This is a genomic window from Kosakonia sp. MH5 (assembly GCF_009935945.1).
GTDB classification, from domain to species: Bacteria; Pseudomonadota; Gammaproteobacteria; order Enterobacterales; family Enterobacteriaceae; genus Kosakonia; species Kosakonia radicincitans.
The window spans coordinates 286,851-369,250 of sequence record NZ_QODH01000003.1; the positions used below are offsets into that span (position 1 = coordinate 286,851).

Below are 82,400 nucleotides of genomic sequence, written 5' to 3' on the forward strand. Positions count from 1 at the left end.
CGTTGCGCTCGGTCGCGTATTGCCGATGGTTATGCTCGGCGGCCTGACTGCCATCATCATCTCTGGCTGTCTGAATCAATTGGGGAAACGCTTCCCGCACCTGACCGGCGAAGGGCAGTTAATGCCGAATCGCAGCAACGGTGATGAACAGGCTCCGGCTGCACCGGCTTTCTCTGGTAAAACCGATGTCACCACTATCGCGGCTGGCGCGCTGCTGGCTGTGCTGCTGTACATGATCGGCATGCTCGGCCACAAGTTGATTGGCCTGCCTGCGCCGGTCGGTATGTTGTTTGTTGCCGTTCTGATCAAGCTGGCGCACGGTGTTTCTCCGCGTCTGCTGGAAGGCTCTCAGGTGGTATACAAATTCTTCCAGACCTCCGTTACCTATCCCATCCTCTTCGCCGTCGGTGTAGCTATCACGCCATGGGAAGAGCTGGTTCACGCGTTCACCATCGACAACCTGCTGGTGATCGTGAGTACCGTTTCCGCACTGGTTGCCACCGGCTTTTTCGTGGGCAAAAAGATCGGCATGCATCCGATTGATGTGGCCATCGTTTCCTGCTGCCAGAGCGGCCAGGGCGGTACAGGGGATGTTGCCATCCTGACGGCGGGTAACCGCATGAGCCTGATGCCGTTCGCGCAGATCGCTACCCGTATCGGCGGCGCGATCAACGTCTCGGTATCGCTGTTGGTGCTCGGCAATTTCCTCGTTTGATTCAAGTGTTACAGGAACTGATATGAAACTCGCAAGCTTTGTCCATCAGGGGGTCCGGAGTTACGGCATCGTCAAGGCTGATGGCGTGATCAATCTGGGGCAGCGTCTGGGCGACCGTTACGGTGATTTGAAATCACTGCTCGCTGCCAACGCGCTGAATGAAGCGCAACAACTGAACGGTGAAACGCCGGATATCCGCTTCGACGACCTGCAATTTCTGCCGGTCATCGATAACCCGGCCAAAATTCTCTGCGTTGGCATGAACTACGCCGAAAAGCGCAAAGAGTTTGATCAGCACAACCCGGCGCCGACGCTGTTTGTTCGCTTTGCGGATTCGCAAACCGGCCATAACGCGCCGGTACTGAAGCCGCGCCACTCCAGTGAATTCGACTACGAAGGCGAGCTGGCCGTGATCATCGGCAAAGGTGGGGAGGATATCTCCCGTGAGGCGGCGTTAAGCCACGTTGCCGGTTACAGCTGCTACATGGATGGTTCGGCGCGCGACTGGCAGCACACCTGGTTTACCGCCGGGAAAAACTGGCGGCAGACCGGCGCGTTTGGCCCGTGGATGACGACGGCGGATGAGATCCCTGATCCGCATCAGTTAGCGATCCGTACCTGGCTGAATGGCCGCATGGTGCAGGACGATAACACCGCCAGCATGATCCATAAGGTTGCCGAGCTTATCGAGTACATCAGTACCTTCACCAGCCTGACGCCGGGCGATGTCATCATCACCGGCTCGCCGGGTGGCGTCGGCAAAAAACGCAACCCGCCGCTGTTTATGAAAGCGGGCGATCGCATCGAAGTGGAGATCGAGAATATCGGTCACCTCAGTAATGTGATTATTGATGCGCCAGCGCCAGCCCATTCGCTGACGGCGGCACACTAAGGACGAAGGCAACACCATGCAGGCACGACCCTCCATCGACTTCCGCGTGGCGGAAGTCAACGGCAATACTCAACGGCTGGCCTCAGTCCGCACGTTGCTCGCAGACAGCGGATTAGGCATGGACAGTGACATCACCACCTTCGTTGAAGCCTGGTCGGGAAACCGGCTGGTGGGTTGTGCGGGCCTGGCCGCCAACGTCATCAAGTGTGTTGCAGTGGATGAACAGCTACGCGGCGAGAATCTCAGTGCGCACCTGCTGGCGGAGGTATCCCATCTGGCGCTGGCGCGGGGACATTTTCATCTGTTCCTCTGCACGCGCCCCTGCAACCTGGAACGTTTTCGCCACAGCGGCTTCTGGCCGGTGGCGCAAAGCGGCAACAACGCGGTGCTGATGGAGAATACCCCGTCGGGGATTCAGCGTTACTGCCGCACGTTGCAGGTCGATCGCATGCCGGGCAAACGCACCGGCGCGATTGTGATGAATGCCAATCCCTTTACGCTGGGGCACCGCCACCTGGTGGAGCAGGCCGCACAGGCCTGCGACTGGCTGCACCTGTTCGTGGTACGCGAAGACGCCTCGTTCTTCCCCTTTGCCGCGCGGCTGAAGATGGTGAAAGCGGGCGTGGCGCATCTGCCGAACGTCATCGTTCACGAAGGCTCCCAGTACATTATTTCCCGCGCCACTTTCCCGGCTTATTTCCTGAAAGAGTCCGGCAAAGTGCAGCAGGCGTGGAGCGAAATAGACCTGTTGATTTTCCGTAACCACATCGCGCCGGCGCTGGGCATCACTCACCGCTTTATCGGCAGCGAACCTTTTTGCGACATCACCCGCCAGTACAACCAGACCATGCATCAGCTGCTGGCCGGGGCGGTGGAGGTGGTGGAGATCCCGCGCATTAAAGCGACCGGTAATGCCATCTCCGCGTCTGAAGTGCGCCGTTTACTGCAAACACACCAGTTTTCCCGTATTCGGGAAATTGTACCGGATACCACTTTCGCGCATCTCGAATCCCACTACAGCGCGGAAGCCGTTTAAAAATCAGGAATCAAAATATGAAAATTGTGAGGGAGGCGCTGGCCGGAACCATGGAGTCCAGCGACCTGATGGTGAAAATAGCCCCCGCCGAAGGCGAGCTGGAAGTCGTTGTTCACAGCGAGGTTATCAAGCAGTTTGGCGATCAGATCCGCAAGGTGGTGAACGACACGCTGCGGGCAATGGCGGTTCACCAGGGCTTGATCATCATTGAAGATAAAGGCGCGCTGGACTGCGTTATCCGCGCACGCTTACAGAGTGCGGTACTGCGCGCATCGGAAGGAACCGGGATCGACTGGGGGAAACTGCTGTGAAAAAACTCCGTCGTAGCATGCTGTTTCTGCCGGGCGCTAACGCCGCCATGCTCTCCACCGCGTTTATCTATCGTCCGGATTCGATCATGTTCGATCTGGAAGACGCCGTCGCCCTGCGTGAAAAAGACACCGCGCGCCTGCTGGTGTTTCATGCCCTGCAACACCCGATGTACCAGGATATCGAAACCGTGGTGCGTATCAACCCGCTGAACACGCCGTTTGGCCTGCCGGATCTGGAAGCGGTCGTGCGTGCCGGTGTGGATGTGGTGCGCTTACCGAAAACGGATACCCCGGAAGATATCTACGAACTGGAGCGCCACCTCGAACGTATCGAGCTGGCCTGCGGACGTGAAGTGGGATCGACCCGCGTGATGGCGGCCATCGAATCTGCGATCGGCGTTATTAATGCCGTGGCGATTGCCCGCAGCTCTCAGCGCCTGATCGGTATTGCGCTGGCCGCTTTCGACTATGTGATGGATATGCAGACTGAACGCGGCGACGGCACCGAGCTGTTTTATGCCCGCTGCGCCGTGCTGCATGCCGCGCGCGCTGCCGGTATCGATGCTTTCGATGTGGTGTGGTCAGACGTTAACGACGAAGCCGGATTCCTTCGCGAAGTCGAGTTGATCCGCAAAATGGGCTTCAACGGCAAGTCGCTGATAAACCCGCGGCAAATCGATCTGTTGCATAACGCCTATGCGCCAACGCAGCAGGAAGTGGACCACGCGCAGCGGGTTATTGAAGCGGCGGAAGAGGGTGAACGCAACGGGCTTGGCGTCGTCTCGCTGAACGGCAAAATGATCGACGCCCCGATTATTAATCACGCGCAGATGGTGCTGGAACGTGCGGCCGCGTCCGGCGTGCGTCGGTAAGGACAGAACAATGAATCAGACAGAGCTTCTTCACGTTAATTTTCCCCATCTGCGTGAATTAAAACCCTTCGACAGCGCTCATGCCGCCACGCCGTGGCTGGCGGACGTTAACAGCAAACACACGCGCAAACTCTGCGCCACGCTGGAAGACGCCATCGCCCGCAGCGGCCTGAAAGACGGGATGACCATTTCGTTCCACCACGCCTTTCGCGAAGGCGACCGGGTGATTAACAACGTTGTCGCCACGCTGGCGCGTCTGGGGTTTAAAAATCTGACGCTGGCTTCCAGTTCGCTGATGACCTGCAACGATGCGCTCATCGAACACATTGAGAGTGGCGTGATTACCCGCATTTACACCTCCGGCATGCGCGGCAAGCTGGCGGATGCCATCTCTCATGGCCTGATGGCGGAACCGGTACAAATTCACTCCCATGGCGGGCGCGTCAGACTGTTACAGGATGGCGAACTGAAGATTGACGTCGCCTTTCTTGGCGTACCCTGCAGCGATGAGTTTGGCAACGCCAACGGCACACAGGGGAAATCCTGCTGCGGTTCGCTGGGCTACGCGATGGTGGATGCGAAGTTCGCCCGTAAAGTGGTGCTGCTGACCGAAGCGCTGGTGCCGTTCCCGAATATGCCCGCCAGCCTCGGTCAGGATCAGGTGGATCTGATTGTGCAGGTGGAGAGCGTGGGCGATCCGGCAAAAATCAGCGTCGGCGCGGCGCGCGTCACCAGCAACCCGCGAGAACTGATGATCGCGCGCTATGCGGCGGATGTGATCGAGCACTCCGGCTATTTCAAAGATGGCTTTTCCATGCAGACCGGCTCCGGAGCCGCGGCGACGGCGGCGACCCGCTTTATGGAAGAGAAAATGGAGCGCCACGGAGTGAAGGCCAGTTTCGCACTCGGCGGTATCACTGGCGGACTGGTGGAGCTGCATGAGAAAGGGCTGATCGGCAAACTGCTGGATACGCAGTGTTTTGACGGCGAAGCGGCGGCATCGCTGCGCCGTAATCCGAATCACGTTGAGATCTCGACTGATGTCTATGCCAATCCTGGCGGCAAAGCGGCCAGCTGCGACCAGCTGGACGTGGTGATCCTCAGCGCGCTGGAGATCGACACGGAGTTTAACGTCAATGTGATTACCGGTTCAGACGGTGTGATGCGCGGCGCATCCGGTGGTCACTGTGATGTGGCGGCCGCGGCAAACCTGACCATTGTCGTGGCGCCGTTACTGCGCAGCCGTATTCCGACGGTAGTGAAACGCGTGACCACACTGTTGACGCCAGGGGAAAGCATCGACGTGCTGGTGACGGACCACGGGATTGCGGTGAACCCGGCGCGTCCGGAAATCCGCGAACGCCTGCTGGCGGCGGGGCTGAAAATTGTTGATATCGAAGCACTGTATCAACGCGCCATCTCGCTGACCGGTGAACCTAAACCGATCGCCTTTACTGACCGTATTGTCGGGGTGATCCGCTACCGTGATGGCACCGTCATTGACGTTGTCCGTCAGGTTAAAGAGGAAAATGCATGACGACACTGACGCCCGTCCGGGCGGGCGTCAGCCTTGAAGCGCTGCTGGCGGCGAAAGACAGCCGTGCAGCGCGTCAGGCTGACTGGCTCGCTCACTATCAACAACCGGTCATTTCACTGACGCTGGTGACGCCCGGCGCGGTAAAAGACAGTATTCGCTATCGCAATACTATGGGAGTGGCGTTACAGGCCTGCGATCAACTGCTGTGGCAGAACCGCTGGCAGGTGCTGGACCGGCAGGTACTGTGGCTGCCGACCGGCGCAGAAGCCCTGTGGTGTGTTGCGCATCCGGCGGTGGAAATCAAGGCGCAGTGCGTTGAGATGGAACAGACGCATCCGCTGGGACGTCTGTGGGACTTTGATGTGCTGTGCCCGCAGGCGGGACAGGTTGGACGACATTCACTGGATCTGACTACCCGCCGTTGCCTGGTGTGCGATGAGCCGGCGCACGGCTGCGCGCGTTCGCGCCGCCACCCGGTGGATGAAGTGGTTGCCCGCGTGGAGAAACTGATTGATGGCTGGTTTGCCCGCGACTGAATCCGTGGTTATCAGCGTACCGGAGCTTGCTGCCCGGGCGCTGCGCCTCGAACTGGATCTCACGCCGAAACCGGGGCTGGTGGACCGGGCGAACAACGGCTCGCACCAGGATATGGATCATGCGCTGTTTTTACGCAGCATTGCGGCCATCACGCCATGGTTTTCCGTCTTTGAACAGGCCGGGCGTGAACATGCCCACAAGGCGGCAGGAGTCCAGTTGCGCCTGCTGCGCCCGGCGGGCATTGCGTGCGAACAGGCGATGTTTGCTGCCACCGGCGGGGTGAATACCCACAAAGGCGGGATTTTTTCGCTGGGTCTGCTCTGTTTTGCCGCCGGACGACTGCAGGGACAACGCCGGCCGCTGCAGGCAGAAACGTTGTGCCGGCAGGTCAGTGAAATCTGTCGCGGGCTGGTGGCGCGTGAACTGGCGGCCCGGCCACAGGCTGTGACGGCAGGTGAGAAACAGTTTCTGGAGTATGGTCTTACTGGGGCGCGCGGCGAGGCCGAACAGGGTTTTGCCACCGTGCGCCGCGCAGTATTGCCGTTCTGGCATCAGGAGCAGGGCGAAAGGCGGCTGCAGCATGCGTTATTGCGTCTGATGGCGGCAAACCCGGACAGCAATCTGGTGTCGCGCGGCGGCATTGCCGGGCTGCGCTATGTGCAGGATTATGCGGCGACTTTACTGGCGGTCGGCTGGGATAACGATGCGTTGTCTGAAATGGACAGGGCGCTGATGTCCCGACGCTTAAGCCCCGGCGGCAGCGCCGATTTGCTGGCGGTCGCGTACGTGTTGGCGCAACTTCCATAGCGCTGCATCGGGCGGCGTTATTCATCCGGGCTTTTCCAGCACAGATAAGTCGATTGAGATAGCGGCTGCCCCCATTGCCGGATGGCGCTGGATTCTCCGGTCTGTGGATTTACCCGGCCGGAACAGGCCGAGAGGTATTAAAAAGGCATAAAAAAACCCGGCGCTCAGGCCGGGTTTTTTGTCTTACGCTTTCTGGGCGACTGCCGCAGGTTCGCGCACATGTTTGTATTTAAACAGTGTCACGAAGGCAAAAGCCAGTACCAGCGAATAACCGGCAAAAATCAGCCATACGGTTTTCCAGTCGGTAACGCCTGCGGTGGTGTAGATCTCTACCACTTTACCGCTGGCCATACCGCCGAGGATACAGCCGAAGCCGTTGGTCATCATCAGCAGCATACCCTGTGCACTGGCGCGGATCGCCGGGTTTACCTCTTTCTCAACGAACACCGAACCGGAGATGTTGAAGAAGTCGAATGCGCAGCCGTAGACAATCATCGACAGCACCAGCAGCACGGTACCGAACGGTGTCGGGTCGCCATAGGCGAACAGACCAAAACGCAGAACCCAGGCGAAGATACTGATCATCATTACGTTCTTGATGCCGTAGCGGCTCATAAAGAACGGAATCGCGAGGATGAAGACAGTTTCGGAAATCTGCGAAATAGACATCATCACTGACGCATGGGTCACGATGAAGCTATTCGCAAACAGCGGGTTGGCATCGAAGCTGTGCAGGAAGGTGTTGCCGAACATGTTGGTGATCTGCAACTCTGCGCCCAGCATCATCGAGAAGATGAAGAAGATCGCCATGCGCTTGTTTTTAAACAGCGCGAAAGCGTTCAGGCCCAGCATTTCCACCCAGGTCTGTTTCTCGGTGCTTTTCGCAACCGGCATGTGCGGCAACGTCAGGGAGAACAGGCTCAGCACCAGCGACAGCACAGCACCGATATAGAGCTGCATATGGCTCAGTTCGAAGCCGGAGAAGCTCACCACCCACATCGCCAGGATAAAGCCAATGGTGCCCCAGATACGGATTGGCGGGAAATCGGTAACGATATCGTGCCCGGCGGATTTCAGGCGGAAGTAAGAGATGGTGTTTACCAGGCTCAGCGTTGGCATATAGGCCAGCGAGTTGAGCAGAATAATGGCAAACATCGCGCCCGGCGTGGTAACACCTGCGGCAATAAACAGGGTGATCGCACCGACCAGGTGGCACAGAGCATAAACCCATTTCGCGCTCAGCCATTTGTCGGCAATGATACCGAGCAGCGGCGGCATCAGCAGCGAGGCAATGCCCAGCGAACTATATACCGCACCAATGGATGCACCATCAAATTTCAGCGTGACGAACATATACGAGCCAAGCGTCGTCAGCCAGCTTCCCCACAGGCAGAACTGCAGAAAGATAATGACTTTCAGCTGCAGCTTAAGATTCATGCTAATTTCCTCACAAAGGAGACGGACAGATGTTGGAATGGGCACAATTAATATTGTTATGTGTCAGGATTCTATCATCACCTGGGTGGCGAATTTGTTATGCCCGACATAAAAATGCAAACTTCCTCTGATTGCATTTACATATGGTGACGGATATCACACTTTAGCGCAACCGTTTGCATCACGCAGATGAATACCTTATGCCTCTTTCGCACAAATGCACGAAAGAGGCACAAGATCAGTTGCGACGCCAGGTCTTCTGAGCCGAATTGACTTTATAGAGGTAGCGGCGGGATTCCGCCGACGGATGGCGGGTGGTCAGTGTCTGGTAAACATCACCTGGAGTCATGGTGTTGATGATATTGGCGGCCTGCATCTTATCGCTGGAAAAGACGCGAAGTACGCTGCCCGCACCACCGTTATAGGCGGTGATCACTGCATAACGCCGGGATGTCGGGTTACTGATGCCGGAGAGATAAACATTATTCAGCATCGCCAGATATGCGGTGCCGATATCAATATTGCTCTGCGGATCGAACAGATAGCTGCGATCCGGCGTACCGGATCTGCCCTGGGCGCGGAAGACATCTTTCCCGGCGCTGTGCTGTACCACCTGCATCAGGCCCTGCGCGTCAGAGCGGCTAACCGCGTACGGGTTAAACGACGACTCCGTCTGCATAATCGCCAGAATCAGCGACTCATCGACGCCATATTTCCGCGAGGCCTGGCGTACCATACCGATATATTTATGCGCACGTTTGTCCAGATGATTCGGCACCAGATTGATCGTCACACTATAGATAACGCGTAAGCCGTTACTGCGTTTTTTCAGCCGGGTTTGCAGCAGGTAATCCGCAAAGCGCGCCGCGCGCCACTCCCAGCGGATCGCTTCACCGTTGTTATCCAGCACCTGGCCGTAAAGGAACGGTTCTTTGGAGATCGGGATATCATCGGTATCAGAATAGAGGTCGATAGATCCGGGATCGTCGCCCATCAGCAGGGTTTTGATAATCGCCTGGCGCAGATGTGCAGCCGGATCGGTGCCGGAGATCGTTTCGATGGTGATGGTACCTGCATCAAAGTTGATGTGGCTGCGAGTCTGGTACTGGTCGGTGTATTTAACGTAGTCCTTCGGCCCGGCGATCAGGACTTCGTTAAATCCCCAAAGATTCTCAATGTTGTGGGCGAACTGCCCCATCAAAATATCAAAACCGTTAGTGTCTTTAATCCAGGCTTCGTTATAGGCTTCGCCCGATTTGTTAGAGCTGGAACAAGAAATCAGTAACGGCGCGATCATCACTAGCGCTAAAAATTTTTTCATCATTCCGGATGCAATTGTGTTTGGGGAAAACGCGCCTGTGACGCCCGGGCGCTGGCAATATCTCCCTGTTTCGCGACATTGCCAGCCGTGCAGGTATTTAGCCGCTTATTTTTTCTCTTGCGGCGTATAGCCTTCGATATGCACGTCTTTACCTTCAAACAGGAAATTCACCATCTCCTGTTCCAGCAGTTTGCGGTGCTCGGTATTCATCATGTTGAGCTTTTTCTCGTTAATCAGCATGGTTTGCTTCTGCTGCCACTGCTTCCAGGCCTCTTTCGAGATCTCGTTATAAATGCGTTTACCCAGATCGCCCGGATAGAGCTGGAAGTCTTGTCCCTCTGCTTCGCGTTGCAGGAAGGTACAAAAAATGGTTCTGCTCATAAAAAATCCTCTCTACTTGCGCGCCGTGCTACTTCGCTTCGGCGCGTAATTGCTGTATCAGGCGTTCCACTGGAGCCGCCAGACCGACGGATGGCGGCTGCGCCAAGTTATACCAGAGACCCGCGCCATCATCCATGCAGGATGAGAACGAGGACACGCCAAGCCACATAGGCACAATATCCAGATGGAAATGGCTGAAGGTATGGCGGAACGCCACAAGCTGGCTGAGATTATCGGCGCTAATGTTCCTCTGCGCCAGCCAGTCGCGCAGACCCGCTTCATCGCTGAACTGCGGGAAACAGAACAGACCGCCCCACAGCCCGCTGGGCGGGCGCTGTTCGAGATAAACCTCGCCTTCATGCTGCATCAGCAGGAAATAGCCGCTGCGTTCAGGCAGCGTCTGTTTGGGTTTTTTACCGGGATATTGTGCCCACGACTGCGCCGCTTTTGCTTCGCAGCCTGTTTGCAACGGGCACAATTCGCACTTCGGTCTGGAACGTGTACAGACGATAGCACCGAGATCCATCATCGCCTGGTTAAAGCGCTCCACCCCTTTTGCCGGTGTGACTTCAGTGCTGATATCCCACAGCCGCTTTTCCACCTCTTTTTTACCCGGCCAGCCCGTAACGGCGTAGCAGCGTGCCAGCACACGTTTAACGTTACCGTCGAGGATGGGAAAATGTTTACCCAGCGACAGTGAGAGGATCGCGCCTGCAGTGGAACGGCCAACGCCAGGAAGCGCGGCCACTTCATCAAAGGTTTCCGGGAAACGACCGCCATGCAGGTTCGCCACCTGCTGTGCGGCTTTATGCAGATTGCGGGCGCGGGCGTAGTAGCCGAGCCCGGTCCACAGATGCAGCACTTCATCCAGCGGAGCGTTTGCCAGATCGGTCACCGTCGGGAAACGGGCCATAAAACGCTGGAAATAAGGAATAACGGTTGCAACCTGCGTCTGTTGCAACATCACTTCCGACAGCCATACTTTGTAAGGCGTTTTTTCAATTTGCCAGGGCAGGGTTTTTCGCCCGTATTTATCGTACCAGTCCAGAACCTGGGCTGAAAATTGAGACGCTTGCATGGTCACCAGAATCGCGTTGTCAGGGGCGAAGATTGCAGCACAGAGGCGTTGGCCTGTAAACCGGAACTTTCCGGTGCTTGCATCATGCGATTAACTTTGGATAATGCCCGTTTCCTGAACACTCTCACGAGCAGATCATTTTATGAATAACGACGTCATTTCACCGGAATTTGATGAAAACGGCCGCCCATTGCGCCGGATTCGTAGCTTTGTCCGTCGCCAGGGCCGCCTGACCAAAGGGCAGCAGCACGCGCTGGAAAATTACTGGCCGGTGATGGGCGTTGAGTTCAGCGAACAGCCGCTGGATCTCGTCGCGCTGTTTGGTCGCACGGCGCCGGTGACGCTGGAAATTGGTTTCGGCATGGGCGCTTCGCTGGTGGAGATGGCGAAAATGCGTCCGGAGCAGAACTTCCTTGGTATTGAAGTGCACTCGCCGGGCGTCGGCGCTTGCCTCTCTTCTGCGCATGAAGAGGGCGTTGAGAACCTACGCGTGATGTGCCATGACGCGGTCGAAGTGCTGCATAAAATGATTCCTGACAATTCTTTAAATATGGTGCAGCTGTTTTTCCCTGACCCGTGGCATAAAGCGCGTCATAATAAACGCCGCATCGTTCAGGTACCGTTTGCTGAACTGGTGAAAAGCAAGCTCAAGCTGGGCGGCGTGTTCCATATGGCGACTGACTGGGAAGCCTATGCGCAACATATGCTTGAAGTGATGTCCTCTATCGACGGTTATAAAAACTTGTCGGCGACGAATGACTTTGTGCCGCGTCCGGATTCGCGTCCAGTGACTAAATTTGAACAGCGTGGCCACCGTCTTGGTCACGGCGTATGGGACTTAATGTTCGAGAGGGTGAAATAATGGCAACAAACCGCAGTCGTCGCTTGCGTAAAAAAATGCATATCGACGAGTTCCAGGAACTGGGTTTTTCCGTTGCATGGCGTTTTCCGGAAGGTACCAGCGAAGAGCAGATCGATAAAACCGTTGATGACTTTATTCAGGAAGTGATCGAGCCGAATAAGCTGGCGTTTGACGGCAGTGGTTATCTGGCCTGGGACGGTCTGATTTGTTTGCAGGAAATCGGTAAATGTACCGAAGAACATCAGGCCATTGTGCGTAAGTGGCTGGAAGACCGCAAACTGAGCGAGGTACGCATCAGCGAACTTTTCGACGTTTGGTGGGACTAATAAAGCATAAGGGGCCAGCATTAGCTGGCCCGTTTTGTCTCTACAGGAGTTTTTTATGATGCGCAAAACGCTGTTGGCGGCGGCTCTTACGGTTACCGCATTTGCGGCTCAGGCTGATTATCAATGTGGCGTGACGCCGCGTGACGATGTGATCATCAGCCCGCAAACCGTGCAGGTGAAAGGTGAGAACGGTAACCTGGTGATCACCCCGGACGGCAATGTCATGTTTAACGGCAAGCAACCTTCGCTAACCACTGCGCAGCGCGAACAGGCGAAGGATTACCAGGCCGAATTGCGCAGTGCTCTGCCATGGATTGACGATGGCGCGCGCAGTCGCGTGGAGAAAAGCCGTGCAGCGCTGGATACGATCATTGTCAAACAGGTGGGAGAGAATAGCAGCATGCGCAACCGTCTGACCAGGCTGGATGCGCAACTGAAAGAGCAGATGAACCGCATTATTGAACATCGCAACGATGGCCTGACATTCCACTACAAAGCGATTGATGAAGTGCGCGCCAATGGTCAGCAACTGGTGAACCAGACAATGGGCGGCATTCTGCAGGACAGCATCAACGAAATGGGTGCTAAAGCCGTGCTGAAGAGCGGCGGTAATCCGCTACAGAGCGTGCTGGGGAGCCTCGGCGGTTTACAGACGGCTATTCAGGATGAGTGGAAAAACCAGGAAGCGGATTTCCAGCAGTTTGGCAAAGACGTGTGTAAGCGCGTCGTCTCGCTGGAAGAAAACCGCAAAGCGTTGACCGCCGGATTGAAGTGATCCGCTCTTATAGTTTTTTATTTTCGGAATAGTCAAATAAAGCCCGGCTATATTAGTCGGGCTTATTATTTTACCCGCTATATTATATCTCTGGAATCCTTTCAAGCCGCCTTATGATATTAATTAAGGTAGGTTGACAGGAGCTTGTATTAATGTGACTGAAATATAGAGAATTAATTTACTTTAAGAACTCTCTTATTGATGATAGTATCGAATTTCAAATCATGGACTCGATACTTACTTGTATGACATCACTACATATTCAATCGAAAAATGACGCCTCAATCTATGAAGATTTTCCTGAGCGGTACAAAAATACCGAGCTTGATCTGCTCGGTTTAATTAGTACCTTGTGGGAAAGTAAGCGAATCATTATCTCGACTATTCTGATGTTTTCTCTGGTCGGATTCTTCATTAGTGCGTTATTAACGCCAAAATGGACCAGCCAGGCAGAAATCACGCCAGCAGAAAAACCGCAATGGAGCCAACTGCAAAAGACCCTTTCTACTTTGCAGGTTCTCGACGTTAAACCTTCTCTTGATAAGGTTGAAGTATTTAACCTGTTCCTGAAAAAGTTTAATTCTGAGTCGCTGCGTGAAGAGTTCCTGGCATCGTCTCCGCTGGTGGCCGGCAAGCTGATGGCTTCTAATCCCGATGTTGAAGAGTTGCGCCGCGGCATTGTACTGCTGTCCGGGAAGATCAAGGCGGTCAATAACACGCCGGTGAAAAGCGCCGATAACGTGCCTTACCAGTCCTGGACATTAAGCTTCACCGCCCCGACGGCTGGCGAGGCTAAGGAAATTCTTAACAGCTATATCAATTATATTTCTGCGTTGGTTGTTAAAGAAACATTAGATTATCTGCGCGAAGAAGTGGATTTAAAAAAGGATACGGAGAGGGAGTCGCTGGCGATGGAGCGTGAGCGGATGAATACGCTGCATGACACCAAGTTGAAGCGCCTAAATTACTCGCTGGAAGTGGCAAATGCTGCCGGTATTAAGCGTCCTGTTTACAGTAATGGGCAATCCGTACAGGATGACCCGGATTATTCCATCGCTCTGGGGGCTGATGGCATTGCTGAAAAGCTTAAAATCGAACAGTCAATTGTCGATGTTACCCGGCTTAATGCGGATTTCCGTTATCGTGAACATCGCCTGGCGGAACTGGAAAAACTGGATATTAAAGATATCACCTTTACGCCGTTTAAATATCAGCTTTCCCCGTCTTTACCTACCAAAAAAGAGGGGGCGGGTCGGGTTTTATTTATTATTTTAGCGGCGCTGTGTGGTGGGGTTATTGCCAGTGCTGTGGTATTAGTTCGACACGCTTTGCAGCAACGGAATCATTAATCTTTCTGTAGTACTTTGGCCCTCTGCGTTCCGCGCAGAGGGCCAAAGTCTTTATTCAGTCAGAAACAACTCAAGCAGAGAATTGAGAAACAGCTTACCGTGTTCGGTTATTTGCCAGTACGTGTCACATTCATTCAAATAATTTAATGCCAGCGCCTGCTCGATCTGCGGGCGTATCGTACTTTCATCCAGCCCGGTGTAGCGGGTGAATTCAGCGCGTGGCGCAGGCTCCAGCAGGCGAAAGCGATTCATAAAGAATTCGAACGGTTTATCCTGCGCTTCAACATCATGCTGCTTATCAAGGTATTTTCCCTGCATATACCCACGCGGATGGCGGGTTTTCGCCGTGCGCAGGATGCGCCCATCCGGAAAAGTGACTTTACCGTGCGCGCCGCAACCAATACCCAGGTAATCACCAAAGCGCCAGTAGTTGAGGTTATGCTGACACTGATAACCCGGTTTCGCATAGGCTGAGGTTTCATACTGCTGATAGCCGGCCGCGGTAAGGATCTGGTGTCCCTGCTCGAAAATATCCCACAGCGCATCGTCATCCGGCAGCACCGGCGGGCGCGAGCCAAACAGCGTATTGGGTTCGATAGTCAGTTGATACCACGACAGGTGCGGTGGGTTAAGTTCGATGGCCTGGCGCAGATCGTCCAGCGCCTCTTCCAGCGACTGATCCGGCAGGCCGTGCATCAAATCGAGGTTAAAGCTGCGCAACCCCAGCCCGCTTGCCAGCTTTGCCGCGCGTTTCGCTTCCTCCGGGCCGTGAATTCGCCCGAGCCGCTGAAGCTTGGTTTCACTGAAGCTTTGTACGCCGATGGAGATACGGTTCACGCCCGCACGCTGGTAATCGACAAAACGGTCGGCTTCCACGGTGCCTGGGTTGGCTTCCATGGTAATTTCCGCATCGGCCGCCATCGGCAGCCGGGCGCGCACGCCATCCAGCAGCGTTTGCATCGCCGGGCCGGACAGCAGGCTCGGTGTGCCGCCACCAATAAAGATGGTCTTTATTTCACGTCCCTGCGCCCAGGGCGCGTCAGCATCGAGGTCGTTCAGCAGATGCTGAACGTAATCGTCGTGCGGCACTTCGCCCTTCAGCGCGTGCGAGTTGAAGTCGCAGTACGGGCATTTCTGCACGCACCAGGGAATATGGATATAAAGGCTCAAAGGTGGCAAATCAGCCATTACGCAGTGCTTCCAGTAACAATTTTAACGCCTGACCGCGATGGGAAATGGCGCTTTTCTCTTCGCGAGTAAGTTCCGCAGCGGTTTTACCCCTGGAAGGAACAAAGAAAATCGGATCGTAGCCAAAACCGCCGCTGCCAGCCGGTTGCTGCGCGATCACGCCTGACCAGCTACCGTGACATACCAGCGGCGTCGGATCGTTCGCATGACGCATATAGACCAGCACACAGTGGAACTGTGCGGTACGTTGTTCATCCGGGACCGATTTCAGCGCATCGAGCAGCTTTTCCAGATTCTGCTGATCGGTTGCATCCACGCCGGAATAGCGCGCCGAATAGATCCCCGGGGCGCCCTGCAATGCATCAACCGCCAGGCCGGAATCGTCAGCGATGGCGGGCAAACCGGTAACCTGCGCCGCGTGGCGAGCTTTGAGGATGGCGTTCTCAATAAACGTCAGCCCGGTCTCTTCTGCGGACTCAACGCCCAGTTCAGTTTGTGCGACCACGTCGAGGCCGAAATCATTCAATAGCGAGGCAAGCTCGCGCACTTTACCGGCATTACCGGTCGCGAGGACAACTTTTTGCATAGTGGATCCTAATCGATTAGCGCCGCGACTTCCGTCGGGATCTGTTGCGGGTGGGTAATTTTAATCTGCTTATGGCGGCCCAGCTCGCCTTTTTCAATCACCACCTGGTTTTTTGCCACGCGAAACTGCTTTGCGAGGTATTTGACCAGGTGCGCATTTGCCTGGCCGTCTACAGGCGGAGCGGTGATGGCGACTTTCAGTTCGTCGCCATGCAACCCGATAATGTTGTCGCGGCTGGCTTTCGGCTGAATGTACAGCCGCAAAACCAGCCCCTCTTCACAGGTAGAAACGGCACTCATAGTGCCATCCACAACCCCGGCAGAAGAATATCGCCGGTGGATTGCAGTAGCTCCGCAACGCCCATATTGATGACGTACAGCAGCAGCACCAGGATCATCGGCGAGAAGTCGATGCCGCCCATCGCTGGCAGCAGATTACGGATTGGGCGCAGCAGCGGTTCCGTCAACTGTATTAAAACGTACTCGACCGGGCTACGGCCCTGGCTGACCCAACTCATGATCGCCATGACCAGCAGTACCCAGAAAATCATCAGACCGATGGTTTTCAGTAAAATCAGCAGCGCGGAAATCCAGATGATCGGCTGGAACGTGATCACCATAAACAGCACGATCGCCTTGATAAAACTGAGTACAAAAGCGATCAGCAGCGAGGCGCTATCCAGCGGCCCCAGCGGCGGAATGACACGGCGCAGCGGCCCGACAATCGGCTGTGTAGCTTTCACTACAAACTGCGAAAACGGGTTGTAAAAATCGCAGCGTGCCCACTGCATCCAGACGCGCAACAGCAGAACCATCGTATAGAGTTCAAGCACTGTCGAGAGCAGGAAAGTCAACGTCTTCATGGCGTTCCTCAGTATTCCTTAATTTTTCGTGTAATCGCGCGCACCAAAAATGGCTGTCCCGATGCGCACCATCGTGCTGCCAGCCGCAATGGCGGCGGTCATGTCGTCCGTCATGCCCAGCGACAGGGTATCCACCGTTGGATAACGTGTTTTGAGCGCTTCAAATGCTACAGCCATTTGCCGTGCTACGGCAAACTGCCGCGCGTACTCCGTTTCCGGCGCGGGGATCGCCATCAAACCTCGCAGACAAATGCCAGGTAATTCAACAACCTGTGCCGCCAGCGCATCCAGCTCGCCGAGGGCAATGCCCGATTTGCTCTGTTCGTCGCTGATGTTGACCTGAATCAGCACATTCAGCGGCGGCAGGTCGGCGGGGCGCTGTTCGCTTAAGCGGCTGGCGATCCGCAAACGATCGATAGTGTGGCACCAGTCGAAATGTTCGGCTACCAGACGGCTTTTGTTGGACTGCAACGGTCCGATAAAGTGCCATTGCAGGTCATCCACGCCCGCCTCGCGGAAGTGAAGGATCTTATCGACCCCTTCCTGAACATAGTTTTCTCCAAACGCGCGCTGTCCGGCGTCGATGGCTTCTGCGACAGCGCTCGCAGGCTTGGTTTTGCTCACTGCAAGTAAAGTAACTTCTGCTGGAGCACGGCCGCATTGTGTTGCGGCAGCGGAGATTTTGTCCCGGACCTGTGCCAGGTTGTGCGCAATATCGTTCATGTTTCCAGGATAGCGTTATGGATATAGATGAAATAGTGGAGCTTAGTGTAAAGCATAATGTCTCGGATCTACACCTGTGCAGTCATTGTCCACCGCGCTGGCGACAGCAGGGACGACTGGTGCCTGCGCCTTTTCCCGAGCCTGACATCAGCGGGTTTCTCAATGCTTATCTGAGCAGCGCGCTGCAGCAGCAATGGCGAGAACAGGGGCAGGTTGATTTCGCCCTGACCACCGCGCGCGGGCAGCGCTTGCGTGCTGGTGCGTTCAGCCATCATCAGGGCGTCTCGCTGGCGCTGCGACTGCTGGCGCAAAGCAGCCCATTGCTTGCTGAACTGGATGTGCCCGTCGCGCTGAGCACTCTGCTGGAGCGGGATAACGGGCTGATTCTGGTTACCGGGGCCACAGGCAGCGGTAAATCCACGACCCTGGCGGCGATGGTTGAGCATCTCAACCAACATCATGACGGGCATATTTTGACGCTGGAAGATCCGATTGAATTTGTCCATACCAGCAAGCGGTGCCTGATCCAGCAGCGGGAGATCGGCCAGCACTGTAGCTCATTCGCTGCCGGTTTGCGTGCGGCGCTACGTGAAGATCCGGATGTGATCCTGCTGGGCGAGCTGCGCGACAGTGAAACCATCCGCCTGGCTTTGACTGCTGCAGAGACCGGGCATCTGGTGCTGGCCACGCTGCATACACGTGGGGCAGCGCAGGCGGTGGAACGTCTGGTGGATACGTTTCCGGCGCAGGAGAAAGATCCGGTACGCAGCCAGTTGGCCGGAAGCCTGCAAGCGGTGCTGGCGCAGAGGCTGGAAGCAGACACGCGGGGTGGGCGGATCGCGCTGTTTGAGCTGCTGATTAACTCTCCGGCGGTCGCGAATCTGATCCGCGAAGGCAAAACGCACCAGTTGCCCGGTGTGATGCAGACCGGGCAGCAGGCGGGCATGCAGACCTTTGCGCAAAGTCACCAACAGCGCGTTCAGCAGGGGTGGCTTTAACATACGTTTAGCGAATACACCGCAGGCAGGGCGCCTGCTGTCGCGAGGATCTCCAGCCGAACGCTCAATGCTGTCAGCGGTTCGGGGAACTGGTGCTGGCAGACGGAGTGGTGATTCTCCCGCACTTCAGCCAGAAGTTTATCGTCCGCCCACAGGCGGTAGTGCGTAATACAGTGTGGCGTCACCGCGTAGTGATGGCCCATTTGCACCGACTCCATGGCGTTATCAAAGTCGTTGTCCTGTACCAGCGTCAGATGGTGGATCTGGCGCGGCGTCGCCCAACGCCAGACGATTTCCGGCGTTGGATCGTTAGCATCCGGCGTCCAGCCGTTGATCTGCTGCTCCGGGCGCAGGCGTCCGTTGAGCACATTTTGTACGCTCCAGGCCATTAATGGCTGGCTGAAACGCAGGGCAGGCATAATTTGTTGCGGATGACGGCGCGGCAGCCAGAAGTCGAACTCGTCGACGCCATAATCGCCATCGACAACCTGACGAGTGTGTTTCGCCACGCGTGCATTCAGGCTGTTAAATACCGTCATCATGCCGGGCAGATGCGTATCCGTCAGGGCGATCTCGACCACATCCTGCACGTCGAAGGCGATAAACAGATACTGGTCGCGGTCACTCTGCCAGCGGAATGACAAGGTGTGCCAGGCTTCGCCGGAAACCTGTAATACAGACTCGGCGTATTGATAATCGGGGGTAAAATTTCCGGCACGCGCGCTGCCGAGCAGGGATACTGCCAGCGTTTGCGGCGTTTTGGCCCGCAGAAACAGCGCGATATCCGGCAACTGCGCACCAGCCTGTACCGGCAGCAGCAGTGCCATCCGCCCCGTTAATGCGTGCCAGCGACCACTGGCAGGAAGTTCAGTCAGTTGATATTCACTACTGGCGCTGACCTCCGCTCCGGCCGCCGGATCGTTCAGCCAGCGTCGTGGAATATAGCAGCCGTTAGCCTGTAACTGCTGTTGCAGTAAGCCGATGTGTGCAGGCTCCGCCAGTTCACGCGGGGTAAGGCGCTCTGTTTTACAAAGAGCGGCGGCGCGGCCCACCACTTCACCCAGCAGACCGCAGGTGCACATCACGCGGGCGCTGCCAAACGCGACATGGGAGGCGGAAATCAGCCTGCCGGTGAGGAACAGATTGTCCAGCGAGCGGCTATAAAGGCAGCGAAATGGAATGGTATAGGTACCTTTGCTGTGAAACTGGCGGCAGCCGTCGTGCGTGCTGTAAACGCCATCTGCCGGATGCAGGTCGATCGACCAGCCTCCGTAAGCCACGGCATCGTAGTGATCGCGTTGTTCGATAATATCCTGCTGGCACAGTAAATGATCGCCGAGGAAGCGGCGGCTTTCGCGCTTGCCAGGAATTGCGCCCACCCATTCGATGGTCATATTCGCAGCTTCCGGGAAGTTGCCGGAGTTTTTAATATGATCCCAGACGCCCCAGACGATTTTCCACAGTTCCCATTTGATCTCTTCGCTTTCATGCACGGTATCCAGACGGCCTCCCCACTCCAGCCACCACAGATCGCAACCGTTCAGCGTCGATGTCAGCCGCTTGTAGCGCGGGATTTCGGTTATATCTTGCAGCGCAAAAGAGGGCGGTACAAAGTTGACCGGTCCATCGGTTTGTTTGGTGTAGAAGTAGATCGAATGACCCAGCTTATGGCCGAAATGATCCCCCGGCGCCATCTTCTCGCCCAGCTCTTGTGCCTCTTCCGCACCCTCGCGATATTCAGCGCCCGCCAGAAAACCCAGCACGCCATCGCCGGTGGCGTCGCAAAACTGCGCTGCATTTACGCTGTAAAAGGTTTCGTTGATTGGATTGAAGGCTTTGATCCGGATAATGCGCTGCTGCTCTTTTTCCACTTCATAAACGGCAGTATTCAGCAAAAGCGTTAACCCCGGCTGGCTTTTTGCCAGATCCAGCAGGACCAGATCGAACATCACTGGGTTGCCCTCTTTGTTGCGCCAGAGGTTCTCTTCCATGATTTCGCCCATGATGCCGCCTTCGCGCGCCCAGCGGTTATTGTTCCCCATATGCGACGTGGCGCCATTCGCCCACAGTCTTACTTCGCTGGAGGCATTCCCGCCAAGTACAGGCCTGTCCTGAATCAGCACCACTTGTAAGCCGTCGCGGGCAGCCGCAAGAGCGGCGCAAAGACCGGCAAGGCCGCCGCCTGCAACCAACAGATCGCAGCGAAGATGCTGCGTCGGAAAGGTTCTTGCCTCGCTATGGGGAAAGATCTTCATAACCTTGTATCCTTCTTTACTGACGGTAAAATCGAATTTTGAGCAATCTGATGAGCGAATCCTGAATGTCCTCACAACCTAACCAAAGCCTGATTGATGGTATCCGCTGCCTGCAGTATCTGGTTTCCAGTGGTCGCGCCATTGGTTGCCGCGAGCTGGCTCGCCTGATGGGCATTAACACTACGCGCGTCAACCGGTTGCTGATGACCATGGCGTCGATCGGCCTGACCATGCAGGATGCTCAGCGACGCTATCTGCCGGGGCCTGGTATCCATGCGCTGGCGGCGCAGGCGATTCGCGGCTCGGCGCTTTTCTCCCAGGCGCTCCCCCTGCTTGAACGCCACGCCCCGAAAGACATCGTGGTGGCGATGGGCGTGCTGTGGGAGGATCAGGTCATCTATATCTATCACTCCGAACCCGGTAGTCAGGTCAGCCAGGCGCTGGCTGGTTTTCATATGCTGCCCGCCTGGCAATCTGTCATCGGCATGTCGCTGCTGGCGGCGGAAAGCGATGATGAACTGCAAAAACGCTTTACCGACGAGCAGTGGCAGCAGCTTGGCCCGCATGTCGCTCTTCAGCGTCAGCAGGGCCATGTGGTCTGGCATCATGACGACGGCGAAGTGTCGATGGCCAAACCCCTCGGCGCGCACTCTGCGGCGCTGGCCTTTGCCGGAATGTGGAACATCGAAGACGCTGAGGTCGAAACCCGCTTGCAGGCGCTTCATACACTGGCCAGCCATCTGACGGAAAAGGCCTGACAGATTTATCGCTCTGTTATGTTTCTTTTATAGAAACAATCAGAGGAATGCAAAAAGGGCGGTCAGAAACTGTGAAAACGATCGGCAAAAAGCCGCGGTCGAGGCGCGGCTTTATTCAGGTGAGGTTGTTACAAAATTGAATTGAAGCGAGGATCAGGCGTGCTGCTCGAAATAGCTTTCGAGGATGATCACGGCGGAGGCGGAATCAACGCTGCCTTTGTCGAGTGCGCGAAAACCGCCGCGTTCGAACAAACCGGCGCGCGCTTCTACGGTACTTAACCGCTCATCATGCAGCGTAACTTTCACGCCAAAACGACCGTGCACTTTATTGGCGAAATTGCGCGCGCGCGCCGTCAGCGGCTGTTCGGTGCCATCCATATTGAGCGGCAAACCGACGATGACCGTTTCCGGCTGCCACTCTTTCAGTAGTTTTTCGATAAGCTTCCAGTCTGGCGTGCCGTCCTGCGCTTTAAGCGCGGTGAGCGGACGCGCCGTGCCGGTGATGCGTTGCCCAATGGCGACGCCAATACTTTTGGTGCCAAAATCAAAGGCCAGCAAGGTTCCGCTCATCAGGCATGCCCCGCTACGCCAGGCATGGTGGAGATATCAATACCGATAAGTTTTGCCGCTTCGCGCCAGCGGTCGGCGATCGGCGTTTTGAACAGAATGTTGAGATCGGCCGGGGCGGTGAGCCAGGCGTTATCCATGATCTCTTGCTCCAGTTGCCCTTTTTCCCATGAGGCGTATCCCAGCGCGACCAGCACTTCGCTCGGCTGTTCTGCCGTTCCAAGGGTTTCCAGCACATCGCGTGAGGTGGTGACCACGGTGTTATCCGAAACGCGAATGCTGGAAGCGAATGTGGCGGGCGGCGTATGCAGGATAAAACCACGATCTTCCGCCAGCGGGCCGCCCAGCAGCACCGGTTTGTCCAGACGGATGGCTGGATCCCGCGCTTCTGGCTGGATTTTGAGTTTTTCCAGGACACCGTCAACTTTCAGGTTTTCCAGCGGCTTATTAATAATCAGCCCCATTGCACCTTCGTCGTTGTACTCGCAGATATAGACTACCGAGCGCCGAAAGAGAGGATCCTGAAGAGCAGGCATGGCAATAAGAAAGTGATGCTGTAAATTCATTGTCAGAGGTTCTGTTTCCTGGTTCAAAAAAGCGACAGCCTAGTATGGGGGGAAAGCGCAGATCTGTCACCTGGCAATGCTGTCATGGGCGGGATCCTTCCCGCCCTGTGCGCTGAGATTATTTACCCAGACGTTTTTCGATGGCATCCATCAGCATGCCGGTGATGGAGATCGGGAATTCAGCCTCAATTTCACGTACGCAGGTTGGGCTGGTTACGTTAATTTCGGTCAGGCGGTCGCCGATAATATCCAGGCCAACAAAAATCAGCCCTTTGGCTTTCAACACCGGCGCAACTTTGCGCGCAATCGCCCAGTCGCTTTCGCTTAACGGACGTGGTTCGCCGCGGCCGCCCGCCGCCAGATTGCCGCGGGTTTCGCCGCCCTGCGGGATGCGCGCCAGGCAGTAAGGCACCGGTTCACCGTCAACCACCAGCACGCGTTTGTCGCCGTCTTTGATCGCTGGCAGATAGTTTTGCGCCATGCAATAGCGGCTACCCAGTTCGGTCAGCGTTTCCGTAATCACCGACAGGTTCGGATCGCCCTCTTTGACGCGGAAAATCGACGTGCCGCCCATACCGTCCAGCGGTTTAAGGATGATGTCGGTGTGCTTTTGCCAGAACGCTTTCAACTGCGCTTTGTTGCGCGTAACCAGCGTTTCCGGTGTCAGATCCGGGAACCAGGCGGTGAACAATTTTTCATTACAGTCACGCAGGCTCTGCGGCTTGTTAACGATCAGCGTGCCTTTCTCTTCCGCACGCTCAAGAATGTAGGTCGCATAGATATACTCGGTGTCGAACGGCGGATCTTTACGCATCAGGATGGTGTCCAGATCGGCCAGCGCAATATCCTGCTCGCTGCCGAATTCGTACCATTTGTCGTAGTTCTGTTCGACGGAAAGCGTGCGGGTGCGGGCGCGGGCTTCACCATTGATCAGGTAAAGATCCGCCATCTCCATATAGTGCAGCTCATAGCCGCGGCGCTGTGCTTCCAGCAGCATGGCGAAGCTGGTGTCTTTTTTGATGTTAATGTCCGCGATGGGATCCATCACGATGCCAAGCTTGATCATTCTGCTTCTCCTTTCAACCCAGGTCGCCAAAGCGGACCTGAAGCGCGGTGATGGCGGTAAGCGCCGTAGTTTCTGTACGCAGTACGCGTGGCCCTAACAAAATATCCGTAAACTGGTAGCGAGCGGTCATGGCGATCTCATCGGCAGAGAGGCCGCCTTCCGGGCCTATCAGCAATCGAATGCGCTCAACCGGCAGCGGAAGCGTGTTGATGCTCTGGCTGGCACGCGGATGCAGGTTCAGTTTCAGACCAGCATCTTCTTCGGCGCACCACGCTTCCAGATCCATCGCCGGGCGAATTTCCGGAATACGGTTACGACCGCACTGTTCGCAAGCGGCAATGGCGATTTTCTGCCACTGTTGGAGCTTTTTGTTCAGGCGTTCGGCATCCAGTTTAACCCCGCAGCGCTCAGAAAAAAGTGGCGTAATGAGGCTTACACCCAGCTCTATCGACTTCTGAATGGTGAATTCCATCTTTTCGCCGCGCGACATCACCTGGCCCAGATGGATATGCAGCGGGGATTCACGGTCGTCCACTTCGCTACGCAAAATGTTGACCATCACGCTTTTCTTATCCGCGCGAACAATCTCGGCGTCGAACACCTGATTGGATCCGTCGAACAGTTGAATAGCCTGGCCCGGCCCCATACGCAGCACGCGGCCAACGTGGTTTGCAGCATCTTCGCTCAGCGCGATTTCATGGCCCGGCTGGAGAGGTTCAGGGTGATGGATGCGGGGAATACGCATGTTTTGAAATTCCGTCTGTCAGGAGATGCAGCGGCTCATGGGTGGAAAGTGCGCCACTGCACCTGTCGATAATCAATTGTCGCTAGTGTAGGTTAGCTCTTTCGCGCCATGCAAGCGCGCTGCACGTAAGGGTTGTGGTTGCCCTGCACCTCGGCAATGCGCGCATCGCGCGTGCATTCCCAGTAGGTCACCGGATACTGCTTATCCCACGCAGTAAACAGTTGCGTTTGCTGTCGTGAAAGGCTGAGCTGATATTGATCGCGCATATAGAAGTAGGTACGGGCAATCGCACCGCGGGCGCGGGCTGGCGGCTCAGCAAGCTTCTCTTTGAAATCAATCTTCATGCCGCACTGGCCATACTGACCGTCGCCGCCATTCCACTGGCTATACATAAAGTTGCCGCGATCGCCATTCACTTCACCGACGGCAGGTTGCAGGTTGTGCATATCGCTTTCAATTTTGCGGTAGACCGGATCTTTGGCGCAGTTTTTCCGGCCGCCATCCTGCCAGCACTGGCGCAGATGGCCGAACTGCCATGCAGGCATCACGTGCTCCCATTCAATGCGGCTGGCGCGGTTTTCATTTTTTCGCACCTTGTAGCCGCAGGAAGCAAGGTCAACCACGCCTTTTTTACCCTGCCAGTTAATTTTGCAGCCGCAATAGAAGTCGCCCGGTGCGTCGGCGTTAACTTTGGCTCCCGCCGCTTTTGCTTGGGCAAAGCTGTTTATGCCATCTGCTGCGAAAGCGGGAATGGCGATCAGTGCGATGAAAAGTGAGAAAAGACGAAACATAGCGAACTCCCTGTGAAACGAGTTCGCAACGTAGCGGAAGGCGTTGTCTGATGCAATCAGTAAGAGCAGAAAATTTCTTAATGGATTCAGCTAGTCGCGTCGGCAATGAGCGGTTCGCCACAGCGTACACAGCGGTAAACGGCCTCGCCGCGCAGCACGCGGTTGTGTCGGCGTACCGTAAGCTGGTGCTGCTGGCATCGACAATGGTATGGGAAAGTATTGCGTCGTACCGATTCCAGTTCGAACTGGTGCGTGCGGCGGGCAGGAACGCCAAGCACGCTCTCCATCATCCATTTCCACTCTTTACCGTGCGGCGCAACGCGACCGAAGTGTTTCCACACCAGCAGATGCGCCAGCTCATGCGGAACCACTTCTTCAACAAATGCCTGCTGGTTTTCCAGCAGCAGCACAGGGTTGAGACGGATTTCGTAATCCGCCAGCCAGGCCGTGCCCGCAGCTGTGCCACGCTGTTGATACACCACTTTAGGTTCGGGATAGCTGCGCTCCAGTTTCTGGTTCGCAAGGGCAAGTTTATCCCGCAGGCTCTGCATGACGGCTTGCTGGATGGCGATGGGGAGACGGGGAGTTTTCATAAGTGCTGAGAATAGGATCGGCGAAGCGCGAGTGCAACAGGCAAAACAGAGGCTTCCTCCGCAGAGGAAGCCTGAAGGGTTAATTGTGGGAACCGATCTCGCGCAGCGGACGGCCGCGCATCAGGTTACGCTCGATGTGCTCCAGCGAAACGTGTTTGGTTTCCGGCACCAGCCACAGGGTCAGTACAATGAACAACAGGTTCAGCGCGCCGTAAACCCAGAAGGTATTGGCATTGCCCAGTGAGTTCAGCATCGTCAGGAAAGTTGCGCCGACGATCATATTGGCAATCCAGTTAGTGGCGGTGGAGCAGGTGATACCGAAGTCGCGGCCTTTCAGCGGCTGGATTTCGGAGCACAGCACCCAGATCAGCGGGCCGGCGCTCATGGCAAAACCCACAATGAACATCAGCAACATGGCGACCGCAAAGTACTGCGCTGATGGTGAGTGGATGCCGAGGTGCAGCATCGTACCGAGAATACCCATCCCGGCGGCCATTACCAGGAAGCCCAGCACCAGCGTCGGTTTACGTCCCCAGCGGTCTACCAGACCGATAGCGATAAAGGTTGCCAGCACGTTGGTCAGACCAACGATAACGGTGCCCCACATCTGCTCGTTGGTGTTGCTGTAACCCGCCAGTTCGAAGATTTTCGGCGCGTAGTACATGATGACGTTCATACCGGTAAACTGTTGCATGATTTGCAACAGCACGCCGAGGAACACCGCGCGGCGGAAATTGCTGTTCTCTTTAAACAGCGCCCAGCCGGTCTGTTTCACTTTCAGGCTTTCGCGAATCTCTTCCAGTTCATTTTTCGCTTCCGCGCTGGTGTCGCGCAGGCGTAGCAGCACGCGTTCGGCATCGTGGAAGCGGCGTTTAGCGGCAAACCAGCGCGGACTGTCCGGCAGGAAGAAGACCCCAATCAGCAGCAGAATCGCCGGAATGATGATCACGCCCAGCATCCAGCGCCATGCACCGCTGTAGCTAAAGGCCGTGTCCGAGAGATACGCGCCGAGAATCCCGATGGTGATCATTAACTGATACATGGAGATCATGCTGCCGCGAATTTTTTCCGGTGCGATCTCGGAAAGGTAGAGCGGCGCGGTGTAGGAGGCGATCCCAACGGCCAGACCAAGCAGCACGCGGGAAATAATCAACACTTCCACATTTGGCGCAGCGGCAGAGCACAGCGATCCCGCCACAAACAACACGGCGCCAATCATCAAACTTTTTTTACGCCCCAGGCGCCAGGAGAGCCAGCCGCTACCAACAGCACCGACGGCGGCGCCGAACATCATTGAACTGACCACCCACTCCTGGGTATGTGAGCTAATTTGAAAGTCTTTGGTGATAAAGGGCAGCGCACCAGCAATAACCCCAATATCCAGACCAAAAAGTAATCCTGCCAGTGCAGCGAGGAAACAAACAAAAAAGGTCATCGCCTTATTTGAATGCCCCTGTTTTTTATTGTCAGGCATGATGCCCTCCATTGATGTATTGGTTTTTCCGGTGACAAAAGTAGGCCAGTTACCGGCAAAATTACGTGATTCACATCACATGAGTGTAATCGGTTACATTACGCTAAGACCGGTAATGTAAATAAAAGTGTTAAATATTATAGGATTGTTTACGTTGAAAGGTGAGTGCCAAGGAGAAGTTTCAGACTAAGCCGAAACTTAATGTAACAACTCTGCTTCATTCCTTTTTCAAAAGGAAAAATCTGAAAAAATCAGCGAAGCGGTGAGGTGTAATCGCTTTCAGAAAAATACCAGGCAGGCGTTAACAATATAGACGGCGAAAATAACCGGACGAGGAATGCAAAAGGCCAGCACGAGGCTGGCCTTTAGAAGAAAACTGTCAGCGGATTATTACAGGCCGGCAGCTTCACGCAGCAGAGCGGCTTTGTCGGTTTTTTCCCATGGGAAAGTTTCGCGACCAAAGTGACCGTATGCAGCGGTTTGTTTGTAGATCGGGTGCAGCAGATCCAGCATCTGGATCAGGCCATACGGACGCAGGTCGAAGAATTCGCGGACCAGCAGCGTCAGTTGCTCGGTTGGCACTTTCTCAGTACCGAATGTTTCCACCATGATGGACGTCGGTTCTGCGATACCGATAGCGTAGGAAACCTGAATTTCACAACGATCGGCCAGACCTGCAGCAACGATGTTTTTCGCCACGTAACGAGCGGCATATGCTGCGGAACGGTCCACTTTCGACGGATCTTTACCGGAGAACGCGCCGCCACCGTGACGAGCCATACCGCCGTAGGTATCAACGATGATTTTACGGCCGGTCAGACCACAATCGCCCATTGGGCCGCCGATAACGAAACGGCCGGTCGGGTTGATAAAGAATTTGGTGGACGCGTTCAGCCACTCGGCTGGCAGGATCGGCTTGATAATCTCTTCCATGACCGCTTCTTGCAGCGATTTCTGGTCAATCTCTTCAGCGTGCTGTGTAGACAGAACGACAGCATCGATGCCGGCGATTTTGCCGTCATCATACTGGAAAGTGACCTGGCTTTTTGCGTCCGGGCGCAGCCACGGCAGGGTGCCGTTTTTACGCACTTCAGCCTGACGCTCTACCAGACGGTGGGCGTAGGTGATCGGTGCTGGCATCAACACGTCAGTTTCATTGGTCGCGTAACCAAACATCAGGCCCTGGTCGCCTGCGCCCTGTTCCAGCGGATCGGCACGGTCAACACCCTGGTTGATGTCCGGAGATTGCTTACCAATGGCGCTCAGTACGGCGCAAGAATTGGCATCAAAGCCCATGTCGGAGTGCACATAGCCGATTTCGCGTACGGTGTTACGGGTGATCTCTTCGATATCGACCCATGCGCTGGTAGTGATTTCACCGCCAACCAGTACCATACCGGTTTTAACATAGGTTTCGCATGCAACGCGCGCTTTCGGATCCTGTTCGAGGATGGCATCCAGCACGGCGTCTGAAATTTGGTCAGCAATTTTGTCAGGATGCCCTTCAGAAACGGACTCGGACGTAAAAAGGTGTTTTGCCATAGTAAGTTTTCACCCTGGAGTAATACGGTTAGCTCGAATTCTGTGCCCGGATGTTTTCACGCCTGGCGGCGCAGATTGCAGATGATGGCACAAGAAGTCTGAGAGTTAATCAATCTGGATGGATTAACATCTGGACGGCTATTTTAGGTCACTTGTTGAACCCATTTCCAGCCTTTTTTTGATCCTGACCTCATCCTGACACAAATAGTGACGGAAATTTTTCCTGACAATGCGGCAAACACAGCTTTTTTATTTTGCATTTTCACCCCGTTGTCGGTATAAAACGCCGCGCGCGGCTCTTAAAAAAAAGCGCACGGCCAAAACGCCGTGTCGCCACTTCCAGCCGGGTTAAGCAGTTGATTCAGGGCTTTGGCTTGTCGCGGGTCGCTATGGCTTGCGTTGGAGGTGATAAGAGATAATGAACCGTCGTTTTCCGCAGAATCTGTCGCGCCGTTCTGGCGTGCGTTTATTCCCCGCAACCTGCATTTCTAATCTGCAAACCTGCCGATGTTATACCCATTTCGGCGCTTCCCAGGACTCCAGGGCCGGTAAGGCGTTGTGATACCTGAACAAGGGCTCTCCTGCTAATACAGGAGTTTTCTCGTGGTTTCGCCGGGCTGTCATACAGACGTTCGGATGCGTGTTTTACAATGATATGAAAAAGAAACCGGTCGCACAGGCGTGGCGTTGGCCTGAAATCAGGCTATGCCAGGCTGTTTATGGGTTGTTATCGCTATGTGTCACTGCGATAGTAGTCAACTATTTTATTCCTGTGTCTCTTCGCGCTTCGGCAATCGCTCAGCGTGATGTGCGCAGGGTATACACTTTTATAGATTGAGGTTCGCTATGTCTGACGACATGTCTTCGTTTTCGCCTTCGTCAGCAGGCGAACAGGGTGTACTACGTTCCATGCAGGAGGTTGCGATGAGCTCCCAGGAAGCCAGCAAGATGCTTCGTACTTATAACATTGCCTGGTGGGGCAATAACTACTACGACGTCAACGAGCTGGGCCATATCAGCGTTTGCCCGGATCCGGACGTCCCGGAAGCCCGTGTCGACCTGGCACAGCTGGTAAAAGCACGTGAAGCACAGGGGCAACGTCTGCCCGCATTGTTCTGCTTCCCGCAGATCCTGCAACACCGTCTGCGCTCGATTAATGCCGCGTTCAAACGAGCGCGTGAGTCCTACGGCTACAACGGCGATTATTTCCTGGTTTACCCGATCAAGGTGAACCAGCATCGCCGTGTGATTGAATCCCTGATCCATTCCGGCGAACCGCTGGGGCTGGAAGCCGGTTCCAAAGCGGAATTGATGGCCGTTCTGGCACATGCCGGCATGACCCGTTCGGTGATTGTCTGTAACGGTTATAAAGATCGTGAATACATTCGTCTTGCGCTGATTGGCGAAAAGATGGGCCACAAGGTCTATCTGGTGATTGAGAAAATGACCGAAATCGCCATCGTACTGGAAGAAGCTGAACGCCTGAACGTGGTGCCACGCCTCGGCGTACGCGCGCGTCTGGCATCGCAAGGTTCCGGCAAATGGCAATCCTCCGGCGGCGAGAAATCGAAATTTGGCCTTGCGGCAACGCAGGTGCTGCAACTGGTGGAGATCCTACGTGAGCGCGGGCGTCTCGACAGCATTCAGTTGCTGCACTTCCACCTCGGTTCGCAGATGGCCAACATCCGTGATATCGCGACGGGCGTGCGTGAATCCGCGCGTTTCTACGTCGAGCTGCATAAGCTGGGCGTCAATATCCAGTGCTTCGATGTCGGCGGCGGTTTGGGCGTGGATTATGAAGGTACACGCTCGCAGTCCGACTGCTCGGTCAACTATGGCCTGAACGAGTATGCCAACAACATCATTTGGGCGATTGGCGATGCCTGCGAAGAGCATGGCTTGCCGCATCCGACGGTGATCACCGAATCCGGCCGCGCGGTGACGGCGCATCACACTGTGCTGGTTTCTAACATTATTGGCGTTGAACGTAACGAGTACACGCAAGCGACTCCACCGGCGGAAGATGCGCCGCGTGCGCTGCAAAGCATGTGGGAAACCTGGCAGGAGATGCACGAGCCTGGCACCCGCCGTTCGCTGCGTGAATGGCTGCATGACAGCCAGATGGATCTGCATGATATTCATGTCGGCTATTCCTCTGGCGCTTTCAGCCTGCAAGAACGAGCCTGGGCCGAGCAGCTCTATCTGAATATGTGCCATGAAGTGCAGAAGCAGCTCGATCCGAGCAACCGCGCGCATCGCCCGATTATCGACGAATTGCAGGAACGTATGGCGGACAAAATGTACGTCAACTTCTCGCTGTTCCAGTCGATGCCGGATGCCTGGGGTATCGATCAACTGTTCCCGGTGCTGCCGCTGGAAGGGCTGAACCATGCGCCGGAACGCCGCGCGGTGCTGCTCGATATCACCTGTGATTCAGACGGCGCCATTGATCATTACGTGGATGGCGACGGCATCGCGACCACCATGCCGATCCCGGAGTACGATCCGGAGAACCCACCAATCCTGGGCTTCTTTATGGTGGGCGCGTATCAGGAGATCCTCGGCAACATGCATAACCTGTTTGGTGATACCGAAGCGGTTGACGTGTTTGTCTTCCCGGATGGCAGTGTGGAAGTTGAACTGTCTGACGAAGGGGATACGGTGGCGGATATGTTGCAGTATGTGCAACTCGATCCGAATACGTTACTGACGCAGTTCCGCGATCAGGTGAAGCAGACCGGTCTGGACGAAGCGCTGCAACAGCAGTTCCTTGAAGAGTTCGAATCGGGCCTGTACGGTTACACCTATCTGGAAGATGAATAACACAGTAATGACGCTGTGATGAAATAAATCCCTTCCCGCCAGCAGGCGCGGAAGGGATTTTTTTATCAGAATACGTTGAACGGATATTCTGCGTAGAGGCGAACTTCGTTGCCGCCAATATTGTAATCGCTGGCATTGTCGGAAACGCGCAGTACGGAGTAGCGCACTTTCAGTTTCAGATCTTTCGCCGGGCCACTCTGCACCTGGTACTGAAGCTGGTTGAACCATTCATGCTCTTTACCGTTACTGGTTTCGGTGGTTTTGATGTTGTCGCCGCGTACATAAGCGGTGGTCCAACTCAGACCCGGTAAGCCCAGACCGGCAAAATCCAGCCCGTAAGAAGCCTGCCACGAACGCTCATCTTCACCGTTAAAATCCGACCAGTAGGAGTTCGCCAGCCAGATGGTGTTGCCACCATCGCCGACGCCGCCCACGTTTTTGTAGCTGCCGTAGTGATAGCCGGTGCTGCCGCTACTCTGCTGGTACGCCAGTTTAAAGGTGTGAATATCCCAAATATAGCTGGCGGCCAGGCTCCAGATACTGTTGCTGCGGCCGGTATTCTGGCTGTCTGCATAACCCTGATCCAGACGCGAGTTATAACCGTTGAAATCCAGAACCACCTGCTGGCCGGTGCTGAACGGTTGTTTGAAATTCAGACCGAGGTATTGTTTATTCAGTACGTCTTCCACGCGGGATGCATAGAGCGCACCGCTGAATTGATCGTTAAATTGATAGCTGGCTCCGCCGAAGCTCAGGCTTTTCAGCCCAGTGTTGTGGCTGTCATCACTTTTACGCTGCTCATCAGTGAAGTAACCGGCGTTTACTTCCAGACCGTCAACCTCTTTCGAGGTCAGCATCGTACCGGTATAGGTTTCGTACAGTAAACGGGAGCTGTCGGCATTCAGGATGGGCAGTTCCGGGCGCTGGGTACCATAGCTCAGTACGGTATTGGAGATACGCATTTTGGCGGTCGCACCAAATTTAGCCAGATCGGATTTTGCTTTGCCGTCATTATCCTGAGCAAAGAAGTCGATACCGCCTGCGCCGCTGCGGCCACGGCCGCCATCGAGGCGTACTCCGTATTGCGCAATACCGTCAACACCAAAACCTACCAGCCCCTGAGTGAAGCCAGATTGAAAGGTGGTAATAAATCCCTGACCCCATTCCGCTTTATTATCTGCGCCGCTGCGATAATCACGATTAATATAAGCATTGCGTAAAAAGAGATCTAAATGACTGTCGTCAATAAAACCCTGGCTTGAGGATTGCTGACTGGCGAATGCCGGAACTGCCAGAATAATACTTAAAGCGAGTAAGGATAATTGTTTTTTCACTGAGGGAACTTCTCTGTCTGTAGAATGCCAAAAGAAATAACTTGCTGATTTATAGTTACCTGAAACGATCCCGAAAGCAATCGTTGTCTGCTGCACTGCTGGCTTGCCATCGGCTTGTCCCAGAAAGTAGCAGAGCAGGGGTAGATTATTTATTATCTGGACATACCCCAATATTTAAGTGGGGAAATATGTTTGTGATTCTGCTCTGCGAAATAAATTACTGCATCAGATTTTTTTAAAAAATAATACGCTTGTGGTAACGGGATTTCTATTTGGCGTTCCGTGCTATTGTTTTGGCAATTAATGCGTTTTTTCTGAGATGAATATTTTTCAGGCCTGGCAAAAAGGGAGGCTATATTGCCTCCCAATGCGATTATTTAATTCCGTCTGCGGCCATGCGATCGCGAATATGCTGGGCGCGCTCCGCCGATGCCGGATGATCGTCAAACATCGAACTCTGCCGACCCTCTTCCATTTTTGCCAGTTTCTCAAAGCTGGTCGCCAGCCCTGCCGGGTTGATGCCGCGTTTGCGCAACAGATCGTAGGAGTAGTCATCCGCTTCGGATTCCTGGCGCTGAGAGAACTGTGAATTTACCAGTTGTTCGCCCAGTGCGCCGAGCTGCGACTGCGACAGGCTGCCGACAATACCGCCTGCCGACGCTGCGGCTGCGCGTATCGCATTGGTGCCCAGCGCCACCTGCATCCCTTTTTTCACATGGCCCAGCGCAACGTGGCCCATTTCGTGGCCGATCACCGCTTCAACTTCGTTGTCGGTCATCATATCCATCAGCGCGCTGTAGACGCGGATGCAGCCGTTTGCCATGGCAAAAGCATTCACGTCTTTTGCCACATAAATCTTGTAGTTGACCGGCTGGCCGTTGATGTTATCGCCGAGCGCAGCAGCAATTTTAGCCAGGCGTTGGCTGTAGGTGCTGCTGGCGGGCGCGATGGTTGCTTTACTGTCCATCTGTTTACAGGCGTCATCACTTAATGCTTTTACTTGCGCATCGCTCAGCGTGTAGGCCTGAAAAGCTTCTGCGCCGGAGCTGAGAAAAGCATTTGAGTCCATATTCTGGCAGCCAGCAAGGACGGTTGTTATTCCCAGAGCAAAGAGAAGCGGGCGAATTTTCATTTGTTATTTTCCGTAATGGTTGAGTCAATATGCTGCTAACTACGCCGGCTCAAGACGAACCTGCAGATTGTCAGTATAAGGAAGAGTCAGAGTGCCAGGCGAGTAGATTGCGCAACATGCGAGCGGCTTCCAGAGATTTCTGAATCGGCAAAAGGATGCTCCATGTACATGGCATGCCGCTTGGGTTACATTGTTGGCACTTTTTTCCGGCGTAGCCCAAAACGCGCTGTCGTCAAGTCGTTACGGGAACAGCCCTTAACAGTCCGATCTGGAGTCAAAATGTCCTCACGTAAAGAGCTTGCCAATGCTATTCGTGCGCTGAGCATGGACGCGGTACAGAAAGCCAAATCCGGTCACCCGGGAGCCCCGATGGGTATGGCGGACATCGCCGAGGTCCTGTGGCGTGATTTTCTGAACCACAACCCGACGAATCCGGCCTGGGCCGATCGCGACCGCTTTGTGCTGTCCAACGGCCACGGTTCGATGCTGATTTACAGCCTGCTGCACCTCACCGGCTATGATCTGCCGATGTCCGAGCTGCAGAACTTCCGTCAGCTGCACTCGAAAACTCCGGGCCACCCGGAAGTGGGTTACACCGCGGGTGTGGAAACTACCACTGGTCCGCTGGGGCAGGGCATTGCCAACGCCGTGGGCATGGCGATTGCAGAGAAAACTCTCGCAGCGCAGTTCAACCGTCCTGGGCACGAGATTGTTGACCACTTCACCTACGCCTTTATGGGCGACGGCTGCATGATGGAAGGCATTTCCCATGAAGCCTGCTCCCTGGCCGGTACGCTGAAACTGGGCAAACTGGTTGCGTTCTACGATGACAACGGCATCTCCATCGACGGCCATGTTAAAGGCTGGTTCACCGATGACACGGCGAAACGCTTTGAAGCCTACGGCTGGCACGTAGTGCGCGGCATTGACGGCCACGACGCGGACGCCATCAAACGTGCAGTGGAAGAAGCCCGTGCTGTTACCGATAAACCGTCGCTGCTGATGTGCAAAACCATCATCGGTTTCGGTTCGCCGAACAAAGCCGGTACCCACGATTCCCACGGTGCGCCGCTGGGCGATGCTGAAATCGCTCTGACCCGTGAAGCGCTCGGCTGGAAATACGCGCCGTTTGAAATCCCGTCTGAAATCTATGCACAGTGGGATGCGAAAGAAGCCGGCCAGGCCAAAGAAGCGGCGTGGAACGACAAATTCGCCGCTTACGCCAAAGCCTTCCCGCAGGAAGCCGCTGAGTTCACCCGCCGTATGAAGGGCGAACTGCCGTCTGATTTCGATGCCAAAGCGCAGGCGTTTGTCGAGAAGCTTCAGGCTAACCCGGCGAAAATCGCCAGCCGCAAAGCGTCGCAAAATGCCATTGAAGCTTTCGGTCCGCTGTTGCCGGAATTCCTCGGCGGCTCCGCTGACCTGGCGCCATCCAACCTGACTATCTGGTCCGGTTCGAAAGCGATTAACGAAGACACTGCCGGTAACTACATTCACTACGGCGTGCGCGAGTTCGGTATGACGGCAATTGCCAATGGTATCTCGCTGCATGGCGGTTTCCTGCCGTATACCTCGACCTTCCTGATGTTCGTTGAATATGCCCGTAATGCGGTGCGTATGGCGGCGCTGATGAAACAGCGTCAGGTGCTGGTTTACACCCACGACTCCATCGGTCTGGGCGAAGACGGCCCGACGCACCAGCCGGTCGAGCAGGTAGCTTCCCTGCGCCTGACCCCGAACGTCAGCACCTGGCGTCCGTGTGACCAGGTGGAATCCGCAGTGGCGTGGAAATATGGCGTTGAACGTGCTGACGGTCCGACTGCGCTGATCCTTTCCCGTCAGAACCTGGCGCAGCAGGAGCGTACGGCACAGCAACTGGCAGATGTCGCCCGTGGCGCCTACGTGCTGAAAGAGAGTGCTGGTCAGCCGGAACTGATCCTGATTGCTACCGGTTCCGAAGTGGAACTGGCGGTTGCTGCTTATGAAAAACTGACTGCCGAAGGCGTGAAGGCGCGCGTGGTTTCCATGCCGTCGACCGACACCTTCGACAAACAGGATGCGGCATACCGTGAATCCGTGCTGCCGAAAGCGGTTTCTGCCCGTGTGGCTATCGAAGCCGGCATTGCGGACTTCTGGTACAAATACGTCGGCCTGAACGGCGCGGTAGTGGGTATGACCACCTTCGGCGAATCTGCTCCGGCAGAACTGTTGTTTGAAGAGTTTGGTTTTACCGTTGACAATGTGGTGGCAAAAGCGAAAGCGCTGCTGTAACCACTCTTGCCCGGCGGCGCTCCGCCTGCCGGGCCTGCATGAAAAGTCATTTCGGATGGCGCTTGAGCATTATCAAGTCTACGGGGTTGCAGAATATGTAGACCGGATAAGCGAAGCGCCATCCGTCATTCAGCTATACCCCTAATCTTCTGCCTCCTGACCCAACACTCTCTTCTTAGTGACTCGACTAAAACGACATTGATCCGTGCATGAAAAATATACTGGATATACATCCAGTAAGTTGTATAATAATTCTGCAAATTATCCAGGGTGAATGTGAGTAAGGAGTGAACCTATGATAATTCCTGGTGACAATCTCAATTCTCAGCCTGTGCTGGCGACAATCAGCAGCCGTGAAATCGCAAAATTGACAGGCGTGACGCATGGCGAAGTGAAGCGGATGGTGAAAAGCCTGGAAACCGCGCAGCGGCTCTCCCAGCCGGTGAAAGAGCACCCGTACGAGCGAGAAGGCGAGATGCGACAAGAATTTTTGCTTAATAAACGGGACTCATTGCTGACGGTTTCGCGCCTCTCGCCGACCTTTACGGCAGAAATGCTCGATCGCTGGCAGGAGAAAGAGAAGCTTATCAGTCTGCCCGATTTTACGAATCCTGCCGCCGCCGCACGCGCCTGGGCTGAGCAGTACGAAAAACGTCAGCGAGCGGAAGAGTTACTTGCTCTCTCAGCCCCAAAGGCGGAGTTCTTTGACCGCTATGTCAGGGTTGAAGAGTCGCTTGGTTTTCGTCAGCTTTGCAAGATGCTGCGCGTGAAAGAGTCTCTGTTCCGACGCTTTTTGCTTGAGCGCAATATTATGCAGCGTGTAAACGGTGCATTGATGCCGCAGCAGTACCATATTGATGAAGGTTACTTCACTGTCCATGGTGGCGTCGGGGAAAACAAACGTAGCTGGTCTCAGGCGCGTTTCACCGCGAAGGGGGTGAAGTGGGTGGCCGATCTGTGGGCTAAGCAACTCTCGTCGCAGCCGGTTGAGATGCCGCGCGCAGAACGCACCGAGCCGAAGGCGCTGGAGCATAGCTGGTTTTAATCAGCGCCAGAAAAGGATTTTGCTTTTCTTCATCAACCGGGTCATGCAGGGACGCTTTGTTGCGCTCATCCTCTTTCTGTCGGTTATTTTCCTCACGAAAGAACCTTCTGGCCGCGCTGATTATTCCTGCAAAAATGTGATGCAAGTCAGATTACTGGCGAAACCGTCTGGACAATCATTCCTTTTATTCCTTGTTTCGCTTATTCTAGCTGAAGCGTTTCAGTCGATTAAATGTTCGACAATTAACCAAACAAACGCAGTTTAAGGCAGGCGAGGATTCCCCTTCTGTGGTGGCTGGATTACTCTGTCATCCACTTCAGGCCAGCTAGCCTTGCAGGAGAATTATGACCGTACGCATAGCGATTAATGGTTTCGGTCGCATTGGGCGCAACGTGGTTCGTGCTTTATATGAATCCGGGCGTCGGGCGGAAATCACCGTGGTGGCAATCAATGAACTGGCCGATGCTGTGGGCATGGCGCATTTATTGAAATATGACACCAGCCACGGGCGTTTTGCCTGGGATGTTCGCCAGGAGCGCGAACAATTGTTTGTGGGTGACGACGTAATTCGCATCCTGCATGAGCGCTCAATTGCGGCACTGCCGTGGCGCGAGCTGGGTGTAGATGTGGTGCTCGACTGTACCGGCGTATACGGCAACCGTGAGGATGGCGAGGCGCATCTGGCGGCAGGCGCGAAAAAAGTGCTCTTTTCCCATCCTGGCAGCCACGATCTCGACGCAACGATTGTTTTCGGTGTTAACCAGGAAACCCTTCGCTCTGAAGACCTTCTGGTCTCTAATGCCTCCTGTACGACAAACTGTATTATTCCGGTCATAAAACTGCTCGACGATGCTTATGGCATTGAGTCGGGAACGGTGACAACTATTCACTCCGCGATGCATGACCAGCAAGTGATTGACGCTTACCATTCCGATCTGCGGCGTACGCGTGCGGCCAGCCAGTCGATCATTCCGGTGGATACCAAACTGGCGGCGGGCATCACGCGAATTTTCCCGCAGTTTAATGACAGATTTGAAGCGATAGCGGTGCGCGTACCGACAATTAACGTGACCGCGATCGATCTGAGCGTAACGGTGAAAAAACCTGTAAAAGCTATGGAAGTCAACATGTTGCTGCAAAAAGCAGCGCGTGGGACATTTCATGGTATAGTTGATTATACGGAATTACCGTTGGTTTCAACCGATTTTAATCACGATCCGCACAGCGCCATTGTTGATGGCACACAGACGCGGGTAAGTGGTGCGCACCTTATTAAAACCCTTGTGTGGTGCGACAACGAATGGGGCTTTGCTAACCGGATGCTCGACACGACGTTAGCAATGTCGGCTATTGGTTTCAGGTAGGGCGCGACAGCGCTCGCAAAACTTTAAGAATCATTGAGAGGATTCACCATGTCTGTAATTAAGATGACCGATCTGGATCTGGCTGGTAAACGCGTTTTCATCCGTGCTGATCTGAACGTGCCGGTTAAAGATGGCAAAGTCACCAGCGACGCGCGTATCCGTGCTTCCCTGCCAACTATTGAACTGGCGCTGAAGCAGGGTGCGAAAGTGATGGTAACTTCCCATCTGGGTCGTCCGACCGAAGGCGAGTACAACGAAGAATTCTCTCTGCTGCCGGTTGTTAACTATCTGAAAGACAAACTCTCCAACCCGGTTCGTCTGGTTAAAGATTACCTGGACGGCGTTGAAGTGGCTGCCGGTGAACTGGTTGTTCTGGAAAACGTTCGCTTCAACAAAGGCGAGAAGAAAGACGACGAAGCGCTGGCGAAAAAATACGCTGCGCTGTGCGACGTATTCGTTATGGACGCATTCGGTACTGCTCACCGTGCGCAGGCTTCTACTCACGGTATCGGCAAATTCGCTGACGTAGCGTGCGCAGGCCCGCTGCTGGCTGACGAACTGGACGCGCTGGGTAAAGCGCTGAAAGAACCGGCTCGTCCGATGGTTGCTATTGTTGGCGGTTCTAAAGTTTCCACTAAGCTGACCGTTCTGGACTCTCTGTCCAAAATTGCTGACCAGCTGATCGTTGGTGGCGGTATCGCTAACACCTTCGTCGCTGCTCAGGGCCACAACGTAGGTAAATCCCTGTACGAAGCTGACCTGGTTGACGAAGCAAAACGTCTGCTGGGCACTTGCGATATTCCGGTCCCGACTGATGTTCGCGTAGCCACCGAGTTCTCTGAAACCGCAACGGCAACCCTGAAATCCGTCAATGACATCAAAGATGATGAGCAAATTCTGGATCTGGGCGATGCATCTGCTGAAAAACTGGCTGAAATTCTGAAAAATGCCAAAACTATTCTGTGGAATGGTCCGGTTGGCGTGTTTGAATTCCCGAACTTCCGTAAAGGTACTGAAATCGTGGCTAACGCTATCGCCGACAGCGACGCGTTCTCCATCGCAGGCGGTGGTGACACTCTGGCTGCTATCGACCTGTTCGGTATTGCTGACAAGATTTCCTACATCTCTACTGGCGGCGGCGCATTCCTCGAATTCGTGGAAGGCAAAGTTCTGCCTGCAGTAGCCATGCTCGAAGAGCGTGCTAAGAAGTAAAATTGTTCAGGCGGGATAACCCCGCCTGTTTTTCAAAACGATTCAATTGTTGCTCTAACTAATTCGCGCTGCCAGAAGACGGTGACGCAGCGAAACTCCAAAAACTCGCCATAGTGAGTCACTGGAGGCGCGAGAGAAGCCAGCCCACTGGCAGCACGAATTATGACGAGCTGAAACGGCCGAAGATACAGGACTACGTACATGTCTAAAATTTTTGATTTCGTAAAACCTGGCGTGATCACTGGTGATGACGTTCAGAAAGTGTTCCAGGTAGCTAAAGAAAACAACTTTGCTCTGCCAGCGGTTAACTGCGTGGGTACTGATTCCATCAACGCCGTTCTGGAAGCTGCTGCCAAAGTTAAAGCACCGGTTATCGTTCAGTTCTCTAACGGCGGCGCTGCGTTTATTGCCGGTAAAGGCGTGAAAACTGACGTTCCTCAGGGCGCAGCAATCCTCGGCGCAATCTCTGGCGCCCACCATGTTCATCAGATGGCAGAACATTACGGCGTTCCGGTCATTCTGCACACTGACCACTGCGCGAAAAAACTGCTGCCGTGGATTGACGGTCTGCTGGACGCGGGTGAAAAACACTTCGCTGCAACCGGTAAACCGCTGTTCTCTTCTCACATGATCGACCTTTCCGAAGAGTCTCTGGAAGAGAACATTGCCATTAGCTCCAAATATCTGGCGCGCATGTCCAAAATGGGCATGACTCTGGAAATCGAACTGGGTTGCACTGGTGGTGAAGAAGATGGCGTGGACAACAGCCATATGGACGCTTCTGCACTGTACACCCAGCCGGAAGACGTTGATTACGCTTACACTGAGCTGAGCAAAATCAGCCCGCGTTTCACCATCGCAGCTTCCTTCGGTAACGTACACGGTGTCTACAAACCGGGTAACGTGAAACTGACCCCGACTATCCTGCGCGATTCTCAGGAATATGTTTCCAAAAAACATAACCTGCCGCACAACAGCCTGAACTTCGTATTCCATGGCGGTTCCGGTTCTACTGCTCAGGAAATCAAAGACTCTGTAAGCTACGGCGTTATCAAAATGAACATCGATACCGACACCCAATGGGCAACCTGGGAAGGTATCCTGAAGTACTACAAAGAAAACGAAGGCTACCTGCAGGGCCAACTGGGCAACCCGAAAGGCGCAGACCAGCCGAACAAAAAATACTACGATCCGCGTGTATGGCTGCGTGCAGCGCAGACCAGCATGGTGACTCGTCTGGAGCAGGCTTTCAAAGAACTGAATGCAGTAGACGTTCTGTAATTTCCGCTGCTTTATCTGAAAAGGCCCGCAAAATGCGGGCCTTTTTTATTGCCATTTCAATAAGCTGGCGTAGAGCACAAAGTGTGATCTACTTGGCGTAAATGCGGCTTTTTGTTTACCCTTTAGGGATCTCTCCTTGCTTGAAGGGGTGGTTTTCCCATTTTGGAACAACATAAGGAAGCACGAATGGAAGATCTTAACGTTGTTGACAGCATTAACGACGCAGGCTCGTGGCTGGTGAACAATCAGGCGCTGCTGCTGAGCTATGCCGTTAACATTGTGGCGGCTATCGCCATCATTATTGTCGGTATGATTGTGGCGCGTATTGTCTCGAATACGGTTAATCGCGTGATGGTTGCGCGACACATCGACGCTACCGTGGCTGATTTTCTCTCCGCGCTGGTACGCTATGGCATTATCGCCTTTACCCTGATTGCCGCGTTGGGTCGCGTCGGCGTGCAGACGGCCTCGGTGATTGCCGTACTGGGTGCCGCCGGTTTAGCCATCGGTCTGGCGTTGCAGGGTTCGCTTTCGAACCTCGCCGCTGGCGTGCTGCTGGTGACTTTCCGCCCGTTCCGTTCGGGGGAATATGTCGATTTGGGTGGCGTTGCCGGAACCGTGTTGCAGGTGCAGATTTTCTCCACCACTATGCGTACGGTGGACGGGCGTATCGTGGTGATCCCAAATGGTAAAATCATTGCCGGAAATATCGTGAACTTCTCTCGTGAGCCGGTGCGTCGCAACGAATTTATTATCGGTGTGGCTTACGATTCTGATATCGACCAGGTGAAACGCATTCTGACTGAAATTATCCAGGCTGATGAACGCATTATCAAAGATCGCGAAATGACGGTGCGTCTGAATGAACTGGGGCCGTCCTCCATTAACTTTGTGGTGCGTGTCTGGAGTAAGAGTAGCGATCTGCAAGCCGTTTACTGGGATGTGCTGGAGCTGATCAAACGTCGCTTTGACGAGAATGGCATCAGCTTCCCGTTCCCGCAGATGGACGTAAACCTCAAACGTTCTCATGAGCAGACAGAGCAGTAAGATATGGGGCCGGCGGCGCCGGCCTTCTTTTTGCTCATCAACATTAGCATTGCTACTTAACGATTAAAATTATCAATTTCCGCTAATGATGTTCCCGCGCTATAGTCTGCTTCCGAAACAATCTGACGGAATTACGACGTGTTATCTTATTACTTTCAAGGCTTTATGCTTGGGGCCGCGTTGATCCTGCCGCTTGGGCCGCAAAACGCTTTTGTGATGAACCAGGGGATCCGCAGGCAGTATCACATCATGACTGCCTTTTTATGCACGATGAGCGATGTGGTGCTGATCTGCGCTGGCGTGTTTGGCGGCAGCGCGCTGTTGATGCAATCCCCGTGGCTGCTGGCGCTGGTGACCTGGGGCGGTGTGGCGTTTCTGCTATGGTACGGTTTTGGCGCACTGAAAACGGCACTGAGTAGTCATCTCGAACTGGCAAGCGCCGAAGCATTACGCCAGGGGCGCTGGCGTATCATTGCGACCATGCTGGCGGTTACCTGGCTCAACCCGCATGTCTATCTCGACACTTTCGTGGTGCTGGGTAGTCTCGGCGGACAGCTGGATGCGGAGCCAAAGCGCTGGTTCGCGCTGGGAACGGTGAGCGCTTCTTTCCTGTGGTTCTTCAGCCTTGCGTTACTCGCTGCCTGGCTTGCTCCGCGTTTGCGCACGGCGAAAGCGCAGCGGCTAATCAATGCTGTGGTTGGGTTGGTGATGTGGTTTATTGCCTTCCAGCTTGCGCATGAAGGTATTCATCATGTACAGGGATTATTCAGTTAGGGTAAGTCCGATGGACAATTCACGCTGAGCCGCTAAGCTTGCTGCCAAGGCGTCTGCGTATTCGGACGTATTAACGCAACATGGAGGAGCAACTGTGAAATTTAAAGTGATGGCCCTGGCGGCGGCAGTCGGTTTCAGCGCAATGGCGGTACAGGCAAACGAATTGCCTGACGGTCCGCATATCGTCACCTCAGGCACGGCTAGCGTGGATGCGACTCCGGATATCGCCACGCTGGCGATTGAAGTGAACGTCGCTGCAAAAGACGCCGCATCAGCGAAAAAACAGGCCGATGACCGCGTTGCGCAATACCTGAGTTTTCTTGAGCAAAATGGTATCGCCAGGAAAGACATTAATTCCGCAAACTTACGCACCCAGCCAGATTACGATTACCAGAACGGCAAAAGCATCCTGAAAGGTTATCGCGCTGTGCGTACGGTTGAAGTGACATTGCGCGAGCTGGATAAGCTTAACTCACTGCTGGATGGCGCGCTGAAAGCGGGTCTGAACGAGATTCGCTCCGTGTCGCTGGGCGTTGCGCAAGCGGACTCTTTCAAAGATAAAGCGCGCAAAGCAGCGATCGATGATGCGACCCATCAGGCGCAGCAGCTGGCAGCCGGTTTCAATGCCAAACTCGGCCCGGTTTACAGCATTCGCTACCATGTTTCTAATTATCAGCCAAGCCCAATGGTCCGGATGATGAAAGCGGATGCCGCGCCGGTTTCCACCCAGGAAACCTACGAGCAGCCGACGATTCAGTTTGACGATCAGGTTGATGTGGTGTTCCAGCTTGAGCCTGCTCAAGCTGAGCAGCCGGCAGCCACCGCGGCGAAGTAAAGTTGTTCATCCTCTCCCCGGTCGGGGAGAGGTTAGCTGTTCAATCCTGCCTTAATACCCGATGTCCATACTCCAGCAGCGCATCCGTCACGTTGCGCATCATCCGGCTTTCCGGCGCAAAACGGTGCCAGTAGAGCATACGGCGCTGTAACAGGCCTGGCGTCAGATCGATCAAATCACCGCTCTTTAACTCTTTCTCGATTTGCAGGTGCGGGATCATACAGCAGGTCGTGCCCTGGCGCGCCAGTTGCACAAACGCTTCCGATGAATTCACGATATGACAGGGCACGCTACCCGGCGGTAAATCGAAATATTGCTGCAAAAATGCCTGATGCATATCATCCAGATGGTCGAACGCCACCGCCGGGGCTTTCAGCAGCGCTGAGCGGGTTACGCCATTAGGAAAATAGCGTTCGGCGAATTCTCTGGAACCGACAAACAGGTAATCCAGCGCGCCAAGTTGATCGACAAGGCAGCTCGGCAGCGCCTGCGGCTGAATACTGACCGCACCAACCACTTCGCCGCGACGCAGTCGCTCCTGGGTGCGGGTTTCATCCTCAACCTGCAAGTTCAGCCGTATAGGCGAATCCACCAGTACCGGCGCCAGCGCAGGCAGCAGCCAGGTTGCCAGGCTGTCGGCATTGACCGCCAGCGACAACAGCAACGGCGTCGAGCCTGTTTGCTCATCGCCCAGCCACTCTTCTTCCAGCAGCTCGACCTGACGCAACAGCGCCAGCAGTTTCTGCCCTTGTTCGGTGGGACGCGGCGGAACAGTACGTACCAGCAATGGCTGGCCGAACATGTTTTCGAGCTGTTTTATGCGCTGCGACACGGCGGACTGAGTAATACACAGTTTTTGCGCGGCGCGCTCAAACCCACGCTCACGAATGACCGCATCAAGCGCCTGTAAGGTTCTGTAGTCCGGACGTTTCATTGCTCGGCCAATCTCCTGAAAAATGATTACTCAGCACTATGACATAAATTTTTATTAGAATCAGACGAAATTGGACGTCGCGTAATGTGACACTGGTCACAGGGACATTTAGGCGAAGGGTGGTCTATAATGCGCCTGAAATTTCACACCACAGGCGAACGACCATGACGCAGGATGAACTCAAAAAGGCAGTGGGCTGGGCGGCACTCAAGTATGTTGAGCCCGGAACTATTGTCGGCGTAGGCACTGGCTCCACTGCGGCGCACTTTATTGATGCGCTCGGCACGATGAAAGGCCAGATCGAAGGCGCGGTTTCCAGTTCGGATGCCTCCACCGCGAAACTGAAAAGTCTTGGCATTACCGTGTTCGATCTCAACGAAGTGGATAAACTGGATATCTACGTTGATGGCGCGGACGAAATCAACGGCCAGATGCAGATGATCAAAGGCGGCGGCGCAGCGTTGACGCGTGAGAAAATTATCGCCTCGGTAGCGGATAAATTTATCTGTATCGCTGATGCATCCAAGCAGGTTGATATCCTGGGGAAATTCCCGCTGCCGGTGGAGGTTATCCCGATGGCTCGCAGCGCCGTTGCGCGTCAACTGGTGAAGCTGGGCGGTCGCCCGGAATATCGTCAGAACGTTGTCACCGATAATGACAACGTGATCCTCGACGTTTATGGGCTGGAGATCATCGATCCGATTGCACTGGAAAACAGCATCAATAGCATCCCGGGCGTAGTCACTGTAGGGTTATTCGCCAATCGTGGCGCGGATGTGGCGCTGATCGGCACCGCCGATGGTGTGAAAACCATCATAAAATGATCTGACGGGGAGGCGTTCGCCTCCCTGTAAAAAAACACGATCGGCAAATTTGGTGATATCTGTCACATTTATCCGCTGATTATGCACTACCTGCCACTACTCCACGCTTTAACAGCATTTTTATCTGCCATTCCTCGCTGTATGACATTTCTTCAGAGTGCGCACGCAAACGTTCATATTGCTGCAATAGTTTTTTTTGATATGTTGACTGAAGACAATTGCATTTCGCACAACATCACAGTCAAGACAAAAAACAGGGTCGGGTAAATGGCAAAGGTATCACTGGAGAAAGACAAGATTAAATTTCTGCTCGTCGAAGGGGTGCATCAGAAAGCACTGGATAGCCTCCGTGCGGCGGGTTATACCAACATTGAATTCCACAAAGGTGCGCTGGACACCGAGCAGCTTAAAGAGTCCATCCGTGATGCCCACTTTATCGGCCTGCGATCCCGTACTCAACTGACTGAAGATGTTATCGCGGCGGCGGAAAAATTAGTCGCTGTGGGCTGTTTCTGTATTGGTACTAACCAGGTGAATCTGGACGCGGCTGCAAAACGTGGTATCCCGGTGTTCAATGCACCGTTCTCCAACACCCGTTCCGTGGCGGAACTGGTTATTGGCGAACTGTTGCTGCTGATGCGTGGTATTCCTGAAGCGAACGCGAAAGCGCACCGTGGTGTCTGGAACAAACTGGCGGTTGGTTCCTACGAAGCGCGCGGTAAAAAGCTCGGTATTATCGGTTATGGTCATATCGGTACGCAGTTGGGCATTCTGGCGGAATCGCTGGGGATGCACGTTTTCTTCTACGATATTGAAAGCAAACTGCCGCTGGGCAACGCCACGCAGGTACAGCATCTTTCTGATCTGCTGAACATGAGCGATGTGGTGAGCCTGCATGTGCCGGAAACCCCGTCAACCAAAGATATGATTGGCGTTGAGGAGCTGAAATTGATGAAGCCTGGCGCGCTGCTGATCAACGCTTCTCGCGGCACGGTGGTCGATATTCCGGCGCTATGTGATGCGCTGAAAAGCAAACATCTGGCCGGTGCGGCAATTGACGTCTTCCCGACGGAACCTGCCACCAACAGCGATCCGTTTGATTCCCCGCTGTGTGAGTTTGACAACGTGCTGTTGACGCCGCACATCGGCGGTTCAACGCAAGAAGCGCAGGAAAATATCGGTCTTGAAGTAGCAGGTAAACTGATTAAATATTCTGACAACGGTTCTACGCTGTCGGCTGTTAACTTCCCGGAAGTTTCTTTGCCGATGCACGGCGGCCGTCGCCTGCTGCACATCCACGAAAACCGTCCTGGCGTGCTGACAGCGCTCAACCAAATCTTTGCCAGCCAAAATATCAACATCGCGGCGCAGTACCTGCAAACAACGCCGTATATGGGTTATGTCGTGGTTGATATCGAAGCGGAAGAAGATGTCGCGCAAAAAGCGTTGCAGAGCATGAAAGCGATTCCCGGCACGATTCGCGCCCGTCTGCTGTTCTGATAAGTATTGTGTTTTCCTCTCCCGCAAGGGAGGGGGAAACCTGTTACCACTCCCACACTTTTGATGGTGTGACTACCGCAGGTAGCGGAATATCCCACTCTTCCACAGGCAGGGCCTGAACGCCCTGACAGTCATGCGCGTAGCCCACGGGCTGTAAGTTGTAGGCGCGCCAGTTTTGCAGGGTGCGATCGTAAAAACCGCCGCCCATACCTAAACGCTGGCCTTGTTCGTCGAACGCCACCAGCGGCGTAACCAACACATCCAACTGATTAAGCGGCAGGACATCGCGCACGTCCAGTTTCGGCTCCTGAATCTTCAGGCGATTAATCACCAGTTCGCTGTGCGGGTGGTAATGCAGAAAGAGCAGATTGCCCGGGCTAAACGGGTGCAGCACCGGCAGGTAAACCCGTTTTCCGCTGCGCCAGAGTTGTTCAATCAACGGCTGGGTATCCAGTTCACCGTCGAAAGAGAGAAACAACGCCACGGTATGCGCCATCACGACGGGCGGATATGCCATCATGCGCGCGGCGGCCTGCTGGGCAAAATGCGCCTGCTGCTCGCTGCTTAGCGCACGTCTACGCTGGCGGATAAGTTTGCGGATTTCTTGTCGCGAAGAGGGAAAATCAGGAAGTTGTGTCATGGTTTTGGGTAGAAAAAGAAGGGAATCTCCGAGATGCCGCCGCAGGCTGTAACCCTTGAACCCTTGGTTCAAGGTGAATGCGTCGTCATGATTTTAAGGCTTCTCGGACGGACCGAGCATGCTCACCAACCATGGATCGCCACATTCTTGTGGTATGAAATATCGGCTCAGGGGACTGGCCCGCTTGCAAACATCTCAGAGAAATTTTGTCTTCACGATCACTCTACCACAGTTGATCCTGAAGTGTTATTCAAACTTAGGCCCCTGCCTGTCTGTTATGCGACCCTGATCAAGCAATGCCTGTTCGATGGTCTGCTGTAACATTCGGATACGCTGTTCCATGTTGGCTGCGTATTCGCGGGTTTTTGCCTTTTCCTGAGTTAGCTCGTAGCTGATGTTCAGCGCGGCGATAAACACCAACTGCTCAGTATTTGTGACTCTAGTGCGAACTTTCAGATCTTGCAACCGCTGATTCAGATCCTCCGCAGCCTGGTTAAGAGCGTCCCTCTGTTCAGGCGGGCAGTTCACTCGCAGTGAACGACCAAAAATTTGGATATCGACGGGTTGTGCAGACATGCCACCTTCCTGCTGTTTGACTGCGCTCTGCCTTCGCATCCGAGTCCTGGGCTGCGAAGGGGCGACACTATAAGCTAGCCTGGTGAGCACTTTCAAGTTTTTTGCGTCTATACCTTAATGACTCATGTCACATGCAATGGCATGTAACGTGAAGTATCACGGGTATATCACCAGGGGCCAAAGTGGTAGCATATCATGAATATTCCCCCCAACGACGACGAATGCGTATGTCTATACAGAACGAAATACCTGGTTACAACGATGTAGGCCAGTTGCTTAACCAACAGGGCGTGGGGCTGCTTCCTGCCGAAATGCATGGGCTTATCGCGGGGATGATCTGCGGTGGCAACAATGACAGCTCCTGGCAGCCGTTGCTGCATGATTTAACTAATGACGGGCTGGCTTTTGGTCATGAGCTGGCACAGGCACTGCGGGCAATGCACGCGGCGACCAGCGATTCACTGGAAGACGACGGCTTTTTGTTCCAGCTCTATTTGCCGGAGGGCGATGATGTTAGCGTTTTCGACAGAGCCGATGCACTGGCTGGCTGGGTAAACCATTTCCTGCTCGGGTTAGGCGTCTCGCAACCGAAGCTCGACAAAGTGACTGGCGAAACCGGCGAAGCGATTGACGATTTGCGTAACATCGCACAACTGGGTTATGACGAAGAAGAAGATCAGGAAGAGCTGGAAATGTCGCTTGAAGAGATCATCGAATACGTCCGCGTTGCTGCGTTGCTGTGCCACGATACGTTCACGCACCCGCAGCCGACCGCGCCGGAAGTGCGTAAGCCGACGTTACATTAATTCGTCTTGTAGGAAGGAGGTGTCATGACACAGCTTGAGTTTCTCCGTCGTCGCCAGACATTGCTGGCGCAGATGGTTCCGGGTAGCGCGGCATTGATCTTTGCCGCGCCGGAAGCGACCCGCAGCGCAGACAGTGAATACCCGTATCGTCAGAACAGCGATTTCTGGTACTTCACCGGTTTTAACGAACCCGAAGCGGTGCTGGTGCTGATAAAGAGCGATGACACCCACAACCATAGCGTGCTGTTCAACCGTGTGCGTGATAAAACCGCCGAGATCTGGTTTGGCCGCCGCCTTGGTCAGGAAGCCGCGCCGGCAAAGCTGGGCGTCGACCGTGCGCTGGCGTTCCCGGAGATCAATACCCACCTTTATCAGTTGCTCAATGGCCTCGACGCGGTTTATCACGCGCAGGGTGAGTATGAGTACGCGGATACCATCCTGTTCACTGCGCTGGAGAAGCTGCGCAAAGGCGCGCGACAGAATCTGACAGCGCCCGCCACGCTGACTGACTGGCGTCCGATCGTCCACGAGATGCGTCTGTTTAAGTCGGCCGAAGAGATCGAGGTGATGCGTCGCGCCGGGGAGATCTCCGCGCTGGCTCATACCCGTGCCATGCAGGTTTGCCGACCTGGCCTGTTCGAATATCAGCTTGAAGGTGAAATTCAGCATGAATTTAACCGCCACGGCGCGCGTTTCCCGTCCTACAACACCATCGTCGGTTCGGGGGAGAACGGCTGCATCCTGCACTACACCGAAAATGAAAGCCAGATGCGTGACGGCGATCTAGTGCTGATTGATGCTGGCTGCGAATATATGGGATACGCCGGGGATATTACCCGCACCTTCCCGGTAAACGGGAAATTCAGCCCGGCGCAGCGTGAAATTTACGACATTGTGCTGGCATCGCTGGAACGTGCGCTGGAACTGTTTCGTCCGGGCACCTCCATCCAGGCCGTCACCGGCGAAGTGGTGCGCATTATGATCACCGGTCTGGCGAAGCTTGGCATTCTGCAGGGCGAAGTCGATGAATTGATCGCAAAAAATGCCCACCGCCCATTCTTTATGCACGGGTTAAGCCACTGGCTGGGGCTGGATGTTCATGACGTCGGCGTTTACGGCCAGGACCGTTCCCGCGAGCTGGCGCCAGGCATGGTGTTGACCGTTGAACCGGGCCTCTATATTGCCCCGGATGCGGATGTTCCCGAGCAGTATCGCGGCATTGGTATTCGCGTGGAAGATGACATCGTTATTACCGAAGAGGGTAACGAGAATCTCACCGCCAGCGTGGTTAAAAAGGCGGATGATATCGAAGCACTGATGGCGGCGAGCCGTTCATGAGTGTGATTATTGTTGGCGGCGGCATGGCCGGTGCGACGCTCGCGCTGGTCATTTCACATCTGACGCAGGGGAAATTACCGGTTCACCTGGTAGAGGCTACAGCACCGGGTGCTCACCATCATCCTGGTTTTGATGCCCGTGCTATTGCGCTGGCGGCAGGCACGTGCCAGCAGCTTGCGCGCGTCGGGATCTGGCAGGCGATAGCCCGTTGTGCAACGCCCATTTCAACCGTTCATGTCAGCGATCGTGGTCACGCCGGTTTTGTCACGCTGGATGCGCAGGATTATCACCTTGATGCGCTGGGCCAGGTGGTTGAGCTGCATGATATCGGCCAGCGGCTCTTTACCTTGCTGCAAAATGCGCCGGGCGTGACGCTGCATTGCCCCGATCGGGTCAGCAGTTTTACCCGTAATGAGCAACAGGTATCGGTAACGCTGGAAAGCGGCGAGCTGATTATTGGCCAGTTGCTGGTCGCGGCGGACGGTTCCCGTTCGGGCATGGGCGAGCAACTGGGGATCCTCTGGCAGAAAACGCCCTATCACCAGGCCGCAGTCATTGCCAACGTCACTACCTCTGTTCCGCATCAGGGACGCGCATTCGAACGTTTCACCGAGCACGGGCCGCTGGCGATGCTGCCGATGTCGCAGGGGCGTTGTTCACTGGTGTGGTGTCATCCGCTGGAAAAACAGCAGCAGGTGACTGGCTGGTCTGACGAACGTTTTTGCCATGAGCTACAAAAAGCTTTCGGCTGGCGTCTGGGACGTATTGAACACGCCGGAAAACGCAGCGTTTATCCCCTGACGTTGACTAACGCGTCGTCGCCGGTCTCTCATCGTGCGGTGCTGGTCGGCAATGCGGCTCAGACGCTGCATCCTATCGCCGGACAAGGATTTAACCTCGGAATGCGCGATGTTATGACGCTGGCGGAAACGCTGGCGGAGGCATGGGCGAAGCAGAAAGATGTCGGCTGTTATCCGGTGCTGACGCGCTACCGTCACCAGCGCCAGGCGGACAAAAGCGCCACCATAGGCGTTACCGACGGGCTGGTGCATCTGTTTGCCAACCGCTGGGCGCCGCTTGTCGTCGGGCGCAATATCGGGCTGATGGCGATGGAACTATTTACCCCGGCGCGCGATGTGCTGGCGCAGCGTACCCTCGGTTGGGTAGCCCGTTAATCAAAGGAGCAAAGAGTGCAGAGTGTTGATGTTGCGATTGTCGGCGGCGGCATGGTTGGTCTGGCGCTGGCTTGCGGGTTGCAGGGGAGTGGTTTACGGGTTGCGGTGCTGGAGCAGAATGTTCCGCAGCCGCTGGCGGAAGATGCACCACCGGCGCTGCGCGTATCGGCGATTAACGCCGCCAGCGAAAAACTTCTGACGCATCTTGGCGTGTGGTCAAACATCATTGCCCATCGCGCGGGACGCTATCACGGCATGGAGGTGTGGGACAAAGACAGCTTTGGCCGCATCTCGTTTGACGACCAAAGCATGGGCTATCCTCACCTTGGCTATATTATTGAAAACGCAGTGATTCATCAGGCGCTGTGGGATAAAGCTCAGCAGTGTCAGGATGTCACTATGATTGCCCCAGCCGAATTACAGCAGGTGGCCTGGGGTGAGAACGACGCGTTCCTCACCTTAAAAGATGGCACGATGCTCACGGCCCGGCTGGTGGTCGGGGCGGATGGCGCGAACTCCTGGTTGCGTAACAAAGCGGATATTCCGCTAACTTTCTGGGATTATCACCATCACGCGCTGGTAGCGACCATTCGCACCGAGGAGCCACATCAGGCCGTCGCGCGGCAGGTGTTCGATAACGATGGCATTCTGGCGTTTCTGCCGCTGAACGATCCACATTTATGCTCGATCGTCTGGTCGTTGCCGCCGGATCAAGCGAAAACGCTGCAACAGGCCAGCGATGAGACGTTCAACCAGGCGCTGTGCGTGGCCTTTGATAATCGTCTTGGTCTGTGCCGCGTGGAAAGCGAGCGCCAGGTTTATCCGCTCACCGGTCGCTATGCGCGCCACTTCGCCGGTCATCGTCTGGCGCTGGTGGGCGATGCTGCGCATACCATCCATCCGCTGGCCGGGCAGGGCGTAAATCTGGGCTTTATGGATGTTGCGGAATTGATTACCGAGCTGCGCCGTCTTCGCCGTGAAGGAAAAGATATCGGCCAGCATCTCTATCTGCGTCGCTACGAGCGCAGCCGTAAACACAGTGCGGCGCTAATGCTGGCGGGAATGCAGGGCTTCCGCGAACTGTTTGCCGGATCGAACCCGGCGAAGAAGCTGCTGCGTGATATTGGTCTGAAACTGGCGGATACCCTTCCGGGGGTAAAAACACAACTGCTGCGCCAGGCGCTCGGCCTGAATGACCTTCCGGAGTGGTTACGTTAACCCCATCACATTTCCCTTCCCGCAAACGGGAAGGGGACTCCCTGCCTCATTTGAAATATTCTAATTTCACCTCGTTTTTCGGATTAGATTTACTCATGTATGATTTTTCGCACTGCAGAAAAAATGATGCTTTTGCGGAGTGAAATATTGAAATAGGGCGCAACTACGTCGCTTTATTGATGTTTTGTGTGGGTGATTTCGTTTTTATCTGGCACAAAACTCTGTCGCTGTTTTTAGCTAAACAGGTCATAAGCTAATGTGATGGCCCATTTTCTCTTATGGTTAAGTGCCGCTTTCGGTGTTAAGTTCAGGCAAAAGATAACGTTTGCGTCGGCGTCCGAAATGGCCGTTGACGCTGGTCATTTTGGCGAAATGAACGCCGCCGAAAAACGTGATAGCGCAGCTTATTCGACGAGGACAAGATGGCTCAGCAGACCCCTTTGTATGAACAACACACGCTATGCGGTGCCCGCATGGTGGATTTCCATGGCTGGATGATGCCGCTGCATTATGGCTCGCAGATTGATGAGCACCACGCAGTGCGTAGCGATGCCGGGATGTTCGATGTTTCGCACATGACCATCGTCGATCTGAAAGGCAGCCGCACCCGGGAGTTTCTGCAATATTTGCTGGCAAACGATGTGGCCAAACTCACGAAGCCCGGCAAAGCCCTCTACACCGGCATGCTGAATGCCTCGGGCGGCGTGATTGACGATTTGATCGTCTACTACTTTACCGAAGACTTCTTCCGCCTCGTTGTAAACTCCGCCACCCGCGAAAAAGACCTCTCCTGGATTACCCAACACGCCGAACCTTTTGCCATTGATATCACCGTCCGTGACGACCTGTCGCTGATCGCGGTTCAGGGGCCAAACGCGCAGGCGAAAGCCGCCAGCCTGTTTACCGATGCGCAGCGCAGCGCGGTCGAGGGAATGAAACCGTTCTTCGGCGTTGAAGAGGGCGAGCTGTTTATCGCGACCACGGGCTACACCGGTGAAGCGGGTTACGAGATTGCCTTGCCGAACGAAAAAGCCGCCAGCTTTTGGCAGGATCTGCTGAAAGCGGGCGTAAAACCTTGCGGACTCGGCGCCCGCGATACGCTGCGCCTGGAAGCGGGCATGAATCTTTATGGCCAGGAGATGGATGAAAGCATCTCTCCGCTGGCTGCCAATATGGGCTGGACCATCGCCTGGGAACCGCAGGATCGCCAGTTCATCGGTCGTGAAGCGCTGGAGCAACAGCGCGAAAAAGGCACCGAACAGCTGGTTGGTCTGGTGATGACGGAAAAAGGTGTGCTGCGTAATGAGTTACCTGTGCACTTTACTGATGCGCACGGCAACGTGCAAAAAGGTGTGATCACCAGCGGGACCTTCTCGCCGACGCTTGGCTACAGTATTGCACTGGCGCGCGTTCCGGCCGGAATTGGCGAAACGGCAATTGTGCAGATCCGTAACCGCGAAATGCCGGTCAAAGTGACCAAACCTGTTTTTGTGCGCAACGGCAAAGCTGTCGCGTAACGTAATTTTTATCTGGAGAGAATAAAATGAGCAACGTACCGGGCGAACTGAAATACAGCAAAGAACACGAATGGCTGCGCAAAGAAGCAGACGGTAGTTATACCGTTGGCATCACTGAGCATGCTCAGGAACTGCTGGGTGATATGGTGTTTGTCGACCTGCCGGAAGTGGGCGCGACCGTTAGTGCTGGCGATGACTGCGCCGTTGCCGAATCGGTAAAAGCCGCTTCTGATATCTACGCGCCGATCGGCGGTGAAATCGTAGCCGTTAACGATGCGCTGAATGACTCTCCGGAGCTGGTTAACAGCGAGCCGTACGGCGAAGGCTGGATCTTCAAAATCAAAGCCAGTGACGAATCGGAAGTTGCTGCGCTGCTGGATGCAACGGCATACGCCGCATTGTTAGAAGACGAATAAATACGCGTCATCCTTCACGTTGCAGGCGCGTTGGCTTGCTCGCTCACCCCAGTTACTTACTGATGTAAGCGCCTGGGGATTTGCAGCATCGCCGCCTTCCTGCAACGCGAAAGCTTTAGCGTATTCAGATAATTTCCGAATACGATTCACCGCACGTTTCAGGAACCATCGCTCATGACTCAGACGTTAAGTCAGCTTGAAAATCGCGCCGCATTTATCGGCAGGCATATTGGCCCGGACGCATCGCAACAGCAGGAGATGCTGAACACCGTAGGGGCAGATTCACTGAATGCCCTGATTGCGCAGATCGTACCGAAAGATATTCAGCTCGCCACGCCGCCGCAGGTGGGTGAAGCTACCACCGAATTCGCCGCGCTTGCCGAACTGAAAGCCATCGCGGGCCGCAACAAGCGCTTTAAGTCTTACATTGGCATGGGCTACACCGCAGTGCAGTTACCGCCGGTGATCCTGCGTAATATGCTGGAAAATCCAGGCTGGTACACCGCGTATACGCCGTATCAGCCGGAAGTATCGCAAGGGCGCCTGGAAGCGCTGCTCAACTTTCAGCAGGTGACGCTGGATTTGACCGGCCTGGATATCGCCTCTGCTTCCCTGCTGGATGAAGCGACCGCCGCTGCTGAAGCGATGGCGATGGCGAAGCGCGTGAGCAAACTGAAAGGCGCTAACCGTTTCTTCGTTGCCGATGATGTGCACCCGCAAACGCTGGATGTCGTGCGCACGCGCGCCGAAACCTTCGGGTTTGAGGTGATTGTTGATGCGGCTGACAAAGTGCTGGATCACCAGGATGTTTTCGGTGTTCTGCTGCAACAGGTTGGCACCACCGGCGAAGTACACAATTACAGCGCGCTGATTGCGGAGCTGAAAGCCCGCAAAATCGTGGTCAGCGTCGCTGCCGATTTTATGGCACTGGTGCAGTTGACGGCGCCAGGCAAGCAGGGTGCCGACATCGTGTTTGGCTCCGCTCAGCGTTTCGGCGTGCCGATGGGCTACGGCGGTCCGCACGCGGCATTCTTTGCTGCTAAAGATGAATTCAAACGCTCCATGCCTGGGCGCATTATCGGGGTTTCCAAAGATGCTGCCGGTAACACCGCGCTGCGCATGGCGATGCAGACCCGCGAACAGCATATCCGCCGCGAGAAAGCCAACTCCAACATCTGTACTTCACAGGTGTTGCTGGCCAATATCGCCAGCCTGTACGCGGTGTTCCACGGCCCGGAAGGGCTGAAACGCATTGCGGGCCGCATTCACCGCCTGGCCGACATTCTCGCTACCGGCTTGCAGCATAAGGGGCTGAAACTGCGTCATGCGCACTACTTCGATACGCTGTGCGTTGAGGTCGCGGATAAAGCCGCCGTGCTGGCGCGCGCTCAGGCGCATGAGATCAACCTGCGCAGCGACATTCTGAACGCGGTGGGTATTACGCTGGACGAAACGACCACTCGCGAAGATGTGCTGGCGCTGTTTAGTGTTCTGCTGGGCGACAATCATGGTCTGGATATTGATGCGCTGGACAAAGATGTTGCGCTCGATAGCCGTTCCATTCCGCAGGGGATGCTGCGCGATGATGCGTTCCTGACGCACCCGGTTTTCAACCGTTATCACAGCGAAACCGAGATGATGCGCTATATGCACTCTCTGGAACGCAAAGATCTGGCGCTGAATCAAGCGATGATCCCGCTGGGTTCCTGCACCATGAAACTGAACGCGGCAGCCGAAATGATCCCTATCACCTGGCCGGAGTTCGCGGAACTGCATCCGTTCTGCCCGCCGGAACAGGCTGAAGGCTATCATCAGATGATTACTCAGCTTTCCGAGTGGCTGGTCAAGCTTACCGGTTACGATGCGCTCTGCATGCAGCCAAACTCCGGCGCACAGGGAGAATACGCAGGCCTGCTGGCCATTCGCCACTACCACGAAAGCCGCAACGAAGGTCATCGCGATATCTGTCTGATCCCAAGTTCCGCGCACGGCACTAACCCTGCGTCGGCGCAGATGGCGGGGATGCAGGTGGTGGTCGTTGCCTGTGATAAAAACGGCAACATCGACCTTGCCGATTTGCGCGCGAAAGCTGAGCAGGCGGGTGATAACCTCTCCTGCATTATGGTGACCTATCCGTCCACTCACGGCGTATATGAAGAGACGATCCGTGACGTGTGCGAAGTGGTGCATCAGTTTGGCGGCCAGGTTTACCTCGATGGCGCAAACATGAACGCCCAGGTGGGCATTACTTCGCCGGGCTTTATCGGCGCGGATGTGTCCCACCTCAACCTGCATAAAACGTTCTGCATTCCGCACGGCGGTGGCGGTCCGGGTATGGGGCCGATCGGCGTGAAAGCGCATCTGGCGCCGTTTGTTCCGGGGCACAGCGTGGTGCAAATCGAAGGCATGTTGACGCGCCAGGGGGCAGTTTCTGCCGCACCGTTTGGCAGCGCGTCGATTCTGCCGATTAGCTGGATGTATATCCGGATGATGGGCGCGGAAGGGCTGAAGCAGGCCAGCCAGGTGGCGATCCTCAATGCTAACTACATCGCCAGTCGTCTGAAAGAGGCGTTCCCGGTGCTGTATACCGGGCGCGATGGCCGTGTGGCGCATGAATGCATTCTCGATATTCGTCCGTTGAAAGAAGAGACCGGGATTAGTGAACTGGATATTGCTAAGCGTTTGATTGACTATGGTTTCCATGCTCCAACCATGTCTTTCCCGGTTGCTGGTACGCTGATGGTGGAGCCGACAGAATCGGAAAGCAAAGTCGAACTGGATCGTTTTATCGATGCGATGCTGGCGATCCGTGGCGAAATCGACCGCGTGAAGCAGGGCGAATGGACGCTGGAAGATAACCCGCTGGTGAACGCGCCGCACACCCAGAATGAGCTGGTGGCGGAGTGGAACCACGGTTATACCCGCGAGCTGGCCGTATTCCCGGCAGGCTTCGCAAACAAATACTGGCCAACCGTCAAACGTCTGGATGATGTCTACGGCGACCGTAACCTGTTCTGCTCCTGTGTACCGATGAGCGAATATCAGTAATTCGCTGATTCAGCTATTTTTTAAGGGCGCTTCGGCGCCCTTTGCTTTTGGGGAACGGTGATGATTGTAGTAGTGATGCGCGCCGCGTCAGGCAAGAAGCAGCTGAACGCTTTACCATGATTCACATACTGCAGTGCTCGTTATGTTTTGATCTGCAGCAGCTCAGGGAAAACCCTTCGTCACCGGCGTTAACCCAACAGGTTGCCGGATAAGTCTGATACTTAACCCTGCTCCCGCAGCGAGGCAGCACGCCATTGTCAGGACTGCGACGACAAACGCATGGGTGATATCCGTCGCGCTATGGCTGTCGCCCACAATACTGTAAAAAATACCGCCCATCACCGCGACGCTGAGCGCGGTGCTGACTTGCAAAGCTGAGCTGGTGATGCCGGCAATCATGCCTGCAAATTCCGGTGCGACGCGGCCTGTTAGCATGCGCATCAGCATTGGCATCGCCAGACCCTGGCCAAAACCGGTGATAAACAGTAGCGCGGCGAGTAGCGTCATTGCGGGAGTCGCGCCCGTCGCCGTTGCGGTTACCAGCCATGCCAGTCCTGCTAACCCGATGGTTTCGCATCCCATCCCGATCGTGCTCAGGTAATTTCCGGCAAAACGCCGCAGGTAGGGGGTGAGCAACGGCCCAATCAGAAAGCCGGCACCAAAAGGCAGAAAAATCAGGCCAGCCGTTAGCGCATCGACATGCAGTGCGCTTTGCAGGTAAACCGAAAACAGTAAAAAGAATGCGGCGATGGAATAGAACAACAGCGCGATCGCCAGCCCGCAACCCAGCCCCGGCGCTCGTAACGCGACAGGATCCAGCAGCGGTGAGCCGCCATGACGGCTGAGGCGTATTTCATAACGCCATAACAGCGAGGCCAGCAGCGGAGCTGCAAGGAATAACAGCCACGTCCACCAGGGCCAGCCCGCCTCACGGCCTTCAATCAACGGAATAATCAGCGCGCTCAACGTTGCTGTTGCCAGCAGCATGCCGCCGGGATCAAGTTTGCGGGCATGTGGCGCCCGTGTCTCTTTCAGCAATGGAATACCAAAAACAATCACCAGCAGCGCCACTGGCAGGTTAACAAGAAAAATGGCCCGCCATCCCAGGTTGAACAGATTCAATGTAATCAGGATGCCGCCCAGCGCCTGTCCGATAACGGAGGCAAGGCCAAACACGGCACCATATAAACCCAGCGCTAACGGCTTCTCTGTTTCAGGAAAAATGGCCTGCACGGATGCAAGTGCCTGCGGTGCCATGACGGCGGCCGAAGCGCCCTGGAGTGCGCGCCCGACAATCAACACCCACGGCGATCCGGCGATCCCGCACAACAGTGATGCAGCCGCAAAACCAATCAGCCCAAGGAAAAACATCCTGCCACGACCATACAGATCACCCAGCCGTCCACCAGTGATTAAGGTGGTCGCATATACCGCGGCATACGATGAGATAACCAGTTGCTCCGCAGAAGACGAAGAGGCTAAATCGCTCTGGATTGACGGGAGCGCCACATTAACGATAAAAAAATCGAGTGGTGGCAGGAAAGCTCCCACCAATAAAATTACGAACATCGCCCAGCGACGAGGTTCAGCGTGCGTCATGTTATGTGCTGACATAACCCCTCCCGGAAACCCTGCGGTTTCCAATCAAGCAAAATGGGTAGAACAAATGAAACATGTGGATTCGTGTGCGGAGGTATCCCGGCTCTCTCCTGCATGCGAACAGCCTGGCAGCCTTTATTGAATTGCGGCGGGTTAGCGCATGCCGCCAGACGCCATAATGACCTCGCCGGTCACCCATCCTGAGTCGTCTGATGCAAGGTAAGAGACTATCGGCGCGATGTCCTGCACCTGACCGATACGACCAAGCGGCGTCTGCGCTTCGTTCCAGGTCTGGAAGTCCGAACCCATCGCCCCGGTAGCGTGCGTACCTTCAGTTTCAACAAGGCCAGGGTTAACGGCGTTAACGCGGATGCCGCGCGGACCAAGCTCGCGCGCGAGTACGCCGGTAATGGCGTCAATGGCACCTTTGGAGCCGCTATAAATAGCGCTCTCTGGCATAAATACGCGTGTGACGAACGAACTGATGTTGATGATGCTCCCGCCTTTCTCCAGATGTGGCACGGCGGCGGCGCAGACCAGCAACGGGCCAAGCACATTGATGTCGAACTGCTTGCGGTACAGCGCTTTGGTGGTTTCTTCGATCCTGGCGAACTGATAAATCCCCGAGTTATTCACCACAATGTCCAGCCGCCCAAAATGTTCAATCGCTGAGCTAACCAGCGCCTCAACCTCGCGCTGGTTGGTAACGTCTGCGGCGACCGCCACGGCCTCTCCGCCTGCGGCTTTGATATCCGCAACCACGCTGTCTGCACCGGTTTTGCTGGTGGCGTAGTTGACGATAACCTTCGCTCCCTTAGCCGCCAGTTGGCGGGCAATCCCGGCACCGATACCTTTGGATGCGCCTGTGACGATGGCAACTTTGTTTTTTAATTTGTTCATACTTTCAGATCCTGGATGAGGCCATAGCAGCCTGTTCAGTGAAGAGACATTATGGTGATGCCTGCATAATTGTTAGGGAACTGCCATTTATGTATATTTGATGTTCATTTTTGAACGGGGGGCGGGTATGGAGTGGAGCGACGTACGGATATTTCTGGCGGTGATTCGCAAGGGATCGTTCGGCGAGGCCGCCCGAAGCCTGGGCGTGAGCCATCCGACGGTGGGCCGACGGATCAAAGCGCTCGAAGATGAGGCACAACAGCCGCTGTTTCGCCGCACGCGTGAGGGGCTGGTGCTGACCGATGCCGGAGACGCGGTGCTGAACCTGGCGGAATCGATGGAAAATTCTGCGCTGGCACTGGAAAGACGCCTGGCGGGTAATCACCAACGGCTCGAAGGTATTTTGCGGATTTCATGTGCCGAGTGGTTTGCGGGTTATGTGCTGGCACCGGTGCTGGTCGAATTGACGCGCCGTCATCCGGCCGTGGTACCGGAGATCATCGCCAGCTACCGCTTACTTAATTTATCCCGGCGCGATGCCGATGTGGCCTTTCGTCTCGTGCCTTTTACCGAGCCGGACATTGTCCAGCGTCGCCTGATGACCATTTCCTATGGTCTTTACGGTACGCCTGAAACCGCACAGACACTGCACCACGATCCGGCGTCAGTGGGGCTTATTCTGATGAACACCGCCCAGTCACATTTTCCTGACGTCACATGGTTGCTCGACAGATTTCCCCGCTCTAGGCGTGTTTTCACCAGCACAAGCCGGGCTGTTCAGGCGCAAATGTGCCTGCGGGGGATGGGAGTGGCCGTGTTACCACGGCCACTGGGAGACGCCGTTTCCGGGCTGCAACGTATTCAGACTGAAGATCAACTGCCATCCAGAGAGATATGGGTCGGCTACCACCAGGATCTCCGGCATATGGACCGCTTGCGCGCCATGCTGGATATCGCCGATACGCTGCTTGCCGACCCGGCGACGAGAGCACCGTGAACCCGCGTGTCATTTTACTGAGCACCGCACAAAGAAAACATGTCCCGCTCTGGTTAGCCCACGATGCTTTGTGCCGCTGGCATCCGGCAACGTCTCAAAGCATCACAGCTTTTCGCCATTGCTGGCGATCACCTCTTTGTACCAGTTAAAGCTCTTCTTGCGGGAGCGGGACATATCACCCGTACCGTCGTCGTGCTTGTTCACATAGATAAAACCGTAACGCTTGCTGTACTGGCCGGTGGTGAAGGAGACGCAGTCGATGCAGCCCCACGGTGTATAGCCCATCAGATCCACGCCATCGTAAGTGACTGCTTTCATCATTTCTTCAACGTGCGCGCGCAGATAATCGATGCGGTAGTCATCGTTGATGCTGCCATCGGCTTCGACTTTGTCGTAAGCGCCAAAGCCGTTTTCAACGATGAACAACGGTTTCTGGTAGCGTTCATACAGTTCGCACAGAGAGTAGCGCAGCCCGACGGGATCGATCTGCCAGCCCCAGTCGGAGGCTTTGACGTGCGGGTTCGGCACGCTGCCTTCGAAGCCGGAGATAGCATCGCCGGTACCGCCTTCCGCTTTCACCGCATTGGTCATGTAATAGCTGAAACCCAGGTAATCGCAGGTGCCTTCACGCAGGATCTGCTCGTCGCCGTTTTCCATTTTGATGGAGAAGCCGCGGCGCTCCCATTCGTTCAGCACATAGGACGGGTAGTAACCACGCAGTTGTACGTCGGTAAAGACATAGCGCTCGCGCATTGATTCCTGCGCAAACATGACATCTTCCGGCTTACAGGAGAAGGGATAGAGCGCAACCATCGCCAGCATACAGCCGACTTTCATTTCCGGGTTGATGCGGCGGGCCGCTTTCACTGCCAGGGCGCTGGCGACGAACTGATGGTGCAGCACCTGGTACATGGTCTCTTCCGGGTTCTCATGATCGGTATAGACCACGCCGGAGCAGCAGTAGCCGAACAGCGGTGCGCGCCAGTTACGCTGGTTGTTGATTTCATTGAAGGTCATCCAGTATTTGACCTTGTGCTTGTAGCGTTCGAAAACCACTTCCGCGAAGCGTACGAAGAAATCGACTACTTTACGGTTGGTCCAGCCGCCATATTCCTGCACCAGATGCAGCGGCATCTCGAAGTGGGAGAGGGTGATCACCGGTTCGATGTTATATTTCAGCAGCTCATCGAACATATCGTCGTAGAATTTCAGCCCTTCTTCGTTAGGCTGCTGCTCATCCCCTTTCGGAAAGATACGGGTCCAGGCGATCGAGGTGCGAAAGCATTTAAAGCCCATTTCGGCGAATAGCTTGATGTCTTCTTTATAGTGACCGTGGAAATCGATCGCTTCATGGTTCGGGTAATATTTCCCGGCCACCACTTCGCTGGTGATCTCGCGCGGTACGCCGTGTGCGCCGCCGGTCAGCACGTCACAAATGCTTGGGCCTTTGCCGCCTTTATTCCAGCCACCTTCAACCTGGTGCGCGGCAACGGCGCCGCCCCATAGAAAATCTTTTGGTAAGGTCAGTTTTTTCATCTTTGCTCTTCTCGTCATATTGGCTATTAACGAGTCTAACAAAGGTGATTTAAATGTCACGATATAACAAATTGCCATCTGGGTAATTTGTTACACCAGAAAAACACTCTGTTTTTTTATGCTATTTTCTTCGCCAGCTTGCGCCCCAGCGATTCCAGAATATAAATGACCGGAATTTGCGTCGTAATATCGTAGCCGCCGGGAATACGCGTAGGAGGAATATGCCAGGAGAGATTGAAATCCGCCAGTTTCGCCAGGCGCGACTGTTCGTGGCTGGTAATCGACAGCACTTTGCAGTGATGCAGGCTGAACTGCCCGGCAAAACGCAGGATCTCCTCGGTCTCACCAGAGACGGAAAGGACAATTGCCAGGGCATTTTTTGCCATATCATTGGTGACCGGGAAATAAGGGTCATCAATATGGTTGCTGAATTTTCCAATATTAGAGAAGAAACGGGCGCCATATTTTGCCAGTGCGCCGGATGTGCCAGCGCCAACAAAGATAATACGCTCTGAGGATAATATTATATCGACGGCTTTATTCAGCAGGGCATCAAATTCATCGTTATTTACGCTTTTAAAAAAACTAATAACTTCACTGGCACCAAAATTCGCCTGTGGTAACTCATTTTGCTCTAAATATAATTTGAAGCGGACGCGAAACTCCGAATAGCCTTCACAGTTGAGCTTGCGGCAAAAGCGTAGCACCGTAGTGGTGGAGACGCCCGCCGCATCGGCCAGTTCGCGGATCGTCATATACATCACTTTGTCGCGGTTTTTGACTACATAGTGATAGACCATCATCTCCAGATTATTGAGGCTGGCGATGGCAGAGTGGGTAAACATCGTCACGGTGGTGTCCTTTACTCTCTGTTAACGTTGCCAGCCAGTGTGTAATTGCGTGACTACATGCTGCCATAACTCTGGCTGGCTTGCCCTGAGTTTTGTTCCCGGCATAAGAATCTGATTTAGCGGCCTGCATATTGTCATTTCCGCTTCATACTTTCATCCTACATTCACGTTTTATGGGCGTATGTTCCTTGCGAGAAGGTTGAACAGTTGTAACGCCAGTCGTCGGCTTAAATGCTGCCGTGAATATATATTGATACGAATTTTTTTAGCGTACAGGTGTGCACTGGAATCATTCTCAGTTACTCTAGTGACGCAATGTTTTTTTGAGTTCTCCCGGAGTTAGCTATGGCCAAGAAACCCTTAATCGCACAGGGATACACACTGGCAGAAGAAATCGCCAACAGCATTAGCCACGGAATTGGGCTGGTGTTCGGTATCGTCGGGCTGGTACTGCTGCTGGTACAGGCGGTAGATGCAAAGGCCAGTACAATGGCTATCACCAGTTACTCGCTTTATGGCGGTAGCATGATTTTGCTGTTCCTTGCCTCTACGCTTTACCATGCCATTCCGTACCAGCGTGCCAAGGCGTGGCTGAAGAAATTTGACCACTGTGCCATTTATCTGCTGATTGCCGGAACGTATACACCGTTTCTGCTGGTTGGGCTGGATTCGCCGCTGGCGCGCGGGCTGATGATCGTCATCTGGAGCCTCGCTCTGCTGGGGATCTTATTTAAACTTACCATTGCCCATCGCTTTAAAGTGCTGTCGCTGGTGACCTACCTGACCATGGGCTGGCTGTCGCTAATTGTGATTTATCAGCTTGCCACGCGCCTGTCGGTTGGAGGCGTAACGCTACTGGCTGTGGGTGGCCTGGTCTATTCGCTCGGCGTGATTTTTTACGTCTGCAAACGCATCCCTTATAACCACGCAATCTGGCACGGCTTCGTGCTGGGCGGCAGCGTCTGTCACTTCCTGGCGATTTATTTGTACGTCGGACAGCTTTAAGTTAAAGCCGGTGGCGGTTTCCGCCCCGGCTTAGCGCGTTTACTCTTCCAGTGAATAAGGCAGCGGCTCGATGCTCAACGTATTCGCATCGTCGCGCACGCGGAAAACGCTGCCAGGTTCCATATCGTTGTTCATCACCACCTGAATCAGAAGGCGTCCGTCATCAAGCTGCACAGATGCCAGCACGGTACCGGTACGGCGCCAGTTGTCTCCCATCTTCAACTCAAGATCTTCTCCCGCTTCCGGCACCCGGCTGGCTGTCCCTGCCAGATACCACAATGCGCGCTTGTTGGCGCCGCGGAATTTTGCTCGTGCCACCATCTCCTGGCCGGTGTAACAGCCTTTTTTAAAGCTGATGCCGCCCAGCGCCTGTAGGTTAGTGGCCTGTGGGATAAACTGCCCGCTGTTTGGCGCATCAATAACCGGCAAGCCCGCTTCGATATTCAGCGACAGCCACTGTTGACTGTTATTAAGCTGCGCTTCGCCACGCAGTTTTTCGGCCACCAGTTCCGCCGTTGCTGCGTTGGTTACCAGCAGGAAACGCTCGGCAGGGTGTGCAAACCACAACAGGGTGGTATCGCCTTCCTGCACAACCTGTTTTTCACTGTCCGGAAGGATGGTAAAGAGATTCGCCAGCGCCGCGCGCGCCTGAAAACCGGCCACGCCCAGTAGCACGTGTTCATCGTCTTGTGCAATGGCGACTTTAGAGAATACGGCGTATTTCTTCAGTTCACGAAGCTGCGCTTCACGCACGCTGCGGCGCTGGATCCAGGCAAAACCGTCCTGAAAGTGGAACAACCGCATATTGCTCCACATTTTCCCTTTAGAATCACAGTGTGCCGCCAGCAGGTGCTGTTCAGCCATCATAGTGGTGACATCGGCGGTCACCTGGCCTTGCAGGTATTTTTCGCTATCTGCGCCGGTAATCGTTGCCAGCGCCCAGTCATCGAGCGTCATAAGCGTCAGCGGCAGACGTGATGATGCGGTCGGCTGGCGCGGAGGAAACGGAGTAAAAGGCATAATAATGTCCTGATTAGCTTAACGCTGTGTTGGTTCTTAATGGTAAAAGAGCCGTTGTTCAATGCAAGTAATAAAGCATGCGTTTTGTGCCATTGTGCATGCGTTGCGAAGCATTACGCAGCGCAATGATATTTTTTGCAGTGGGTGCGATTAATTCTGGAAGCGGCCCCGCGAAGCGAAATATTCCGCAAAAGGAATATTAAAAACACGTTACAATGGGCCATTATGCCGATGAAGGGAGAAGATCATGGATATTAACAACAAAGCCCGTATCCACTGGGCGTGCCGCCGTGGAATGCGTGAACTCGACATCTCAATAATGCCTTTTTTCGAACATGAGTACGACACGCTGAGCGATGATGACAAACAGCTGTTTGTTCGTCTGCTGGAAAGTGACGATCCTGATTTATTCAACTGGTTAATGAATCACGGTAAGCCTCAGGACACGGAGTTACAAAGAATGGTGCAGTTAATCCAGACACGGAATCGGGATCGTGGTCCTGTGGCAATCTGAGTTACGCGTCTCCTGGCGCGCACAATGGATTTCGCTTTTGCTCCACGGTCTGGGCGCTGCACTCATTTTGCTGATGCCCTGGCCTTTGAGTTACACACCGCTGTGGCTGCTGTTGCTGTCGCTGGTGGTTTTTGATTGCGTGCGCAGCCAGCGGCGGATCAATGCCTGTCATGGCGAACTCAAACTGCTGATGGATTCCCGCCTGCGCTGGCAGGGCATGGAATGGGATATCATCGGAACGCCGTGGATGTTACGTAGTGGAATGATGCTGCGCTTGCGCCGTGAAGAGGATGGGCGCCGTCAACATTTATGGCTGGCGGCAGACAGCATGGATGCGCAGGAGTGGCGCGATCTGCGCCGGGTGATATCACAGAAACCGGCGCAGGGGCTGCATTAACAAGGGATGTGGCTGCCTTTAAACCAGCCGTTCCGCCATCTCTGTCAGGATTTGCTCACACCATGACTGAATGCGCGAATCGCTCAGGTCATACTGATTGGTTTCGTCCAGCGCCAGGCCGACAAACAGTTGACCATTGGCAATTACCGGTTTGCTGCTGGTAAATTCGTAACCTTCCGTCGGCCAGTAGCCGATGAACGTCACGCCTTTGGGTGCCAGTTTGTCATGCAGCATGCCCAGTGCATCAAGGAACCATTCGCCGTAGCCGAGCTGATCGCCCATGCCGTATAGCGCGATGATTTTGCCGTCAAGATTGAGGTCATCAAGCTGATCCCAGATGGCTTCCCAGTCTTCCTGCAATTCGCCAAAATCCCAGGTCGGAATGCCGAGGATAAGCGCATCATATTGCTCCATCAGCGCGGGTGCGTCATCTTTCAGATTATGCAGCGTCACCAGTTCCGGCCCGATAATTTCGCGAATTTTCTCCGCCGCCATTTCGGTATAGCAAGTGCTGGAACCGTAAAACAGGCCAATATTCATAACGTAAACTTCTCAATTCCGGATGTCTCTTTGTGAGCAGTGTACCAGAATCGTACGGCTATCAGGCATAATGCAGCGATTGAGAAACGGAGGCGTTTCAATGGAACAGGATTTCGCACGTATCGAACAATTTCTTGATGCGCTCTGGCTGGAAAACAATCTGGCGGACAACACGCTCAGCGCCTACCGTCGCGATTTGCAAGGCGTGGCCGAGTGGCTGCATCATCGTGGAAGTAGTCTGGCCCTGGCGAGAAGTGATGATTTACAGGCGCTGCTGGCCGAACGCGTGGATGGTGGCTACAAAGCTACCAGTTCAGCGCGTCTGCTCAGCGCCGTGCGAAGACTCTTCCAGTACCTGTACCGGGAGAAAATCCGTAGTGACGATCCCAGCGCGCAACTGGCCTCGCCGAAGCTGCCGCAGCGTCTGCCAAAAGACTTAACGGAAGCGCAGGTTGAGAGACTTTTACAGGCGCCGGTAGTTGACCAACCGCTGGAGTTACGCGATAAAGCCATGCTTGAGGTTTTATATGCCACCGGGCTTCGCGTCTCTGAACTGGTCGGGTTGACCATGAGCGATATTAGCCTGCGCCAGGGCGTGTTGCGGGTGATTGGTAAAGGTAATAAAGAACGGCTGGTACCGTTGGGTGAAAATGCGGTGTACTGGGTGGAAAACTACCTTGAACACGGGCGTCCGTGGCTGCTGAACGGCGTATCGATTGATGTGCTATTCCCCAGCCAGCGCGCTCAGCAGATGACGCGCCAGACTTTCTGGCACCGTATCAAGCACTATGCTGTGCTGGCGGGGATTGACAGCGAAAAGCTTTCCCCTCACGTTTTACGTCATGCTTTTGCCACGCATTTGCTCAATCACGGCGCGGATCTGCGCGTGGTGCAAATGCTACTGGGGCATCAGGATCTTTCTACAACGCAAATTTATACGCATGTGGCTACCGAGCGGCTGCGTAAGCTTCATGAACAGCATCACCCGCGGGCGTGATGGCTGATAATTAAAGGATGTTTTATGAAAAATGGTTTGATTATGTTCACCCTGCTGGCAGCGGCTTTTTCTGGCGTTGCGCATGCAGACGACGCCGCTATCAAGCAGTCGTTGGCAAAACTGGGTGTACAGAGCTCTGAGATATTGCCCGCTCCCGTCGCCGGAATGAAAGCGGTATTGACCAACAGCGGCGTGCTGTATGTGACCGAAGACGGCAAACATATTATCCAGGGGCCGATGTACGATGTCAGCGGCGCGCAGCCGGTGAACGTCACCACGCAAATGCTGTTGCCGCATCTTAACGCGCTGGAAAAAGAGATGATTGTCTACAAAGCGCCGAAAGAAAAACATGTGATCACTGTGTTCACCGACATCACCTGCGGCTACTGCCAGAAACTGCACAGTGAGATGGCGGATTACAACGCGCTGGGTATCACCGTCCGCTATCTGGCGTTCCCGCGTCAGGGTGTGCCGAGTGAAGTTGAAAACCAGATGAAAGCGATCTGGTGTGCTAAAGATCGCAATAAAGCCTTTGATGACGCGATGGATGGCAAAGGCATCAAACCGGCCAGTTGCGATATTGATATTGCTAACCACTATGCGCTGGGCGTGCAGTTTGGCGTCAACGGAACACCGGCCATTGTGCTGAACGATGGCTACCTTGTTCCGGGCTATCAGGCACCGGCTGAGATGAAAGCCTTCCTCGACAAACATCAGCAAGCCACCAGCGGTAAATAAGACGCGTGAAAGCTCAGATACAACTTCGCCGCCGTAAGGTGGATGATTCGGCGGAACTGGCGGAAGACTTACCGCCGTTACTGCGTCGGCTCTACGCCAGCCGCGGCGTGCGTAAGGCCAGCGAACTGGAGCGCAGCGTAAAAGGCATGCTGCCCTGGCAGCAACTTACCGGCATTGATGAGGCGGTTTCGCACCTTTATCACGCGCTGCGCGAAGGTTTACGCATTATCGTGGTCGGTGATTTTGACGCCGATGGCGCAACCAGCACGGCGCTCAGCGTCCTGGCGCTGCGCGCGCTGGGCTGTGAAAATGTGAGCTACCTGGTGCCGAATCGTTTTGATGACGGTTACGGTCTCAGCCCGGAAGTGGTCGATCAGGCGCATGCGCGCGGCGCGCAGTTGATCCTGACAGTCGACAACGGTATTTCCTCGCATGCCGGGGTGGAGCGGGCGCACGAACTGGGTATTCCTGTGGTCGTGACGGATCACCACTTGCCTGGTGATACCCTGCCTGATGCGGAAGCCATCGTGAACCCCAACCTGCGCGACTGTGATTTTCCGTCGAAATCGCTGGCGGGCGTCGGTGTCGCTTTTTATCTGATGCTGGCGCTACGCGCTTTTCTGCGCGACAACGGCTGGTTTGAATCGCGCGGGCTGGCTATGCCGAATCTTGCGGAACTGCTCGATCTTGTCGCTCTGGGAACAGTAGCAGACGTGGTGCCGCTTGATGCCAACAACCGTATTCTCACCTGGCAGGGCCTGAGCCGGATCCGCGCCGGGCGCTGTCGGCCTGGCATTAAAGCGCTGCTTGAAATCGCCAACCGTGACGCGCAGAAACTGGCGGCGAGCGACCTGGGTTTTGCGCTGGGTCCACGCCTGAATGCGGCGGGCAGGCTGGATGATATGTCGGTGGGTGTTGCGCTGCTGTTATGCGATAACCTCGGCGAAGCACGTCAGTTGGCTAACGATCTGGATGCGCTGAATCAGACGCGCAAAGAGATCGAACAAGGGATGCAGGCCGAGGCGCTAACCTTGTGCGAGCAGCTTGAACGAAGCCGCGATACCTTGCCCGGTGGGCTGGCGATGTACCATCCCGAATGGCATCAGGGTGTGGTGGGGATTCTTGCCTCGCGAATCAAAGAGCGTTTTCATCGGCCGGTGATTGCCTTTGCGCCTGCTGGCGATGGCGTTCTGAAAGGTTCCGGGCGTTCGATTCAGGGGCTGCACATGCGTGATGCGCTGGAGCGCCTGGATATGCTCTATCCTGGCATGATGCTTAAATTCGGCGGTCATGCGATGGCTGCCGGTTTGACGCTCGAAGAGCAGCGTTTTGAAGAGTTTCAACAGCGCTTCGGCGAACTGGTGACGGAATGGCTGGATCCGGCGCTGTTGCAGGGTGAAATTGTTTCTGACGGCCCGCTAACGCCGCAAGAGATGACGCTGGATGTCGCCGAAATGCTGCGTGAAGCCGGGCCGTGGGGGCAAATGTTCCCGGAGCCGCTGTTCGATGGCGAGTTTCGGCTGTTGCAGCAGCGGCTGGTGGGCGAGCGTCACCTGAAGGTGATGCTTGAGCCGGTTGGAGGCGGTCCGCTGCTTGATGGCATTGCATTTAACGTCGATACCACCTGCTGGCCGGATAACGGCGTGCGGCAGGTGAATATTGCTTATAAACTTGATGTCAACGAGTTCCGCGGGAATCGTAGCGTACAGCTTATCATCGAAAATCTCTGGCCACTTTAGCGCCAGTATTCGCTACAAAAAAGGGCGTGGATCCGGTAAACTCCCGCCCTTATCACCGCATTTTGACAAGTCCATTAAAAGAAATCAGACCATGTTTGAAATTAACCCGGTAAAAAATCGTATTCAGGACCTCACGGAGCGCTCCGACGTTCTTAGGGGGTATCTTTGACTATGACGCCAAGAAAGAGCGTCTGGAAGAAGTAAACGCCGAGCTGGAGCAGCCGGACGTCTGGAATGAGCCAGAGCGCGCACAGGCGCTGGGCAAAGAGCGCTCCTCACTTGAAGCTATCGTCGATACCCTCGATCAAATGTCGCAGGGGCTGGAAGATGTCTCCGGCCTGCTGGAGCTGGCGGTAGAAGCTGACGACGAAGAAACCTTTAACGAAGCGGTCGCCGAGCTGGACGGGCTGGAAGAGAAGCTGGCGCAGCTTGAGTTCCGTCGCATGTTCTCCGGCGAGTATGACAGCGCCGATTGCTACCTCGATATCCAGGCGGGCTCCGGTGGTACCGAAGCGCAGGACTGGGCGAGCATGCTGATGCGCATGTATCTGCGCTGGGCGGAAGCTCGCGGCTTCAAAACTGAAATTATCGAAGAGTCTGAAGGTGAAGTCGCGGGTATTAAATCTGTGACCATCAAGATTATCGGCGATTACGCCTACGGCTGGCTGCGTACCGAAACCGGCGTTCACCGCCTGGTGCGTAAGAGCCCGTTCGACTCCGGCGGCCGTCGTCATACCTCCTTTAGCTCCGCATTTGTCTACCCGGAAGTGGAAGACGATATTGATATCGAGATTAACCCGGCGGATCTGCGTATTGATGTCTATCGCGCATCCGGCGCGGGCGGCCAGCACGTTAACCGTACGGAATCTGCGGTACGTATTACCCATATTCCGACCGGGCTGGTAACGCAGTGCCAGAACGACCGTTCTCAGCATAAAAACAAAGACCAGGCCATGAAGCAGATGAAAGCGAAGCTTTATGAACTGGAAATGCAGAAGAAAAATGCGGAGAAACAGGCGATGGAAGACACCAAGTCCGATATCGGCTGGGGAAGCCAGATCCGTTCTTATGTCCTGGATGATTCCCGCATCAAAGATCTGCGTACCGGGGTTGAAACCCGCAACACGCAGGCGGTGCTGGACGGCAGCCTGGATCAATTCATCGAAGCAAGTTTGAAAGCAGGGTTATGAGGAACCAACATGTCTGAACAACAAGCACAGGGCGCTGACGCGGCAGTCGATCTTAACAATGAACTGAAAACCCGCCGCGAGAAGCTGGCGCAACTGCGCGAGCAGGGTGTGCCGTTCCCGAACGATTTCCGTCGTGACCAGACCTCTGACAAGCTGCACGCTGAATTTGATGGCAAAGAGAACGAAGAACTGGAAGCCCTGGGCATTGAAGTGGCCGTTGCTGGCCGCATGATGACCCGCCGCATTATGGGTAAAGCCTCATTCGTAACCTTGCAGGATGTGGGCGGTCGAATTCAGCTGTACGTTGCGCGCGATGATCTTGCAGAAGGCGTGTATAACGAACAGTTCAAAAAATGGGACCTCGGCGATATCCTCGGCGCGCGCGGCAAGCTGTTCAAAACCAAGACCGGCGAACTTTCCATTCACTGCACCGAACTGCGTCTGTTGACTAAAGCTCTGCGTCCGCTGCCGGATAAATTCCACGGCTTGCAGGATCAGGAAGCGCGTTATCGCCAGCGTTACCTGGACCTCATCTCTAACGATGAATCCCGCAATACCTTTAAAGTGCGTTCGCAGATCCTGGCCGGTATTCGCCAGTTTATGGTGAGCCGCGACTTTATGGAAGTTGAAACGCCGATGATGCAAGTGATCCCGGGCGGTGCGTCCGCGCGTCCGTTTATCACTCATCATAACGCGCTTGATCTGGACATGTATCTGCGTATCGCGCCGGAACTGTACCTCAAACGTCTGGTGGTTGGCGGCTTCGAGCGCGTGTTCGAAATCAACCGTAACTTCCGTAACGAAGGTATCTCCGTTCGCCATAACCCTGAGTTCACCATGATGGAACTCTATATGGCGTATGCGGATTATAAAGATCTGATCGAACTGACCGAATCGTTGTTCCGCACGCTGGCGCAGAACATCCTCGGCAAAACCGAAGTGCCTTACGGCGATGAAGTTTTCGACTTCGGCAAACCGTTCGAAAAACTGACCATGCGCGAAGCGATCAAGAAATACCGTCCGGAAACCAACATGGCGGATCTGGATAACTTCGACAGCGCGAAGGCGATTGCTGAAAGCATCGGTATCAAAGTTGAGAAGAGCTGGGGTCTGGGCCGTATCGTGACCGAAATCTTCGAAGAAGTGGCCGAAGCACATCTGATTCAACCGACCTTTATTACGGAATACCCGGCGGAAGTTTCCCCGCTGGCGCGCCGTAACGACGTTAATCCGGAAATCACCGATCGCTTCGAGTTCTTCATCGGCGGTCGTGAAATTGGTAACGGCTTTAGCGAGCTGAATGACGCGGAAGATCAGGCGCAGCGTTTTGCTGACCAGGTTGCAGCGAAGGATGCGGGCGACGACGAAGCGATGTTCTTCGACGAAGACTACGTGACCGCGCTGGAACACGGTCTGCCGCCGACGGCGGGTCTGGGCATTGGTATCGACCGTATGGTGATGTTGTTTACTAACAGCCACACCATTCGCGACGTGATTCTGTTCCCGGCAATGCGTCCGGTGAAGTAATCGCTCAGCGATAAAAAAAGCCCCGGCGTGAACAACGTCGGGGCTTTTTTATACCTGCAATGTGGCGGCAAAATTTCTGAGCGCGGGCTGCGCAGTGGCTGCTTCTGCCACCATCCAGGGGCTAAAAGCCCAGGGCGTAGCATTGAGCGCCTGCAATAACGCTTCCAGATCCACCCACTGATATTCCATCACTTCATCGTAGTTAATCGTCAACGGCGTTGTGATTTGCGCGGCGAAGACCGGGCAGATTTCGTTTTCCACGATGCCGGAAGGATCTGTTTCACGGTAACGGAACTCTGGTGCGATGGCGGTAATGCGCCCGATCCCGGCGCCGACTTCATAACGGCAGCGGCGAATAAGGGCCTGTTCGGTGGTTTCCCCTTTTTGCGGATGCCCGCAAACGGAGTTCGTCCAGACGCCTGGCCAGGCTTTTTTGCTTAATGCACGCCGTGTCACCAGAGACTGCCCTGCGGCATTAAAAATCCAGCATGAAAAAGCCAGATGTAACGGCGTTTGCGATGTATGTGCGGCGTACTTTTCCTGCGTACCGGTTACCACTCCCTGCTCATTCACTAAAATAACGTGCTCTTGTTTACCCATAACGGCTCCCGAACGTAAAACGCCGGGTGGCGCTGGACTTAGCCAGTTTACAGGGAACACGATCTCTGCAAACCAGCCAGCCACAGCGCCACCGGGCAAACGCGATTATAACCAACTATCAGGCGAAAAGTTTTGCCCAGAGAGCGGAAAAGGGCATTACCAGTACCAGTCCGGGCAACATATTCTCCACCGGGAACGGCTTGATATTACAAATCCGCAGCCCCGTTGCGACCATGATTAGCCCTCCCGCGCAGGAGAAATCCCCCATCATGTCCGGAGTGATCATGTGCAGGATGTAAACCGCCAGCGTTGCCAGAGCAACCTGCACGGCAATCAGTGGTAAACCGATGGTCATGACTGAGAAGCCCAGCATGGTGGCGAAAATGGCGGCGGTAAACAAATCGAGCACCGTTTTGATATACAGGATGGAGGGATCGCCAGTCATGCCTTCATGCATCGCACCGAAGATACCGGTGCCGCTGGCGCAAAACAGCACCAGAATCGCGACAAATTTCTCCGTAAATTCATCGTGGCCCAGGCCCTGAACCGGTGGGAACACGCGGTTGATTAAGCCGCGTGTTGTGCCTGCCGCTCTACCGATCTGTTTTTCCAGAAAGAATGCTTCGCCAACGACTGCGCCCAGAACCACGGCAGGCATGAACTTCACTTTTATCACCAGGTTGATACCAAGACCGACCGAACAGAGACCAAAGGTCAGGGGCAGCGCCACTTTCACGCGCTCCGGAATACGTTTGCCAACGAGTGAACCCAGCAAACCGCCGACAATAACGGCAGCGCCATTCACATAAGGACCGATTAACATAATATTTCCTGCATGATTACGCGTTATGAGCCAGGTTGCCCTCGCCCCAACGCGGAAGGTTTTTCACATCAATACCAAACAGGTCTAACGCGCGGCTGACGCTGTGGGTAATGATTTCATCAGTGGTTTGCGGGCGCTGGTATAGCGCCGGAACCGGCGGGAAAATAATTCCGCCCATTTCTGTTACCGCCAACATGTTGCGAATGTGTCCGAGGTTAAGTGGCGTTTCGCGCGCCAGCAGCACCAGACGGCGGCGCTCTTTAAGCACCACGTCGGCGGCCCGGGTTAGCAGGTTATCTGTCAGGCAGTTTGCGATGGATCCCAGCGAACGCATGGAACAGGGGGCAACGAGCATGCCCATTGTTTTAAACGATCCGCTGGAAATGGCTGCGCCAAGATTACCAATAGGGTGAACCACATCTGCCAGTGCCATCACCTCATCCAACTGATAGTCCGTTTCCAGCTCACAGGTTTTTTCCGCCCCTTTTGAGATAACCAGGTGGACTTCAGGAGCCTGCGCACGTAAAAGCTCAAGTGCCTTTACGCCATACTGAAAACCAGAAGCACCGCTAATGCCGACAATGATGCGTTGAGATGCCGCCACATTGTTCCCCTTACTCGAAATCTGGCAGGAAGCGTTTCACATCAACCTCTTTAAACTTCGAGCGTTCAAAATGGCTTTTCAGGTGGAATGGCACCGTACAGTCAAAGAGGGTTTTGCAGGACATTCCCTGCTGCAAAATGCTCGGGCTGTAAGCCGGGATCTGCGAGGGATCGAGCGGATGACAGCGAACCCCGGGAATCGTGACGGTATCGACATCACCCTGATATCGGGTTTGCATCGCCCACAGCACATCGTCGCTGTCGAAAATATCCACGTCTTCATCAACCAGAATCACGTGTTTCAGTTCCGGGAAGGCAGAGAATGCCAGCAGGGCTGCCTGGCGCTGACGGCCTTCATCCGCCGGGGAGAATTTTTTGAATTGCATCACCGCCAGAAGTTTACCGCCACCCGCAGAGTGAGCGAACACGTTGAGCAGCTTGCCCGGCATTGCACGGCCCACCATATCGAGGATACTGGCTTCCGTCGGGATGCCCGCCATATTGACGTGTTCTTCGCCTGGACCCACAGTGGTACGCCAGATCGGGTTGTAGCGATGGGTGACGGCTTTGACTTTGATTACCGGCAGTGCATCTTTGGCCTCGCCGGTATAGCCGGGAAATTCAGGCATCGCTTTACCGGTATTGGTGTTCTGATCTTCACGCAGACGTACGTTCGGCAGCAGTTCGCCTTCGATAACGATCTCCGCATGCGCAATGGCACGTTCGTTGATGGTTTTACACTGCACCATTTCTACAGCCTTGCCGCGCAGGGCACCGGCAACGCTCAGTTCGTCATAACCCAGCGGGGTGGTTGGCGGCTCAAAGCAGGCGGCGATTTCGATAGCAGGATCGACGCCAATACTGATCGAGATCGGCAGTGGTTTCCCGGCGGCTTCCGCTTTCATGCGGAATGCATCGATATGGCGACCCGGGGTTAACCACATCGACAGCTCGTCGCGGCTCTGTACGCAAAGGCGGTGAATGGTGATATCAGATTCGTGTGTTTCAGGATCGGAAGCGTAGCACAGACCCATTGTGATGTACGGGCCGGCATCCTCTTCGGTATTGGTTGGTGCTGGTAGCAGTTTGCGCAGGTCGAAGTTAGTGTCGCTGGCCAGATGAACCACCTGTTGGCAGACGGCATTGTCTTTGGTCAGTATTGGCGGAATAGGGTTCTGCACGGAATCTTTCAGCAGGTGGCCCAATTTTTCCGGCGCGCAGTTGAGGAAATGGCTGACGCGTTTACGCGAGCCGTTCAGGCCGATAGCCACGCTGATATCCTGGAAGCCCTTCACTTTGTTGAACATCATCACCGGGCCGTTTTTACGTGTTGGGCGCTGGCAGGTGCCGCCCGCGCCAACGTAACGGTAAACACCGGAAAGTTCGGCGTGTGGATCAACTTCAGTATCGGTTTCGACATATTCGCCGGGCAGTGTTTTTAATAATTCAATCGCCGAGCGTAAATCTGTAACGCCGCTGGTATTTTTATTTTCGCTATTTGACATAGTATGTTCCATCGGAAAAAGGGTTTACTGTCGGTGGCTACCTTATTTTTCCAGGGAACATTAAACAAATACCTTTTTCCTGACTCAGACCAGATCAAAAAAGTACTATTTATAAAATTGTTAAATTTAGGTTTCTAATTTGATTAAAAAACCAGACTTTTCCTTTGCTGCGCTAAGTGTGATACTGAGCGCCGGGGGATCGTGGAGTAGATCTGTATGGATTTGAAAAGGTTGCGCTATTTTTGCCGCGTTATAGAGCAGGGATCCGTAAGCCAGGCCGCGAAAGTGCTGAATATGGCGCAGCCGCCATTGAGTAAACGGATCCAGGAACTGGAAGAAGAGCTACAGGTTTCACTGTTTACCCGCCAGGGAAATCGTATTGAGCCAACCGATGCCGGATATTTTCTTTATCGTAAAGCATGCGAAATATTACGTCAGGTTGAAGACACCGCCCGCGAAACGATCGCTATTGCTAATAAAGAAAAATTCAAGTTAAGAATCGGCTTAACCCATCTTTTTCAATCGTATTTCAAGCCATTGTTGCTGGAGCTTTATAAGCGTCATCCCGATGCGGAGATTAATATTTCGGTAACGGATTCCAGCCATCTGGAAACCATGCTTAACGAAGGTGCGATCGATCTGGCGTTGATCCAGCGCCCATACCGCAGTGAAGGCTTTGATTATGTCTCCTTCGATCCGGTAAGTCTGGTTGCGGTGATCAGCAAACAGTGTTTGCCTGAAATGCCAGCGAGCCCATTTGATTACCAGGCGCTGGCGGCATTTCCGCTGGTGCTGCTGCACCGGGCAAAAGATGCCGGAACGTATGAGATGTTAATCGACCTGTTCCGTAAAGCGGGTGGGAATCCGCGGGTGATCATGCATATCACCCAGCCTGGTGTGATTCTGGAATGGCTGGAGTCTGGTCTCGCTGCGGCAACGCTGCTGCCGTCATCAGAGGTGGATGCAGCTAAATTAATAAACTGCCACGTAGTGGATGTTTTTCCGTCGCCGCAGGTATTTTACCCGGCTCTGGTGAAGATGCCGGCGATGCCGTATCTGCCGGAAATGATGGAAATCATTGCTCAGGGCTACCCGATGCCGCGCCATTCATCGTGAAAGTATTGGCATCCGGATTGTGGCTGTTATCATAGGTCGCCATTTATTTTAATCGAGGATCTGTTTTGCGCGCAGGACGCCTGATGAGTAACCCGTTCCGCATTGCCTTTTGCCTGGCGTTCGCTTTATTGCTGGCAGGTTGCGCCGGGAAATCCTCTTCCGGAGGCAATTATTCCGGCTCCACCTATACGGTTAAGCGGGGCGATACGCTGTACCGTATTTCACGCATTACCGGAACCAGCGTGAAAGATCTCGCCAGCATGAACGGGATCTCCCCGCCATATACCATCGAAGTGGGGCAGCGGTTGAAGGTTAATGGTTCTAAAGCCAGCGCATCCTCGGGTAAAACCAGCACGAAAACCGCTAAAGTCACGCCTTCCTCCGCCGTGCCGCAATCCTCATGGCCGCCGGTAGGGCAACGCTGCTGGCGATGGCCGACCAGCGGGAAAGTGATTATGGGTTACTCCACGTCCGACGGCGGGAATAAGGGGATTGATATTGCAGGTTCGCGCGGGCAAGCCATCTATGCTGCTGGTGCAGGGAAGGTGGTATACGTTGGTAGCCAGCTTCGTGGCTACGGTAATCTGATCATGATTAAGCACAGCGAAGATTACATTACGGCCTACGCGCACAACGATACGATGCTGGTGAATAACGGACAGAACGTGAAAGCGGGGCAGAAGATCGCCACCATGGGCAGCAGTGATGCGGATTCTGTTCGCTTGCACTTCCAGCTGCGCTACCGGGCAACGGCGATTGATCCGCTGCGTTATTTACCGCCGCAGGGCAGCCCACCCAAATGTTAAAAATGCGCCGAACAGGCGATAAATTAACCTGTTAGCGCAGGCGTATCTTGCCAGACGGTGCGTAAAGACTATAATGCGTTACGCACTTCGACGCGGGCGTAGTTCAATGGTAGAACGAGAGCTTCCCAAGCTCTATACGAGGGTTCGATTCCCTTCGCCCGCTCCAGATCTCTCCCCTTGTGGAGAAGCCTTAAAAGCCTTCTCTATCAGCAACTTAAATAGTTACCTATTTTAGTCGCCTATGGGTTCTACCATTGTGATCCGCCCTTGGTAACTGTCACGCTAAGTTACATGGTGAGATGACAGTATAACTCAGCGTTGGCGGCAGTTGCATCCTCACACCGCGATAGCACAACGTGAAGAAAAAGCCCATCCAGGCATAGTTATGTCATCGACAGATTGATCATACGCATTTCAAGCCCGATGTGCGGCTCTCAGAGCTACGTAAACAGGTTTATGGTGATAACCCTACAAACGACATGTAGGCTCTATCAGCGTTTTAGCCACGCTCCCGCAAGGGTACACGGTTATCCTGATAAGGTGTGATCCCTCTGACAGTCTGATGAAGTCGCTACGCTCCGCTTGTTGTTGTATCACCAACGGGGCTTTATGGCTTCTATTGTCTAAAATTAGGGAAAAGGGGAAAGGCAGGATCTCTCCAGCCTTTGGCGGTCATCTCACTTTCTTGAAGATAAGCAGGATCAGAGGGACGCAGACAGCGAAACCAATGATAGAGGCTAAAGCCGAATCAGAGTGATTTTGCGATAGCTCCTTAACAAACCAAGTGCATTGAGAAGGGGTAAATTCTCCTCCTTGGCTCATTGTCTCTGAAAAGTTAAGAGCGAAGACCAGATCGAAATAAAGCACGATAACGTAATACGCTACGCAGATCAGCGCGATACTCACCCACCTGATCCAGAACTTCTTATTCATCATCGTAAGTGCTTCCCAATGAACCGCCTACTGTACCGCCTGAGTATGGGGATGTTGAGCCAGCAACAGCAGCGGAATCGGCAGCAGCTTGTTGAATTTTTGCACTCCCTCCCATTGGTTGAGGGCTTTTGTTCTCGGTGTTAGGGTACTGCTGTTTGAATGTATTAGTCATTTCGACAACGAGCATTGAGGAGAAGTCTGCACTCTTTGATTCAAGATAACTTTGCAGTGATACCGGAATAGTGAAATCTTCTTCTATGTCGATTGGTAGCTGTGTTGTCGTGGATGTGTAACCGTGATCGAATAACTTTGAGCCAGCAAACTTGATCCCCTCAACTGAGTGGGTGGTACAGTTGCTACCAGTCACATCATACTTATCAATCGTGCGGCCTCTTCGCTTTGTACCGTCTTGCATGTTTGGCGTTTGAATTGGTGCTACACCGCCATTCCAAAGGTTTTCGAAGAAGTTACGGGTTATTTTAGGATCTGCATCATCAATGCGGAAAGCGCGAGCACCCATTTCATAAAGTTCGTATCGGTAATACTTACGCGCATCTTCATCTTGGAAAAAGTCTAAAATCCCATCCCCAGTGAAGGTACTTTTATCAGTGCGTCCATAGCGTCCATAGGTGTAGAGATAGATGCTGTTATTCTCATGCACTGAAACGAAAGCATGACCTGCACTTGTTGTTTCAGTCCAGAGGTAAACGCCGTTCAATAGCTGGTTATCTTCTGGCTTGCAGGTATCAGCAAAGGTGTTTTGCTTCTTCGCTGCCTGTGCATGTTGCACTGGCTCTACAGGCGCTGTCGCCCAAGAAGGGGTATTCACCTCAACGGTGCCAGGCGCGATAAGAAAATTAGTACCCTGTGGACAACCGCAGTGGATTTCTGCACCGTCCACGGCGACTGAGGCGCTATTTGAGCAGCGAGGATCACCGCTCACTATCACCCCCGCTTTCCCGCATTTCGGGCAAGGGGGGGTCTTATCGCCGATATAGAGTTTCCACTTGCCCATGACAGACATACCGGGGCGGGCGGCAATACATTGTGCGCCTGTAGATGTTTTATCTCCATGTAGACCAACGTTCTTACCGTGAATTGTGCAGCCTCTGTTAACCGATGCCATAGTGACCGCCTTATTTCAGAAAGTTTTCTGGCAACGATTCCCCTGCTCGGACTACTCTTCTTCCGGCATTCTGTGGGCTACTGATAATTTCGTCGCCGTTGTCGAGTAAGCTACCGACAAGAGCGGCGGAGTCACCAGAGGTATTGCCTACTCCAGTGCTGATTTTCGCGGTGGTTCCATCTGGATAACGAACTTCATCACCCACAAGAGATACATTTAGGCGTGTTCCGTCTTCAATTTCGAGCTGCTGCCCGTTGTATTCACTGATAACCGTTCCCCCGTTGCGGGTTAAGCTACCCTCTGTAGCAATCAGATAAGCGGCTGTAACTGGGTGAGCGAGGTTGTAGGCGTTTCTTTCAGCGATCATTACGGGCTTCTTCGTTCATTTCCGCGAGCTGTTCAGCTGTGAATGGTGACTGGTCAAATGCTGCCAGCATTTCGGCGGTGAGTTCATTGGTGTATTGCTTCATAAGTCCCTCTACTTGCTATGGAAATAATTTCAGTGGCTATTTTACAAGCAATGACCACATGAGCAACAAGTATTAGACTTAAGCAAAATTATGTTTCGTAACAACCAGTAAAGGGGGTTACTCCTCCTCAAAGGTCATTGTGTAGCGGCATTGCTGCGACGGTCTGATCGTCACTATCTCCGTATAATTGGCGTTGCTGTATACGCAAATCTTCGCGTTGCCTGTCTCCTCTTCATCACTGAGAATCAGGGTTATCTGTCCGGCATTCGCCAGGGCTGGTAATAGCGCCACTATCAGCACAATCATGTGTTTCATATCGATCACCATTCTAAAGAAAACTCCTCTGTTAAATCGTCCTGCACGTCCTGACCGTACCCGATGTAATACATGGTTGAGCGCGGATCTGTCTGTCTTCCCATTCTAATAACAGGTGGTTTCTAAACCGTCGAGCCTCATTGAAATCGCGGGTTGAAGTGGTTTTGCGCCACATCCGGCACGGATATAAAAATCTGAGGTACTTCGGGACGAAGATCTGAAACATCCAGATTCCATCTTTTCGCTTGTAAAGGTAAGCCTGGCCCTTGATTGACACGATAATGATCCTCTATTATCACGTAATCAGTTACCTATGCTGATCGCAATATCGTTATCTGTCAGTAGGTTACAGAAGTGGAATGGATTTTTGTTCGATTCCCTTCGCCCGCTCCATATTCCTCTGTTAGCCTGTTAGCCTGTTAGCCTGTTAGCCTGTTAGCCTGTTAGCCTGTTAGCCTGTTAGCCTGTTAGCCTGTTAGCCTGTTAGCCTGTT

The 82,400-nt window shown here is 54.4% G+C and carries 81 protein-coding genes, 1 tRNA gene, 1 other RNA gene and 2 pseudogenes (1 of these 85 only partly in view); 45 read left to right on the plus strand and 40 right to left on the minus strand.

The window, feature by feature from the left end:
- The 8 genes in view from DK872_RS11165 to citG are tightly spaced (at most 22 nt apart) and all read left to right on the plus strand, a layout consistent with a single transcriptional unit that may run on beyond the window.
- On the plus strand, positions 1–715 hold the 3' portion of the coding sequence (locus tag DK872_RS11165) for a 2-hydroxycarboxylate transporter family protein (protein ID WP_035889290.1). 650 nt of this gene lie to the left of the window's left edge; 715 of the gene's 1,365 nt are visible here — the last part of the coding sequence; the start codon falls outside the window, past its left edge; it ends in the stop codon at positions 713–715.
- A gap of 22 nt (positions 716–737) precedes the next feature.
- Positions 738–1,607 carry a fumarylacetoacetate hydrolase family protein gene (locus tag DK872_RS11170; protein WP_007370184.1) on the plus strand — a complete coding sequence of 290 codons (870 nt, stop codon included), beginning with the start codon at positions 738–740 and terminating at the stop codon, positions 1,605–1,607.
- Between the two features lie 16 nt (positions 1,608–1,623).
- Entirely contained in the window at positions 1,624–2,643 is a 1,020-nt protein-coding gene (gene citC, locus DK872_RS11175; RefSeq protein WP_007370185.1) for a [citrate (pro-3S)-lyase] ligase, read from the plus strand.
- 17 nt (positions 2,644–2,660) lie between these two features.
- Positions 2,661–2,954, plus strand: a complete 294-nt coding sequence (citD, locus tag DK872_RS11180; protein ID WP_007370186.1) for a citrate lyase acyl carrier protein — start codon at positions 2,661–2,663, stop codon at positions 2,952–2,954.
- Positions 2,951–3,826, plus strand: coding sequence for a citrate (pro-3S)-lyase subunit beta (gene citE / locus DK872_RS11185; RefSeq protein ID WP_007370187.1), 876 nt, complete (start codon positions 2,951–2,953; stop codon positions 3,824–3,826). Before citD ends, citE begins: the two co-directional genes overlap by 4 nt.
- A gap of 10 nt (positions 3,827–3,836) precedes the next feature.
- The gene (gene citF, locus DK872_RS11190; RefSeq protein WP_071921399.1) at positions 3,837–5,363 is read left to right on the plus strand and encodes a citrate lyase subunit alpha; all 1,527 of its coding nucleotides are present in this window, start codon (positions 3,837–3,839) and stop codon (positions 5,361–5,363) included.
- Complete coding sequence (citX, locus tag DK872_RS11195) at positions 5,360–5,899, plus strand: citrate lyase holo-[acyl-carrier protein] synthase (protein ID WP_007370189.1); 540 nt, start codon at positions 5,360–5,362, stop codon at positions 5,897–5,899. Before citF ends, citX begins: the two co-directional genes overlap by 4 nt.
- Complete coding sequence (gene citG / locus DK872_RS11200; protein WP_064563742.1) at positions 5,877–6,707, plus strand: triphosphoribosyl-dephospho-CoA synthase CitG; 831 nt, start codon at positions 5,877–5,879, stop codon at positions 6,705–6,707. The genes citX and citG overlap by 23 nt, the downstream gene beginning before the upstream one ends.
- A gap of 183 nt (positions 6,708–6,890) precedes the next feature.
- On the opposite strand, the gene DK872_RS11205 is transcribed toward citG, so the two are convergent.
- The 4 genes from DK872_RS11205 to mutY all read right to left on the minus strand — a co-directional run bounded on the left by DK872_RS11205 (position 6,891) and on the right by mutY (position 10,924).
- A complete protein-coding gene (locus DK872_RS11205) occupies positions 6,891–8,144 on the minus strand; it encodes a nucleoside permease (RefSeq protein WP_007370191.1) in 1,254 nt (417 codons plus the stop codon).
- A gap of 238 nt (positions 8,145–8,382) precedes the next feature.
- Positions 8,383–9,465 (minus strand): membrane-bound lytic murein transglycosylase MltC, encoded by a 1,083-nt coding sequence (mltC, locus tag DK872_RS11210; protein ID WP_161518404.1) that lies wholly within the window; start codon positions 9,463–9,465, stop codon positions 8,383–8,385.
- 105 nt (positions 9,466–9,570) lie between these two features.
- The gene (locus DK872_RS11215) at positions 9,571–9,846 is read right to left on the minus strand and encodes an oxidative damage protection protein (protein ID WP_007370193.1); all 276 of its coding nucleotides are present in this window, start codon (positions 9,844–9,846) and stop codon (positions 9,571–9,573) included.
- 28 nt (positions 9,847–9,874) lie between these two features.
- On the minus strand, positions 9,875–10,924 hold the full coding sequence (gene mutY, locus DK872_RS11220; protein ID WP_090397822.1) for an A/G-specific adenine glycosylase: 1,050 nt from the start codon (positions 10,922–10,924) through the stop codon (positions 9,875–9,877).
- A 142-nt stretch (positions 10,925–11,066) separates the two neighbouring features.
- Between mutY and trmB the strand changes: the two genes are divergently transcribed.
- The 4 genes from trmB to wzz(fepE) all read left to right on the plus strand — a co-directional run bounded on the left by trmB (position 11,067) and on the right by wzz(fepE) (position 14,236).
- Positions 11,067–11,786, plus strand: a complete 720-nt coding sequence (gene trmB / locus DK872_RS11225) for a tRNA (guanosine(46)-N7)-methyltransferase TrmB (protein WP_007370196.1) — start codon at positions 11,067–11,069, stop codon at positions 11,784–11,786.
- Positions 11,786–12,112, plus strand: coding sequence for a YggL family protein (locus tag DK872_RS11230; RefSeq protein ID WP_007370197.1), 327 nt, complete (start codon positions 11,786–11,788; stop codon positions 12,110–12,112). The genes trmB and DK872_RS11230 overlap by 1 nt, the downstream gene beginning before the upstream one ends.
- Before the next feature lie 55 nt (positions 12,113–12,167).
- Positions 12,168–12,887: a DUF2884 domain-containing protein gene (locus tag DK872_RS11235; RefSeq protein ID WP_161518362.1), complete on the plus strand. Its 720-nt coding sequence runs from the start codon at positions 12,168–12,170 to the stop codon at positions 12,885–12,887.
- Between the two features lie 245 nt (positions 12,888–13,132).
- Positions 13,133–14,236, plus strand: coding sequence for an LPS O-antigen length regulator Wzz(fepE) (gene wzz(fepE) / locus DK872_RS11240; RefSeq protein ID WP_161518363.1), 1,104 nt, complete (start codon positions 13,133–13,135; stop codon positions 14,234–14,236).
- 51 nt (positions 14,237–14,287) lie between these two features.
- Here the strand turns inward: wzz(fepE) and hemW are convergent, their stop codons facing one another.
- Genes hemW through DK872_RS11265 form a run of 5 tightly spaced genes read right to left on the minus strand, consistent with a single transcriptional unit; the run spans position 14,288 to position 17,595 of the window.
- Complete coding sequence (hemW, locus tag DK872_RS11245) at positions 14,288–15,424, minus strand: radical SAM family heme chaperone HemW (RefSeq protein WP_161518364.1); 1,137 nt, start codon at positions 15,422–15,424, stop codon at positions 14,288–14,290.
- Positions 15,417–16,010: an XTP/dITP diphosphatase gene (locus DK872_RS11250; RefSeq protein ID WP_007370201.1), complete on the minus strand. Its 594-nt coding sequence runs from the start codon at positions 16,008–16,010 to the stop codon at positions 15,417–15,419. Before DK872_RS11250 ends, hemW begins: the two co-directional genes overlap by 8 nt.
- Positions 16,011–16,018: 8 nt before the next feature.
- Positions 16,019–16,309 carry a DUF167 family protein YggU gene (gene yggU / locus DK872_RS11255; protein ID WP_072439420.1) on the minus strand — a complete coding sequence of 97 codons (291 nt, stop codon included), beginning with the start codon at positions 16,307–16,309 and terminating at the stop codon, positions 16,019–16,021.
- Positions 16,306–16,872 (minus strand): YggT family protein, encoded by a 567-nt coding sequence (locus DK872_RS11260; protein ID WP_007370203.1) that lies wholly within the window; start codon positions 16,870–16,872, stop codon positions 16,306–16,308. The genes yggU and DK872_RS11260 overlap by 4 nt, the downstream gene beginning before the upstream one ends.
- A gap of 18 nt (positions 16,873–16,890) precedes the next feature.
- On the minus strand, positions 16,891–17,595 hold the full coding sequence (locus DK872_RS11265; protein ID WP_007370204.1) for a YggS family pyridoxal phosphate-dependent enzyme: 705 nt from the start codon (positions 17,593–17,595) through the stop codon (positions 16,891–16,893).
- 17 nt (positions 17,596–17,612) lie between these two features.
- Between DK872_RS11265 and DK872_RS11270 the strand changes: the two genes are divergently transcribed.
- On the plus strand, positions 17,613–18,593 hold the full coding sequence (locus DK872_RS11270; RefSeq protein WP_161518365.1) for a type IV pilus twitching motility protein PilT: 981 nt from the start codon (positions 17,613–17,615) through the stop codon (positions 18,591–18,593).
- Here DK872_RS11270 and DK872_RS11275 read toward each other — a convergent pair.
- Positions 18,590–20,848: an FAD-dependent oxidoreductase gene (locus DK872_RS11275; RefSeq protein ID WP_161518366.1), complete on the minus strand. Its 2,259-nt coding sequence runs from the start codon at positions 20,846–20,848 to the stop codon at positions 18,590–18,592. The two genes, DK872_RS11270 and DK872_RS11275, sit on opposite strands and share 4 nt — an antisense overlap.
- A gap of 65 nt (positions 20,849–20,913) precedes the next feature.
- Between DK872_RS11275 and DK872_RS11280 the strand changes: the two genes are divergently transcribed.
- A complete protein-coding gene (locus DK872_RS11280; RefSeq protein WP_007370207.1) occupies positions 20,914–21,606 on the plus strand; it encodes a hypothetical protein in 693 nt (230 codons plus the stop codon).
- Between the two features lie 153 nt (positions 21,607–21,759).
- On the opposite strand, the gene ruvX is transcribed toward DK872_RS11280, so the two are convergent.
- From ruvX to metK, 8 genes are all read right to left on the minus strand, one after another.
- Entirely contained in the window at positions 21,760–22,176 is a 417-nt protein-coding gene (gene ruvX, locus DK872_RS11285) for a Holliday junction resolvase RuvX (RefSeq protein WP_007370208.1), read from the minus strand.
- Positions 22,176–22,739, minus strand: coding sequence for a YqgE/AlgH family protein (locus DK872_RS11290; RefSeq protein ID WP_007370209.1), 564 nt, complete (start codon positions 22,737–22,739; stop codon positions 22,176–22,178). The genes ruvX and DK872_RS11290 overlap by 1 nt, the downstream gene beginning before the upstream one ends.
- 118 nt (positions 22,740–22,857) lie before the next feature.
- Positions 22,858–23,805 (minus strand): glutathione synthase, encoded by a 948-nt coding sequence (gene gshB, locus DK872_RS11295; RefSeq protein WP_007370210.1) that lies wholly within the window; start codon positions 23,803–23,805, stop codon positions 22,858–22,860.
- 13 nt (positions 23,806–23,818) lie between these two features.
- Positions 23,819–24,550 carry a 16S rRNA (uracil(1498)-N(3))-methyltransferase gene (gene rsmE, locus DK872_RS11300; RefSeq protein ID WP_035889573.1) on the minus strand — a complete coding sequence of 244 codons (732 nt, stop codon included), beginning with the start codon at positions 24,548–24,550 and terminating at the stop codon, positions 23,819–23,821.
- 92 nt (positions 24,551–24,642) lie between these two features.
- Positions 24,643–25,341: a deoxyribonuclease I gene (endA, locus tag DK872_RS11305; protein ID WP_161518367.1), complete on the minus strand. Its 699-nt coding sequence runs from the start codon at positions 25,339–25,341 to the stop codon at positions 24,643–24,645.
- A gap of 86 nt (positions 25,342–25,427) precedes the next feature.
- Positions 25,428–25,934, minus strand: a complete 507-nt coding sequence (locus DK872_RS11310; protein ID WP_071921397.1) for a SprT family zinc-dependent metalloprotease — start codon at positions 25,932–25,934, stop codon at positions 25,428–25,430.
- Positions 25,935–26,013: 79 nt separating this feature from the next.
- Complete coding sequence (locus DK872_RS11315; RefSeq protein ID WP_007370214.1) at positions 26,014–27,408, minus strand: sugar porter family MFS transporter; 1,395 nt, start codon at positions 27,406–27,408, stop codon at positions 26,014–26,016.
- Between the two features lie 390 nt (positions 27,409–27,798).
- Entirely contained in the window at positions 27,799–28,950 is a 1,152-nt protein-coding gene (metK, locus tag DK872_RS11320) for a methionine adenosyltransferase (RefSeq protein WP_007370216.1), read from the minus strand.
- A gap of 655 nt (positions 28,951–29,605) precedes the next feature.
- Between metK and yqgB the strand changes: the two genes are divergently transcribed.
- Together yqgB and speA are read left to right on the plus strand one after the other, a co-directional pair.
- A complete protein-coding gene (gene yqgB / locus DK872_RS27985) occupies positions 29,606–29,788 on the plus strand; it encodes an acid stress response protein YqgB (RefSeq protein WP_139201280.1) in 183 nt (60 codons plus the stop codon).
- A gap of 8 nt (positions 29,789–29,796) precedes the next feature.
- Entirely contained in the window at positions 29,797–31,773 is a 1,977-nt protein-coding gene (gene speA, locus DK872_RS11335; RefSeq protein ID WP_071531973.1) for a biosynthetic arginine decarboxylase, read from the plus strand.
- A gap of 65 nt (positions 31,774–31,838) precedes the next feature.
- Here the strand turns inward: speA and DK872_RS11340 are convergent, their stop codons facing one another.
- Positions 31,839–33,107 (minus strand): OprD family outer membrane porin, encoded by a 1,269-nt coding sequence (locus DK872_RS11340; RefSeq protein WP_090397830.1) that lies wholly within the window; start codon positions 33,105–33,107, stop codon positions 31,839–31,841.
- Between the two features lie 373 nt (positions 33,108–33,480).
- Complete coding sequence (locus tag DK872_RS11345; RefSeq protein WP_007370223.1) at positions 33,481–34,239, minus strand: M48 family metallopeptidase; 759 nt, start codon at positions 34,237–34,239, stop codon at positions 33,481–33,483.
- A gap of 279 nt (positions 34,240–34,518) precedes the next feature.
- Between DK872_RS11345 and tkt the strand changes: the two genes are divergently transcribed.
- The 8 genes from tkt to DK872_RS11385 all read left to right on the plus strand — a co-directional run bounded on the left by tkt (position 34,519) and on the right by DK872_RS11385 (position 44,068).
- Positions 34,519–36,510 carry a transketolase gene (gene tkt, locus DK872_RS11350; RefSeq protein ID WP_161518368.1) on the plus strand — a complete coding sequence of 664 codons (1,992 nt, stop codon included), beginning with the start codon at positions 34,519–34,521 and terminating at the stop codon, positions 36,508–36,510.
- Positions 36,511–36,805: 295 nt separating this feature from the next.
- Positions 36,806–37,555, plus strand: coding sequence for a phage antirepressor KilAC domain-containing protein (locus DK872_RS11355; protein ID WP_007370225.1), 750 nt, complete (start codon positions 36,806–36,808; stop codon positions 37,553–37,555).
- A 344-nt stretch (positions 37,556–37,899) separates the two neighbouring features.
- Positions 37,900–38,919, plus strand: a complete 1,020-nt coding sequence (gene epd, locus DK872_RS11360) for an erythrose-4-phosphate dehydrogenase (protein ID WP_007370226.1) — start codon at positions 37,900–37,902, stop codon at positions 38,917–38,919.
- A 48-nt stretch (positions 38,920–38,967) separates the two neighbouring features.
- Positions 38,968–40,131 carry a phosphoglycerate kinase gene (pgk, locus tag DK872_RS11365; RefSeq protein ID WP_007370227.1) on the plus strand — a complete coding sequence of 388 codons (1,164 nt, stop codon included), beginning with the start codon at positions 38,968–38,970 and terminating at the stop codon, positions 40,129–40,131.
- 201 nt (positions 40,132–40,332) lie between these two features.
- Entirely contained in the window at positions 40,333–41,412 is a 1,080-nt protein-coding gene (fbaA, locus tag DK872_RS11370; RefSeq protein WP_007370228.1) for a class II fructose-bisphosphate aldolase, read from the plus strand.
- 186 nt (positions 41,413–41,598) lie between these two features.
- Positions 41,599–42,459, plus strand: a complete 861-nt coding sequence (gene mscS, locus DK872_RS11375) for a small-conductance mechanosensitive channel MscS (RefSeq protein ID WP_007370229.1) — start codon at positions 41,599–41,601, stop codon at positions 42,457–42,459.
- A gap of 138 nt (positions 42,460–42,597) precedes the next feature.
- Positions 42,598–43,233, plus strand: a complete 636-nt coding sequence (gene argO / locus DK872_RS11380; RefSeq protein WP_035889586.1) for an arginine exporter ArgO — start codon at positions 42,598–42,600, stop codon at positions 43,231–43,233.
- A gap of 94 nt (positions 43,234–43,327) precedes the next feature.
- Positions 43,328–44,068 carry an oxidative stress defense protein gene (locus DK872_RS11385; protein ID WP_007370231.1) on the plus strand — a complete coding sequence of 247 codons (741 nt, stop codon included), beginning with the start codon at positions 43,328–43,330 and terminating at the stop codon, positions 44,066–44,068.
- 40 nt (positions 44,069–44,108) lie between these two features.
- Here DK872_RS11385 and argP read toward each other — a convergent pair whose 3' ends face one another.
- Complete coding sequence (gene argP / locus DK872_RS11390) at positions 44,109–45,002, minus strand: DNA-binding transcriptional regulator ArgP (RefSeq protein ID WP_007370232.1); 894 nt, start codon at positions 45,000–45,002, stop codon at positions 44,109–44,111.
- Positions 45,003–45,166: 164 nt separating this feature from the next.
- Between argP and rpiA the strand changes: the two genes are divergently transcribed.
- Together rpiA and serA are read left to right on the plus strand one after the other, a co-directional pair.
- The gene (gene rpiA / locus DK872_RS11395; protein ID WP_161518369.1) at positions 45,167–45,826 is read left to right on the plus strand and encodes a ribose-5-phosphate isomerase RpiA; all 660 of its coding nucleotides are present in this window, start codon (positions 45,167–45,169) and stop codon (positions 45,824–45,826) included.
- Positions 45,827–46,093: 267 nt separating this feature from the next.
- On the plus strand, positions 46,094–47,326 hold the full coding sequence (gene serA, locus DK872_RS11400) for a phosphoglycerate dehydrogenase (protein WP_007370234.1): 1,233 nt from the start codon (positions 46,094–46,096) through the stop codon (positions 47,324–47,326).
- Positions 47,327–47,369: 43 nt separating this feature from the next.
- Here the strand turns inward: serA and DK872_RS11405 are convergent, their stop codons facing one another.
- From DK872_RS11405 to zapA, 3 genes are all read right to left on the minus strand, one after another.
- Entirely contained in the window at positions 47,370–47,966 is a 597-nt protein-coding gene (locus tag DK872_RS11405; protein WP_007370235.1) for a 5-formyltetrahydrofolate cyclo-ligase, read from the minus strand.
- A gap of 21 nt (positions 47,967–47,987) precedes the next feature.
- Positions 47,988–48,171, minus strand: a non-coding RNA gene (gene ssrS / locus DK872_RS11410) — 6S RNA.
- A 41-nt stretch (positions 48,172–48,212) separates the two neighbouring features.
- Positions 48,213–48,542: a cell division protein ZapA gene (gene zapA / locus DK872_RS11415; RefSeq protein WP_161518370.1), complete on the minus strand. Its 330-nt coding sequence runs from the start codon at positions 48,540–48,542 to the stop codon at positions 48,213–48,215.
- 227 nt (positions 48,543–48,769) lie between these two features.
- On the opposite strand from zapA, the gene DK872_RS11420 reads away from it, so the two are divergent.
- The 7 genes from DK872_RS11420 to gcvP all read left to right on the plus strand — a co-directional run bounded on the left by DK872_RS11420 (position 48,770) and on the right by gcvP (position 58,060).
- Positions 48,770–49,348, plus strand: a complete 579-nt coding sequence (locus tag DK872_RS11420) for a YecA family protein (RefSeq protein WP_007370237.1) — start codon at positions 48,770–48,772, stop codon at positions 49,346–49,348.
- A 24-nt stretch (positions 49,349–49,372) separates the two neighbouring features.
- Positions 49,373–50,686 carry a Xaa-Pro aminopeptidase gene (gene pepP / locus DK872_RS11425; protein ID WP_035889590.1) on the plus strand — a complete coding sequence of 438 codons (1,314 nt, stop codon included), beginning with the start codon at positions 49,373–49,375 and terminating at the stop codon, positions 50,684–50,686.
- On the plus strand, positions 50,683–51,861 hold the full coding sequence (gene ubiH / locus DK872_RS11430) for a 2-octaprenyl-6-methoxyphenyl hydroxylase (RefSeq protein WP_149288349.1): 1,179 nt from the start codon (positions 50,683–50,685) through the stop codon (positions 51,859–51,861). The genes pepP and ubiH overlap by 4 nt, the downstream gene beginning before the upstream one ends.
- 15 nt (positions 51,862–51,876) lie before the next feature.
- Positions 51,877–53,079 (plus strand): FAD-dependent 2-octaprenylphenol hydroxylase, encoded by a 1,203-nt coding sequence (gene ubiI, locus DK872_RS11435; RefSeq protein WP_007370240.1) that lies wholly within the window; start codon positions 51,877–51,879, stop codon positions 53,077–53,079.
- Positions 53,080–53,501: 422 nt separating this feature from the next.
- The gene (gene gcvT, locus DK872_RS11440; protein WP_071921392.1) at positions 53,502–54,596 is read left to right on the plus strand and encodes a glycine cleavage system aminomethyltransferase GcvT; all 1,095 of its coding nucleotides are present in this window, start codon (positions 53,502–53,504) and stop codon (positions 54,594–54,596) included.
- A gap of 26 nt (positions 54,597–54,622) precedes the next feature.
- Positions 54,623–55,012: a glycine cleavage system protein GcvH gene (gene gcvH / locus DK872_RS11445; RefSeq protein WP_007370242.1), complete on the plus strand. Its 390-nt coding sequence runs from the start codon at positions 54,623–54,625 to the stop codon at positions 55,010–55,012.
- A gap of 174 nt (positions 55,013–55,186) precedes the next feature.
- Positions 55,187–58,060 (plus strand): aminomethyl-transferring glycine dehydrogenase, encoded by a 2,874-nt coding sequence (gene gcvP, locus DK872_RS11450; protein ID WP_079517363.1) that lies wholly within the window; start codon positions 55,187–55,189, stop codon positions 58,058–58,060.
- 162 nt (positions 58,061–58,222) lie between these two features.
- Here the strand turns inward: gcvP and DK872_RS11455 are convergent, their stop codons facing one another.
- Together DK872_RS11455 and DK872_RS11460 are read right to left on the minus strand one after the other, a co-directional pair.
- Positions 58,223–59,674: an MFS transporter gene (locus DK872_RS11455; RefSeq protein WP_161518371.1), complete on the minus strand. Its 1,452-nt coding sequence runs from the start codon at positions 59,672–59,674 to the stop codon at positions 58,223–58,225.
- Positions 59,675–59,812: 138 nt separating this feature from the next.
- Positions 59,813–60,559 carry a glucose 1-dehydrogenase gene (locus DK872_RS11460; protein WP_161518372.1) on the minus strand — a complete coding sequence of 249 codons (747 nt, stop codon included), beginning with the start codon at positions 60,557–60,559 and terminating at the stop codon, positions 59,813–59,815.
- A gap of 127 nt (positions 60,560–60,686) precedes the next feature.
- Here DK872_RS11460 and DK872_RS11465 point away from each other — a divergent pair, with 127 nt between their 5' ends.
- On the plus strand, positions 60,687–61,556 hold the full coding sequence (locus DK872_RS11465; RefSeq protein WP_007370248.1) for a LysR family transcriptional regulator: 870 nt from the start codon (positions 60,687–60,689) through the stop codon (positions 61,554–61,556).
- A gap of 102 nt (positions 61,557–61,658) precedes the next feature.
- On the opposite strand, the gene bglA is transcribed toward DK872_RS11465, so the two are convergent.
- Positions 61,659–63,092, minus strand: a complete 1,434-nt coding sequence (gene bglA, locus DK872_RS11470; protein WP_071921388.1) for a 6-phospho-beta-glucosidase BglA — start codon at positions 63,090–63,092, stop codon at positions 61,659–61,661.
- 116 nt (positions 63,093–63,208) lie between these two features.
- Positions 63,209–63,937 (minus strand): MurR/RpiR family transcriptional regulator, encoded by a 729-nt coding sequence (locus tag DK872_RS11475; RefSeq protein ID WP_007370250.1) that lies wholly within the window; start codon positions 63,935–63,937, stop codon positions 63,209–63,211.
- Positions 63,938–64,288: 351 nt separating this feature from the next.
- Between DK872_RS11475 and DK872_RS11480 the strand changes: the two genes are divergently transcribed.
- The gene (locus tag DK872_RS11480; protein WP_007370251.1) at positions 64,289–64,948 is read left to right on the plus strand and encodes a hemolysin III family protein; all 660 of its coding nucleotides are present in this window, start codon (positions 64,289–64,291) and stop codon (positions 64,946–64,948) included.
- 39 nt (positions 64,949–64,987) lie between these two features.
- Here the strand turns inward: DK872_RS11480 and ygfZ are convergent, their stop codons facing one another.
- A complete protein-coding gene (ygfZ, locus tag DK872_RS11485; protein ID WP_161518373.1) occupies positions 64,988–65,968 on the minus strand; it encodes a tRNA-modifying protein YgfZ in 981 nt (326 codons plus the stop codon).
- 247 nt (positions 65,969–66,215) lie between these two features.
- Here ygfZ and sdhE point away from each other — a divergent pair, with 247 nt between their 5' ends.
- Together sdhE and DK872_RS11495 are read left to right on the plus strand one after the other, a co-directional pair.
- On the plus strand, positions 66,216–66,482 hold the full coding sequence (gene sdhE, locus DK872_RS11490; protein WP_007370253.1) for an FAD assembly factor SdhE: 267 nt from the start codon (positions 66,216–66,218) through the stop codon (positions 66,480–66,482).
- Complete coding sequence (locus tag DK872_RS11495; protein ID WP_007370254.1) at positions 66,463–66,879, plus strand: protein YgfX; 417 nt, start codon at positions 66,463–66,465, stop codon at positions 66,877–66,879. Before sdhE ends, DK872_RS11495 begins: the two co-directional genes overlap by 20 nt.
- A gap of 18 nt (positions 66,880–66,897) precedes the next feature.
- Here the strand turns inward: DK872_RS11495 and fldB are convergent, their stop codons facing one another.
- Positions 66,898–67,419, minus strand: a complete 522-nt coding sequence (gene fldB / locus DK872_RS11500) for a flavodoxin FldB (protein ID WP_007370255.1) — start codon at positions 67,417–67,419, stop codon at positions 66,898–66,900.
- Between the two features lie 100 nt (positions 67,420–67,519).
- On the opposite strand from fldB, the gene xerD reads away from it, so the two are divergent.
- The 5 genes from xerD to lysS all read left to right on the plus strand — a co-directional run bounded on the left by xerD (position 67,520) and on the right by lysS (position 73,610).
- Entirely contained in the window at positions 67,520–68,416 is an 897-nt protein-coding gene (gene xerD, locus DK872_RS11505) for a site-specific tyrosine recombinase XerD (RefSeq protein WP_035889602.1), read from the plus strand.
- 24 nt (positions 68,417–68,440) lie between these two features.
- Positions 68,441–69,154, plus strand: coding sequence for a bifunctional protein-disulfide isomerase/oxidoreductase DsbC (gene dsbC, locus DK872_RS11510; protein WP_007370257.1), 714 nt, complete (start codon positions 68,441–68,443; stop codon positions 69,152–69,154).
- A 5-nt stretch (positions 69,155–69,159) separates the two neighbouring features.
- Complete coding sequence (recJ, locus tag DK872_RS11515; protein WP_035889603.1) at positions 69,160–70,893, plus strand: single-stranded-DNA-specific exonuclease RecJ; 1,734 nt, start codon at positions 69,160–69,162, stop codon at positions 70,891–70,893.
- Between the two features lie 91 nt (positions 70,894–70,984).
- Positions 70,985–72,083, plus strand: a protein-coding gene (prfB, locus tag DK872_RS11520; protein WP_107147091.1) for a peptide chain release factor 2 whose coding sequence is annotated in 2 segments (ribosomal slippage) — positions 70,985–71,059 and positions 71,061–72,083 — 1,098 coding nt in all. Because the reading frame shifts where the segments join, the coding sequence is not laid out codon by codon here.
- Between the two features lie 9 nt (positions 72,084–72,092).
- Positions 72,093–73,610, plus strand: coding sequence for a lysine--tRNA ligase (lysS, locus tag DK872_RS11525; RefSeq protein WP_007370260.1), 1,518 nt, complete (start codon positions 72,093–72,095; stop codon positions 73,608–73,610).
- Between the two features lie 48 nt (positions 73,611–73,658).
- Here lysS and idi read toward each other — a convergent pair whose 3' ends face one another.
- The 4 genes from idi to DK872_RS11545 all read right to left on the minus strand — a co-directional run bounded on the left by idi (position 73,659) and on the right by DK872_RS11545 (position 77,141).
- A complete protein-coding gene (idi, locus tag DK872_RS11530) occupies positions 73,659–74,210 on the minus strand; it encodes an isopentenyl-diphosphate Delta-isomerase (protein ID WP_071921387.1) in 552 nt (183 codons plus the stop codon).
- A gap of 118 nt (positions 74,211–74,328) precedes the next feature.
- The gene (locus tag DK872_RS11535) at positions 74,329–75,033 is read right to left on the minus strand and encodes a DUF554 domain-containing protein (protein WP_161518374.1); all 705 of its coding nucleotides are present in this window, start codon (positions 75,031–75,033) and stop codon (positions 74,329–74,331) included.
- A gap of 16 nt (positions 75,034–75,049) precedes the next feature.
- Positions 75,050–75,637 (minus strand): UbiX family flavin prenyltransferase, encoded by a 588-nt coding sequence (locus DK872_RS11540; RefSeq protein WP_007370263.1) that lies wholly within the window; start codon positions 75,635–75,637, stop codon positions 75,050–75,052.
- A 10-nt stretch (positions 75,638–75,647) separates the two neighbouring features.
- Complete coding sequence (locus DK872_RS11545) at positions 75,648–77,141, minus strand: UbiD family decarboxylase (protein ID WP_071921386.1); 1,494 nt, start codon at positions 77,139–77,141, stop codon at positions 75,648–75,650.
- A 216-nt stretch (positions 77,142–77,357) separates the two neighbouring features.
- On the opposite strand from DK872_RS11545, the gene DK872_RS11550 reads away from it, so the two are divergent.
- From DK872_RS11550 to DK872_RS11560, 3 genes are all read left to right on the plus strand, one after another.
- On the plus strand, positions 77,358–78,257 hold the full coding sequence (locus tag DK872_RS11550) for a LysR family transcriptional regulator (RefSeq protein ID WP_161518375.1): 900 nt from the start codon (positions 77,358–77,360) through the stop codon (positions 78,255–78,257).
- 65 nt (positions 78,258–78,322) lie between these two features.
- A complete protein-coding gene (gene actS, locus DK872_RS11555) occupies positions 78,323–79,063 on the plus strand; it encodes an amidase activator ActS (protein WP_007370266.1) in 741 nt (246 codons plus the stop codon).
- A 92-nt stretch (positions 79,064–79,155) separates the two neighbouring features.
- Positions 79,156–79,229: transfer RNA gene (locus DK872_RS11560), tRNA-Gly, on the plus strand.
- A gap of 506 nt (positions 79,230–79,735) precedes the next feature.
- On the opposite strand, the gene DK872_RS27990 is transcribed toward DK872_RS11560, so the two are convergent.
- From DK872_RS27990 to DK872_RS27995, 6 genes and pseudogenes are all read right to left on the minus strand, one after another.
- Complete coding sequence (locus DK872_RS27990; RefSeq protein WP_035889611.1) at positions 79,736–79,999, minus strand: hypothetical protein; 264 nt, start codon at positions 79,997–79,999, stop codon at positions 79,736–79,738.
- Entirely contained in the window at positions 79,989–81,122 is a 1,134-nt protein-coding gene (locus tag DK872_RS11565) for a PAAR domain-containing protein (protein WP_149288355.1), read from the minus strand. The genes DK872_RS27990 and DK872_RS11565 overlap by 11 nt, the downstream gene beginning before the upstream one ends.
- Before the next feature lie 10 nt (positions 81,123–81,132).
- Positions 81,133–81,489: a hypothetical protein gene (locus DK872_RS27325; protein ID WP_181951280.1), complete on the minus strand. Its 357-nt coding sequence runs from the start codon at positions 81,487–81,489 to the stop codon at positions 81,133–81,135.
- A 220-nt stretch (positions 81,490–81,709) separates the two neighbouring features.
- Positions 81,710–81,919: a hypothetical protein gene (locus DK872_RS11575; protein WP_071921385.1), complete on the minus strand. Its 210-nt coding sequence runs from the start codon at positions 81,917–81,919 to the stop codon at positions 81,710–81,712.
- Positions 81,913–82,002, minus strand: a pseudogene (locus DK872_RS27525) (integrase); the annotation flags it as partial. The pseudogene DK872_RS27525 and the gene DK872_RS11575, both read right to left, overlap by 7 nt.
- A gap of 59 nt (positions 82,003–82,061) precedes the next feature.
- Positions 82,062–82,133, minus strand: a pseudogene (locus tag DK872_RS27995) (hypothetical protein); the annotation flags it as partial.
- Positions 82,134–82,400 lie beyond the last annotated feature (267 nt).

Excerpts from the sequence above, each read along its gene's own strand:
- DK872_RS11170 (WP_007370184.1), top strand. The coding sequence starts at position 738 with ATGAAACTCGCAAGCTTTGTCCATCAGGGGGTCCGGAGTTACGGCATC.
- citC (WP_007370185.1), top strand. The coding sequence starts at position 1,624 with ATGCAGGCACGACCCTCCATCGACTTCCGCGTGGCGGAAGTCAACGGC.
- citD (WP_007370186.1), top strand. The coding sequence starts at position 2,661 with ATGAAAATTGTGAGGGAGGCGCTGGCCGGAACCATGGAGTCCAGCGAC.
- citF (WP_071921399.1), top strand. The coding sequence starts at position 3,837 with ATGAATCAGACAGAGCTTCTTCACGTTAATTTTCCCCATCTGCGTGAA.
- citX (WP_007370189.1), top strand. The coding sequence starts at position 5,360 with ATGACGACACTGACGCCCGTCCGGGCGGGCGTCAGCCTTGAAGCGCTG.
- citG (WP_064563742.1), top strand. The coding sequence starts at position 5,877 with ATGGCTGGTTTGCCCGCGACTGAATCCGTGGTTATCAGCGTACCGGAG.
- DK872_RS11205 (WP_007370191.1), bottom strand. The coding sequence starts at position 8,144 with ATGAATCTTAAGCTGCAGCTGAAAGTCATTATCTTTCTGCAGTTCTGC.
- mltC (WP_161518404.1), bottom strand. The coding sequence starts at position 9,465 with ATGAAAAAATTTTTAGCGCTAGTGATGATCGCGCCGTTACTGATTTCT.
- DK872_RS11215 (WP_007370193.1), bottom strand. The coding sequence starts at position 9,846 with ATGAGCAGAACCATTTTTTGTACCTTCCTGCAACGCGAAGCAGAGGGA.
- mutY (WP_090397822.1), bottom strand. The coding sequence starts at position 10,924 with ATGCAAGCGTCTCAATTTTCAGCCCAGGTTCTGGACTGGTACGATAAA.
- trmB (WP_007370196.1), top strand. The coding sequence starts at position 11,067 with ATGAATAACGACGTCATTTCACCGGAATTTGATGAAAACGGCCGCCCA.
- DK872_RS11230 (WP_007370197.1), top strand. The coding sequence starts at position 11,786 with ATGGCAACAAACCGCAGTCGTCGCTTGCGTAAAAAAATGCATATCGAC.
- DK872_RS11235 (WP_161518362.1), top strand. The coding sequence starts at position 12,168 with ATGATGCGCAAAACGCTGTTGGCGGCGGCTCTTACGGTTACCGCATTT.
- hemW (WP_161518364.1), bottom strand. The coding sequence starts at position 15,424 with ATGGCTGATTTGCCACCTTTGAGCCTTTATATCCATATTCCCTGGTGC.
- DK872_RS11250 (WP_007370201.1), bottom strand. The coding sequence starts at position 16,010 with ATGCAAAAAGTTGTCCTCGCGACCGGTAATGCCGGTAAAGTGCGCGAG.
- yggU (WP_072439420.1), bottom strand. The coding sequence starts at position 16,309 with ATGAGTGCCGTTTCTACCTGTGAAGAGGGGCTGGTTTTGCGGCTGTAC.
- DK872_RS11260 (WP_007370203.1), bottom strand. The coding sequence starts at position 16,872 with ATGAAGACGTTGACTTTCCTGCTCTCGACAGTGCTTGAACTCTATACG.
- DK872_RS11265 (WP_007370204.1), bottom strand. The coding sequence starts at position 17,595 with ATGAACGATATTGCGCACAACCTGGCACAGGTCCGGGACAAAATCTCC.
- DK872_RS11270 (WP_161518365.1), top strand. The coding sequence starts at position 17,613 with ATGGATATAGATGAAATAGTGGAGCTTAGTGTAAAGCATAATGTCTCG.
- DK872_RS11275 (WP_161518366.1), bottom strand. The coding sequence starts at position 20,848 with ATGAAGATCTTTCCCCATAGCGAGGCAAGAACCTTTCCGACGCAGCAT.
- DK872_RS11280 (WP_007370207.1), top strand. The coding sequence starts at position 20,914 with ATGTCCTCACAACCTAACCAAAGCCTGATTGATGGTATCCGCTGCCTG.
- ruvX (WP_007370208.1), bottom strand. The coding sequence starts at position 22,176 with ATGAGCGGAACCTTGCTGGCCTTTGATTTTGGCACCAAAAGTATTGGC.
- DK872_RS11290 (WP_007370209.1), bottom strand. The coding sequence starts at position 22,739 with ATGAATTTACAGCATCACTTTCTTATTGCCATGCCTGCTCTTCAGGAT.
- gshB (WP_007370210.1), bottom strand. The coding sequence starts at position 23,805 with ATGATCAAGCTTGGCATCGTGATGGATCCCATCGCGGACATTAACATC.
- rsmE (WP_035889573.1), bottom strand. The coding sequence starts at position 24,550 with ATGCGTATTCCCCGCATCCATCACCCTGAACCTCTCCAGCCGGGCCAT.
- endA (WP_161518367.1), bottom strand. The coding sequence starts at position 25,341 with ATGTTTCGTCTTTTCTCACTTTTCATCGCACTGATCGCCATTCCCGCT.
- DK872_RS11310 (WP_071921397.1), bottom strand. The coding sequence starts at position 25,934 with ATGAAAACTCCCCGTCTCCCCATCGCCATCCAGCAAGCCGTCATGCAG.
- DK872_RS11315 (WP_007370214.1), bottom strand. The coding sequence starts at position 27,408 with ATGCCTGACAATAAAAAACAGGGGCATTCAAATAAGGCGATGACCTTT.
- metK (WP_007370216.1), bottom strand. The coding sequence starts at position 28,950 with ATGGCAAAACACCTTTTTACGTCCGAGTCCGTTTCTGAAGGGCATCCT.
- yqgB (WP_139201280.1), top strand. The coding sequence starts at position 29,606 with ATGAAAAAGAAACCGGTCGCACAGGCGTGGCGTTGGCCTGAAATCAGG.
- speA (WP_071531973.1), top strand. The coding sequence starts at position 29,797 with ATGTCTGACGACATGTCTTCGTTTTCGCCTTCGTCAGCAGGCGAACAG.
- DK872_RS11345 (WP_007370223.1), bottom strand. The coding sequence starts at position 34,239 with ATGAAAATTCGCCCGCTTCTCTTTGCTCTGGGAATAACAACCGTCCTT.
- tkt (WP_161518368.1), top strand. The coding sequence starts at position 34,519 with ATGTCCTCACGTAAAGAGCTTGCCAATGCTATTCGTGCGCTGAGCATG.
- DK872_RS11355 (WP_007370225.1), top strand. The coding sequence starts at position 36,806 with ATGATAATTCCTGGTGACAATCTCAATTCTCAGCCTGTGCTGGCGACA.
- epd (WP_007370226.1), top strand. The coding sequence starts at position 37,900 with ATGACCGTACGCATAGCGATTAATGGTTTCGGTCGCATTGGGCGCAAC.
- pgk (WP_007370227.1), top strand. The coding sequence starts at position 38,968 with ATGTCTGTAATTAAGATGACCGATCTGGATCTGGCTGGTAAACGCGTT.
- fbaA (WP_007370228.1), top strand. The coding sequence starts at position 40,333 with ATGTCTAAAATTTTTGATTTCGTAAAACCTGGCGTGATCACTGGTGAT.
- mscS (WP_007370229.1), top strand. The coding sequence starts at position 41,599 with ATGGAAGATCTTAACGTTGTTGACAGCATTAACGACGCAGGCTCGTGG.
- argP (WP_007370232.1), bottom strand. The coding sequence starts at position 45,002 with ATGAAACGTCCGGACTACAGAACCTTACAGGCGCTTGATGCGGTCATT.
- rpiA (WP_161518369.1), top strand. The coding sequence starts at position 45,167 with ATGACGCAGGATGAACTCAAAAAGGCAGTGGGCTGGGCGGCACTCAAG.
- serA (WP_007370234.1), top strand. The coding sequence starts at position 46,094 with ATGGCAAAGGTATCACTGGAGAAAGACAAGATTAAATTTCTGCTCGTC.
- DK872_RS11405 (WP_007370235.1), bottom strand. The coding sequence starts at position 47,966 with ATGACACAACTTCCTGATTTTCCCTCTTCGCGACAAGAAATCCGCAAA.
- zapA (WP_161518370.1), bottom strand. The coding sequence starts at position 48,542 with ATGTCTGCACAACCCGTCGATATCCAAATTTTTGGTCGTTCACTGCGA.
- DK872_RS11420 (WP_007370237.1), top strand. The coding sequence starts at position 48,770 with ATGTCTATACAGAACGAAATACCTGGTTACAACGATGTAGGCCAGTTG.
- pepP (WP_035889590.1), top strand. The coding sequence starts at position 49,373 with ATGACACAGCTTGAGTTTCTCCGTCGTCGCCAGACATTGCTGGCGCAG.
- ubiH (WP_149288349.1), top strand. The coding sequence starts at position 50,683 with ATGAGTGTGATTATTGTTGGCGGCGGCATGGCCGGTGCGACGCTCGCG.
- gcvT (WP_071921392.1), top strand. The coding sequence starts at position 53,502 with ATGGCTCAGCAGACCCCTTTGTATGAACAACACACGCTATGCGGTGCC.
- gcvH (WP_007370242.1), top strand. The coding sequence starts at position 54,623 with ATGAGCAACGTACCGGGCGAACTGAAATACAGCAAAGAACACGAATGG.
- gcvP (WP_079517363.1), top strand. The coding sequence starts at position 55,187 with ATGACTCAGACGTTAAGTCAGCTTGAAAATCGCGCCGCATTTATCGGC.
- DK872_RS11455 (WP_161518371.1), bottom strand. The coding sequence starts at position 59,674 with ATGTCAGCACATAACATGACGCACGCTGAACCTCGTCGCTGGGCGATG.
- DK872_RS11460 (WP_161518372.1), bottom strand. The coding sequence starts at position 60,559 with ATGAACAAATTAAAAAACAAAGTTGCCATCGTCACAGGCGCATCCAAA.
- DK872_RS11465 (WP_007370248.1), top strand. The coding sequence starts at position 60,687 with ATGGAGTGGAGCGACGTACGGATATTTCTGGCGGTGATTCGCAAGGGA.
- bglA (WP_071921388.1), bottom strand. The coding sequence starts at position 63,092 with ATGAAAAAACTGACCTTACCAAAAGATTTTCTATGGGGCGGCGCCGTT.
- DK872_RS11475 (WP_007370250.1), bottom strand. The coding sequence starts at position 63,937 with ATGTTTACCCACTCTGCCATCGCCAGCCTCAATAATCTGGAGATGATG.
- DK872_RS11480 (WP_007370251.1), top strand. The coding sequence starts at position 64,289 with ATGGCCAAGAAACCCTTAATCGCACAGGGATACACACTGGCAGAAGAA.
- ygfZ (WP_161518373.1), bottom strand. The coding sequence starts at position 65,968 with ATGCCTTTTACTCCGTTTCCTCCGCGCCAGCCGACCGCATCATCACGT.
- sdhE (WP_007370253.1), top strand. The coding sequence starts at position 66,216 with ATGGATATTAACAACAAAGCCCGTATCCACTGGGCGTGCCGCCGTGGA.
- fldB (WP_007370255.1), bottom strand. The coding sequence starts at position 67,419 with ATGAATATTGGCCTGTTTTACGGTTCCAGCACTTGCTATACCGAAATG.
- xerD (WP_035889602.1), top strand. The coding sequence starts at position 67,520 with ATGGAACAGGATTTCGCACGTATCGAACAATTTCTTGATGCGCTCTGG.
- dsbC (WP_007370257.1), top strand. The coding sequence starts at position 68,441 with ATGAAAAATGGTTTGATTATGTTCACCCTGCTGGCAGCGGCTTTTTCT.
- lysS (WP_007370260.1), top strand. The coding sequence starts at position 72,093 with ATGTCTGAACAACAAGCACAGGGCGCTGACGCGGCAGTCGATCTTAAC.
- idi (WP_071921387.1), bottom strand. The coding sequence starts at position 74,210 with ATGGGTAAACAAGAGCACGTTATTTTAGTGAATGAGCAGGGAGTGGTA.
- DK872_RS11535 (WP_161518374.1), bottom strand. The coding sequence starts at position 75,033 with ATGTTAATCGGTCCTTATGTGAATGGCGCTGCCGTTATTGTCGGCGGT.
- DK872_RS11545 (WP_071921386.1), bottom strand. The coding sequence starts at position 77,141 with ATGTCAAATAGCGAAAATAAAAATACCAGCGGCGTTACAGATTTACGC.
- DK872_RS11550 (WP_161518375.1), top strand. The coding sequence starts at position 77,358 with ATGGATTTGAAAAGGTTGCGCTATTTTTGCCGCGTTATAGAGCAGGGA.
- DK872_RS27990 (WP_035889611.1), bottom strand. The coding sequence starts at position 79,999 with ATGATGAATAAGAAGTTCTGGATCAGGTGGGTGAGTATCGCGCTGATC.
- DK872_RS11565 (WP_149288355.1), bottom strand. The coding sequence starts at position 81,122 with ATGGCATCGGTTAACAGAGGCTGCACAATTCACGGTAAGAACGTTGGT.
- DK872_RS27325 (WP_181951280.1), bottom strand. The coding sequence starts at position 81,489 with ATGATCGCTGAAAGAAACGCCTACAACCTCGCTCACCCAGTTACAGCC.
- DK872_RS11575 (WP_071921385.1), bottom strand. The coding sequence starts at position 81,919 with ATGGTGATCGATATGAAACACATGATTGTGCTGATAGTGGCGCTATTA.